Source organism: Kribbella sp. NPDC058245, assembly GCF_042882005.1.
Classification (GTDB): domain Bacteria; phylum Actinomycetota; class Actinomycetes; order Propionibacteriales; family Kribbellaceae; genus Kribbella.
The window spans coordinates 188,351-300,926 of record NZ_JBHVWY010000004.1; the positions used below are offsets into that span (position 1 = coordinate 188,351).

Annotated in this window: 105 protein-coding genes and 3 tRNA genes (2 of these 108 cut by a window edge); 50 read left to right on the plus strand and 58 right to left on the minus strand. The window is 66.4% G+C overall.

Features of this window, described 5'->3' with window-relative positions:
- Positions 1-312 carry the beginning of an alpha/beta fold hydrolase gene (locus ACFVWG_RS10200; RefSeq protein WP_391542869.1) on the minus strand. The gene continues 390 nt to the left of window position 1, outside the view, so 312 of the gene's 702 nt are visible here — the first part of the coding sequence; its start codon is at positions 310-312; the stop codon falls past the left edge of the window.
- Between the two features lie 234 nt (positions 313-546).
- On the opposite strand from ACFVWG_RS10200, the gene ACFVWG_RS10205 reads away from it, so the two are divergent.
- Positions 547-1,014, plus strand: coding sequence for a MarR family winged helix-turn-helix transcriptional regulator (locus ACFVWG_RS10205; RefSeq protein WP_391542870.1), 468 nt, complete (start codon positions 547-549; stop codon positions 1,012-1,014).
- Here ACFVWG_RS10205 and ACFVWG_RS10210 read toward each other — a convergent pair.
- The 3 genes from ACFVWG_RS10210 to ACFVWG_RS10220 are packed head-to-tail and all read right to left on the minus strand — an operon-like array spanning position 1,011 to position 4,148.
- On the minus strand, positions 1,011-1,766 hold the full coding sequence (locus ACFVWG_RS10210; RefSeq protein ID WP_391542871.1) for an SDR family oxidoreductase: 756 nt from the start codon (positions 1,764-1,766) through the stop codon (positions 1,011-1,013). The two genes, ACFVWG_RS10205 and ACFVWG_RS10210, sit on opposite strands and share 4 nt — an antisense overlap.
- Entirely contained in the window at positions 1,766-2,986 is a 1,221-nt protein-coding gene (locus ACFVWG_RS10215; protein WP_391542872.1) for an acetyl-CoA C-acetyltransferase, read from the minus strand. The genes ACFVWG_RS10210 and ACFVWG_RS10215 overlap by 1 nt, the downstream gene beginning before the upstream one ends.
- 16 nt (positions 2,987-3,002) lie before the next feature.
- Positions 3,003-4,148: an acyl-CoA dehydrogenase family protein gene (locus ACFVWG_RS10220; protein ID WP_391542873.1), complete on the minus strand. Its 1,146-nt coding sequence runs from the start codon at positions 4,146-4,148 to the stop codon at positions 3,003-3,005.
- Between the two features lie 96 nt (positions 4,149-4,244).
- Here ACFVWG_RS10220 and ACFVWG_RS10225 point away from each other — a divergent pair, with 96 nt between their 5' ends.
- A complete protein-coding gene (locus ACFVWG_RS10225; protein ID WP_391542874.1) occupies positions 4,245-4,844 on the plus strand; it encodes a TetR/AcrR family transcriptional regulator in 600 nt (199 codons plus the stop codon).
- A gap of 552 nt (positions 4,845-5,396) precedes the next feature.
- On the opposite strand, the gene ACFVWG_RS10230 is transcribed toward ACFVWG_RS10225, so the two are convergent.
- A complete protein-coding gene (locus ACFVWG_RS10230) occupies positions 5,397-5,963 on the minus strand; it encodes a YceI family protein (protein WP_391542875.1) in 567 nt (188 codons plus the stop codon).
- Positions 5,964-6,098: 135 nt separating this feature from the next.
- Here ACFVWG_RS10230 and ACFVWG_RS10235 point away from each other — a divergent pair, with 135 nt between their 5' ends.
- Positions 6,099-6,563: a MarR family winged helix-turn-helix transcriptional regulator gene (locus ACFVWG_RS10235; RefSeq protein ID WP_391542876.1), complete on the plus strand. Its 465-nt coding sequence runs from the start codon at positions 6,099-6,101 to the stop codon at positions 6,561-6,563.
- Positions 6,564-6,577: 14 nt separating this feature from the next.
- Here ACFVWG_RS10235 and ACFVWG_RS10240 read toward each other — a convergent pair whose 3' ends face one another.
- On the minus strand, positions 6,578-7,930 hold the full coding sequence (locus ACFVWG_RS10240) for an FAD-dependent oxidoreductase (protein WP_391542877.1): 1,353 nt from the start codon (positions 7,928-7,930) through the stop codon (positions 6,578-6,580).
- Positions 7,931-8,028: 98 nt separating this feature from the next.
- Between ACFVWG_RS10240 and ACFVWG_RS10245 the strand changes: the two genes are divergently transcribed.
- Together ACFVWG_RS10245 and ACFVWG_RS10250 are read left to right on the plus strand one after the other, a co-directional pair.
- On the plus strand, positions 8,029-8,463 hold the full coding sequence (locus ACFVWG_RS10245) for a MarR family winged helix-turn-helix transcriptional regulator (RefSeq protein WP_391542878.1): 435 nt from the start codon (positions 8,029-8,031) through the stop codon (positions 8,461-8,463).
- A gap of 41 nt (positions 8,464-8,504) precedes the next feature.
- Positions 8,505-9,371 carry an aminoglycoside phosphotransferase family protein gene (locus ACFVWG_RS10250; RefSeq protein WP_391542879.1) on the plus strand — a complete coding sequence of 289 codons (867 nt, stop codon included), beginning with the start codon at positions 8,505-8,507 and terminating at the stop codon, positions 9,369-9,371.
- Here ACFVWG_RS10250 and ACFVWG_RS10255 read toward each other — a convergent pair.
- The 4 genes from ACFVWG_RS10255 to ettA all read right to left on the minus strand — a co-directional run bounded on the left by ACFVWG_RS10255 (position 9,355) and on the right by ettA (position 12,683).
- Positions 9,355-9,975, minus strand: a complete 621-nt coding sequence (locus tag ACFVWG_RS10255; RefSeq protein ID WP_391542880.1) for a dihydrofolate reductase family protein — start codon at positions 9,973-9,975, stop codon at positions 9,355-9,357. The genes ACFVWG_RS10250 and ACFVWG_RS10255 overlap by 17 nt on opposite strands.
- The gene (locus tag ACFVWG_RS10260; protein WP_391542881.1) at positions 9,972-10,442 is read right to left on the minus strand and encodes an SRPBCC domain-containing protein; all 471 of its coding nucleotides are present in this window, start codon (positions 10,440-10,442) and stop codon (positions 9,972-9,974) included. The genes ACFVWG_RS10255 and ACFVWG_RS10260 overlap by 4 nt, the downstream gene beginning before the upstream one ends.
- On the minus strand, positions 10,439-10,777 hold the full coding sequence (locus ACFVWG_RS10265; protein ID WP_391542882.1) for an ArsR/SmtB family transcription factor: 339 nt from the start codon (positions 10,775-10,777) through the stop codon (positions 10,439-10,441). Before ACFVWG_RS10265 ends, ACFVWG_RS10260 begins: the two co-directional genes overlap by 4 nt.
- A 223-nt stretch (positions 10,778-11,000) precedes the next feature.
- Positions 11,001-12,683 (minus strand): energy-dependent translational throttle protein EttA, encoded by a 1,683-nt coding sequence (ettA, locus tag ACFVWG_RS10270; protein WP_391542883.1) that lies wholly within the window; start codon positions 12,681-12,683, stop codon positions 11,001-11,003.
- A gap of 132 nt (positions 12,684-12,815) precedes the next feature.
- Between ettA and ACFVWG_RS10275 the strand changes: the two genes are divergently transcribed.
- Together ACFVWG_RS10275 and ACFVWG_RS10280 are read left to right on the plus strand one after the other, a co-directional pair.
- Positions 12,816-13,352: a single-stranded DNA-binding protein gene (locus tag ACFVWG_RS10275; protein WP_391542884.1), complete on the plus strand. Its 537-nt coding sequence runs from the start codon at positions 12,816-12,818 to the stop codon at positions 13,350-13,352.
- 48 nt (positions 13,353-13,400) lie between these two features.
- The gene (locus tag ACFVWG_RS10280) at positions 13,401-14,018 is read left to right on the plus strand and encodes an SRPBCC family protein (protein ID WP_391542885.1); all 618 of its coding nucleotides are present in this window, start codon (positions 13,401-13,403) and stop codon (positions 14,016-14,018) included.
- Positions 14,019-14,088: 70 nt separating this feature from the next.
- Here ACFVWG_RS10280 and ACFVWG_RS10285 read toward each other — a convergent pair whose 3' ends face one another.
- Positions 14,089-14,565 carry a MarR family winged helix-turn-helix transcriptional regulator gene (locus ACFVWG_RS10285; RefSeq protein WP_391542886.1) on the minus strand — a complete coding sequence of 159 codons (477 nt, stop codon included), beginning with the start codon at positions 14,563-14,565 and terminating at the stop codon, positions 14,089-14,091.
- A 111-nt stretch (positions 14,566-14,676) separates the two neighbouring features.
- On the opposite strand from ACFVWG_RS10285, the gene ACFVWG_RS10290 reads away from it, so the two are divergent.
- Positions 14,677-15,798, plus strand: a complete 1,122-nt coding sequence (locus ACFVWG_RS10290; RefSeq protein WP_391542887.1) for an epoxide hydrolase family protein — start codon at positions 14,677-14,679, stop codon at positions 15,796-15,798.
- On the opposite strand, the gene ACFVWG_RS10295 is transcribed toward ACFVWG_RS10290, so the two are convergent.
- The 3 genes from ACFVWG_RS10295 to ACFVWG_RS10305 form a co-directional block, all read right to left on the minus strand.
- Positions 15,795-17,474 (minus strand): ABC transporter, encoded by a 1,680-nt coding sequence (locus ACFVWG_RS10295; RefSeq protein WP_391542888.1) that lies wholly within the window; start codon positions 17,472-17,474, stop codon positions 15,795-15,797. The genes ACFVWG_RS10290 and ACFVWG_RS10295 overlap by 4 nt on opposite strands.
- The gene (locus ACFVWG_RS10300; protein WP_391542889.1) at positions 17,471-20,719 is read right to left on the minus strand and encodes an AAA family ATPase; all 3,249 of its coding nucleotides are present in this window, start codon (positions 20,717-20,719) and stop codon (positions 17,471-17,473) included. Before ACFVWG_RS10300 ends, ACFVWG_RS10295 begins: the two co-directional genes overlap by 4 nt.
- 90 nt (positions 20,720-20,809) lie before the next feature.
- Entirely contained in the window at positions 20,810-22,396 is a 1,587-nt protein-coding gene (locus tag ACFVWG_RS10305) for a PrsW family glutamic-type intramembrane protease (RefSeq protein ID WP_391542890.1), read from the minus strand.
- A gap of 146 nt (positions 22,397-22,542) precedes the next feature.
- Here ACFVWG_RS10305 and ACFVWG_RS10310 point away from each other — a divergent pair.
- Positions 22,543-22,616: transfer RNA gene (locus tag ACFVWG_RS10310), tRNA-Arg, on the plus strand.
- 112 nt (positions 22,617-22,728) lie between these two features.
- On the opposite strand, the gene ACFVWG_RS10315 is transcribed toward ACFVWG_RS10310, so the two are convergent.
- The gene (locus ACFVWG_RS10315) at positions 22,729-22,863 is read right to left on the minus strand and encodes a hypothetical protein (RefSeq protein WP_391542891.1); all 135 of its coding nucleotides are present in this window, start codon (positions 22,861-22,863) and stop codon (positions 22,729-22,731) included.
- 437 nt (positions 22,864-23,300) lie between these two features.
- On the opposite strand from ACFVWG_RS10315, the gene ACFVWG_RS10320 reads away from it, so the two are divergent.
- Positions 23,301-23,621, plus strand: a complete 321-nt coding sequence (locus tag ACFVWG_RS10320; RefSeq protein ID WP_391542893.1) for a hypothetical protein — start codon at positions 23,301-23,303, stop codon at positions 23,619-23,621.
- A gap of 75 nt (positions 23,622-23,696) precedes the next feature.
- Here ACFVWG_RS10320 and ACFVWG_RS10325 read toward each other — a convergent pair whose 3' ends face one another.
- Positions 23,697-24,623, minus strand: coding sequence for an inositol monophosphatase family protein (locus ACFVWG_RS10325; protein WP_391542895.1), 927 nt, complete (start codon positions 24,621-24,623; stop codon positions 23,697-23,699).
- A 21-nt stretch (positions 24,624-24,644) separates the two neighbouring features.
- Entirely contained in the window at positions 24,645-25,787 is a 1,143-nt protein-coding gene (locus ACFVWG_RS10330) for a hypothetical protein (protein WP_391542896.1), read from the minus strand.
- A gap of 790 nt (positions 25,788-26,577) precedes the next feature.
- Between ACFVWG_RS10330 and tgmA the strand changes: the two genes are divergently transcribed.
- The 4 genes from tgmA (at position 26,578) to ACFVWG_RS10350 (ending at position 30,756) form a co-directional block, all read left to right on the plus strand.
- Positions 26,578-26,889, plus strand: a complete 312-nt coding sequence (gene tgmA, locus ACFVWG_RS10335; RefSeq protein ID WP_391543266.1) for a putative ATP-grasp-modified RiPP — start codon at positions 26,578-26,580, stop codon at positions 26,887-26,889.
- Positions 26,890-26,918: 29 nt separating this feature from the next.
- The gene (gene tgmB / locus ACFVWG_RS10340) at positions 26,919-27,854 is read left to right on the plus strand and encodes an ATP-grasp ribosomal peptide maturase (protein WP_391542897.1); all 936 of its coding nucleotides are present in this window, start codon (positions 26,919-26,921) and stop codon (positions 27,852-27,854) included.
- Positions 27,851-29,062: an ATP-grasp peptide maturase system methyltransferase gene (gene tgmC, locus ACFVWG_RS10345; protein WP_391542898.1), complete on the plus strand. Its 1,212-nt coding sequence runs from the start codon at positions 27,851-27,853 to the stop codon at positions 29,060-29,062. The genes tgmB and tgmC overlap by 4 nt, the downstream gene beginning before the upstream one ends.
- Before the next feature lie 1,061 nt (positions 29,063-30,123).
- The gene (locus ACFVWG_RS10350; protein WP_391542899.1) at positions 30,124-30,756 is read left to right on the plus strand and encodes a hypothetical protein; all 633 of its coding nucleotides are present in this window, start codon (positions 30,124-30,126) and stop codon (positions 30,754-30,756) included.
- 172 nt (positions 30,757-30,928) lie between these two features.
- Here ACFVWG_RS10350 and ACFVWG_RS10355 read toward each other — a convergent pair whose 3' ends face one another.
- A complete protein-coding gene (locus tag ACFVWG_RS10355; RefSeq protein WP_391542900.1) occupies positions 30,929-31,522 on the minus strand; it encodes a helix-turn-helix domain-containing protein in 594 nt (197 codons plus the stop codon).
- Between the two features lie 112 nt (positions 31,523-31,634).
- On the opposite strand from ACFVWG_RS10355, the gene ACFVWG_RS10360 reads away from it, so the two are divergent.
- A complete protein-coding gene (locus ACFVWG_RS10360; protein WP_391542901.1) occupies positions 31,635-32,087 on the plus strand; it encodes a hypothetical protein in 453 nt (150 codons plus the stop codon).
- Between the two features lie 16 nt (positions 32,088-32,103).
- Here ACFVWG_RS10360 and ACFVWG_RS10365 read toward each other — a convergent pair whose 3' ends face one another.
- Both ACFVWG_RS10365 and ACFVWG_RS10370 read right to left on the minus strand, forming a co-directional pair.
- Entirely contained in the window at positions 32,104-35,001 is a 2,898-nt protein-coding gene (locus ACFVWG_RS10365) for a BTAD domain-containing putative transcriptional regulator (RefSeq protein WP_391542902.1), read from the minus strand.
- A 263-nt stretch (positions 35,002-35,264) separates the two neighbouring features.
- Positions 35,265-35,783, minus strand: coding sequence for a TetR/AcrR family transcriptional regulator (locus ACFVWG_RS10370; RefSeq protein WP_391542903.1), 519 nt, complete (start codon positions 35,781-35,783; stop codon positions 35,265-35,267).
- 113 nt (positions 35,784-35,896) lie between these two features.
- Here ACFVWG_RS10370 and ACFVWG_RS10375 point away from each other — a divergent pair, with 113 nt between their 5' ends.
- Positions 35,897-36,487 (plus strand): hypothetical protein, encoded by a 591-nt coding sequence (locus ACFVWG_RS10375; protein WP_391542904.1) that lies wholly within the window; start codon positions 35,897-35,899, stop codon positions 36,485-36,487.
- Here ACFVWG_RS10375 and ACFVWG_RS10380 read toward each other — a convergent pair.
- From ACFVWG_RS10380 to ACFVWG_RS10390, 3 genes are read right to left on the minus strand one after another with little or no spacing between them, the layout of a single operon-like run.
- Positions 36,474-37,136, minus strand: coding sequence for a TetR/AcrR family transcriptional regulator (locus tag ACFVWG_RS10380; protein WP_391542905.1), 663 nt, complete (start codon positions 37,134-37,136; stop codon positions 36,474-36,476). The genes ACFVWG_RS10375 and ACFVWG_RS10380 overlap by 14 nt on opposite strands.
- Positions 37,137-37,161: 25 nt before the next feature.
- On the minus strand, positions 37,162-38,316 hold the full coding sequence (locus tag ACFVWG_RS10385; protein ID WP_391542906.1) for an FAD-dependent oxidoreductase: 1,155 nt from the start codon (positions 38,314-38,316) through the stop codon (positions 37,162-37,164).
- Positions 38,317-38,357: 41 nt separating this feature from the next.
- Positions 38,358-38,987 carry a class I SAM-dependent methyltransferase family protein gene (locus tag ACFVWG_RS10390; protein WP_391542907.1) on the minus strand — a complete coding sequence of 210 codons (630 nt, stop codon included), beginning with the start codon at positions 38,985-38,987 and terminating at the stop codon, positions 38,358-38,360.
- Between the two features lie 119 nt (positions 38,988-39,106).
- On the opposite strand from ACFVWG_RS10390, the gene ACFVWG_RS10395 reads away from it, so the two are divergent.
- Positions 39,107-39,682, plus strand: coding sequence for an AAA family ATPase (locus ACFVWG_RS10395; protein WP_391542908.1), 576 nt, complete (start codon positions 39,107-39,109; stop codon positions 39,680-39,682).
- On the opposite strand, the gene ACFVWG_RS10400 is transcribed toward ACFVWG_RS10395, so the two are convergent.
- Positions 39,669-40,310 carry a TetR/AcrR family transcriptional regulator C-terminal domain-containing protein gene (locus ACFVWG_RS10400; RefSeq protein WP_391542909.1) on the minus strand — a complete coding sequence of 214 codons (642 nt, stop codon included), beginning with the start codon at positions 40,308-40,310 and terminating at the stop codon, positions 39,669-39,671. The two genes, ACFVWG_RS10395 and ACFVWG_RS10400, sit on opposite strands and share 14 nt — an antisense overlap.
- 64 nt (positions 40,311-40,374) lie before the next feature.
- On the opposite strand from ACFVWG_RS10400, the gene ACFVWG_RS10405 reads away from it, so the two are divergent.
- The 3 genes from ACFVWG_RS10405 to ACFVWG_RS10415 all read left to right on the plus strand — a co-directional run bounded on the left by ACFVWG_RS10405 (position 40,375) and on the right by ACFVWG_RS10415 (position 43,282).
- Entirely contained in the window at positions 40,375-41,346 is a 972-nt protein-coding gene (locus ACFVWG_RS10405; RefSeq protein WP_391542910.1) for an NAD(P)-dependent alcohol dehydrogenase, read from the plus strand.
- Positions 41,347-41,434: 88 nt separating this feature from the next.
- Positions 41,435-42,568, plus strand: coding sequence for a DNA polymerase III subunit beta (gene dnaN / locus ACFVWG_RS10410; protein WP_391542911.1), 1,134 nt, complete (start codon positions 41,435-41,437; stop codon positions 42,566-42,568).
- 3 nt (positions 42,569-42,571) lie between these two features.
- The gene (locus ACFVWG_RS10415; protein WP_391542912.1) at positions 42,572-43,282 is read left to right on the plus strand and encodes a YdcF family protein; all 711 of its coding nucleotides are present in this window, start codon (positions 42,572-42,574) and stop codon (positions 43,280-43,282) included.
- A gap of 373 nt (positions 43,283-43,655) precedes the next feature.
- On the opposite strand, the gene ACFVWG_RS10420 is transcribed toward ACFVWG_RS10415, so the two are convergent.
- Positions 43,656-44,417, minus strand: a complete 762-nt coding sequence (locus tag ACFVWG_RS10420; protein WP_391542913.1) for an alpha/beta fold hydrolase — start codon at positions 44,415-44,417, stop codon at positions 43,656-43,658.
- A gap of 177 nt (positions 44,418-44,594) precedes the next feature.
- Here ACFVWG_RS10420 and ACFVWG_RS10425 point away from each other — a divergent pair, with 177 nt between their 5' ends.
- The 4 genes from ACFVWG_RS10425 to ACFVWG_RS10440 all read left to right on the plus strand — a co-directional run bounded on the left by ACFVWG_RS10425 (position 44,595) and on the right by ACFVWG_RS10440 (position 47,883).
- The gene (locus tag ACFVWG_RS10425; RefSeq protein WP_391542914.1) at positions 44,595-45,566 is read left to right on the plus strand and encodes a LysR family transcriptional regulator; all 972 of its coding nucleotides are present in this window, start codon (positions 44,595-44,597) and stop codon (positions 45,564-45,566) included.
- Positions 45,567-45,610: 44 nt separating this feature from the next.
- Entirely contained in the window at positions 45,611-46,771 is a 1,161-nt protein-coding gene (locus ACFVWG_RS10430) for an NAD-dependent formate dehydrogenase (RefSeq protein WP_391542915.1), read from the plus strand.
- A 106-nt stretch (positions 46,772-46,877) separates the two neighbouring features.
- The gene (locus tag ACFVWG_RS10435; protein WP_391542916.1) at positions 46,878-47,039 is read left to right on the plus strand and encodes a hypothetical protein; all 162 of its coding nucleotides are present in this window, start codon (positions 46,878-46,880) and stop codon (positions 47,037-47,039) included.
- Positions 47,040-47,142: 103 nt separating this feature from the next.
- Positions 47,143-47,883: a GntR family transcriptional regulator gene (locus tag ACFVWG_RS10440; protein WP_391542917.1), complete on the plus strand. Its 741-nt coding sequence runs from the start codon at positions 47,143-47,145 to the stop codon at positions 47,881-47,883.
- 383 nt (positions 47,884-48,266) lie between these two features.
- Here the strand turns inward: ACFVWG_RS10440 and ACFVWG_RS10445 are convergent, their stop codons facing one another.
- Positions 48,267-48,851, minus strand: a complete 585-nt coding sequence (locus tag ACFVWG_RS10445) for an acyltransferase (protein ID WP_391542918.1) — start codon at positions 48,849-48,851, stop codon at positions 48,267-48,269.
- 109 nt (positions 48,852-48,960) lie between these two features.
- Between ACFVWG_RS10445 and ACFVWG_RS10450 the strand changes: the two genes are divergently transcribed.
- Positions 48,961-51,552: a discoidin domain-containing protein gene (locus ACFVWG_RS10450; protein WP_391542919.1), complete on the plus strand. Its 2,592-nt coding sequence runs from the start codon at positions 48,961-48,963 to the stop codon at positions 51,550-51,552.
- A 51-nt stretch (positions 51,553-51,603) separates the two neighbouring features.
- On the opposite strand, the gene ACFVWG_RS10455 is transcribed toward ACFVWG_RS10450, so the two are convergent.
- The 5 genes from ACFVWG_RS10455 to ACFVWG_RS10475 form a co-directional block, all read right to left on the minus strand.
- A complete protein-coding gene (locus ACFVWG_RS10455; RefSeq protein WP_391542920.1) occupies positions 51,604-52,125 on the minus strand; it encodes a hypothetical protein in 522 nt (173 codons plus the stop codon).
- 1 nt (position 52,126) lies between these two features.
- On the minus strand, positions 52,127-53,626 hold the full coding sequence (locus ACFVWG_RS10460) for an Nramp family divalent metal transporter (RefSeq protein ID WP_391542921.1): 1,500 nt from the start codon (positions 53,624-53,626) through the stop codon (positions 52,127-52,129).
- A gap of 69 nt (positions 53,627-53,695) precedes the next feature.
- Complete coding sequence (locus ACFVWG_RS10465; protein ID WP_391542922.1) at positions 53,696-55,840, minus strand: acetate--CoA ligase family protein; 2,145 nt, start codon at positions 55,838-55,840, stop codon at positions 53,696-53,698.
- A 75-nt stretch (positions 55,841-55,915) separates the two neighbouring features.
- On the minus strand, positions 55,916-57,142 hold the full coding sequence (gene frc / locus ACFVWG_RS10470) for a formyl-CoA transferase (RefSeq protein WP_391542923.1): 1,227 nt from the start codon (positions 57,140-57,142) through the stop codon (positions 55,916-55,918).
- A 12-nt stretch (positions 57,143-57,154) separates the two neighbouring features.
- Positions 57,155-58,864, minus strand: coding sequence for a thiamine pyrophosphate-binding protein (locus tag ACFVWG_RS10475; RefSeq protein ID WP_391542924.1), 1,710 nt, complete (start codon positions 58,862-58,864; stop codon positions 57,155-57,157).
- Positions 58,865-58,975: 111 nt separating this feature from the next.
- On the opposite strand from ACFVWG_RS10475, the gene ACFVWG_RS10480 reads away from it, so the two are divergent.
- A complete protein-coding gene (locus ACFVWG_RS10480) occupies positions 58,976-59,260 on the plus strand; it encodes a hypothetical protein (protein ID WP_391542925.1) in 285 nt (94 codons plus the stop codon).
- Here the strand turns inward: ACFVWG_RS10480 and ACFVWG_RS10485 are convergent.
- Both ACFVWG_RS10485 and ACFVWG_RS10490 read right to left on the minus strand, forming a co-directional pair.
- Positions 59,221-59,760, minus strand: a complete 540-nt coding sequence (locus tag ACFVWG_RS10485; RefSeq protein WP_391542926.1) for a hypothetical protein — start codon at positions 59,758-59,760, stop codon at positions 59,221-59,223. The two genes, ACFVWG_RS10480 and ACFVWG_RS10485, sit on opposite strands and share 40 nt — an antisense overlap.
- Positions 59,757-61,118, minus strand: a complete 1,362-nt coding sequence (locus ACFVWG_RS10490; protein ID WP_391542927.1) for an OFA family MFS transporter — start codon at positions 61,116-61,118, stop codon at positions 59,757-59,759. The genes ACFVWG_RS10485 and ACFVWG_RS10490 overlap by 4 nt, the downstream gene beginning before the upstream one ends.
- A gap of 154 nt (positions 61,119-61,272) precedes the next feature.
- Here ACFVWG_RS10490 and sucC point away from each other — a divergent pair, with 154 nt between their 5' ends.
- Together sucC and sucD are read left to right on the plus strand one after the other, a co-directional pair.
- Positions 61,273-62,427 carry an ADP-forming succinate--CoA ligase subunit beta gene (sucC, locus tag ACFVWG_RS10495; protein WP_391542928.1) on the plus strand — a complete coding sequence of 385 codons (1,155 nt, stop codon included), beginning with the start codon at positions 61,273-61,275 and terminating at the stop codon, positions 62,425-62,427.
- A gap of 2 nt (positions 62,428-62,429) precedes the next feature.
- Positions 62,430-63,317, plus strand: coding sequence for a succinate--CoA ligase subunit alpha (gene sucD, locus ACFVWG_RS10500; RefSeq protein ID WP_391542929.1), 888 nt, complete (start codon positions 62,430-62,432; stop codon positions 63,315-63,317).
- 72 nt (positions 63,318-63,389) lie between these two features.
- On the opposite strand, the gene ACFVWG_RS10505 is transcribed toward sucD, so the two are convergent.
- Entirely contained in the window at positions 63,390-64,397 is a 1,008-nt protein-coding gene (locus ACFVWG_RS10505) for a LacI family DNA-binding transcriptional regulator (RefSeq protein WP_391542930.1), read from the minus strand.
- Positions 64,398-64,644: 247 nt separating this feature from the next.
- Positions 64,645-65,667 (minus strand): 2-dehydropantoate 2-reductase, encoded by a 1,023-nt coding sequence (locus ACFVWG_RS10510; RefSeq protein ID WP_391542931.1) that lies wholly within the window; start codon positions 65,665-65,667, stop codon positions 64,645-64,647.
- 179 nt (positions 65,668-65,846) lie between these two features.
- On the opposite strand from ACFVWG_RS10510, the gene ACFVWG_RS10515 reads away from it, so the two are divergent.
- Positions 65,847-66,416, plus strand: coding sequence for a dihydrofolate reductase family protein (locus tag ACFVWG_RS10515; protein ID WP_391542932.1), 570 nt, complete (start codon positions 65,847-65,849; stop codon positions 66,414-66,416).
- Here ACFVWG_RS10515 and ACFVWG_RS10520 read toward each other — a convergent pair.
- Positions 66,399-67,325, minus strand: coding sequence for a sigma-70 family RNA polymerase sigma factor (locus tag ACFVWG_RS10520; RefSeq protein WP_391542933.1), 927 nt, complete (start codon positions 67,323-67,325; stop codon positions 66,399-66,401). The genes ACFVWG_RS10515 and ACFVWG_RS10520 overlap by 18 nt on opposite strands.
- 200 nt (positions 67,326-67,525) lie before the next feature.
- Here ACFVWG_RS10520 and ACFVWG_RS10525 point away from each other — a divergent pair, with 200 nt between their 5' ends.
- A complete protein-coding gene (locus ACFVWG_RS10525) occupies positions 67,526-67,729 on the plus strand; it encodes a cold-shock protein (protein ID WP_132164162.1) in 204 nt (67 codons plus the stop codon).
- A 45-nt stretch (positions 67,730-67,774) separates the two neighbouring features.
- Here the strand turns inward: ACFVWG_RS10525 and ACFVWG_RS10530 are convergent, their stop codons facing one another.
- From ACFVWG_RS10530 to ACFVWG_RS10540, 3 genes are read right to left on the minus strand one after another with little or no spacing between them, the layout of a single operon-like run.
- The gene (locus tag ACFVWG_RS10530) at positions 67,775-68,248 is read right to left on the minus strand and encodes a GNAT family N-acetyltransferase (RefSeq protein WP_391542934.1); all 474 of its coding nucleotides are present in this window, start codon (positions 68,246-68,248) and stop codon (positions 67,775-67,777) included.
- Complete coding sequence (locus tag ACFVWG_RS10535) at positions 68,245-68,658, minus strand: peptidoglycan DD-metalloendopeptidase family protein (protein WP_391542935.1); 414 nt, start codon at positions 68,656-68,658, stop codon at positions 68,245-68,247. The genes ACFVWG_RS10530 and ACFVWG_RS10535 overlap by 4 nt, the downstream gene beginning before the upstream one ends.
- Positions 68,659-68,691: 33 nt before the next feature.
- Positions 68,692-71,895, minus strand: coding sequence for a tetratricopeptide repeat protein (locus ACFVWG_RS10540; protein ID WP_391542936.1), 3,204 nt, complete (start codon positions 71,893-71,895; stop codon positions 68,692-68,694).
- Positions 71,896-72,115: 220 nt separating this feature from the next.
- On the opposite strand from ACFVWG_RS10540, the gene orn reads away from it, so the two are divergent.
- Positions 72,116-72,712 carry an oligoribonuclease gene (orn, locus tag ACFVWG_RS10545; RefSeq protein ID WP_391542937.1) on the plus strand — a complete coding sequence of 199 codons (597 nt, stop codon included), beginning with the start codon at positions 72,116-72,118 and terminating at the stop codon, positions 72,710-72,712.
- Positions 72,713-72,781: 69 nt separating this feature from the next.
- Positions 72,782-72,854 (plus strand) — tRNA-His (locus ACFVWG_RS10550).
- 513 nt (positions 72,855-73,367) lie between these two features.
- Here the strand turns inward: ACFVWG_RS10550 and ACFVWG_RS10555 are convergent.
- On the minus strand, positions 73,368-73,811 hold the full coding sequence (locus tag ACFVWG_RS10555; RefSeq protein ID WP_391542938.1) for a winged helix-turn-helix transcriptional regulator: 444 nt from the start codon (positions 73,809-73,811) through the stop codon (positions 73,368-73,370).
- Positions 73,812-73,878: 67 nt separating this feature from the next.
- Here ACFVWG_RS10555 and ACFVWG_RS10560 point away from each other — a divergent pair, with 67 nt between their 5' ends.
- A complete protein-coding gene (locus ACFVWG_RS10560; RefSeq protein WP_391542939.1) occupies positions 73,879-74,676 on the plus strand; it encodes an NAD(P)H-binding protein in 798 nt (265 codons plus the stop codon).
- Here ACFVWG_RS10560 and ACFVWG_RS10565 read toward each other — a convergent pair.
- On the minus strand, positions 74,648-74,908 hold the full coding sequence (locus ACFVWG_RS10565) for a TetR-like C-terminal domain-containing protein (RefSeq protein WP_391542940.1): 261 nt from the start codon (positions 74,906-74,908) through the stop codon (positions 74,648-74,650). The genes ACFVWG_RS10560 and ACFVWG_RS10565 overlap by 29 nt on opposite strands.
- Before the next feature lie 205 nt (positions 74,909-75,113).
- On the opposite strand from ACFVWG_RS10565, the gene ACFVWG_RS10570 reads away from it, so the two are divergent.
- A complete protein-coding gene (locus ACFVWG_RS10570; RefSeq protein WP_391542941.1) occupies positions 75,114-75,602 on the plus strand; it encodes a SigE family RNA polymerase sigma factor in 489 nt (162 codons plus the stop codon).
- 8 nt (positions 75,603-75,610) lie between these two features.
- A complete protein-coding gene (locus ACFVWG_RS10575; RefSeq protein WP_391542942.1) occupies positions 75,611-76,399 on the plus strand; it encodes a hypothetical protein in 789 nt (262 codons plus the stop codon).
- 3 nt (positions 76,400-76,402) lie between these two features.
- On the opposite strand, the gene ACFVWG_RS10580 is transcribed toward ACFVWG_RS10575, so the two are convergent.
- Positions 76,403-78,118: an aminotransferase class V-fold PLP-dependent enzyme gene (locus ACFVWG_RS10580; RefSeq protein WP_391542943.1), complete on the minus strand. Its 1,716-nt coding sequence runs from the start codon at positions 78,116-78,118 to the stop codon at positions 76,403-76,405.
- Positions 78,119-78,209: 91 nt separating this feature from the next.
- Here ACFVWG_RS10580 and ACFVWG_RS10585 point away from each other — a divergent pair, with 91 nt between their 5' ends.
- The 9 genes from ACFVWG_RS10585 (at position 78,210) to ACFVWG_RS10625 (ending at position 85,868) form a co-directional block, all read left to right on the plus strand.
- Positions 78,210-78,536, plus strand: coding sequence for a PadR family transcriptional regulator (locus ACFVWG_RS10585; protein WP_391542944.1), 327 nt, complete (start codon positions 78,210-78,212; stop codon positions 78,534-78,536).
- Positions 78,533-78,889 (plus strand): DUF1048 domain-containing protein, encoded by a 357-nt coding sequence (locus ACFVWG_RS10590; protein ID WP_391542945.1) that lies wholly within the window; start codon positions 78,533-78,535, stop codon positions 78,887-78,889. Before ACFVWG_RS10585 ends, ACFVWG_RS10590 begins: the two co-directional genes overlap by 4 nt.
- 1 nt (position 78,890) lies before the next feature.
- Positions 78,891-79,211, plus strand: a complete 321-nt coding sequence (locus ACFVWG_RS10595; RefSeq protein WP_391542946.1) for a DUF1048 domain-containing protein — start codon at positions 78,891-78,893, stop codon at positions 79,209-79,211.
- A 10-nt stretch (positions 79,212-79,221) separates the two neighbouring features.
- Positions 79,222-79,881, plus strand: a complete 660-nt coding sequence (gene tenA, locus ACFVWG_RS10600) for a thiaminase II (protein ID WP_391542947.1) — start codon at positions 79,222-79,224, stop codon at positions 79,879-79,881.
- Between the two features lie 3 nt (positions 79,882-79,884).
- Positions 79,885-81,429 (plus strand): phytoene desaturase family protein, encoded by a 1,545-nt coding sequence (locus ACFVWG_RS10605; protein ID WP_391542948.1) that lies wholly within the window; start codon positions 79,885-79,887, stop codon positions 81,427-81,429.
- A gap of 70 nt (positions 81,430-81,499) precedes the next feature.
- Positions 81,500-81,572: transfer RNA gene (locus ACFVWG_RS10610), tRNA-Lys, on the plus strand.
- A 223-nt stretch (positions 81,573-81,795) separates the two neighbouring features.
- Complete coding sequence (locus tag ACFVWG_RS10615; protein ID WP_391542949.1) at positions 81,796-83,226, plus strand: helix-turn-helix domain-containing protein; 1,431 nt, start codon at positions 81,796-81,798, stop codon at positions 83,224-83,226.
- 75 nt (positions 83,227-83,301) lie between these two features.
- Positions 83,302-84,444 carry a hypothetical protein gene (locus ACFVWG_RS10620; RefSeq protein WP_391542950.1) on the plus strand — a complete coding sequence of 381 codons (1,143 nt, stop codon included), beginning with the start codon at positions 83,302-83,304 and terminating at the stop codon, positions 84,442-84,444.
- A 524-nt stretch (positions 84,445-84,968) separates the two neighbouring features.
- The gene (locus tag ACFVWG_RS10625; protein WP_391542951.1) at positions 84,969-85,868 is read left to right on the plus strand and encodes a phosphotransferase family protein; all 900 of its coding nucleotides are present in this window, start codon (positions 84,969-84,971) and stop codon (positions 85,866-85,868) included.
- 744 nt (positions 85,869-86,612) lie between these two features.
- Here the strand turns inward: ACFVWG_RS10625 and ACFVWG_RS10630 are convergent.
- The gene (locus ACFVWG_RS10630) at positions 86,613-88,217 is read right to left on the minus strand and encodes a DUF6119 family protein (RefSeq protein WP_391542952.1); all 1,605 of its coding nucleotides are present in this window, start codon (positions 88,215-88,217) and stop codon (positions 86,613-86,615) included.
- A gap of 343 nt (positions 88,218-88,560) precedes the next feature.
- On the opposite strand from ACFVWG_RS10630, the gene ACFVWG_RS10635 reads away from it, so the two are divergent.
- A complete protein-coding gene (locus ACFVWG_RS10635; protein WP_391542953.1) occupies positions 88,561-89,274 on the plus strand; it encodes a hypothetical protein in 714 nt (237 codons plus the stop codon).
- Between the two features lie 126 nt (positions 89,275-89,400).
- On the opposite strand, the gene ACFVWG_RS10640 is transcribed toward ACFVWG_RS10635, so the two are convergent.
- Positions 89,401-89,742 (minus strand): hypothetical protein, encoded by a 342-nt coding sequence (locus ACFVWG_RS10640; protein ID WP_391542954.1) that lies wholly within the window; start codon positions 89,740-89,742, stop codon positions 89,401-89,403.
- 3 nt (positions 89,743-89,745) lie between these two features.
- A complete protein-coding gene (locus ACFVWG_RS10645; RefSeq protein WP_391542955.1) occupies positions 89,746-90,201 on the minus strand; it encodes a prevent-host-death protein in 456 nt (151 codons plus the stop codon).
- A gap of 925 nt (positions 90,202-91,126) precedes the next feature.
- On the opposite strand from ACFVWG_RS10645, the gene ACFVWG_RS10650 reads away from it, so the two are divergent.
- Both ACFVWG_RS10650 and ACFVWG_RS10655 read left to right on the plus strand, forming a co-directional pair.
- On the plus strand, positions 91,127-92,095 hold the full coding sequence (locus ACFVWG_RS10650) for a LuxR C-terminal-related transcriptional regulator (RefSeq protein ID WP_391542956.1): 969 nt from the start codon (positions 91,127-91,129) through the stop codon (positions 92,093-92,095).
- Between the two features lie 1,335 nt (positions 92,096-93,430).
- On the plus strand, positions 93,431-94,900 hold the full coding sequence (locus ACFVWG_RS10655) for a hypothetical protein (RefSeq protein ID WP_391542957.1): 1,470 nt from the start codon (positions 93,431-93,433) through the stop codon (positions 94,898-94,900).
- A 55-nt stretch (positions 94,901-94,955) separates the two neighbouring features.
- Here ACFVWG_RS10655 and ACFVWG_RS10660 read toward each other — a convergent pair whose 3' ends face one another.
- The gene (locus ACFVWG_RS10660) at positions 94,956-95,810 is read right to left on the minus strand and encodes a DUF6615 family protein (protein WP_391542958.1); all 855 of its coding nucleotides are present in this window, start codon (positions 95,808-95,810) and stop codon (positions 94,956-94,958) included.
- A gap of 306 nt (positions 95,811-96,116) precedes the next feature.
- Between ACFVWG_RS10660 and ACFVWG_RS10665 the strand changes: the two genes are divergently transcribed.
- Positions 96,117-96,368, plus strand: coding sequence for a hypothetical protein (locus ACFVWG_RS10665; protein ID WP_391542959.1), 252 nt, complete (start codon positions 96,117-96,119; stop codon positions 96,366-96,368).
- A 1,100-nt stretch (positions 96,369-97,468) separates the two neighbouring features.
- Here ACFVWG_RS10665 and ACFVWG_RS10670 read toward each other — a convergent pair.
- The 7 genes from ACFVWG_RS10670 to ACFVWG_RS10700 all read right to left on the minus strand — a co-directional run bounded on the left by ACFVWG_RS10670 (position 97,469) and on the right by ACFVWG_RS10700 (position 104,443).
- The gene (locus ACFVWG_RS10670; protein WP_391542960.1) at positions 97,469-98,152 is read right to left on the minus strand and encodes a response regulator; all 684 of its coding nucleotides are present in this window, start codon (positions 98,150-98,152) and stop codon (positions 97,469-97,471) included.
- Complete coding sequence (locus tag ACFVWG_RS10675; protein ID WP_391542961.1) at positions 98,152-99,435, minus strand: sensor histidine kinase; 1,284 nt, start codon at positions 99,433-99,435, stop codon at positions 98,152-98,154. Before ACFVWG_RS10675 ends, ACFVWG_RS10670 begins: the two co-directional genes overlap by 1 nt.
- A gap of 31 nt (positions 99,436-99,466) precedes the next feature.
- Positions 99,467-100,315: a hypothetical protein gene (locus ACFVWG_RS10680; protein ID WP_391542962.1), complete on the minus strand. Its 849-nt coding sequence runs from the start codon at positions 100,313-100,315 to the stop codon at positions 99,467-99,469.
- Positions 100,312-101,232 (minus strand): ABC transporter ATP-binding protein, encoded by a 921-nt coding sequence (locus ACFVWG_RS10685; RefSeq protein ID WP_391542963.1) that lies wholly within the window; start codon positions 101,230-101,232, stop codon positions 100,312-100,314. Before ACFVWG_RS10685 ends, ACFVWG_RS10680 begins: the two co-directional genes overlap by 4 nt.
- 1,471 nt (positions 101,233-102,703) lie before the next feature.
- Positions 102,704-103,126: a VOC family protein gene (locus tag ACFVWG_RS10690; protein ID WP_391542964.1), complete on the minus strand. Its 423-nt coding sequence runs from the start codon at positions 103,124-103,126 to the stop codon at positions 102,704-102,706.
- A complete protein-coding gene (locus ACFVWG_RS10695; protein ID WP_391542965.1) occupies positions 103,119-103,457 on the minus strand; it encodes a metalloregulator ArsR/SmtB family transcription factor in 339 nt (112 codons plus the stop codon). Before ACFVWG_RS10695 ends, ACFVWG_RS10690 begins: the two co-directional genes overlap by 8 nt.
- Before the next feature lie 365 nt (positions 103,458-103,822).
- Positions 103,823-104,443 (minus strand): TetR/AcrR family transcriptional regulator, encoded by a 621-nt coding sequence (locus tag ACFVWG_RS10700; RefSeq protein WP_391542967.1) that lies wholly within the window; start codon positions 104,441-104,443, stop codon positions 103,823-103,825.
- Positions 104,444-104,479: 36 nt separating this feature from the next.
- On the opposite strand from ACFVWG_RS10700, the gene ACFVWG_RS10705 reads away from it, so the two are divergent.
- Positions 104,480-105,280: an alpha/beta fold hydrolase gene (locus ACFVWG_RS10705; protein WP_391542968.1), complete on the plus strand. Its 801-nt coding sequence runs from the start codon at positions 104,480-104,482 to the stop codon at positions 105,278-105,280.
- Between the two features lie 59 nt (positions 105,281-105,339).
- Positions 105,340-106,401 (plus strand): hypothetical protein, encoded by a 1,062-nt coding sequence (locus tag ACFVWG_RS10710; RefSeq protein WP_391542969.1) that lies wholly within the window; start codon positions 105,340-105,342, stop codon positions 106,399-106,401.
- A gap of 86 nt (positions 106,402-106,487) precedes the next feature.
- On the opposite strand, the gene ACFVWG_RS10715 is transcribed toward ACFVWG_RS10710, so the two are convergent.
- From ACFVWG_RS10715 to ACFVWG_RS10735, 5 genes are all read right to left on the minus strand, one after another.
- Positions 106,488-107,573: a Gfo/Idh/MocA family protein gene (locus ACFVWG_RS10715; protein WP_391542970.1), complete on the minus strand. Its 1,086-nt coding sequence runs from the start codon at positions 107,571-107,573 to the stop codon at positions 106,488-106,490.
- The gene (locus tag ACFVWG_RS10720) at positions 107,573-108,865 is read right to left on the minus strand and encodes an ABC transporter substrate-binding protein (RefSeq protein ID WP_391542971.1); all 1,293 of its coding nucleotides are present in this window, start codon (positions 108,863-108,865) and stop codon (positions 107,573-107,575) included. The genes ACFVWG_RS10715 and ACFVWG_RS10720 overlap by 1 nt, the downstream gene beginning before the upstream one ends.
- 34 nt (positions 108,866-108,899) lie before the next feature.
- Complete coding sequence (locus tag ACFVWG_RS10725) at positions 108,900-109,736, minus strand: carbohydrate ABC transporter permease (RefSeq protein WP_391542972.1); 837 nt, start codon at positions 109,734-109,736, stop codon at positions 108,900-108,902.
- Positions 109,726-110,601: a carbohydrate ABC transporter permease gene (locus ACFVWG_RS10730; protein WP_391542973.1), complete on the minus strand. Its 876-nt coding sequence runs from the start codon at positions 110,599-110,601 to the stop codon at positions 109,726-109,728. Before ACFVWG_RS10730 ends, ACFVWG_RS10725 begins: the two co-directional genes overlap by 11 nt.
- A 112-nt stretch (positions 110,602-110,713) precedes the next feature.
- Positions 110,714-112,576, minus strand: partial view of a glycoside hydrolase family 43 protein gene (locus tag ACFVWG_RS10735; RefSeq protein WP_391542974.1) — the 3' portion only. The gene runs 69 nt beyond the window's last position; only the last 1,863 of its 1,932 coding nucleotides appear in the window; the start codon falls outside the window, past its right edge — the gene reads right to left on this strand; it ends in the stop codon at positions 110,714-110,716.

Consider the following 112,576-nt stretch of genomic DNA (forward strand, 5'->3'; position numbering starts at 1 on the left):
GAGAGCCGCGATCCGCCCGAACAGGGCCGGCTGCTCGCTCGCCGCCAGCAACAGCGCCCACGCACCCGCGGAGAACCCGATCGCGTCGACCGAACCGTGCTTGGCCGCCTCGTCGAGGATGAGATCGGCGGCGTCGCGCCCGACGGCGTCCTTGGACATGCCGTGACCGGGAAGGTCCACACCGATCACCGTCCGGCCGGCCGCCTCCAGCTGGTCGACCCAGCCGTTGCGTCGCCACTGCGAGTCGAAGTTCGACCCCATGCCGTTGATGAGAACGACTGGCCGCGCGAGCGTCGCACTTGCCTCACTCATGCTTTGTCTCCTTCAGGGAAAGGGAAGATCACGCCGTCAGCAGACGCTGACGCGCGGTCGGCGATCCGGCTCTCGCCCGAACGGCGAGGGGGATGACCGGAAGAGTTTCTTCAACCAGGCTTCACGATTGAGCCTGGCAAGATAGTATTGCGCAAGATGTTCTGAGTCAATACTAGTTTGCCGGATCGCCCGCGGACCGGGCGGCGAGGCGCCGGCCAGAGGTAGGATGCCGGCATGGAAGGCTCCGAACATCCCCTCGACGGCGACGTCAACTGGCTACTGAACCGCGTGTGGCTCGGATTCGGCCAGCGCAAGAACGCTGCCCTCGAGGCGACCGGCGTCACCCTGAAAGAGCATTTCGTGCTGGTCGCGTTGATGTCCGCGCCGATGACCCAGCTGGAGCTGTCCGCCCTCGTCAAGATCGACAAGTCGGTCATCTCCGCGACCCTCGACAGCCTCGAGGTCAAAGAGCTCGTGGTCCGCACCCCGGATCCGCGGGACCGGCGGGCTCGCCGCCCGACCCTCACCCCGCGCGGGCGCAAACTCTGCCAGCGGGCGACGCTCGCCACCCAGAAGGCCGAGCAGGATCTGCTCGCTCTGCTCGATCCCGCCCAGCGGCAGGCCTTCCTCGACGTACTGCGCTACTACGCCTTCTCCGAGTTCGCCGACGCACCGGGGTTCACCCGGGACATGCGGAGCTAGCCGACCATGCCGCCTTTGAGGGTGAGGCCGCCGTCGATGGTGATGGTCTGGCCGGTGATCCAGGACGCCTCGTCGGACAGCAGGAACCACACCAGCGAGGCAACATCCTCCGGGCGGCCGAGGCGGGCCATCGGGTACGTCCCGGCGACCTCTTCCTCACGCCCTTCGTAGAGTGCTCCGGCGAACTTGGTCTTGACCACCGCCGGAGCCACGGCGTTGACCCGGATCTCCGGTGAGAGCTCCAGCGCGAGCTCGGCCGTGACCCGGGACAGCATCGCCTTGGTCGCGCCGTACCAGCCGATTCCCGGCGACGGCGAGAGCGCCGCCAGCGAGGACACGTTGACCACCGCACCGCCGTGGTTGCCCATCCACGCGTCCCGGCAGGCCTTCACCCAGGAGATCGTGGCGAGCACGTTCGTGTCGACCATCTTGGCGGCGACGCCGGCCTCGATGTCGAGCAGGTCGCCGTAGATCGGGTTGATGCCGGTGTTGTTCACCAGCAGATCCAGCGATCCGTACGTCGCCACCGCGGCGGCCACCACCGCGCCGCGATGAGCGCCGTCCGCGGCGTTCCCGGCCAGGCCGAGCGCGTGCTTGCGCCCACCGAGCAGCTTGACCGCCTCGTCGAGAGCTTCCTGCTTGCGGCCGGTGATGACAACGCGCGCGCCGTCCGCGACAAGTCGCTGGGCGATCGCCAGCCCGATCCCGCGGGATGCTCCGGTGACGATCGCCGTACGGTTCTCCAGGGTCATCAGCTGAGGCGCTCCAGGACGATGGCCATGCCCTGACCGCCGCCGACGCACATGGTCTCCAGCCCGAACTGCTTGTCCTCGAACTGCAGGCCGTTCACCAGCGTGGTCATGATCCGCGCACCGGTCGAACCGAACGGGTGGCCGAGCGCGATCGCGCCGCCGTGCACGTTCAGGCGGTCCTCGGCGATGCCCAGCTCACGCGCCGAGCCGATCACCTGGACCGCGAAGGCCTCGTTGATCTCGACCAGGTCGATGTCGTTGATGCTCATGCCGGCCCGGGCCAGCGCCTGCTTCGACGCCTCGACCGGACCGAGGCCCATGATCTCCGGCGACAGACCGCTCACGCCGGTGGAGACGATCCGGGCCAGCGGGGTCAGACCGAGCTCGCGTGCCTTGGTGTCGCTCATGATCACGACCGCGGCCGCGCCGTCGTTCAGCGGGCAGCAGTTGCCTGCGGTGACAGTGCCGTCGGGACGGAACACCGGCTTGAGGCCGCTCACACCCTCGAGCGTCGTACCGGCGCGCGGGCCGTCGTCCTTGCTGACGACCGTGCCGTCCGGCAGCGTCACCGGGACGATCTCGCGCTCGAAGAAGCCGTTGTTGATCGCCTTCTCGGCCAAGTTCTGCGAGCGGACGCCGAACGCGTCCTGGTCGGCGCGGGTGATGCCCTTGAGGGTCGCCACGTTCTCCGCGGTCTGACCCATCGAGATGTAGATGTCCGGGAGGTAGCCGTCCTCGCGCGGGTCGTGCCAGGTCTCGTTGGTCTCCGCGTACTTCGCCGTCCGGGCGACCGCATCGGTGAACTGCTCGTTGAACGAACTCGGGTCACCCACCCCGGCGGAACCGAAGTTCTTGTACCGCGAAACGCACTCGACCCCGGCGCTGACGAAGATGTCGCCCTCGCCGGACTTGATCGCGTGGAACGCCATCCGCGCGGTCTGGGTCGACGACGCACAGAACCGGTTGACCGTGGTGGCCGGCGCGTTGTCCCAGCCCAGCTGGACGGCGACCCGGCGGGCCATGTTGCCGCCGTGCTCGTCGTGCGGCTCCGCACAGCCGAGCATCAGGTCCTCGATCTGGTCGCCGGTCAGGCCGATCTTGTCGGTCGCCGCCTTGATCATCTGGACGGCGAGGTCGTCCGGCCGGATCGTGGTCAGCGACCCCTTGTTCGCCCGCCCGATCGGCGAACGCGCCGTGGACACGATGACTGCTTCAGGCATTTTCCCGGTTCTCCTTCTACAGGCCGAGGTCGCGGCCGATGAGTTCCTTCATGATCTCGTTCGATCCCGCCCAGATCTTGGTGACGCGCGCATCGCGCCAGGCCCGGGCCACCCGGTACTCGTTCATGTAGCCGTAGCCGCCGTGCAGCTGCACGCAGGCGTCCAGCACCTCGTTCTGCACGTGGGCGCTCCACCACTTGGTCTTGGCGGCGTCGACGGCGGTCAGCCGGTTCTCGTCGTGCGCGACCACGCCGTTGTCGACGTACGCCTGGGTGACCTCGACCTTGGTGACCAGCTCGGCGATCAGGAACTTGTTGTACTGGAACGAGCCGACCGGCTGGCCGAAGGCCTTGCGCTGCTTCACGTACTCGATGGTCTCGTCGAGGATCTGCGCGGCGTGCGCGATGTTCGACACCGCGGCGCCGATCCGCTCCTGCGCGAGCCGCTCCATCATGTGGATGAAGCCGCGGTCGAGCTCGCCGAGAACGTTGTCATCGGCAACGAAGAGGTCCTCGAAGAAGAGCTCCGAGGTACCGGACTCGGTCTGGCCGACCTTGTCCAGCTTGCGCCCGCGGGCGAAACCCTCCATGCCCTCCTCGACGACGAACAGCGTGATGCCCTTCGCGCCCTTCTCCGGGGTGGTCCGGGCGGCCACGATGACGAGATCGGCCATGTCGCCGTTGGTGATGAAGGTCTTGGACCCGTTCAGCACCCAGCCGCCGTCGGCCTTCTTCGCGGTCGTCTTCAGCGCGGCCAGGTCGGAGCCACCCGACGGCTCGGTCATCCCGATCGCGGCGACGTACTCGCCGGAGCAGAACTTGGGCAGCCAGCGCTGCTTCTGCTCCTCGGTACCGAGGTCGACGAAGTACGGCGCGGCACAGTCGTAATGGATGCCGAAGCAGCTCGACAGCGACGCGGAGACCTTCGAGACCTCCTCGGCGAACACCTGGTTGAACCGGTAGTCGCCGACGCTGGAGCCGCCGTACTCCTCGGGGACGTCGAGACCGAGGAAGCCCTGCTTGCCGGCCTCGAGCCAGGCGGCGCGCTCGATCGTCTTCTCCTCGAGGAACTGCTCCATCCGCGGGACCAGCGACCGGTCGCAGTACTCCTTCGCACTCCGGCGGAAGGCGTGGTGATCCTCGTTGAAGATGACGCGGTCCATCGTGAACTCCCCGGCGTGAGATGTATGGCGCAGTGTTGCATTTTTCGCTTCGCTAAGCGCTTGCTTAGCTTCACGCTTTTGGTGCAGGGTGTCAACGTGTCCACAGTCACCGGTTCCCTCGAATGGGAGCATGTCGAGCCCGCAGCCGCCCGTCGGCTGCTTCGGGGCGCCATCGACGCGTTCGCCGAGCGCGGCTTCCAGGCCACGACCACCCGGGACATCGCTTCGCGCGCCGGGATGAGTCCGGCCGCGCTGTACGTGCACTACCCGTCCAAGGAGCGGCTGCTCTTCGAGATCAGCCTCTACGGCCACAACGCAGCTCTCGACGTACTGCGTTCCGCAGACCACGCCGGTACGCCGGCCGACCGGCTCCGCGCACTTGTCGCGGCCTTCACCGCATGGCATGCGCGCCACCACACCATCGCGCACGTGGTGCAGTACGAACTGAGTGCGCTCTCCCCCGAGCACCTGGCCGAGGTGGCGACGATTCGCCGGGCCATCTCCACTCAAATCGAGCAGGTGCTGGCGGACGGCGTACAGGATGGATCGTTCGCCGTACCGGACCTGCCTGGTACGACGCTCGCCGTACTGTCACTGGCTATCGATGTGGCGCGGTGGTACACGCCGCATCGCGGCGATCCGGACGCCCTCGGCAAGCTGTACGCCGACCTGGCACACCGGATGGTCCAGGCATAAGAAGCCCTGCCCCAGCCGTATCCCTTTAACCGGTTTGGGGAGCGCCGCCAACCAGAATCGGCAGGCAGGACTCCCCCAAGCCCTCGCCCCGACCACCCACTTCGGGGAGCCGAACGCACCGCGCTAACGTCCGAAGGATCGGAGAGCCCCCCTCCGGTTCTTCGGACGTTAACCTCGGACCAGCAGTAACGTCCGAACGATCGGAGAGCCCGCCTCCGGTTCTTCGGACGTTGATTGTGGTGAGCCCTGTTGGTGCGGGGTTTGCGGGCTGAGTGGCTCGCGCGGGGACGGTGTACGCGGTCGACCGAACGGGGATTCCGGTGGGATCGGCGACTGGGGGCGTGTGTCCTCGACTGGAAGTACCGTGCTGTCGGATATCGATTTCTGGCTGCAAACTTCTTCCACTCGGCGACGCAGGGACCGGCCGAGCGCCGAGCCCCCGTCGAGTGGCACCGGCGGCAACTCGCCAACGCACGGATCAGTCAGGAGAGCCAGAAAACCCCGCATCCCACCTGGATGCGGGGCTTCTTTCAAGAGCTCAGTTGCCGTGACTCAGGCCTGCAGTGCGGCCTGGACGTCGAGGTGGATGTCCACCTTGTCGCCGATCAGGAGCTTGCCGCCCTCGAGCGGGATGTTGAAGTCGATGCCCCACTCCTTGCGGCTGATCGACGCGGAGGCCTCGAAGCCGAGGATGGTCTGGCCGTAGGCGTTCTGGTCGACACCGAGGAACTCGAACGCGAGCTCGATCGGCTTGGTGACGTCCTTGATGGTGAGGTCGCCGGCCAGGATGTAGTCCTCGCCCTCGGCCTTCAGCGCCGTGCTCACGAACGTCATCTTCGGGGTGTTCTCGGCGTCGAAGAAGTCACCGGAGCGCAGGTGGCCGTCGCGCTGGTCGTTGCGGGTGTGCACCGAGGCGAGCTCGACGGTGACGTTCGCGGTCGAGTCCTCGAGGGTGTCCTTGACGACGATCTCGCCGCTGAACTCCTGGAAGGTGCCACGCACCTTGGTCATCAGGTGCCGCACGGTGAAACCGATCTCGGTGTGCGCGGCGTCCAGGGCGTAGGTCCCGGAAACCAGGCCGGGGATCGTGGTGGTGGGGGTGGTGGCAGTCTCGGTCATGAGGTCCTCTCAGCGGAGTACAGGGGGTGTGTCCGGGGGGTCTGGTCCAGCTCAGGTTGTTGCGTCAACCTGATGACCACGACGCTACGGATTAACGGTTTAAAAGTCAATTACATTCCCGGTACACTGGTGCACGTGGAGACGACGACTGAGACTCGCTGGCTGAACGCAGAGCAGCAGGTGGCGTGGCGCGCGTACCTGCTGGGCACCGCGCGCTTGATGGCGAAGCTGGATGACGAGCTCCGCCGCTTCGGCATCGGAATCAACGACTACGAGATCCTGGTCCGGCTGTCGGAGTCGCCCGACCGGCGGCTGCGGATGGCCGACCTGGCCGACCGCCTGCACCAGAGCCGCTCCCGGCTGACGCACACCATCGGCCGGCTGGAAGCAGCCGAGCTGGTACGGCGTACGTCGTGCACGAGCGACAAGCGTGGCGTCTGGGCCGAGCTGACCGAGGCCGGCCACAGCCTGCTGGTGGAGGCGGCACCGACCCACGTGGAGAGCGTCCGGGAGAACCTGGTCGATCTGGCGAGCCCTGAGGACTTCGCCGCGATCGGACGGGTCTTCGACGCCGTCGCCGAGCACGTTGGCCAGCACTAATCATTCGGCACTAGTTAGAGCTTCAGCTCCAGCTCGTCCCGGTCGGCACCGCGGTAGGCGAGCATCGATTCACGCATCCGGCGCTTGAGCGGCGGCACGTTGTTGATCGTCCGCATCACCGTGCGCATGCCGGCCAGCGCGACCCGGCCGATGACCGGCTTGTGCGCCGGGTCGTCGGAGGTCATCTGCGCACGGGACTTCAGTACGGCGTCGAAGCCGTACTCGATCATCTTGGCCTCATAGTCGTGGATCGCGGGGATCAGCTCACGCCGTCCGTCACGGACCTCGACCAGCTGGCGGCAGAGGTTCACGGCATCCCGCAGGGCGGTGTTCGCGCCGACTCCGCGACCCGGCGTCATGGTGTGGATCGCATCCCCGAGCAGGGTGACGTTGGTGGTCTCCCACGGCTCGACCGGCACTGAGGTCCAGATGTTGATCGGGAAGCACGTGCCCACATCGGTCAGCTCGAACAGCTTGCGCAGGTCAGGGTGCCAGCCGGGCGTGAGCTGCAGCGCGACCTCGACCAGCTCACGGCCGCGCAGCTCCATGATGTTCGCCGGGAACTTGTCTTTGGTCGCCCACAGACCCCAGTTCATGTAGTCGCGAGTGTTGTCGAACTGCAGGCCCGGCCACTGCCGGATCAGCTCCTCGGTGTTCCCGCCGATACCGCTCTTGACCTTGCCGTCGCGGTCCCACTGGAACTCCATCACGTGCAGGATGCAGCCGAATCCGTGCGGCGCGCTCACCATGCTGATCCCCTCGAACACCTTCGGCGGCACCAGCTTGGCGCTCTCCGCGGTGATCGGCAGCTTGCCGGCGATCGAGATGATCCCGGTCTCCTCCGTCTTCGCGTGCGGGAGGTACTGCCGCCGTACCCGGGAACCAGAGCCGTCGGCCGCGACCAGGAGATCGCCGGTGGCCGTCGTACCGTCGGCGAAGTAGGCCGTCACCTCGTCGCCGTGCTGCTCGAAGCGGGTGAACTCCTTGCCGTACTGAACGACGTCGTCCAGGCCGGTCAGCAGCACCTGCCGCATCGTCATCCGGCTGATCGACTTCTCACTCGCGATCGGGTCGGTGACGGGCGGGAGGTCCATCGACAGGACCTCCTTGAGGTCCTCGGTGAGCATGTTGAAGTACTTCGGGTCGCGCGCCCTGGTGGCCACGAACGTGTCGTACAGCTCCGGCGGCAGCAGCGCGTGCAGCGCCCGGCTGCCGTCCGGGTCGATGCCGACCCGGTAGCCGTGCAGACCGTCGGTGCGCAGCGCGTCGCGCTCGAACACCGCCACCTCGATCCCGGCCCGCAGCAGTCCGTGGGCCAACGCGAGCCCGCCGGTCCCGCCACCGATCACCAACACCTTCACCTTCATAGTCCCGCTCCCTGTTATCTCGGATCTTCAAATATCTTGTTAATCCGAGTATCTTGGAGATCCGAGAGAAAAGCAAGCCCACTATGCTGAGGCGGACCATGACCGATGCCAGAGAAGAGCTCGCCGCGGGGATCCAGCAGCAGATGATCCGGTTCATCGCGGACGTGATCCTGTTCAACCACTCCGTCTCCGCCAAGCTCGGACTCGGCGCCAGCGACTCGCAGTTCATGACGCTGCTGCAGACGCACGGCCCGCTCAGCCCGCGACAGCTCGCGGAGTTCAGCGGCCTCACCTCCGGCACGGTCACCGGCGTGATCGACCGCCTCGAGGCACACGGCTTCGTCACCCGCGCGGCCGATCCGTCCGACCGCCGCAAGGTGGTGGTGACGCCGTCGCTGGAGGCGATCCAGGAGACCTTCATGCCCCTGTACGCCGAACAGGGCGCGCGCATGCAGTCCGTCCTGGCGAGCCGCACTGACGACGAACTGCGGACGATCCTCGCGTTCCTGTCCGACTCTTTAGCCGCCGACTAAACCGTTGGTCCGGCCTCGCCACCTTCCGCGAGACTCGAGCCATGACGAACCATGACGGTCGCGCCGGGATCACGGCCGATCTTGTCCGGCGATTGCTCGCCGACCAGTTCCCGCACTGGGCCGAACTGCCGATTACCCCGGTGAAGGTCGAGGGCTGGGACAACCGCACGTACCGGCTCGGCTCCGAACTGACGGTTCGCCTACCCACTGCCGCGTCGTACGTGGCCGCGATCGACAAAGAGCATCACTGGCTACCGATTCTGGCGCCATCTCTTCCGGTCGCCATCCCCGAGGCAGTCGCCAAGGGTGAGCCCGGCCACGGTTATCCACACCCCTGGGCCGTCCGGCGATGGCTCGACGGCTCCACGGCATCGGTGCAGACGGTGAGCGATCTCGATGGATTCGCTCGCGCGATCGCGGACTTCATCCTGGCACTACAGCAGTGCGATGCGACCGGCGGGCCGTTGGCCGGCGCGCACAGCTTCTACCGCGGCGCGCCGCCCGCGCACTACCACTCCGAGACCCTCGAAGCCCTTGCTGCATTGAAGGATCGAATCAACGCCGACCTGGCCCGCGAGGTCTGGGACGCCGCGCTCGCCAGCTCATGGGACCGGCCGCCGGTCTGGTTCCACGGAGATATTGCCCACGGCAACCTGTTGGTCCAGGACGGCCGGCTGTCGGCCGTCATCGACTTCGGCACCTCAGGCGTCGGCGATCCGGCCTGCGACCTCGTGATCGCCTACACCTTCTTCACCGGCTCATCCCGCGAAGCGTTCCGCGCGGCCGTTCAGCAGGATGCGGACACCTGGGCGCGCGCCCGCGGCTGGGCGCTTTGGAAGGCGCTCATCACCTCTGATTTCACGGTGATCGACCGCGTCCTCGACGACTACCTCACACGAACGCAGTAACGCCTTCATACTCCGCCACCGGTGCGGCGCCGACGGTCTCGTACTCGAGCAACAACAGACCGCTCGGCGTCGCCGCATGCTTCGTCAGCCTCAGCCCGGCGGTGTCAGCCGGGTGCTCGAACAGCCGCCGCCCAGCTCCGATCACCGTCGGCGCCACCACCAACCGCACGAGATCCACCAGACCGGCACCCAGCAACGCATTGGCGAGCTTGGCACTGCCGTGGATCTGTAGTTCGTTGCCCGGCTGCTTCTTCAGCTCTGCAACGCCTTCGAGGTGTTTCAGGATGGTCGTCGGCTGCCAACCGCCTTCGGTCAGCGTGCTGCTCACGACGTACTTCGGGAGCGCGTTCATCCGCTCGGTGAACGGGTCGTCGGGATCCGTGATCTGCGGCCAGTCGCGCGCGAACGCGTCATACGTGCGCCGCCCGAGCAGCAGCCCGTCGGCCAACGCCAGCCACGCGACAGTCCGCCGTACAAACGCCTCGTCAATGAACGGGACCAGCCATCCACCCCGGGAGAAGCCGTCGCTCGTGTCCTCGGTCGGCGAGCCAGGGCCTTGGCTGACGCCATCCAGCGTCACGAACTCTGTCAGCACGAGCTTCATCGCAGCTCCTCCACCAAGTCAGCGAGCTGCTTGGTCACGGTCCCCCAACCGTCCGCAAACCCCAACGCAGCATGGAGTTTCCGCGAGGCCGGATCAGCATGCCGTACGACGGCGCGGTACGCCGTACCGTCCGCATGATCGGCCAACGTGATCTCGGCCGCCATCGTCACCGGCTCCGGATTCGCCGGCCGCCAGGCGCTGTCGATCGCATTGGTGAAGACGATCCGCTCGAGCTCCTCGACGACCAGGAAGGTCGCGTCGAGCTGCGGCACGAACTCCACGCCGTCCTCGCTCATCCGCGTCACCAGCGCACCACCGGACCGCGCCTCGAAGCGCTCGACCCGGCACAGCATCGGCGCCGGAACCCACCACTGCACAAACTTCGCCGGGTCGGTCCACGCACTCCACACCACCGCGCGCGGCGCCCGAATGATCCGTTCCAGGGTGAGATCGAGATCGGGGTTCATTGCTGGTCCTCCTGCAGATCGGTGACGAAACGTTCGAGCCGGTCGGTGCGGTCTTCCCAGATCCGCCGCTGCTCATCCAGCCAGTTGTCGACCAGCTGCAGCCGCTCCCGGTTCAGCACACAGGTCCGCACCCGACCGGTCTTGACCGTCCGGATCAGCCCGTTCGCCTCCAGCGTCCGGACATGCTTCATGAACGACGGCAGCGTCATCGGAAACCCCGCCGCCAGCTCCCCCACGCTCGTCGGCCCGCGCCCGAGCCGCCGGATCACATCCCGCCGCGTCGGATCCGCCAGCGCGACGAACACCCCGTCGACCTCGACCGAATACTGTGCCATGAAGCTAAGTATTAACCGCTCCACACACTTAGCGCAAGGGCTAACTATCGGCCCGGCCAACTAGGGAGTCGAGTCCATCACACGGCCGCCAAGCTAACGTCCGAACAATCGCAGCACGTGGTCGGCGCGTTTTCGGACGTTAGCCGCCCGGCCAGGCCACCAGCGACCGCGACGCGAAAGGACCCGCCTCCGAATCGGAGACGGGTCCTCGCATGTACTGCGATCAGTCGCGCGTGAGCTTGCGGTGCGTCACCCGGTGCGGGCGGGCGGCCTCGGGGCCGAGGCGCTCGATCTTGTTGGCCTCGTACGACGCGAAGTTGCCTTCGAACCAGAACCAGTTGGCCGGGTTGTCGTCGGTTCCTTCCCAGGCCAGGATGTGGGTGGCGACGCGGTCGAGGAACCACCGGTCGTGGGAGACGACCACGGCGCAGCCGGGGAACTCGAGGAGGGCGTCTTCGAGGGACTGCAGGGTCTCGACGTCCAGGTCGTTGGTCGGCTCGTCGAGGAGCAGCAGGTTGCCGCCCATCTTCAGGGTCAGGGCCAGGTTCAGCCGGTTGCGCTCACCGCCGGACAGGACGCCGGTCGGCTTCTGCTGGTCCGGGCCCTTGAAGCCGAACGAGGCGACATAGGCGCGGCTCGGCATCTCGAAGTTCGCGACCTTGATGTAGTCGAGCTCGTCGGAGACCTGCTGCCAGACCGTCTTCTTCGGGTCCAGGCCGCCGCGCGACTGGTCGACGTACGAGATCTTGACCGTCTCACCGAGCTTGAGGCTGCCCGCGTCGGGGGTCTCCTCGCCGACGATCATCCGGAACAGGGTCGACTTGCCGACGCCGTTCGGGCCGACGATACCGACGATGCCGGCGCGCGGCAGGCTGAAGCCCAGGCCGTCGATCAGCTTGCGGTCGCCGAACCCCTTCTCCAGCTTGGAGACCTCGAGGACGGTGCTGCCCAGTCGCGGACCGGCGGGGATGTTGATCTCGTCGATGTCCAGCTTCTTGGACCGCTCGGCCTCGGCCGCGAGCTCCTCGTAGCGGGCCAGCCGGGACTTGCTCTTGGTCTGCCGGGCCTTCGCGTTCGACCGGACCCACTCGAGCTCGCGCTCCAGGATCTTCTGCCGCTTCGCGTCCTTCTGGCCCTCGACCACGAGGCGCTGCTGCTTGGTCTCCAGGTACTTCGAGTAGTTGCCCTCGTACCCGTAGGTCTTGCCGCGGTCCATTTCCAGGATCCACTCGGCGACGTTGTCCAGGAAGTACCGGTCGTGGGTGATCGCCAGGACGGCGCCCGGGTACTTCTGCAGGTGCTGCTCCAGCCACAGCACGGACTCCGCGTCCAGGTGGTTGGTGGGCTCGTCGAGGAGCAGCAGGTCGGGCTGCTGCAGCAGCAGCTTGCAGAGCGCGACCCGGCGGCGCTCACCACCGGACAGGTTGTCGACCAGTACGTCGGCCGGCGGGCACCGCAGGGCGTCCATCGCCTGCTCGAGCTGCGCGTCGACGTCCCACGCGTTGCGGTGGTCGAGCTCGGTCTGCAGGTCGCCCATCTCGGCGAGCAGCGTGTCGTAGTCCGCGTCCGGGTCGGCCAGCTCGGCGGAGATCTCGTTGAAGCGGTCGAGCTTCTGCTTGGTGTCGCCGACCCCTTCCTCGACGTTCTGCAGCACGGTCTTGCCCTCGGTCAGCGGCGGCTCCTGCAGCAGGATCCCCACCGTCGCGTCCTCGGCCAGCCGGGCCTCACCGTTGGACGCCTGATCGAGCCCGGCCATGATCTTGAACAGCGAGGACTTGCCGGTGCCGTTCGGCCCGACCACGCCGATCTTCGCCCCGGTCAGGAAGTTCAGCGTGACGTCGTCGAGCACGACCTTGTCGCCGAACGCCTTCCGGACGTTGCGAAGGGTGTAGATGAATTCCGCCATACCCCAGAGCCTATGCGCTCGGTACCGCCTGAGCCCAACCGGTTGTCCACAGGGCCGAGGTCGTCGCCGATTCCGGGCCCGGTCGCGTGCATCTTCTCCGGTGACACCACGAGCGAAAGGACGGTGGCCAGGATGAATGAGACCTACGTGACAGTGCAGGGCTGGGTCGGCAGCAAACCGCAGTTCAAGGAGATCGGCGGGCGGACCCCGCAGGTGACCTTCCGGATCGGCTCGACACCCCGGCAGTTCCTCGGCGACCGCGGCTGGTCGGACCGGCCGACGACCTGGTTCAACGTCGAGTGCTGGCGTGCCCTCGCGCAGAACACCTTCGAATCCGTCCACGTCGGCCAGCCGGTCATCGTCACCGGCAAGCTGCTCACCAAGGAGTGGACCACCGAAGCCGGCGAGCGCCGCTCCCGCGTGATCCTGGACGCCCACTCCATCGGCCACGATCTGTCCAAAGGCACGACCAGCTTCACCAAGTCCGCCCCTCGGGCCGAGGCTGCCTGGTCCGACTCCCTCCGCCGCGCCACCGCGGAAACCGTCCCGTCGGACGCCGCCGCGCACTCACTTCCCGATCCCGACCTCGTCACGCCGTACCCGCCCGACGAGTTCCCGGCGCGGCCCCTCCCCCTGACCGCGAGCACCCAGGAGGCCGAGGCCGCATGACTATCTCAGCCTTGACTTATATAAGCGAGGCCCGGCATTCTGAGCTCCATGATCGATATTCTCGAGCACATCAACGCCGTTCAGCGGGAGGTCAGCCGGACCGGGGAGGACGCGACGGTGCTGATGCGCCGCGCCTACCGGGCCGTGCCGGAGGAGGTCTGGGACGCCCTCACCGACCCGGAGCGGCTGAGTCGCTGGATGTGGCCGATGACCGGCGACTTCCGGGTCGGCGGCAGCTTCGCCTTGCAGGACATGGCCGGCGGCGACATCCTCGAGTGCGAGCCACCGAAGCGATTCAAAGTCACGTACGGCGGCGCGAACAGCCTGCTGGAGATTCGCCTGCACGCCGGGGCGCCGGGGATCACCGAGCTCGAGCTGGAGCACGTGGTGACCGACGTTCCCGGCCCCGGCCTCGGCGGCGCGCTGTACGTCGGCCCTGGCTGGGACAGCGGATTGCTCGCCCTCGCCTTGTACGTCGAGGGTCGGCTGCCAGTCGACTGGAGCCCGGTCGAGTTCCACGACTCCCCCGAGATGCTGCAGTTCAACGAACAGTCGGTGCGGGTGTGGCTGGAGGTCGTTCGCCGCTCCGGCACGACGACGGAGGAAGACCTGCTCAAGGCCGCCAAGGTCTCGATGGCGCAGTTCGCTCCTGGCGTCGAGCTCTAGGCCTCCACCTCGAGTCAGACTCTGGTCCCGGAGCACCACTCGTCATGGCCGCCACCTTCCGGGCTCCCGGTCAGCGCCAGCGCTCCTCCGGGATTCCAGCGCGCTGGTTGTGGTGGTCGAGCAGCGTCGCCAGGAGATCGGTCAAAATCGCTCGCTCCTCGACTGACAGCGGCGCGAGCAGTTCGTCCTGGCTGGCCGCCAGCCGATTCTCCAGGCGCCGCAACTGCCGCTTGCCTGCAGTGGTCAACGAGATGACGTTGCGTCGGCGATCGGAAGGGTCCGCGGTCCGCTCGACGAACGCGAGTTCGGCCAGCTCGTTCACGGTCGCGACCATGTCACTCAGGTGAATGCCGCTCCGACGCCCGAGCGTCGCCTGGCTGGCCGGGCCGAAGTCATCCAACGTCGCCAGCACCCGGTAGTGGTAGCCGCGCGCTCCGGCGGACGAGAAGCCGTCAACCACCAGGCGACTGGCGTGCTGCGCAGTCTGGCCGAGCAGCCAGGTGGGCATTCCGGCCCATCTGGGCGCCGCGTTCTCGGAGTCCTCCATCCGAAGAGTCTAACGAATCGTTCGGGCGACGAACGATTGTGCTATCGTTCGGAGTACTAACGTTAGTCGGACTAACGGTTTGCCGAACCCCGAAGTACAGGAGTCACGATCGTGATCGAACAGTTCCGCATCGACATCCCCCAGGCCGACCTCGACGATCTGGCCGACCGGCTGGCGCGCACCCGCTGGCCGAACGAAGTGACCGCCGCCGGGTCCGACTACGGCTTCCCGTTGGCGCGTCTCAAGGCGCTGGCCGACCACTGGCGTACCGGCTACGACTGGCGCAAGCACGAGGCAGCCTTGAACGAACTGCCGCACTTCCGGACCGAGATCGACGGTCAGAACATCCACTTCGTGCATGTCAGATCCTCGCGACCGGATGCGCTCGCGCTGATCCTGACGCACGGCTGGCCGGGTTCGTTCCTGGAGTTCCTCGACGTGATCGAGCTTCTGTCCCGCGACTTCCACCTGGTGATTCCGTCGATCCCCGGCTACGGATTCTCCGGGCCGACCCAGGAGCGCGGCTGGGACATCAACCGGATCGCGCGGGCCTGGGCCGAGCTGATGCAGCGTCTGGGGTACGAGCGCTACGGCGCACAGGGCGGCGATTTCGGTTCCGGGATCTCGATGGCGCTCGGAGCGGTGGACGCCGACCACGTGGTCGGCGTCCACGTGAACTACCTCCCGACGCGGCCTGATCCGGATGCCGGGCTCGACCTGTCCGATGTCGACGAGGCCCGTCTGGACAAGATCCGGCAGCTGATGGCGAACCGGCCGCCGTACCAGGCTCTGCAGGCGCTCACGCCGCAGACCATCGGGTACGCGCTGACGGATTCGCCGGTCGGCCAGCTGGTCTGGATCGCCGAGCGCTTCGCACAGTGGACGGACCCGCGCTCGACCATCACCGACGAGCAATTGCTCACGGGTGTCGCGCTGTACTGGTTGACGGCGACCGCGGCATCGTCGGCACGGCTGCACCACGAGACGCCCCGAGGAGCTCAACCGTGCCCGGTCCCGGTAGGAGTCGCGGTGCTCCCGCACGACATCACCCAGTCGGTGCGACCGCTGGCCGAGCGGCTGTACGACATCCGGCACTGGTCAGAGTTCGAGCGGGGCGGTCACTTCGCTGCGATGGAGGTGCCGGAGCTGCTCGCCGCGGACATCCGCAGCTTCTTCGTCGGCCTTGGTGCCGTTGAGCCAGGAGACCATCGGTTTGAGCCGCTGGCCTCCTAGCCGCGGGCGATCGCGAGGGCGTCGCGGCAGGTGGTGTAGGCCTCGAGCTCGGTCCGGGCCGGCGCCACAACGTGGCTCTCGGCAACCTTCTCGAGCTCACTGCGCAGGGCCTGCTCGGCCGCGCGAGCGCGCCGAGCCGCACCACTGACAGCAGCCAGCCGGAACAGCACCGCCAGTCCGAGACCGAGGGCTGCACCACCGACCAGCATGATCCAGGCGTAGGCGATGCCGCCGGCTGCCGGCAGCGGCACGTCGCCGGCATCGGCGATCCGTGCCACCAGGGCGGCGAGCAGCCAGGCCGCGCCACCGAGCGCCACCAGGAACAGCAACCACTGGACGAACTTCGCCACACCCCACCAACCCGGGCTGGTGGTGTTGCCCAGGTCGGTGCGACCGACGGCCTGATCGAGTTCGTCGCCCAGCGACTCCTCACGACGGCGGATCGCGGTCCGCACCGAGTCGGCCCACGGCCGCGACAAGCCGGCCGCGGCGCGGTCGGTGATGGTGCGCACGGCGCTGTCCATCCGGGCCCGCTGCACCGGCGTTGCCGCAGGCAACGAAATGCGGGCGCTGGCGACCTCGCTCGTCGCGGACTTGCGCAATGCCTTGCCCTGCTGGCGGGAGACCTCGTCGAGCTGCAGACCACGGAGCGGATCGGGCCGGAACCGGCCGATCCACTTCGTCAACGGCCAACCGGTCGCGGCCTGAGCGCGCTGCTGGTAGGAACGACGGACGGCATCGACCACCACCGGCAGACCGCTGGCGTCCGAGAGCGCGTCGACCAGCTCGGTCACGTCGGCCTCGGCGATCTCCGGGGTCTTGGCGGTGCCGCACTGGCTCGCCATCCGGTCCGCGACGCGATCCACGTCGGCGGCGATCCGCTCCTTGGCCGAGCGCTTGTTGCTGACCCGCTTCACCAGCAGGCCGCGGACCTCGTCCAGTCCGTCGCCGCTGACCGCCGAGGTCGCGACGACCGTCGGCGTCTTCAGACCATCGGTCTTCAGCAGCCGCTCAAGGTCGTTCAGACAGCTCTTCCGCTGCTCCGGCGTCAGCTTGTCGACGTGGTTCAGCGCGAAGACCATCACCCCGGAGTGCGAGGCGTAGGGCTTGATGTAGCGATCGTGCAGCGCCGCATCGGCGTACTTCTGCGGGTCGACCACCCACACGAGCATGTCGACCAACTCGACCAGGCGGTCGACGATCAGCCGGTGCTCGACCTCGATCGAGTCGTGGTCCGGCAGGTCGAGCAGGATCAGACCGTCGAGGTCCTCCGACTGCGCGTCCTCCAGCGAGCTGCGGTGCTGCACCTGGTGCCGGCGCGGGATGCCCAGCCAGTTCAGCACCTCACTGGCCGGCTCCTCGCCCCAGACACAGGCCAGCGGCATCGAGCTGGTCGGACGGCGGGTCCCGATCGCGGCCAGGTCCAGGCCGGTCATCGCGTTGAACAGCGACGACTTCCCGGAACCCGTGGCCCCGGCCAGTGCGACCACGGTCAGCTCGCCCGACATCCGCAGCCGTTGCCCGGCGCGGTCGACGATCTGGGTGGCCTCGGACAGCACCACCGGATCGAGCCGGCGCTGACCAGCGGTCGCGGCCTTCTCGAGAGCGTCGATCTTGGTCAGGACGTCGGTCGCAGCCCGAACCGGGCCCTTGACCGTCTCCGTCGTTTCCGTCACGTGCAGTCCTCCACCGCGCGCGCGGCCTCGGTCAGTTGCCTGGCAGCCTCGGGATCGACCGGATGCTGGTCGAGGACAGCCAGATACCGGGCGAATTCGGCATCCATCAAGGCATGAACCTTACCGTCAAGATCCGCGCGCGACTTCGACATCAGGGTCTGTACGGCCGCGTCGCCGAAGACCGCGGTCAGCAGCTTCTGCCCGACGACCGCGCTGCCGACCCCGATACTCGCCTCGGCGCCGGTCGGAATGCCCGCGTTCTCGGCGAACAGGACCACCATCACCGACAACGACAGCCCGTTCACGCCGGCATCCAGGATGCGTGCCGCGAGCCGCTTCTCGGTCCCGACCTTCCGGACCAGTTCGAGGACCCCGGTCTGCCACTCCCGGACCGCGCGTTCCGCGTTCGCCGCGAACTCCGGCGACATCGCACCCAGCACGATGTCGGTGTCGGTCGCGGCCGGCGCCTCCGACTCGTCATCCGCGCCAGGTGCGGACTTGGCCGCGGCGAGGAGCTGGCGTCCGGCCGGCGTCGCCTGCCAGATCTTCTCCGCGCGCTCGGCAGCGGCCGCGGCCTGCTCGATCAGCAACGACGACAGCCCGGACTCGATCGCGTCGTTCAGGTCGCGGGTCGGCGCCGGACCGGCAGCGGCGACCGACTTCTTGACCTTGTCGCGAACCTTGTTCGAGTTTCCCTGCAGACCCTTGAGCAGCTCGCCGGTCCCGACGAACTCCTGCCACCGGGCGAGCACCTCACCGCGCAGCAGCGAAGCGTCCTGCGTCGAGTTCGCGATGTCCTTGACCGCTTGGTCATAAGCCGCTTCGACACTCGACCGCAGTTCGATCGCGGTGTCACCCTGCGCCCGAACCGCCGCAGCGAACGGCGGCGTGGTCTTCACCATCGAGGTCACCGCACCGTGCAGCGTACGGCGCACGACCGCGACCCGGGCTTCGGCGTCGGCCGCCAGGTCGACCAGCCAGTCCTTGATCGAGGCAACGGACTCGTCGGGCAGCATTCCGTTGCCGTCGACAACCGTCTCCTTGATCGAGAACAGCGGCGAATCGCCGAGCCCGCGCTCCAGCAACATCTGTGCGAGGTGGCCGGTGATGTCGTCGATCGTCTCTGCCGGCGCTCGGTCGAGCACCACGGCGACCGCCGTACTGCGATCCGAGGCGCTCTGCAGGAACTCCCACGGCACCGCGTCCGAGTACCGCGCAGCGGTCGTGACGAACAGCCAGAGATCGGCGGCCGCGAGCAGCTGCGTGGCAAGGTCACGGTTGGCCTCGACGACCGAGTCGATGTCCGGTGCGTCCAGGACCGCGAGTCCGCGCGGAACCGTGTCGGATGCGACCAGCCGCAGCTGTCCCGGATCCTCCATGCCGCCCGGGCTCTCCGCGGTCGTCCGCGCCATGCCCGGGAGGACCCGGTCTCCGATGAACCAGTCCGCGTCGGCCGGGTGATGGATCAGCACCGGCGACCGCGTCGTCGGCCGCAGCACACCCGGCTCACTGACGACCTTGCCGATCACCGAGTTCACCAACGTCGACTTGCCCGCGCCGGTCGATCCACCGACGACCGCCAGAATCGGCGCCTCGAGCTGCACCAACCGCGGCAGGATGTAGTCGTCCAGCTGGTCCAGCATCGCCTTCTGCTGCTGCCGAGCCTCATCGGCCCCCACAACGTCCAAAGGCAACCGGCTCCCGGCCAGCGCACCCCGCAACTTCATCAGAGCCGTGATCAAAGCCATCGCGGCCTGCTCAGCCGCCAACCGCTCAGCCAGCTCCTCCGCAGTCAGCTCAACCTCAGCCGGCTCCTCGACAACCTCATCGCCAGAACCCTCAGCCTCCGCCGACTCACCCTCAGCCGAATCCTCCGAAGCCTGCTCAGCAGTCGCCTCCGCAGACTCGTCGGAGGAGTCCTCGCCGGCAACCTCAGCGACCTCTTCGCCAGACTCCTCGGCAGCGTCGTCGCCGGGCTCGTCGGCGACGGCCTCGGCAGGCTCGTCACCGACAACCTTGTCCGCCGGCTCCTCACCTTCGGTCTGCTCGTCGGCTTCAGTCTGCTCCTCGGCGACCGCAGCCTCCGGTTCCGCCTCCGGCTCGGCGTCATCCGCCGTCTGCTCGGCCTCCGGCGCCGTCTCCTCGGCAGCTGCGTGCTCCGCAGTCTCCTCGGCGACAACCTCCGTGGTCTCAGCGTCGTCAGCGACGGCAGCTTCGGCCTCTTCGTCCGTCGCCGGCGCAGCCTCGTCCGTCGCCGCCTCAGCTTCAGCCTCGGCCTCGGCCTCGTCGGTGCCTACCGTCTCGGTCGGCTCGTCGGCGACGTCATCGCCGGCTGCCTCCGCCGCGGCTTCGTCGGTCTCCTCGGCGGCCGGAGTCTCAGACTCGTCCTCGACCTCATCGTCCGCGGGCTCGACCTGTATCGACTCAACACCGGCCGACTGGACGGCGCGGAGCTCTTCGGCGTAGGCACGCGCTTCATCGATGTCGTCCGAGGACCCTTCACCCTGCTTGGGCAGGCCGACAATGATGTTGCCGTACTCCAACGGGAACCCGTCCGGCGACTCGTCCGGCTCGTACACCACCCCGACAGTCAGCCGCGGCGGCTCCTCAGCCTCTTCCGGCTCCTCAGCCGCAGCGGTGTCATCAGCCTGGGCCTCGTCAGTAGCCTTCGCTTCGTCGTCCGCCTCGGACTTCGTTGCCCCGGCCACATCACCCTCAGCAGCCTCGGCGCCGGCAACGGAGCTCGACTCGTCGTCCTCGTCAGCAGAATCAGTCGCGGCGTCGCTCTCGGGCGCGTCAGCGTCGGCAGCAGCATCCGCGGGAGCATCCGTTGCCGCACCGACCGACTTCTCGGTCTCCTCAGCAGCCACGTCGGCAGACTCAGCAGCCTTCGCCGCGCCATCGTCGGCGGACTCGGCGCCCTCCGTCGACGTCGACTCATCACTCACCGACTCATCACTTGCCGTCTCGGCAGCGCTCGCCGACGCATCGACCGCAGACTCGGCGGCTTCCGGCGACTTGTCCTCAGCGGGCTCGGCAGGCTTCGCGTCCGCCTCAGCCTCCACCGGCGGAGCCGCGACGGGCTCGGGGGTGGCGTTCTTGCGCCTGCGACGGCGCCAGAAGCCTTTGCCCTTGGCACCGGCCTCGGACTGCGCGATCAAGTTGGCCAGCTCCTGGGCAGGCTGGTCCCGGCCCGGAACCTGTGGCTCCGGACCTTCACCAGTTGCTGACTTGATGTCAGCCACGGCGTCCGTCCACGAGCACAGAGTGCCCGGTCGGACAGCACAGAAGCAAAGTCATCGTCATCCCCGTTTGGCGGCGTGGACGGGCGGCAGTCACTGCGATGGTGGATACGGACCGTATCCTCCCGGCGATCCTTGCGAACCAGGGGGTCCCGATGGGTAACCGGGCTGGCCCGCTGGGTAACCGGGTTGCCCCGAGGGATACCCCGGCTGAGGCGCTCCGTAACCACCGGCTCCAGGCGCACCCGGTACGCCGGCTCCCGGCCACTCGCCCTGCCCACCAGCCCCCGGCTGAGGCGGACCGTAGCCTCCAGGACCGGGCTGCGGCGGTCCGTAACCACCGGGGCCCGGCTGAGGCCCGCCGTGCCCACCCGGACCGTCCTGGACCCCAGGACCGCCCGGTCCCGGCATCCCCGGTCCGCCCGGAGGCATCGCCTGCGGGAAGGCCGGCATCGGCGGGAACGGGACGCTGGCCCGTCGGGCGCGCAGCTCGTCGAGCAGTCGCTTCTCGTCCTGCAGAGCCTCCGGCCCGATCACCTGGCGGACGATCTTGTCCCGCAGGTAGGCCAGGTCGGTCGCGTTCTGCTGGAACGCCTTCGCGGCCGCCTCGGCCTGACCGCCGTACCGGCGTGCGTTCTGGCGGAGCGCCTTGCGCCCGCGCATGGTCGCGATCAGGGGCACTTCTGGAGCGACCAGCCAGCCGAACCGCACGTAGTCGTAGAGCCGCGAGGCGATCATCTTGCCTTCGCGTGACCGCAGCACCAACGCGAACACGACCATGCCGACGAAGATCGGCACCATCAGCAGGAAGTAGGCCACCAGGAAGCCGGTGCCCTCGGCCCAGCTCGCGGAGGCGTTCCAGGCCGCGTGCGCGAGCACCGCCGCCAGATAGCCGACCACCGGAGCCAGGTAGCGCACCGCCGTACTGCGATGCCGGACTGCGATGCCGATTCCGATCGCAGTAAAGGAGGTGAAGAGTGGATGCGCGAACGGCGACATCACGCCGCGCAGGATGAAGAGGACAAGCACACCGCGCAGACCCGCGTCGCTCCCGGCCTCGTGCGACAGCTCACTGAAGATGCGGCCGTAGTAGAGGATGTTCTCGGTGAAGGCGAAGCCGACACCGACCATCCCGGCGTACACGAGGCCGTCGATGATCCCGTCGAACTCCTTGCGGCGCACCAGCGCCAGCAGCAGGATGACGGACCCCTTGGCGAACTCCTCCACCGGCGGCGCGACGAAGATGGCCGACCGGTCGCCACCGGCGCCGGTCTCGGCCAACTGCTTGGCGACCTCGGTGTTGATGAAGATCGCGACCAGCGTCGCGATGAACGCGCCCCAGCAGAGCGCGAACAGAATGTACTTGGTCGGCTCCGGTTCGTAACGGTCCAGCCAGAGGTACAGCGCGATCACCGGGATGACCGGCACCATCGCGAACGCCATCCCCCAGGTGAAGCCGCCGGCCCCGGTCGAATCCGCCACGATCGCGAAGATCGCCAGCCCGGCGATCGCCATCAGCACCACGACCACGATGCCGATCAGCAGACCGCGGTTGCGCCGCTGCCCGGGCACCGGATGGTTCCCGAGCACATTCGGCTGCGGGTACTGTCCGCCGGGCGGGTACGCCGTCGCCGCCGCGGGCTGCGGCGACCCGGCCGGGCCAGGTGAGGGGTAACTCATGCCCGCAGCCTAGTTGGATCACCGACCCGACGGCAGAACCGCCCACGCGGCGTTACCGTGATGGAACGACAACCCTGTACTTCCACGCCACACCGAGTAACCCGGCAGCGCGATCACCCGCCCATCTGACAGACTCTTCCTGGCATGCGCCAGTAGCTCAGCTGGATAGAGCGTCGGACTTCTAATCCGTTGGTCGCAGGTTCGAGTCCTGCCTGGCGCGCAAAACCCCTCACTGACCTGCACGTTTGTCAGCCAGAGGTTCCGTCAGGCGGCCGAGTTACCGGTGATGACCTGCTAACAGCCCCGCCTGCAGTCCGGCGATGGATGGTTATTCAGTCAGCCACGAGGCGGCGACCTACCAGAGCAGTTCGGCGGCGCCTGGGTCGGAGTCCGCGGACTGTGGACTTCTCGCCATTCACGTGGTTGTTGAACGCGCGCTCGTAGTCGTCGATGCTGCTGCCTGCCATGCCCGGGACGCTTGATCTGCTCCAGCCAGAGCTCACCAGCCTCTACGAACGGCATGGACGGCCTGAGGCCCTCCATGCTGAATTCAGGCTCGGCTCGTCCTTGAGCGCTCCCTCAACCCGCTCGACGGCGATCGCCTTGGTCTTGCCGAACTTCGAAATCTCGCCGGGCACGTCGCGTTGTGGGAGTCCTACATCTCCGGCAGGGCCGCCGACTACGGCGAACAGCTCAGCATCAAGACCGAGGGCCGCGACGCGATCTCGTTCGACGCGCTCCTCCCTGAAGCGAGTGACCCCTCGCGCACGAGCGTCTGTTGCGCACGAGCTGGGACGCGAAGCTGCGCTACGACGGCGACCTGCTGATGCGCCGGCACCTTCTCAACGCCCGGCGCCGCGTCAACAAACTTCGGTGTCTCTTCATGTAAGGACGGTGATGCCGCGTGGCTGATCTCAAGGCCAGAGCAGTTGAACTGCTCGCCATCCTCCACAACGACCGGCCCCTGCTGCGCCGCTTCGACGGCTACGTCGAGGGCATCCAGGACAACCCCTACATGCCCAAGAACGCCGACGACGAGTACAAGCTGCTCGCCGAACGCGCCAAGACCAGCGTGATACCCCTCCTCGTCGGGGCACCGGTACGGGATGGACTGGACCGAGACCGAGATCGCCAAGAATCTGCGTACGTCTCTACACGGGTGTCGGCAAGATCGTTGCCCACCTCAACGGTGGCAATTTCGTCGAGTCGCTCGTTGCATAGATGAGATGCCCCCAGCCATGTCAGGCTGGGGGCATCTTTTGCGTTGCGGACTCTACGGCTGCTCGACTGCGAGGGCAGCCTAGAAATCGAAGGTCTTGCGGATCTCTTCGGCGAGTGCGGCATCGCTGGCAGCAACGAACATTTGCTTGCCGTCCATGGCTCGGCCGATCTCGCTAAGGCTGTTGAACCCATAGTCCAGATCGATCGGGTTGCCTTCGAGATCGATGGCGGTCCCACCTGCGGCGTGCAGGACGTAGTGTCCTGGCAAGAAGTCCCATGCCGCGAAACCCTTCTGGATCTCGATAGTGGCGTCGGTGAAACCCGCGGCGACATGACATAAGCAGACCGAACCATGACCTACGCCGATGCGGCCCTTGCGCTTACCACCTGGGCCCTCTTCGCCGAGCGCCTTGAGGAAGCCTTCTTGCCGAGCGAGGGGCAGGAACCTCTCCTCCGGACGCATCAGGTAATTAGTCACCAACGCCTCTGACATAGGCACACGCGGGCGGCGCGTCAGCGGGTGCCACTCATCAGACCGCGTGACAGCGAAGGCGCGGTCGACCCCATCTTCCCCGAGTGCAGCGACGTAGAGCTGGACGTGATGGAAGATATCGCCGATGACCGAGATCACGGGCCGCTTCAACGATGTCGAGTAGACCATGATGTGGGTGTATCCCTGCAGTGCGCGCACCGCAAGCTCACTCGTGTCCAGGGGATCCACAAGGACGCAGAGGTCCGGCTTCTCGTCGGAGCCAACGACCTGTGGGTCCGACTCCTCGGAGGCGTAGATGAATGAGGGCACAAATTCGGCGAATCGCTGCTTATAGAGGTCATGCATCAGAAGGTCATAATCGGACAGGAAATTGTCCTCGTGACGATGGTTCTCATTCTCGGCGCGCCGACCCGTTAGCGCCGCATCTAAAAGCTTTGGCCGTAGATCATCGAGCATAGAGCGGACCATACTGACGACGTTCTGCGCCAGCTCGGGAATCTCACTCGTCGACACGTTCACTCACCTTTGTCTCGATCATCGAAGCTCTAGTGGAGGCTCAATTCCTGGCGGACTCATTGTCGCCGCGATGAACACGGCGTCGAAGTCCGCGGCCCGCATGATCTGGGCACCAGTCAGGTCGTCAAAGCTCTCTACCTCTAACGTCGAGCCCTTCGTCATCGCTCCAAACACAGCGAAGTAGAGCTCTGCCTTCGGGTAGCGGGTGCGCAACTCGCGTGCGATGTAGCCAATCACATCCGCATGCTTGACCTCAAAGTCGCAGATGACGATCGTCGGCGCTTCCTTAGCATCAGGGAAGTGTGACGCCACATCCAGCTCAATCCCGTCGCGGACTTTGTTGCACCTCAGGTACCCGATGGGGCAACGCGAAAACCTTGACGAGGAGAGGAAGGTGGCCATGACCAGCCCGGCCTCGTTAATGCCGAAGCATGCGTCGACATCCAACCGCTTACCAAGGTTCTTTATCTGCCTGGATAGCCGCTCTACGCCGTAGCCGAAAGTCGTCCAGGTGAGATCGAGCAAGCGCCCAGGATTGGGGTTTGGCAGAGTAAGGACGTCGAGCTCCGAGTTGCCGTATTCAATTGTTGGAGCCGAGAGAATGAATTCGGTACCGACCTGGCCATCCTTCGAGTCCTGGCGAGGGATACCACCGCCTCGCGGCTTCTCGGGCGTCAGTCCGTTCACCGCGCGAGCGGGTTCGGCAGGCTTCTTGTAAGACTTAAGCGCAAGCTGATCTTCTATCGGAAGCCGCTCGTACGACTCTGCAATCAGGTCTGCCGGCGTGATCTCCTCGTCGGTCACACCCATCGGGCCACGGCCATAGGCCGAGCACAGGATCAGCAGACTAGAGATAGACGGCGGCGACCCGGTGCCGCGCCGCCGCGCCCAGGACTCCCATGCATTGATGGATGTCCCGCCAAGACTGGTCTGATTCCCGGCCACTTCGTTGTAGCGAGCCGCCGCCTGGTCCTGCGACAATCCGGCGGCGTAACGATATGCCTGAAGACTAGGAACCTCGGGATGTTGGGCCATCAACTCCAGCGCCGCACCCTTGACTGAGCCCTTCTCTGCCCACAGCTTCTTGCCTTGAGACGCAAGCTCGCGACCGCGCTTCTGCGGGCTCTGGGCGGACGCTTGTGACGACCTCGACGGACTCATAGAACTCGCTGACCTTTCAACCTTTGAGCGGCCCTGTTCGACAACTCTACCCATCTCAATGGGCAACTAGGTCGAACATGCCCAGGAATCCGCCTGTGATCGCTCCGTTTACGAGGTGTCACCGGGCTACTGCGGGTGTCACGGTGGTTGCATCGAGTGAGCAGTCGTATCGCAGGGGAGGAAGCGCATGACACTGGATGTGGTGCCCCAGAGACGTCGAGTACAGGTCTGGTTCGGTGAACACCCGATCGCCGAGTTCATCAACGAACCAACGGTCGCTGATCGCTACGCGGACGCCATGCGGCGTCGTTTTCAGTGCCTACGAGTCACCAATGAACCGCTTCCAGCTCGGATCGATGAGTGAGGAAGCCGCCAAATGGAGGCGTTCAGTTGTGGCTCGGTGAGCACTTGATCGAAGAGCACATCGGTCCGCCGGACTTGGCTGAGCAGTATTACCACGTCTTGGAGCTGAGAATCGCCGGTCTTGCTGGGCGCGAAATTCGCACCACGCGAGTCAATCCTCTAGACCCACAGATTCGCCCGCGGCTGTAAGGCCGCCTGGACCGATCGCTGTCGATCGTCCAGCTCGGTCGAGCCTTCTCTGTCCCCTTTGGAGCGCTCGACCGAGCACCAAGAGACCGGCTGGCGCGGACTGAGAGACGAGTCCGGTCTGCGCCAGCCGTTCACCCGAGGTTGGACGCGAGCCTCGGTGCGACCCCGGCTGCCCTGCGCTGGATGCCTTCGGCGCAGGGCAGCCCGCGGGTCTTCCAACTACCTAGGAGGCATGAAGATGTACAGGTATGCAGATCGATTCCCCGTCAGCCCGTCCGCTCGGGTCGGAACGAGTTCGCCGAGTCCTTGGGGGTTGCGACGGCTGGAGCCTTATGGATCGATCGGGATTGTTGAGGAAAACCCGGCTGGCATCGACCCGGCCACCCAGCGGGGCCTGTACGAGCTGCCTAACGGCACGGTCGTCATGGCGCCAGGCAAGCACAGCAAATCTCGCGTGGGTACCGAAAGAAGCACGAAGACCAGTAACAAGTCGGACGGATCTGGCCCACGGCCGGATACAGATCATAAGCAAGACACCCGGATCGACTGATGGCGACCGATGCTCGGCCAGTCTTGGTCATGACCGAGGTTGACGATCCAACCGCTGACCTGGTGATCGAGGAACTGAACGAACGCGACGTGCCGGTGGTCCGCTTCGACTCCTCCGACTTCCCGACCAGTCTGGGCATCTCGGCTGACATCAACGGCTTGCGGGGATGGCGTGGCTGGCTGCGGACACCTTCTCGCCTTGCCGATCTGACGGCTGTGCGGTCCCTCTACTTTCGCCGCCCGAATGACTTCGACTTCTCTCGCCTGGATCCTCAGGCTGCCCGCTTCGCTGCTGCGCAGGCGCGTTTCGGGCTAGGCGGACTTCTCGCGGACCTGCCTGGTTGCCTGTATGTCAATCATCCGAACGCAATCGCCGACGCCGAGTACAAGCCCGTCCAACTTTCGGCAGCTGCCGCGGCCGGCCTCAGGGTGCCGCCAACGATCATCACCAACGATCCAGCAGAAGCGCTGGCCTTCGCACGAGGCGTCGGAAGGATCATCTACAAGCCGCTCTACATCGGCATGCACGATCTCGACGGCGAGCCCGCGAGCATCTGGGTCAAGGAGGTCTCACCGACAGAACTGGACGAGTCGATCGCTGGAACCATGCACCTGTTCCAAGCCCGCTGCGACAAGGTCGCGGACCTCCGTGTCACTGTGATGGGCGACCAGGTGTTCTGCGTCAAAATCCTTACTGAGAACCCCGACCTCCTGGACTGGCGATATGACTACGACCAGCTGTCCTATTCGGTGGTCGAGCCACCGGCAGGACTCATCGACGGCATGCGCGCCTACATGAAGCGATTCGATCTTGTCTTCGGCTGCTTCGACTTCGCCGTGCCTCGCGAAGGGGCGCCAGTCTTCTTGGAATGCAACCCGAACGGCCAGTGGGGCTGGCTGGAAGACGAGACCGGCCTACCGATGACCTCCGCCCTCGCTGACCTACTGGACCGAGGTACACGATGACCGTCGAAGCGGGCGAAAGCCCGACAACACCCCTACGCCTGCGACTAGCCGATGCACTCGCGAAATCGGGCGATCTGCGCACGACTCCCTGGCGGACCGCGATCGAGGCTGTACCCAGGGAAGTCTTCATCCCTGGGTTCTTCGAGCGCATCGATGGCGCCCGCGAGACGATGTGGCGGCCGATCACCCCAGAGCTAGTCGGCGTGACAGAACGGTTGGAGCTGACCTACACCGACGAGACTTGGGTTACCCAGCTCAACCACGGCATCACCGCATTCGACACGGACATGCCAGTCACGGGTGCTCCGACTTCGTCCTCGACTCTGCCGGGCCTGGTGGTGCGGATGCTGGAAGAGCTCCAGGTCGAAGACAGCAGCCGGGTCCTCGAAATCGGGACCGGCACCGGCTACTCCACGGGCCTGCTGTCCGCGCGGCTCGGGCCACAGCTCGTAACGTCAGTCGAGGTAGATCCGGCAGTCGCCGCCCGTGCCAGGAAGGCACTGGCTGAGGCTGGATACTCGCCTGACCTCATCACCGGCGACGGACTGCTCGGGAACCCAGCCGGGGCTTTGTACGACCGGGTGATCGCCACATGCTCGGTTCGTCACATTCCAGCCGCGTGGGTCGCCCAGACTCGCCCGGGCGGACTGATCCTCACAACGATGCTGGGCTGGCTCCACGCCTCATCCGGACTGGTCCGCCTCGAAGTCACCGGGGAAGGTACCGCGGAGGGTGCTTTCCTTGGGACCACCGACTCCTTCATGCCAGCCCGGCCACACGCTGCCCCGCCGCTCGGAGATGACTTTCACGCATGGATCGACAACCTCCCAACAACCGAGCGCCCGACCGCTGCGGGCTCCGAGATCCTGGACCCATGGGAGGGATGGACCTCCCTGTTCATCGCGCAACTCGCTGTCCCTGACGCCCAGTTGGTCACCTACGGACTAGACGACGGCCCAGTGTTCGATCACCTGGTCGACCTGGACCAACGGTCAGTCGCCATCCTCGAGCAGGAATCAGAGGAACCACCTACGGTCCGGCAGGGAGGACCGGCCAACCTGTGGGACTCAGTCGAATCGGCCATCAGCCAATGGCGCGCAGCCGGTTCACCCTCACTCGACCAGTTCCGCATCACCGTGACGCCAGAGGAACAAACGATCTGGTTCGGCGACCCTCAGGGCCCACTGTCCTGGAACCTGTCGCAATAGTCGCTCCAGGCAGACCGGTCGAGCCACCATCCGCCAATCGCGCGACTCGGCCCGACCGGTCAGTCGTTAAGAGAGCAGCCGGTGGGCTAGCCGGGTTCAGGCTGAAATTCACACACCACAGCCAACAGGTCCAGAGCCTGATCGCTGGCACGGCGACCGGCGGTGATCATCAGCTGGGCGCATGGCGGAGGAGACAATCGCATGCCTCCGTTCGTACTCATGCGGCGCGCTTGCCGCTACGGGGGCGACATCAGCGACGGCGCCCCCCTGCCGATCGGTACTGCGAGCCGGACCTCGACGTACGAATCGCGCGTGCAAGATGCGCGCTCGAACTGGGGCGGGCGTCTCCGTCCGTCGAGGGCTCCAAAGGTGCAATCGACCATCTGCCAGCGGATTCCCATCGGGACCGAGGCCAGTACCTCGGGTCTCTCGCCCGCGCCCACATCCTCGCCGACCAGCCGCAGTGATGGTGATCCTTCGGACCGCGCCTTAAAGCAGGAGGCTGGCTCCCTCGTTTCGAGACGCTGAAGCCTGCTAGCCTCGGCGTCTCGTCACGGCCTCAGCCGGAGTGCCGCCTAGAGGGAACCTGCCGCGTCTAGCTCGGCTCTGCGCGCTGGCAGGCGACTGCTGGAACATGTTTTGGAACGAACTGGCGAGTAACAGTGTTGTTGGAGCTCGAAGGAGGCCGAACTCCTGTTGGCTCCCAAGGCGTAAGTGGCCGTCGTCTACCGGGTGCGGCGGCCTTCTAATCCGTTGGTCGCAGGTGCGAGTCCTGCCTGGCGCGCCCCTCTGGCCAGGGCGCACGTCTCACCAGGCGTGCGCCCTGGTTCTCGTCTGGAACGCCTCCGGCCAGCGCCCACACCCGGTTCCGGTACTCGGCGACCGTGTCCTTGGCACCTGGCCACATAGTGCCTGCCGCTCTACGGGGCAACCCCGACGAAATAGCGGCGCGCGCCACGGGAATCACTCCGTGACGACAATCCGGATTGCTTTTTTCACGTGTACCACTTGACCCCCGTGCCGACATGGCAGAAGCTCTAGCCTTCGCAAGGGGGGAATAAATGACGAACAACAACAACGATCCAGATCAAGGAGAAAGGGAAGACCCGAAAGCTGGCGTAAAGGGAGCGTGGATCGCCTTCGCCGGCGCGGTGGCCGTTGCGGTCATCGGCGTCGTGGGCACGATCCTCAGCGGGGCGGTTCACGTATCAACTGGTGATCAGTCGCAGGCTGGTGGCGGCATGGCAACGACGACTGTGAGCGTGCCTGTGACGCCCACTCCGACGCCGACCCCGCCGGTCGAGAGAGCGATCGTCTCGCCTGAGGAGAATCAGAGCGCGCAACTGTGCACAGAAGTCAGGGGCACAGTACGGAAGTTGCCGGCCGACAAGGCACTCGTCGTTGCTACCCGAGAAGACGACGACACGCGCATTTACTTCGAGCAGTCGGTAAAGCTCGGCTCCAACGGAGAATGGCGCGCGACTGTGAATCTTGGAGATTCGGATAACGCAAACGCTTCAGTGAATCACCATTTCGACATCTATGCTGTCGTCATGGACAAAGCGTGGGCGGCCTATCTGGCGGGCACCCACGACGACGTCGACTACACATTCTGGTCGACCACAGGCTGGCCGCCGGGAGCCGATCCAGGAGATCCACGCCGTCTCATCCGATCGGCCGCAGTCGGATGTTGAGCCACTCTTAACGATCACCGCCGCGGCGCGAGCGCGATCTGGGTCGGCCACGGCTGAGGAGGTGCCGTGGTCGGCGCCTTGGCCGCGCACGAGCCCATCGCTGCCGCGGCGCCGTACTGACCAGGCCGTCAACGATCTCGACGCGAGATCGTGCCGCGACGCTCGCCTCGATCTACCGAGTTGTGGTGCGCGTCGTCATTCGTTCGCCGGGGCGGTTGAAGATGCTGAGGATCTCGGCGGGCTCGCTGCCGGTGCTGCCGAACCAGTGGGGTGTCCGCGTGCTGAATTCGGCGATCTCGCCTGACACCAGCACCCAGTCCTGGTCGCCGAGAACGAGACGCATGCGGCCGGAGAGGACGTAGATCCATTCATGGCCGTCGTGCGCCCGTGGCTCCGGGGTGGCGTTGCCGGCGGGGATGACGATCTTCCAGGCTTGGGCGCCATCGGGCTGCCGGGTCAGCGGGATGGCTGTTCTGCCCTTGACGCGATCGGGCTTCAGCCAGATCCGCGGATCACCTTCCGCCGGCGCCGCGACAAGGTCGTCCAGCGGCAGCCGGTAGGCATGCGACAACGCGAGCAGCAGCTCCAGCGTCGGACGCCGCCGCCCGGTCTCGAGCCGCGACATCGTGCTCTTCGAGATGCCGGTCGCCGCCGCTACATCGACCAGAGTCATCCGGCGCAGTGTGCGGAGTCGCTTGAGCCGGGCACCGACCCGGCCGAGCACTGCGGCGATCTCCACCGCTGAGGCGTCCTCCACGTGGCTCATCTGACGCCCATTTCCCACAAACGGCAACCTTCGTAGGCAAACAGCCCACGCGCCTCCAGCCTTGGGTCATGAGTCACACCACAAGAGCGATGAGGAAATCAGGGTGCTCACCATGACCACACCGGACGGCACCACCATTCGCACCGCGCCCCGGGCCGTCGAGGTAGACGACCTGTCCACCCGCCGGCTGAACGTCATGCGCTTCGGATACGCCTTCATGGGAGTGGGACTGGCCATCGTCAAGTGGCCGATCCTCATCCGCGACGTCGATTCCCTGCCGGTGATGGAAGGCGTCGTCACGTGCCTGCTGACGGCGATGTCGCTCTTGGCCTTCCTCGGGCTCCGCTACCCCGTCCGGATGCTGCCGATCCTGCTGTTCGAGGTGATCTGGAAGGTCATCTGGGTCGCCGCGGTCACCGTTCCGCACCTGGTCGCCAACGACATGAACGCCGCTACCAGCGAGATCCTGTTCAAATGCTCCTTCGATGTCGTCATCATCGCGGTCGTCCCCTGGCGATACGTCTGGAACCACTACGTCCGAACAACAGGAAACGCCTGGCACTGACAGCCGGACGGCGGGGTCACCAGCCGGCGGGGCGTAGATGAGGTAGCGACTCGGGGTGTCGCAGGTCGAGCAGGGTTGAGATTTCGGCGGCCGCCCGCTGGTGTTTCCGGGCAGTGTCGGGATCGTCTTCACCGAGCATCTGGGCGAGTTCATGGTGGGCCTGGGCTTGTTCATGGAGGTGATCCCCCTGAACTGCGCTGCCGAGGGCGAGCTCGTACTGCTCGATCGCCTCGGCTCTGCTTCCCAGCGCGGCAAGGGTCCGGCCGAGTTCGATCCGGGCGTGGGCTTGGAGCCGGGCGTCGTCGTCGAGCATGGGCACAGCGGCGCGTAGTGGTCCCAGGGCGTCCTGGGAATGTCCTGACGAGCGGTGTGCTGTTCCGATGAGAATCAGTGTTTCGGCTTCGCCTTCTTTGTCACCGATCCGGTGCCGCAGGTCGCGAGCCTGGTGGAGGTGGCCAAGGGCTTCGTCGGTCGCGCCGAGCGCGATGAGGCAACGGGCCAGCGCGGTCAGAACGTGGTCGTTGGGGCTGACCTGGCCGAGGGTTTCGCAGTCGGTGTAGGCCGTTCGCAGATAGCTGAGCGCGGCCTCGTGCTCTCCGTTCAGCCCGCGTACGACGCCGCGCGTCCAGAAGGTGATGACCTGGGCGTCGATGCCGAGCGGGGACAGCCGCTCGAGTTCGGTCAGCTCGTCGAACGCCGTCTGCGCATGGTGTGCCGCCTGCGCGTGCGCACCACGTTGCAGGTTCATCAGGCCGAGCAAGGCGAGTGTGTGCGCGTGGGACTCGGTGTTCTTCTGCTCCTTCGCCGAGGCGGTCAGCAGATCGTAGGCACGCGAGGTGTGGCCGGCTGACCAGTGGGCCAGCGCCAGCAGAGTGCTCACCAGCCCCGCATCCCCCGCGCCCGTTTCCTTCGCCGCGGCCAGACCCTGCTCGAGCATCTCGATCGGGTCATCGGCGACGTTGCGCCCCAGGAGATGCCAGAAAGAGATGGCCAGCCGCCACGCGTTGTTGCTGTAGCCCTCAGCCGCGGCACAGCGCGTCGCGGCCAGTAGGTTGCCGCGCTCCGCAATCAGCCAAGCGCGCGCCGCCTCGGCCTCCGGTCCGCTGCCCTCCTGGCGGGCGGTCGCCTCCGTGATGGCTGTCAGGTAATGATCGAGCATCTTTTCGGTCATCTGGGGGTCGTCAGACAGACCGCGGGCGTACTGCCTCAGCAGGTCATGCTGGCGGTATCGGCCGGGCACGGGTTCCTCGGCCAGATGGACATCGACCAGCCGCTGCAGGGCGTCGTCAGCCCGTCCCAACGGCAGGTCGGTCATGGCGGCGATGACTGCGGCGTCCGCATCGGCACCGGGGTGCCGGGCCAGCGCGTAGAAGACCTGCTGGTCGGCGGCCGGCAGGTGCTCATGGGACATCCGGAACGCCAGGGCGACCTCGCGGTCGGCGAACAGCTGCGGCAACCGCCCGCGCGCACTAGCCAGCTGCGCGGAAAGATGCGCGACCGGCCAGGCAGTGCGATGCGCAAGCCGCGCTCCGGACAGCCGCAGCGCGAGCGGCAGACCCGCGCAGATGCGGACGATGTGTGCCACCGCCTCGGGCTCAGCGGCCACCCTGTCGGCGCCCACCTGACGAGCGAAGAACGCCGTCGCCTCCTCTTCCGGCAGAACGACCAGGGACAGCGGCCGTGCGCCGGCGAGGTTCGGCAACCTGGCTCGACTCGTCACGATCACGAGGCTGGGACCGGCGGGCAGCAGCGGGGCCACCTGCGACTCGTCCACGGCGTTGTCGAAGATGACCAGGAGCCGCAGTGCCGCAGTCTTTGCCCGCCACTGCGCCTTGGCGTCACCGGTCACCGTGATGGCGAGCTGCCCCAGCAGAACGTCGAGAGCCTCGTCTGCGGTCAGCGGCAGCTTTCCCTCGCTGTGGCCTTGCAGGTCGACAAAGAGCGCACCGTCCGGAAACCGATCGGCCAGCAGATGGCCGGCGTGGACGGCGAAGGCGGTCTTGCCGACCCCTCCCATCCCGTCGACCGTATAGACGGTGGCCCGGTCATCGGCGGATGCCGCCAGCCGCGCGAGTTCGCTGTCCCGCCCGGTGAAGTCCGGAAGATCACGAGGAAGACAATTGCGCGGCGCCACGACAGCTGGGCTCTCCCCCGGGTCGGTGGCAGGCGCAGCGGCGCGAGGGAGGTTGGCGGCGAGGATCTGCTGATGCAGCTCCTGGAGCTCGGCGCCAGGATCGGCGCCCAGCTCTTCGATCAGCCACGTACGGACCTGCTGGTAGTGCCGCAGCGCCTCTGCGGCTCGTCCTGCTTGGTACAGCGCCAGCATGTACTGGCCCGCCACCCGCTCGTCCGACGGGTGCTCGCCGGCGCGCGGAGACAACTCGGCGAGCAGCTCTTCGCCGTGGCCTGACCGGAGCCGGGCGTCGACCAGATCATGCTGTGCCGCCAGCCGCTCCTGCCCCAGCTGGTCGCGTTCCGTCTCGGCCCATCTGCCGTTCAAACCGGTCAGCGCATCTCCACGCCACCAGCCCAAAGCCTCAGTCAGCCATCGCACGGCCTGTACGTCGTCTTCACGGGCGCGCGCAATCAGGGCACGGAATCGGTGCAGATCGACCACCGGCTGGGCTGCGGCCGTGACCAGTACGTAGCCGCCTGAGCGTCGCACGATGGACACGCCGGCCGCGCCCGACAAGGCGCCCCGTAGCCGCGAGATGTAGCTGTGCAGCGTCGCCCGCGCGCTTGGCGGCGCTTCCGCACCCCAGACCCGCGCGACCAACCGATCCACGGGCACCACTCGGTCGGCCTCGACGGCCAGTGCCGCCAGCATGCACCGCTGCATCGGCGGTCCCAGGTCGACCGACCGCCCGTCGACCAGCGCGTCCACTTCACCCAGCAGACGTATTTCAGCCGTCACACCCAGCCCCCTGACGCAACGGTCGCTAACGACACGGTGAGAGGTCCTGAGCAGCGTAGTGCAGAAACCTGCAAGCAATTCACACGACCGCCCCGCCATCGTCAGCAGCACCACCCCAATGCCCGAAATCGTGGTGACAGGAGTTGGATTTTCATGTCGAACCGACGGCAAGCAGTCGTGGCACTTCGTCGGCCAACCGGCCGAGTGACCGAGGCCTGGGATTGACCCCAAAGCCGTTGGCTGGCGGCCGGGCGCCGCGTCCGTCAGGTGAGAGCGTGCAGGTAGAAGTCCTTCCAGGCGCCGGTGGGCGGGCTGGGCAGGGAGCGCTCGAGGGTTAGCAGGCCGTGCATGATGGCCCAGAGCCGGAGAGGCTTGGCTTCGCCGGCTGAAGTGAAGTAGGTCGCGATCCGGGTGATGGCGTCGGCGCGAAGGGTTTCGTCGACGTCCAGCGCCGCCAGCGGCTGGTCGAACAGCAGGGCGTAGGCGCCGGGGTTGGCGAGGGCAAAGCGCCGGTACGCCGATGCCAGGCCGAGGGTCGTGCTCCCGTCGACCGGGCGTGCGCGGTCGAGGACGGCGTACAGGCTGGTGGCGGCTTGCTCGTAGACGGCGCTCATCAGGCCGCCGCGGCTGCCGAACTTGGTGTAGACGCACATCGTCGATCGGCCGGCCGCCTCCACCACGCGGCGGACGGTCAAACCCTCGACGCCGTCCGCGGCCAGGACGTCGGCGGCGCCGGAGAGCAGGCGTTCCCGGATATCGGGTTGATCGGTACGGCGGGCCATCTGATTCCACTCCGCAGGACACAGCTGGGTCACGGCCCTTGTGGCCGACGACCGCTGCGGTCACTATAACAACCGTTATCCAATAACGGCTGTTATCAACCAGGAGGCGTGTGATGACGTTGCCAACGGTGTACCGATCAGCGGCGGTGGCGGGGCTTGCCAGCGGCGTGGTTCTGCTTGTCAATACGGCCAAGCGGGCGGAGGTGATCCCGATCAGCGCGGCGACCCAGCTGGTGGCGCCGCTCGCTCAGGTGCTGGCGCTCGGGCTGGTGGTCGCGTTGTTCGCCCGGGCCGGACGACGCAGCAGCATGTTCGGGGTCGTGGCCTTCGGGCTCAACTTCACCGCCATCGCGCTGCTCGTCGGCGTGGAGTTCGTACTGAACCTCGTCTTTCCCCGCGTCGACGATGCAACCGTCACGTCCCTTCGCGCGGGTCCGCTGGGCGTGGCACTGACGGTGAGCTCGATCCTGTTCCTGATCAGTACGGCGCTGTTCGCAGCCTCCTTGTGGCATCGGGAGGGACCGCCGCGGCCGGCCCTGCTCCTGTACGCCGTCGGCGCCGTACCGGTCTCGCTTCGCGCCGCCGTACCGGAGATTGCCCTGCAAGCCGGCCTCTTGCTGCTCGCTGTAGCGATCGGCTGGCTGTCGCTGTGGCTCTGGTCGAGTTCGCGGGAACCGCTGGTCGAGCTGGCTAGTGGGGCGTAGGGGTGGCGATGATCCCGTTGATGAGCATGTCGACGGCCCAGCGGCTGCGCTCCGACGGCGTACCGGAGATCAGGTCGGCCGCTTGTTGGTGAAGGTGCGGGTAGTCGTCGGCTGACGCGCTCGCGAGGGTGTCACTGAGTTGTTGCCACTCGGCTTCGGAGTCGCGCTTGGTGTCGACGGCGTGTTCGGCAGCTGTGGCCGTAGCTGTCTGGAGCAGGTAGTCCACGCCCCAGGCCGCTTGCACAGCTGGTACTCGACCAGCCGCCAGCAGCCGGAGCAAGGTGTCGACCAGTGCCAGGTAGTTGGGCCCGTTGGGGCGCAGGCTGAGTGCGGAGCGCGCCAAGCTGGGATGCGCGAACAGCAGGTCGGTGTAGCTGCGGAGAACCCGGTGCAAGCCCTCGCGCCAATCGGACTCCGGTGCCAGATCGACCTGTGCCAGCAGCCGGTCCAGGATCGCCGCGTGCAGTTCGTAGGCGTTGGAGACGTACACGTAGAGCGAGGCGGCGCCGGTGTCGAGCTCCTGCGCGAGCCGCCGCATGGTGACGCGCTGCAGACCTTCGCTGTCCATCAACCGCACCGCCGCGTCGACGATGCCCTCACGGGTCAGTGCAGGTTTGGCGGGACGCTCCCGCCGGCTCAAGCCAGGCATCGGACCACGCTACTGCAGCCCGGCATCATCCCTCGTGCCTGTCCGGGATGGAGGCGAAGAACTCGACCATCCGCTCCAGAGCGTCCACGGCGAACATGTTCTCCAGCCCCTCGGCGGAGTCAGCAGCGCTGGCCTCGCCGCGCGGGAGGAGAGCCTCCTCGTACGCCGTCAGTCCGGCCTCGGTGTCGTCGCGGTGCGCAGCGATTGCCAGGCCCAGTTCGGCTCCGTCGATCATCGCCAGGTTGGCGCCCTCGCCGGCGAACGGCGACATCAGGTGAGCCGCGTCGCCCAGCAGCGTCACACCGGGGGTGTGTTCCCAGCGATGCCCTACCGGCAGCGCGTGGATGAGGCGTGGGACCAGCGGACTGTCGGCGTCGGCGACCAGTGCCTGCAGGTCCTTGTCCCAGCCGTCGAAATAGCTCAGGACAGCAGCCTTCGCGGCCGCCTGGTCGGTGAAGTCGATGGTGTCCAGCAGGCCCTCGTCCACCTTGAGCGCGGTGTAGATGTGCAGGCTGCCGTCGGTCTCCCGATGCCCCAGGAAGCCACGCTCGTCGCCCAGGCAGATGAACATCCCGTTGCCGATGATCGCGGCCTGGTTCGGGTGCCGGACGTCGGGATCCAGCAGATCGGACTCGACGAACGAGATCCCCGTGTACGTCGGTACGGCGTCCGACAGCAGCGGGCGGATGCGTGACCAGGCACCGTCGGCTCCGATCAGGAGATCGGTCGTGATGGTGGACCCGTCCGCGAAGGTGACCTCGTGCCGGCCGCCGTCCAGCGAGCGCGCACCGGTGACCTTCTTGCCCCAGTTGATCGAACCTTCGGCCAGCGAGTTCAGCAGCAGCTTGCGCAGGTCGCCGCGATCCACCTCTGGCCGGCCGCCGCCGCCGTCGTCCTCCTGGTCGACGTGGACGACGCCGTCCGGGCCGACCAGGCGCATCGCCTCGCCACCCTCATGGATGATCGCGCGGAACTCGTCGTACAGACCGGCCGCGTGCAGTGCCTGCTGCCCGTTCTCCTCGTGGATGTCGAGCATGCCGCCCTGCACCCGGGTGTCCGCGGACGGCTCGAGCTCGAACAGCGCCACCTCGATTCCGTTGACCTGCAGAACGCGCGCAGCCGTCAGGCCGCCGAGCCCGGCGCCGATGATCGCGATGGGGTAATGCGTCGATGTCGTCATGTCCCCAACCGTAACGAACATGTTCGTTACGAACAAGTTCGTTACCGAGCTGAGCCGAAACTGAAGAGCTGCTCGCCCGGCCGCAGCGGCTCCCCCGCCCCCACATAACGGTGGACGCCCACGCCGTAGCCCGCATCGGGAGCCGACAGGTACAGCCGCTCGAAGCCGACGGACTCGAACCACTCGCAGATTGCCGGCGCAAGGTCGGGCGCCTCGCGATGCCGCGTCCACAGCAGGACAGCGCCCGGCTTGCAGAGCTGCGGGCAGAAGGAGATCGCCCGCTCGACATCCGCGTCAGAGATGTTCCCGAAGATCCCACACGCCAGTACGACGTCCGCCGGGACCAGACCGACGTACTGATCGGTGAGCGACGCATCGCCCGTGACCACCTCGACCTGATCGAGCCCAAGGCTCTCCACTGCAGCCGAGGCGACTGCGGTGTTGCGCGGGTCCAGCTCCACCAGCCGAGCCCGTACGTCGGTACGGCGTGGGTGATCCGCAAGCACCTCCAACAAGTCACGCCCTTGCCCGGCACACAGACTGATGACGTCCAGCGGACCAGGTGGCGCATCGGCCAGTGCAGTGCGGAGATGCCCCTGTACGTCGGCCAGTCGCCGGGCGAGCGGCGTACCGGGACGGTCGTAGTCGTTGTGCCAGGCGGACCAGTCCACTTGCGTGTCCTCTCTCAGGGAACTCCTAAGGAGTTCTTAGTGCACCCATGGGGCAGAGCGCGGAACCCGCTCGTCTAACGAGTATTGGCGGGCTAGGGAAGGGCACTGACGTGGTAGCGATGAACTTGGCGGTCGTCGGGGCCGAGGAGGAGATCCGGTACTCGGGCGACGCAATCGTCGTACTGGCTGGGATTCCGGGAGCTGGCAAGAGCACACTGCTGCGTCGGCTCTACCCGGAGGGCGCAGACCACGGTGATGTGCAGGTCTTCGACTCTGAGCGACTACGGGCGCGGTGGATGCGAGTGCTCGGCGTTGTGCCCTACTCCTACTGGCGTCCGCTGCTGCACCTGACCTACTACGCACAGGTGCTCACTGCGATGAAGAGCGGCCCGCTGGTGATCCATGACTGCGCTACACGGCCATGGGTACGGCGTCTGCTCGGCTGGCGGGCTCAGCGCGCCGGACTGCCGTTGCACCTGATCCTGATCGACGTACCGGGCGAGGTGGCGCGCGACGGGCAGTGGGCGCGCGGACGCGTCGTACGGACCGGCAGCATGGAGACGCACTGCCGTCGCTGGCCGCAACTGCTGGCCAAGGCGAGCGAGGACCCGGGCCAGGTGGTCCCGGGCGCGCGGTCCGCGATCGTCCTGAGCCGGCGGCAGGCGGGCCGGCTGCGAGCGATCAACTTCCGTTGAGTTTGGCCTCCAGGCCGTCCAGCACGAGGTCGAGGCCGAACTCGAAGTCCTCGACCCGGCCGGACTGCATCACGTGCGCCATGATCCGCACGACGTGCGGGAACTGCTCGGGGTCCAGCCCACCGACCACCTGAGCCGACACGTCCGGCGCGGCATCGATCGAGAACGGCAGATTCACCTCCTGCAAGGTGAATCCGTACAGGTGACTGTCCAGCGTGTGCCACGCATCCAGCGCACCCTCGACCGTGAAGCCGCCCTCGAGCAGCCGCCCGAGCGTCGAGTCCAGGTACTTCGTCATGCCCGGACCGATCGTGAACCGGGACATGATCTGCAGAGCCGCCCACGGATGCGCCACCAGCACCGCGTGAGCGGAGATCGACCGGCGCCGCATCGCGTCCTTCCACGGCGTCCCACTCGGCGGCACGTCGATGTCGGTCAGCACCAGATCGACGATCGCGTCGAGCAGATCGTTCTTGTTCTTCACGTGGTTGTAGAGCGACATCGCCTCGATACCGAGCTCGTTCCCGAGCTTGCGCATGCTCAGCGCGTCCAGCCCGTCCCGGTCGGCCAGTGCGATCGCCGCGCGGAGCACTCGCTCCCGGTTCAGTGGATCGCCCCGCGGTGTCATGGACATACTCTAACTTACGTCGTAAGCTTACGCCGTAAGTATGATCTTTTGGGGGGACACGAGAATGCTCGCAATCACACAGGACCGGTACGGCGACAGCGGTGTGCTCGCGCTCCGCGACATCGACGTACCGGTCCCGGCCGGGGACGAAGTCCTCGTCGAGGTCCGCGCGGCCGGGGTCGACCGGGGGGTCTGGCACCTCATGACCGGACTGCCCTATCCCGTCCGGTTCGCCGGGTACGGCGTTCGGGCGCCGAAGAACCCAGTGCTCGGGATGGACCTGGCCGGTGTGGTCAGCTCGGTCGGAGCCGGGGTCAGCCGGTTCCGGCCGGGCGACGAGGTGTACGGCATCGGGATCGGCGCCTTCGCCGAATATGCACGGGTGCTGGAGAAGAAGCTGGCACCGAAGCCGAAGAACCTGACCTTCGAACAGGCCGCCGCCGTACCGATCTCGTCTTTGACCGCGCTGCAGGCGGTTCGCGACCAGGCCGAGGTGAAGGTGGGCGACCGGGTGTTGATCCTCGGTGCGTCCGGAGGCGTGGGCAGTTATGCAGTGCAGGTCGCGGAGACGTACGGCGCCGAGGTGACCGGGGTCTGTAGCGCCGACAAGGCTGAGCTCGTCCAATGGCTCGGTGCCCATCACGTGCTCGACTACCGCACCGACGACTTCACGCAGTACGGGCCTTTCGATGTGATCATCGACATCAACGGGAACGCGTCGCTGAGCCGGCTGCGCAAGGCGCTGACCCCGAAGGGGACGCTCGTCATCGTCGGCGGTGAGACCGGCGGTCGCTGGCTGGGGGGCAACGACCGCCAGTTGCGGGCGATGCTGCTGTCGAGATTCGTCGGCCAGCGATTGCGTTCCTTCATCAACTCCGAGAACCACGTCGACCTGCAGGCGATGACGGAACTGATCGAGACCGGCCAGGTGGTACCGGCCCTCGACCAGGTGTTCCCGCTCGCCGAAACGGTGGCGGCGATCCAGTACCTGATGGACGGTCATGCCCGCGGGAAAGTGGTGATCGGCGTGTCCTGACAGGGGTTTGCGTGCCGCCGGGGGCGAGCGCACGGAAACTGTCGGTGGCGCCTGATTGGGTTGAACCTCGCGATCGGGAGGGGTGACCGTGAAGGTTCGAGTCGGGCGTGAGGTGCTGGCTGAAGCGGTCGGCTGGGTGGCCAGAGGGCTACCGAGCCGGCCGAGTGTGCCGATTCTTGCCGGGATGGCCGTCGAGGCGGCCGACGGAATGCTGACGGTGTCGGGGTTCGACTACGAGAGCTCGACCCAGGTCAGCATCCCGGCCGATGTGGGGGAAGACGGCCGGGTCCTGGTGTCGGGGCGACTACTCGCCGGCATCTGCCGGAGCATGCCGCGGGACACGGTCGATCTGAGTTCGGAGGGGGCTCGGGTCATCGTGTCCAGCGGTCATGCCCGGTTCGCGCTCCAGACGCTGCCGCTGGAGGAATACCCGCCGTTGCCGGAGCTCCCGGCGGCCGGCGGGGTGGTGAGCGGTGAGGTGTTCGCGCGGTCGGTCGCTCAGGTGGTGAGCGCCACGGGGCGGGACGACACCTTGCCGGTCTTCACGGGGGTGCGGGTGGAGATCCGTGGGCCGGTGATCACGTTGCTGGCCACGGATCGCTACCGGCTGGCGGTCCGCAGCTTCGCCTGGGAGCCGGAGGATCCGGAGATCGCGGCGGACGCACTCGTCCCGGCCAAGGTGCTGGCCGACCTGGCCAAGACGCTGGCCGGCCACGAGGTCACCCTCGCACTCGGTTCAACTCGTACAGGGGACGGGTTGATCGGGTTCGAGGGGGCCGGCCGGCGGGCCACCAGCCGGTTGATCGACGCCGAGTTCCCCAAGGTGCGCAAGCTGATCCCGACGCCGGAGGCGGTCACCCGGACCGTCACGCTGCAGACGGCGAGCCTGATCGAAGCGGTCAAACGGGTCTCATTGGTGTCGGAGCGGACGTCACCGGTGCGGATCACGTTCGCCGACGGGACGGCGGCGCTCAGTGCGGGCAGCGGCGAAGAGGCCGAGGCCTCGGAGCCGGTCGAGTGCACCCTCACGGGCGAGCCCCTCGTGATCGGGTTCAACACGGCCTACCTGCTGGACGCGCTCGGCTCACTGGGCACGCCAGTGGCGCATTTCTCCTTCACCCAACCGACCAAGCCGGTCAACGTGGTCGGCCTGCAATCCGCCGACGACACCCCGAGCGGCGACTCGGCGTACATCGTGGTCCCCATGCGCGTGGCAGGGTGAGGCGTGCCTGAAACGACCATCGCCCACTACCTCGCCCGCCGCGACGACTTGCCCGATCAGGTGGACGTGATCGTGCTGATGGGATCGGCCGTGCTCGAATCGGTCGAGGTCGCCGCTCAGCTCCATCACGCCACGAGAGCACGGATCCTGATCAGCGGCGGCATCGGCCACTCGACCCGCCACCTCGATGCGGCGGTCCACCGCCGTGGTCTGCCCGTTGCAACTGGCCGCGCCGAGTCGCACGTCTTCCGCGACCTCCTCACCACCCAGTACGACGTACCGGCCGCGGCGCTGCAGGTGGAGGACCAATCCACCAACTGTGGTGAGAATGCAGCGTTCACGAGACAGCTGATCGACGAACCAGCAGCGCTCGTGCTGATCCAGGACCCAACCATGCAACGCCGTACCCATGCCAGCTTCGAACGCTCCTTCGCCGACCTGCCCGGCACTCGACTCTTCAGCCACGCACCCGTGCTCCCCTGGATCGGTCCCGACGTCGTGAGCGCCGGACCGGAGCACCCAGAGATCTGGAGCCGCGACAGATTCCGCTCACTCATCCTGGGCGAGATTCGCCGCCTCCGAGACGACCCCGACGGGTACGGCCCCCGCGGCCACAACTACATCGACCACGTAGACATCCCCGCACCGGTCGAGGCGGCGTACCAGCAACTGGCGACCGCCCATCCCCACCTCGTCCGCCCACCCGGCGCCTAGCGGAATTCCGCCGCCGGCGCAGTCGGGGAAGCACCGTCGCCGGCAGGTGACCGGTCGCGCGCCGACAGGTGGTCGATCTCGCGCCGACAGGTGGTCGATCTCGCGCCGCCAGCGGTGGCGCGAGACACCTCGTGATTGCCGGAGACCTGTTACCCAAGGGCTCCGGCCACCACTTTCTGTCTCCGGCCACAACTGGTGGCGTGGGACAGAGTGTTGGGAAGCATTCCTCGGCGATACCGGCTCGTTCGGCCGACCAACCAGGAGCGTTGGCTAGCCACATACCGGGGCGTGCACACCCCGCAGTGGCCTTGAACAAGATATGACCTGTTCACGCCCACCACTTCCTGTGCACGGCCCCGGCAACCGCCTTCGGCTAGAGGAGGTAGCTGGCCAGCACTGATGCGAGCGTCTCTGGGGAGAGGGTGTGGAAGGTGCCGTCGTGGCCTTCGACCGTTCCGTGCGGCAGCGCAGCGGCGGTCTGACGGGCAGACTCCTGCAACCAGTCCGGACTGGCGTTGCTGAACAGCGCGAGCGTTGGCGTCTCGATCGACTTGAGCAGATCCGTCGGTACGGCGCTGTCGCCCAACTGCAGCGCGTCATAGACGAGCGTCGGCGCCATGGCCTCGAGACTCGCCCACATCGGCGTACCCCGGATCTCGTCAACCGCTTCCTTCGGCTGGCCAACGGCCTCGACGATGAACAGCTCAACCGCTCCCCCGGGGTTCCCGCTGCCGATGAACTCCTGCAGCCGCTCGACGTATCGTTCCGGCACCGGCGGTGCACCCTCGGTCCGGAACGGCGGTTCCATCAGCGCAATCCGCTCGAACGGCAGCCCGGCCTGCAACAACACCATTGCCCCGGACGAGAACCCACAGGCGAACCGCGCACCGGTCGCTGCCCGCACCGCTGCCAGGTCTTCCCACTCCCGTTCGACCGTGTACGGCGCCGTGTCGCCCGAGTCGCCTCGCCCGCGCCGGTCGTAGTTCACCACGGTGAAGGCGGTCGACAGCGCCTCGACGTACGGGGTGATGGACGCCCGCTCGGTGAAGGCACCGGCGACCAGGATCAGGCCCGGCCCTTCACCCACCACGTCGTACGCGATCTCCGTGCTGTCCTGCGACGCGACCTTCTGCATCTCACTGCTCCTTCTCGACGAACTCGACGAAGTCCTGCCCTTGCCTCACCGTCGATCGGCAGGCCCCGAACCAGACATCCACCATCCTGTGACCTGGGTCACAGATAGGCGAGACCTATCGGGAAGGTGCTCCGAGAACTACAGTTGGATTATGTATACAGACAGCTGGTATGCGCGATGCTGCTGAGGCAGTTGGAGTACCTCGTCGCCCTCGCGCGGGAGAAGCACTTCGCCCGGGCCGCCAACGCTTGCTTCGTGTCGCAGCCCTCCCTGTCGGCCGCGATCCGCAAGCTCGAGCAGGAGCTCGACGTGCCGATCGTGCGACGTGGGCGGCGCTTCGAAGGGCTGACGCCAGAGGGCGAGCGCGTACTCCTGTGGGCGCAGCGAATCCTGGCCGAGCAGGACGCTCTCAAACATGAGCTGTCTGTACTGCGCGGCGGCCTGACCGGCACCCTCCGGCTCGGCGCGATCCCGACCGCGATGCCGGTGGTTTCGTTGCTCACGACACCGTTCTGCGAGCGGCACGGGAACGCACGGGTGACGATCGAGTCGCTGTCGTCGCGTGACATCACGCAGAAGCTGGCCGAGTTCGACCTGGACGTCGCGATGACCTACCTCGACGACGACACCCTCGGCCAGGTCCGCAAGACGCCGCTCTACGAAGAGCGCTACCTGCTCCTCACTCCGCAGCATTCACCACTGGCCGAGTTGCCGATGGCAACCTGGGCGGAGGTCGCCGAACTGCCGCTCTGCCTTCTCTCACCAGACATGCGCAACCGCCGCATCATGAACGGCTACTTCACCGATGACGGCGCCGTCGCCACCCCGGCCATCGAGAGCGACACGGTCTCCGGTCTCTACAGTCATCTCCACGGCAACCACTGGTCGACGGTGATTTCACATGCCTGGCTGCACATGTTCGGCGTACCGGACGGGATGCGCGTCGTACCGCTGAAGGGTCCCGCGCACGGACCGCGAGTCGGATTGGTGATCGCGGCCCGCAGTCCCGAGCCGGTGCTCGCGCGCGCCTTGCTCGACGTCGCGCGTCAGGCCGGCGTGCACAAAGCCCTCGACGATCTACTCGACGTGCACTTGATGGGCACTGCCTATCACGACATAACGAGCAAGTCTTTGACCGTCGGCACCTGACCGCGGGACGGTGGAATCCCTTCAGAACAAGGAGATTCCACATCATGGCGAAGATCCTCTGTGTCCTGTACGACGACCCTGCGGCCGGGTACCCGAAGTCCTACGCGCGCGACGACATCCCCGCGATCACGAGCTACCCCGGCGGCCAGACCGCACCGACTCCGAAGGCGATCGACTTCACGCCGGGCGAGCTGCTCGGCAGCGTGTCGGGCGAGCTCGGCCTGCGCGGCTTCCTGGAGAGCCAGGGGCACACGCTGGTCGTGACGTCGGACAAGGAGGGTGACGGCTCGATCCTCGACCGGGAACTGCCGGACACCGATGTGGTGATCTCGCAACCGTTCTGGCCGGCCTATCTGACCGCCGAGCGGATCGCGAAGGCGCCGAACCTCAAGCTCGCGATCACCGCCGGCATCGGTTCCGACCATGTCGATCTGGACGCGGCGATCGAGCACGGCGTGACCGTTGCCGAGGTCACCTATTGCAACAGCATCAGCGTCGCCGAGCACGTGGTGATGATGATCCTCGGGCTGGTGCGGAACTACATCCCGTCGTACCAGGTCGTGGTCGATGGTGGCTGGAACATCGCGGACTGCGTCCAGCGCTCCTACGACCTCGAGGGAATGAACGTCGGTACGGTCGCGGCCGGACGAATCGGTACGGCGGTGCTGCGGCGGCTCGCGCCGTTCGACGTGAACCTGCACTACACCGATCGGCATCGTCTGCCCGAGTCGGTCGAGCGCGAACTCAATCTGACCTTCCACGCGAGTGCCGCCGACATGGTTCCGCACTGCGACGTGGTGACGATCAACGCGCCGCTGCACCCGGAGACGGAGGGGCTCTTCGGGGAGAAGCTGCTCTCGACGATGAAGCGCGGCACCTACCTGATCAACACCGCGCGGGCGAAGATCGCCGACCGGGACGCGATCGTCGCAGCGCTGGAGAGTGGCCAGCTCGCCGGGTACGCCGGTGATGTCTGGTACCCGCAGCCGGCCCCGGCCGACCATCCCTGGCGGACGATGCCGAACCACGGCATGACCCCGCACATCTCCGGTTCCTCGCTGTCCGCGCAGGCCCGGTACGCCGCGGGTACCCGCGAGATCCTGGAGTCGTGGCTGGCGGGAACGCCGATTCGCGACGAGTACCTGATTGTCGACGGTGGGCGACTGGCCGGTGCCGGAGCGCATTCGTATTCGACCCGTATGTAAGGCGGATCACGTGAGATGCGGGCATGACCGGTGAGTACACCTGGTTGAATGTATACAGAAGCCAGAATTCACAACAGCTCCTCCCGGGAGCAGAGGAAGGAAAGCGATGATCTTCACCCGTAGGTTCGGTGCTCTGGCGGCGCGCCCGCAGTTTCCGGATGCCCCGGAGCTGCAGCAGGAACTCGTCAACCCCGTAGACCTGGAGACCGAGCTCGCCCAGCTGACCAGCGCGGACGAGAAGCAGCGCGCCGAGGAATCGGCCGCCTGATCGATTGACCCAAGGCTGCGAAATCACTATGTACGGTCATGGCACTTGGTAGACTGTCTACCAAGTGCCATGCTGTTGGTTCAGGCAAACGGGAGGACCCTCGATGACGACGATCAGCACCGGAGCGGAACCGGCCGGCGTTCGGCACGTGAAGCGGCCGCAGCCGTTGCGTGAGTCCGTCTACGAGGCCCTGACCGAGATGATCATCGACGGCACCCTGGAGCGCGGCCGGCACCTGGTCGAGGTCGAGCTCGCCGGTCTGCTCGGCGTCTCTCGACAGCCTGTCCGCGAGGCACTGCAGCGGCTCAACAACGAAGGCTGGGTGGACCTGCGGCCCGGCTTCGGAGCCATGGTGCATGTGCCGGCCGAGGACGAGGTCGACCAGCTCCTGGCCGCCCGCGCTGCGCTGGAGTCCGAGTCCGCCCGATTGGCTGCCCGGCACGCCACCAAGGAAGACCTGGCCAAGCTCAAAGAGCTCTGCAAGGTCGGTACGGCGTACCACGAGTCCGGTGACACCGACGGCGCCGTCCGCACGAACGGCGAACTGCACGCCTTCATCACGCAGATGTCCGGCAACCGGTTCCTGATCGACTTCGCCGCGCAGGTCGACCGTCGCGTCCGCTGGTACTACACCCCGATCGCCCCGGTCCGCGGTGCTGCCTCCTGGCGCGAACACAGCCGACTCGTCAAAGCCATCAGCGACGGTGACGAGGACAAGGCCGCGCAGACGATGCGCGAGCACACCGAGCACACCCGCAAGGCCTACCACGACCTCCGCGCCGCCGAAGGCCCCACCGAGCCCACCCCCGAGCCCGAACCTCGCCGACGGCGCCGCACGATCTGAGCTGCGTGCCTCGCCCCGTGCGCTGCTTCCTTTTGACTTAAGTGTACAAACGCGGACCGGCGTGGCCTGAGAGTTATCCACAAGCCGCAGTCTGGCGAACGCGGTGACTTGGCCCCCGCGGCATGGTCGAGGTGTACCGACAAACGGGTAGTGGTCGCCACGGCGGTGCATGGTAAGGCGTGGCGGGCATGTCCGGGATGCTCCGGCAGGGACTACTACCCGTTGGCCGGTACGCAAGCAACCGCCCGAACCTGTCTGCAGGTGCGATGCCTCGCCTTTGTGGAGAGATTAGGCCGCGGAGCGCCCCTTTGTTTCCACAAAGGCGGGCTCCCCACTGGCGGAGCGGCCGCCGGCCAGTGGGGCGGCCGCCGGCGCCGCACCCTCTAGTACGTCACCGCGCGCAGCACCTTCGCCGGGGCTCCGGCGGCGATCGAGTACGGCGGGATGTCGCGCGTGACGACGCTGTTGGCGCCGATCACGCATCGCTCGCCGATCGTGACACCGCTGGTGACGACCACGTTGGCGCCGAGCCAGACGTTGTCGCCGATCCGCGTCGGCCCCTTGGAGTCGAACCCCTGCCACGGCACCGGCTTGTCCGGATCGTCGAACCGGTGGTTGGAGTCCGTCACGAAACATCCGTTGGCGAGCATGCAGTGGTCCCCGATCTCGACCAGCTCCAGCGCGGCCACCATCACGCCCAGGTTCAGGAACGTCCCAGAACCAATACGCACGTGCGCGTCATCGCCCACCGTGATCCACACGTTGGGCTCGAAGAGCGCGTGCTCCCCCACTTCGAGCCGCCCGTCGCGCAGCGCCTCCAGGACGTTGCCCTGCAACGGCCAGCGAGCGAAAGCCTTGCGCCGCATCAGCTCCCAGTGGATCCGTGCCCGATTCCAGGGCAACGAATTGCGCTCGTACCAACGCCACTTCTGCACCCAAAGCTTGGCCTGAGCAGCGAGGTCGTCCACCTGCCTGAGAATAGACCTCTTCGACCTCCCTCGAATGCATGTCGCGCTGTCTTCGGCCATGCCACAGTGCTGATGCCCATCCGCCCCTGGGGATCGTCGAAGGAGCATCATGAGGTTCCAGTCCGTTCTGACCGCGCTTGCCCTGCTGGTGCCACTCACCGGTGGGACTCCCGCCCCCAGTACGCCGCCCGCGCCGCGGCCCGCCGTACAGCAGAAAGTCGCCGCCGCGACGGCCTCCGTCACCGCGAACTTCGCCCAGAACCTCGGCACCGGGCACGGTGCGGTCTTCGGCGCGAACATCAACCATCTCGACCAGCCGGCCAAGCTCGACGCCTTCCAGCAGAACGGCGCGAACCTCGTCCGCCGGACGGCGTACCTCTTCGAGATCGTGCCCGACTCGACGCCCGCGAACTACCGGGCGAACGTCGGTGGGGTCGCGGACCCGGCCAACTGGCACTGGGAGAAGTATGCCTGGGCCGACGAGTACGCCAAGCGCGACATCGGGCTGATGCTGATCATGGGATACGGCGTCCCGTGGATCGGGCACGGCTGTGACACCTGCGAATACTTCTCGCCGCCACGGCCGGAGAACTGGGACATCTACGAGGACATCGTCACGAAGGTCTACCAGCACTTCGCCGGCAACACCAAGATGGTCGAGCTGTGGAACGAGCCGAACAACGACTTCCTGCGAATCGGCGGGAGCTCCTACCCGGACAACCTGACGGCGTACCGGGACATCTACTTCCATGCGGCCAAGGCGATCCGGACGGTCGACAAGGTGATCCCGCTCGGCGGTCCGGCCCTGTCGGCCCCCGCGACGGACTGGATCAAGCCGCTGCTGAGCGACGCCCGAATCGCACCGGACATCAACTTCCTCAGCTACCACGACTACTCGACCACCCCCACCGAGGTCGTCGACCAGTGGAAGGCGATCGCGCAGCAGAACGGCAAGGGCGCCGACTTCCCGGTCTACGTGACCGAATGGAACTGGACGGCCGCCTGGGGCTATGACCCGATGAACAGCGATCACCCGAACATGATCAGCTACGTCGGTCAGCGGCTGAGCACCTTCTACAAGCAGCACGCCAACGGCACTTTCTACTACGCCGACAACGACGAAGGCGAAGAGAAGTGGGGCGTGCACTTCGGCGTGTACAACAACGGCACGCTGACACCGAAGTCGCGCACCTTCCGACTGCTGGGCCAGGATCTCGGCCTCGCCACCGGTGACAGCACCATCCGCGGGATCAGCTACGGCAGCCCGATCACCAACGCAGCAGCCGCGACCACCTCGACCGGCGACAACGTGGCCTGGGTGGTGAACGACGGCACGGCTCCGATCGACGTCGACCTGGCGCTCACCGGACTGGGCGCCGCGACCTCCACGGTCGCGAGCATCTTCGAGGCGAGCAGCGACCAGGCGATCCCCTCCCCCAAGGCCTCGGTCCCGCTGACTGTTGCCGGTGGCAACAGCCGGGTCCGGTTCCAGGCGCCCGCGAAGTCGGTGCTGGGCGTTCGCCTGACGCCGTACCCGATCGCCGACACCGAGAACCTCGCCCCCGGAGCGACGGTGACCGGCTCCTCCACCAGCGACGGCCTCGTACCGGCCAACGTGACCGACGGGATCGAGTCGGTGCACGCGGCCGGCGAGTGGGCCTCCAACACCGAGATGACGCCGTGGGTCCAGCTCGCCTGGCCGACCGCGCAGACGGTCAGCCGCATCGTGCTCGCCGATCGGGCCAACCCGACCGACCAGATCAAGGCCGGCTGGCTGATCTTCAGCGACGGTACGTCGGTGCCGGTGCCGCCGCTGCCCAACGACGGCAGCCCGAAGGTCATCTCCTTCCCTTCCCGTACGACGAACTGGGTGCGACTGCAGGTCACCAAGGGCGTCGGGCTCAATGTGGGACTGTCCGAACTGCAGGTCCATCGCGGGGGGAACGTCGCACCGGCGGGAGTACTGACCAGCTCGTCGCCCAGCGGCGTCGTACGGGCCGTCGATGGTGTGATCGGGTCCGACTGGGTGTCCAAGACGGCGTCGCCGTGGCTTCAGGTGGACTGGGTCAGCAACCGGACGATCGACGAGATCACCCTCTACGACCGGGCCGATCCCACCAGCAACGTGAACGGCGGGACCCTCACCTTCAGCGACGGCAGCACGATCCCGGTGACCGGGATCCCGGCCGACGGCAAGGGGAAGGTGGTGACGTTCGCGCCGCGAACCGTGGGCTGGGTGCGGTTCCAGGCGAGTGGGTCCGCCGGGACCGGCATCGGCCTGTCTGAGCTGCAGATCCGGCCGATCGGCGACGTGGCGTCCAGCGCGACGGCAACGGCGTCGTCCGAGGTCCCGGATTCGCCTCAGACGAGCGCGGGTGCTGCCATCGACGGCGTGATCAATCAGTGGCACACCGGCGAGTGGGGCTCGAACCGCCAGCTCGACCCGTGGCTCCGGCTCGACTGGGCCTACCCGCAGACCGTCACCCAGGTCGTGCTCTACGACCGGAACAACCTGATCGACAAGGCCAACGGCGGCACCCTGGAGTTCAGCGACGGCAGCACGATCAAGGTCACCGGGCTCGACGACAGCGGGCGCGGCAAGACCGTGACGTTCGCACCGAAGTCGATCAGCTGGGTGAAGTTCCAGATCGAAAGCACCGAGGGCTGGGCCAACGGCCTGTCGGAGATCGAAGTCAGCTAGCCGACGACCGCCCGCAGCTCCTGGTGGGAGTTGCGGGCGGTCGGCAGGCGACTAGCGGCGGCCGCGGCCGGTGGCTAGTTTGCGGGCCTCCAGGGAGGAGGCCAGGTGGGAGTACTGCTCGACGGTACGGCGGGCGTACCGGTTGTGCGGGAGGATCCGTGGCCACCAGTGGCGGCCGAGCTGTTCGTGCATCCACAGGAAGCCGATCGCGAACCCCATGCTGAGCAGGGCCCGGAAGGCGAGGAACTTCCAGGGTTCGGGCGGGAGACCGGGGGTACCGGTCACCGCCCAGGACGTGGCGATCGCGTGCACGAGAAGGGCGAGCGGGAATCCGATCACCCAGTAGACCGCGGCCGGGGCGAACACCCCGGCCGGGACTTTGCCCAGGGCAACGAGTACGGCGTACCCGGCTCCGAACACCATCAGTGGCAGTGCCAGGCCGAGGCCGGTCACGACGGCCCAGCCCAGCGGCTGGCCGGCCATGACACCGAGGATGCCGGCGACCAGTCCGGCCGCGGCACCGACAATCGCCGCCGGGACCGTGAACTCCAGGAGTTCTTTCGACGAGGTCATGTCAGCCCACTGCCACGCCGAAGCGGAAGAGGCAGTAGAAGAGCATGCCCAGGTAGAACACCGCACCGAAGCCGATGATCAGGTTCCGCACCGGGCCGGGCCTGATCTTCTTCGGGAGCAGCTTGTTGTTCACCAGGAGCAACACGATGCAGTAGGCGCCCATCGCGAAGGTGGACAGGAACGCGAGCGTGTCCAGGATCCCGGCCGGACCGTCGGCCGGACCGAACAGCAGGATCAGGATGCCGAAGACGATCACGCCCCACAGGAACCCGGCGTACAGGCGGGACATCGAGAACCGCTTGGCACCTGGCACGAAGTAGTACGTCATGTCCGCCTGGCCGCGGGAGAACGAGTCGAACAGACCCAGGGTCGCGTTCAGCCCGATCAGTGCGATGAAGGCGAAGAACAACGTGCCCAGGATCGGCGAGCCGGCCGAGGCGAACGCGTCCGACATCGCCCGCAGTGCCGCGTCCCGGTCGCCACCCTCGATCAGCGACTTCACGTTCGGGTTGGTCCGGGCCGCCGACATCGCCAGCACGGTGAACGAGATCGTCACCAGCATCGTGATCCCCCAGAAGAGCAGGATCGCGTCGAAGGTGACCCACTTGCGCCAGCCCTTCCACTTCGCCATCTCCGCGGGGTCCTCGGTGTCGAACATGAACCCGCGCGACGGCATCGCCTCGGCCTCGCCGGCCGACCTCAGCCCGCGGACCTTCGGGATGTGTGCACCCATCCCGGCACCGCTGTCACGCAGTTGCAGCGTGTACCACATCTGCTGCATCCCGGACGGTCCGGCGAACGCGATCGACCCGACCACGACCGGGAACCAGGCCGACGTCATCGCCTCGTGCGGGAAGTACCCGAACGCGAACATGCCCTGCAGTGTCTGCACCAGGTCGTCCCAGTTGCCGACCATCGCCGCGATCACCGACGTACCGACGACGAGGAAGCCGATCAGCAGCCCGAGCAGTTTCTCGAGGAAGTTGTAGATCACCGAGAGCATGCTGAACAGGACGCCGACGAACACCAGAGCCACGCACGCCGTCACCTGCCAAGGTATGCCGGACACTTCCTCGAAGGCGGCGGCACCGGCCGACAGGTGACCGGGCCACATGTAGATCAGGATCGCCGCGACGTAGAAGAACCACATCAACGGTTTGAAGATCCGGGCGGCCCCGAAGAAGATGCTCTCCCCGGTCGCCATCGCGTAGCGCGCCATCTCCAGCAGCACGAACGCCTGCAGGGTGACACCGACCATGAACAGCCACCGGATGTCCGGCCCGAAGACCAGGACGAGCCGGGGCCACATGTACGACTCCCCCATGCCCACACCCAGTGCGACCAGGAAGACGGTCGGGCCGAGGATGTGCATGGACGGTGGCGCGTCCGGAAGTTTCCGGATCGGCATCGGTTCGAGCCGGCCCGCTTTCCAGACCCGCTCGGTGACGGCCGCCGCGGCGGGCTCGTCGGGCACTTCTGAGGTCTTGCTGGTGACGTCCAAGGCGGACTCCTTACATCGACGCCAGGCAAACTGTTGACCGAACCCCCGCTGCTGACCCCACCCCTCCTTCTACGAACCGAGTGGCCCCGCGTTGCGGGCCCAGCGGTACTTGGCGCCGAGCACCTCGACCGGTGTCTCGGTGGTGTACGGATATGCGACGACGCCGTGCTCGAACAGGTACTGGGCGGCCTCTTCGACCTCGACGTCACCCGACAGCGAGGCCACGACGGGCTTGTCGATGCCCTTGGCCCGGTACTCCTCGACCACCTCGGCGACCAGCTTGGCGAACACCATCGGCGGTGTGACGATGGTGTGCCAGTAGCCGAGGATCAGCGCGTGGATCCGCTCGTCTTCGAGCCCGAGCGCGACCGTGTTCCGGTACGTCGACGGTGGCTCACCGCCGGTGATGTCGACCGGGTTGCCGGCGGCCCCGAACGGCGGGATGAACTTCCGGAACGCCGCGTCCAGATCGGCCGGGATGTCCATCAGCTTCAGGCCTGCGTCGACACAGGCGTCCGACAGCAGTACGCCGGATCCACCCGCCCCGGTGATGATGACGACGTTCTCGCCCTTGGGCGTCGGCAGCAGCGGGATGCCGCGGGCGTACTGGAGCATCTGGTTCAGCCCCGGGGCCCGGACGACGCCGCTCTGGCGCAGGATGTCGTCGTACACCTTGTCATTACCTGCGAGAGCGCCCGTGTGCGAGCTCGCCGCCCGCGCGCCCAGGTCGGTCCGGCCGGCCTTCAGCACGATGACCGGCTTCTTCTTCGACACCCGTGAAGCCGTCTCGGCGAAGGCCCGGCCGTCTTTCAGATCCTCTAGATGCATGGCGATCAGGTTGGTGTTGTCGTCGTTCTCGAAGAACGTCAGGAGGTCATCCTCGTCGATGTCGGCCTTGTTGCCTACCCCAACGATCGCGGAGACGCCCATCCGGCTGGACCGGCTGAACCCGAGGATCGCCATCCCGATCCCGCCCGACTGCGAGGAGAGCGCGACACTGCCGCGGACGTCGTACGGCGTACAGAACGTCGCGCAGAGGCTCGCCGGCAGGTAGTAGTAGCCGTAGATGTTCGGCCCGAGAATCCGGACGTTGTGCTTCCGCGCGATCGCCACCACCTCGTCCTGGAGCTCCTGCTCCCCGGTCTCGGCGAACCCGGACGGGATCAGGATCGCCCCGGCGACGCCCTTCTGACCGCACTGCTCGAGCGCTCCACCGACGAACTTGGCCGGTACGGCGAACACCGCGACATCGACATCGCCGGGGACATCGAGGATCGACGGGAAGGCCTTCAGCCCGAGGACCTCGCCGCCCTTGGGGTTGATCGGGTAGATGTCCCCGGCGTACCCGCCGTTGACCAGGTTCTTCATCACCGAGTTGCCGATCTTGCCGTCCTCGTTGGACGCCCCGATCACGGCGACCGCGCGCGGCTTCATGATCCGCGTCATCGCCGTCAGGATCTCCTCCTGGCTGTACCGCTCGACCGGCCTGCCGGCCTCGGCGTCGACGATGATCCGGAAGTCGACCGCGGTGGCGCCGTCCGGCCCGGCGAGCACCGGGTTCAGGTCCACCTCGGCGAACTGCGGGAAGTCGGTGACCAGGTCGGACAGCCGCTTCACCAGCCCGGCCAGCGCCTCCTTGTCGACCGGCTTGGCGCCGCGAACGCCGTTCAGCATCTCGTGGGCGCCGATCCCGTCGATCATCGCGCGGGCCTCGGGCAGTTCGAGCGGAGCGAGCCGGAAGGTGACGTCCTTCAGCACCTCGACCAGGACGCCGCCGAGACCGAACGCGACAATCTTCCCGAAGGTCGGGTCCGTCACCGCACCGACGATGACCTCCTGCACGTCACCGCCGGTGACCAGCATCTTCTGCACCTGGACGCCGCTGATCTGCGCGTCCGCCTTGTAGACCTTGGCGTTGGCGACGATCTGTTCGTACGCCGCTTTGGCCGCCTCCGGACTGTCGACCCCGACGACCACGCCACCGGCGTCGGTCTTGTGCAGGATGTCCGGTGAACTGATCTTCAGCACCACCGGGAACCCGATCTCGTCGGCGAGACCGGCGGCGCCCTCGGCAGTCGTGGCCAGCCCCTCGCCCGGCGTCGGGATCCCGTACGCATCCGCGACCAGCTTGGCCTCGGGCGCGCTCAGCGAGGTGCGGCCGTCCGCCAGAGCCTGGTCGAGGATCGTCTGAACTGCTGCCTTGTCATAGCTCATCTGCGTGAAACTCCTCTGATCCATTGCTTGCGTCCGAAGATCTGCAGTACGGCGGTCGCGTGTCGTTCGGACGCTCTAGACCACGCCGGCGGCTTTGAGGGACTCGAGCTCGGCGGTGTCGATGCCCAGGGAGCCGTAGACGACCGTGTTGTGCTCACCGAGACCGGGCGAGGTCTCGACCACGACCGGGGAGTCGGACAGCTTGATCGGGCAGCCGACGGTCTTGAAGCTGCCGCGCTGCGGATGCTCGACCTCGACGACGGCGCCGAGGTCGGCCAGCGTCTGGTCCTCGATCAGCTCGCGGGTGGACATGATCGGCCCACACGGCACGTTGAGTGCGTTGAGCTTGTCCATCACCTCGAACTTGGTGTGCTGCTCGGTCCATTGCTCGATCAGCGCGAACATCTTGTCGAGCTTGTCGAGGCGGGACGCGGGCGTGGCCCAGTCCGGGTCCTCGGCCAGCTCCGGCTTGCCGATCAGGTTCGCGATCGGGGCCCAGCCGGGCGGTTGCACGATCACGTAGATGTAGTCGTTCGGCCCACCAGGCGCCGTACGGACTGCCCACCCAGGCTGGCCGCCGCCCGACGCGTTGCCCGACCGCGGTACCTCGGAGCTGAAGTTGTCGTTCGGGTATTCCTTCAGCGGGCCGTGCGCCAGCCGCTGCTGGTCGCGCAGCTTGACCCTGGTCAGGTTCAGCACGGCTTCCTGCATGGCGACCGAGACGCGCTGGCCCTTGCCGGTGTTCGTGCGCTGGTAGAGCGCGGCGAGGATGCCGGCGACCAGGTGGATCCCGGTACCGGAGTCGCCGATCTGAGCGCCGGTGGCGGTCGGCGGACCTTCCTCGAAGCCCGTCGTACTCATCGCGCCGCCCATCGCCTGGGCGACCACCTCGTAGGCCTTGAAGTTCTCGTACCGGCCCGGGCCGAAACCCTTGATCGAGGCGAAGATCAGCTTCGGGTTGATCTCCTGCAGGCGCTCCCAGGTGAAGCCCATCCGGTCGATCGCGCCGGGGGCGAAGTTCTCCACCAGGACGTCGGAGTTCTTCACCAGGTCGATGAAGATCTCCTTGCCCCGCTCGGATTTCATGTTCAGCGTGATGCTGCGCTTGTTGCAGTTGAGCATCGTGAAGTAGAGGCTGTCGACATCCGGTACGTCGCGCAGCTGCTGACGGGTGATGTCACCGGTCGGCGCTTCGAGCTTGACGACGTCAGCGCCGAGCCAGGCAAGGATCTGCGTGCAGGACGGTCCGGACTGCACGTGCGTCATATCGAGAACGCGGACACCATCGAGGGCCTGAGACATAGGAGGGTCCTCTCACTTGTACATGGTCTGGTTCATGGTTCCGGGGGCGTACGCGTCCGGGTCGACCCAGACGTTGATCAGCGACGGCAGGCCGGATTCGCGGGCGCGCTGCATGGCCGGCCCGATGTCCTTGGGGTCGCGGACCTCCTCGCCGTACCCGCCGAGGTTGCGCGCGAACTCGTCGTACTTGACGTCGCCGAGGGTGTTGCCGACCCGGCCGCGGTCGTGGCCGTACTTGGCCTCCTGGCCGTAGCGGATCTGGTTCATCGACGAGTTGTTGCCGATGACACCGACGAACGGGAGGTTGAAGCGGACCAGGGTCTCGAAGTCCCAGCCGGTCATCGAGAAGGCGCCGTCGCCGAACAGCGCGACAACCTCCTTGTCGGGTCGCGCGTACTTCGCCGCGAGCACGAACGGGATGCCGACACCGAGGGTGCCGAGCGGGCCCGGGTCCATCCAGTGGCCGGGTGACTTCGGCTGGACGACGCCGCCGGAGAACGTGACGATGTCGCCGCCGTCGCCGATGTAGATCGAGTCCTCGGTGAGGAACTCGTTGATCTCGTGGGCGAGCCGCAGCGGGTGGATCGGGTTCGCGTCGGACAGCTGGCGGGGCAGCCGCTTCTGGTACGCCGCCTCCTCCTCCGCGCGCAGTTCCTTGAACCAGGCCTGGCGATCCGTCTTCCGCACCCGACCCGTCGAGGCCTGCGTGACCGCGGCCAGGATCGCGCCCGGGTCGCCGACCAGACCGAGATCCACATCGCGGTTCTTGCCGACGGTGCGGTAGTCCATGTCGATCTGGACGACGGTCGCCGACTTCGGCAGCCGCCGGCCGTAGCCCATCCGGAAGTCGAACGGCGTACCGACGATGATGATCAGATCGGCGTTGTTGAACCCGTACCGCCGGGACAGGTGGAAGTGGTGCGGGTCGCCCGGAGCGAGCGTGCCGCGCGCGGCACCGTTCATGAATGCCGGTACGTCGAGCGCGCGGACGAAGTCGGTCGCCGCATCACTCCCGCGCGAGGTCCACACCTGTCCACCGAGCAGTACAACGGGCTTCTCCGCGTGCGCGATGAGATCCGCCAGCGCCTCGATGGCGGCCGGGTCGCCGATGCTCTTGGTGGACGCCCGGTAGTGACCGGACTCGGGGATCGTCGCGGAGTCGACCGGGACCGAGTTGTCCAGGATGTCGCGCGGGATCTCCAGGAACGACGGGCCGAGCGCGCCGTTGTAGCACTCGCGGAACGCCATCGACACCATGTCGGCGGCGCGTGCGGTGTGCGGCACGGTCGCGGCGAACTTGGTGATCGGCGTCATCATGTCGACGTGCGGCAGGTCCTGCAGGGACCCCATCTTGTGCTGGTTCAGCGCGCCCTGACCGCCGATCAGCAGCATCGGGCTCTCGGCGCGGAACGCGTTCGCGACCCCGGTGACGGCGTTCGTCGTACCGGGGCCGGCGGTGACCACCGCGCAGCCGGGCCTACCGGTGATGCGCGCATATCCATCGGCCGCGTGCGCGGCGACCTGCTCGTGCCGGACGTCGACGACCGCGATGCCCTCGTCGACACACCCGTCGTAGATGTCGATGATGTGACCGCCGCAGAGGGTGAAGATCACCTCGACCCCCTCGGCCTTCAAGGCCTTCGCCACCAGGTGACCGCCTGAGATCGTCTCCGGCTCCTTCACCTGCGCGACGGGCTGGGTCTCCGACACTGTCTGCGCCATCTGCAGTCATCTCCTCGGAAAGGCCGGAATTCGGCTTCTGTAGATTGCATACCGTATGTGGTAGTCGTAGTCTTATCCCAGGCTGCAGTGCTTGTCCAGAGGGAGAGTCGGATGACAATTCACGAGGAGCTTCAACGGACCCGAACAGCCCTGCTCGCGCTCGAGAAGTCCCTTATGTCACTGAGGAATCACCTAGGTGCGCACATCGACGTACTGCGCCTGCTCGACGACCTGGAGCGCTGTACGACGGACCTCCGCCGACTGGAGGACCAGGTCCAGGTGCCGGCGCGTGGCGAGCTGATCGTGATCCCCGACGACGACCGCGACCACGGGTTGTGGGGCGCCGGGGACGTCGATCACGAAGGAGTGGGCGCTCCGGGTCGCAGAGCGCCGTGAGCCGCTAGGCACTGCTTGAGGAGCTGCCTGAGCTTGAGATCGCGGTCACCGTTCGCATGGCGGGCGGTGACCGCGATTGATTCCGCGACTTGTTCGGTCGCAAGAAAGGTGCGGTAGAACGGTTCACTCCAGCTGAACCGCATCCACCAGCGTGCGGCTCCCTCCCCCGTCAACAGGTGCAGCGCCGTCTCATGCGCCTTGCGCAGTCTGGCGTTCTCATCACCAGTGAGCTCGCCAGTGGTCAGCGCAGTCGACACACAGAGCGCGACCACGCGGGCCGACAGATCCAGACCCGGCCGCGCGGTGTCGATGAACCTGGGCGCCAGCGGCAGCAGCGCCCGCCGCCCAGCTGAGCTGGAGTGGTCGTGCACTGCCCGGGCCGCCGCACTCAGGGTCGGATGCACGCAAGTCGGCCGATCCGTCCACGGCTCCCGGGCCAGCTTGGACACCAGTTCCATCACACAGGGCTCAGGTCGCGCGACGCGGCCGTACTCACTCACTCGTTCGACCCGGCGACCGGCGTACCCAATTGGGGCCGGACCGGTAGCGCAGGTCGCCCAGGCTGTTTCAGCAACCGAACACTCAGAGCGGCCAGTACGCCGAGCAGTCCGGCGCCGAGGAACAGCGGCCGGTAGCCGATCGCGGCGATCACCGAAGCGGCCACTCCGACACCGACGAGCCCACCGACGGCTTTGGCGGAGTACAGGATCGCTTGGTTCTGCACGAGGCTGTTCTCGCCGAAGAACTCCAGCACGAGGTTGGCCATGATCGCGTAGAACGCACCACCGCCGAGGCCGGCGAACATGGCGCAGACCACGAACGCCCAGCCCACACCCGTCTCTCCGGCAACCACCAGGCCGACATGGGTGAAGCTCTCGATCATCAGTACGGCGGCCAGGACACGGCGCCGTCCGAATCGATCGGACAGCGTGCCGGCCAGTGAGCGGCCAAGACCGTTGACTGCGGCAAGCAATCCGGCCGCGAAGCCTGCAACCGCTACACCCAGCCCAGTGGACACCGCGAAGCTCACCACGAAGGCGATCCCGAACAACGACAGGGATGCACTGACCGCAAGCATCAACCACATCAACGGCAGGGCACCGGTTCGCATCGCCTCGGCCGGACGGTAGTGCCGAACGGCGGGCGCGTTGTGCGGGATGCTCCGATTGAGCTTGCGGTCGATCGCCCAGGCCTGCGCGTCGATCGCCGCCGGCCACCAGTGCCGAGGCGGATCCTTCAACAACCCACCGCCGATGGCAGTCGCCAGTACGGCGACGATCGCGGTCAGATCGAAGACGAGCCGTCGACTACCCGAACTGTCGGCCAGCGTCAGCAACGCAATGCTCGGTACGGCGCCGATCGCGAACCCGCCGGTGACGAAGCCGATCGTGGCCGTCCGCCGATCCGGGAACCAACGGGCCGCGGTCGTGATGCACGCGGCGTAGACGATGCCGGCACCGATACCGCCGACCAGCGCGTAGCCGATCACCACGATCGGATAGCTGTCCGCGTGCGCGAGCGTCGCGAGTCCGACCGCGGACAGCACCCCGCCGAGGACCACGAGCTGGGTCGGAGTTGCTCGCCGTACCCGCTGAAGCCAGCCGGCCGGGATCGCCACCAGCGCCTGGCAGGCGACGAAGATCGCCAGCAGCCACAGGGTTTGCACCGCACCCCAGCCGCGGTCGCCTTCGAGGCCGAGCGCCGCCGTACCGAACGAGTACTGCAACGGGCTGATGGCAACCATGCAGGCCCAGGCCGCCCACAACTGCCAGCGGCGCGAGTGCCCGGTGAGGTCCCGGGCGTCCTCACCCACCCGGTAGTGCCGGCCGTACACGTCCCGGGTAGTCACGTGATCCATGTCGCGCCTCCTGACTACTGCATACCGTATGAGATCTGTGGTACCCCTCCACGCGGCTGGTTGTCCAGAGCTGGCGTGTTGCAGCCGCCTCTTGTGACCAGATTGCATACCGCATACAGTCGGCACACGTTCGCTCGGATCGGAGGACTGCCCCGTGGACCTGATGGAGTACCAAGCCAAAGAGCTGTTCGCACGGCACGGCGTCCCGGTGACGCTCGGCCGCGTGATCGAGGATCCGGCCGACGCGGCGGCAGCTGCCGCCGAACTCGGCGGCCGGGTGGTGGTGAAGGCGCAGGTGAAGACCGGCGGCCGCGGCAAGGCCGGCGGCGTCAAGCTCGCCGCCTCCCCCGACGAGGCGGTGGCGCGGGCCGGCGACATCCTCGGGATGGACATCAAGGGCCACACCGTGCATCGGGTCCTGCTTGCGCCGGCGGCCGCCATTGATGCGGAGTACTACTTCTCGTTTCTGGTCGATCGGGCCAACCGCTCATATCTCTGCATCGCCAGTACTGAAGGCGGTGTGGAGATCGAAGAGGTCGCCCACACCAACCCCTCCGCGATCGCCCAGGTGTCGATCGATCCGGCAGTTGGGGTCGATGAGGCGAAGGCCGCGGAGATCGTGGCCGCGGCCGGATTCCCCGCCGGCGCGGAGGACGTCGTACGGCGGCTATGGGATGTGTTCATCGCCGAGGACGCGACGCTGGTCGAGGTGAATCCGTTGGTGAAGCTGGCCGATGGATCGCTCGAAGCGCTCGACGGGAAGGTGACGCTCGACGACAGCGCGTCGTACCGGCATCCCGATCATGCCGCCTTCGAGGACCGCGCCTCGGCCGATCCGCTCGAGGCGGCGGCGCATGACAAGGGGCTCAACTACGTCAAGCTTGACGGCTCGGTCGGCATCATCGGCAACGGGGCCGGGCTGGTCATGTCGACGCTCGACGTGGTCGCATACGCAGGATCGTCGTACGGCGTGAAGCCGGCGAACTTCCTGGACATCGGCGGCGGCGCGTCGGCCGAGGTGATGGCGAACGGACTCGGGATCATCCTGAGCGACCCACAGGTACGCAGCGTCTTCGTGAACGTCTTCGGCGGGATCACCGCCTGCGACGCGGTCTCGAACGGGATCGTCCAGGCCCTTCATGTCCTTGGAGCGAAGGCCGACAAACCGCTGGTCGTGCGGCTGGACGGGAACAACGTGGCGGAGGGCCGCAAGATCCTTGCCCAGGCCAACCATCCGCTGGTGACCGTGGTGGACACGATGGACGGCGCCGCCTTGCGCGCGGCCGAACTCGCTGCTGAAGGGATCTGATGATGGCAATCTTTCTGACCGAGAAGAGCCGCGTCGTCGTCCAGGGGATGACCGGGGCCGAGGGACAGAAGCACACCAGCCGGATGCTTGCCGCCGGCACCGAAATCGTCGGCGGCGTGACGCCGGGCAAGGGCGGGCAGTCGGTCGACTTCGCTCGCCGCTCGATACCTGTCTACGGGTCGTGCGCGGATGCGGTCGCAGCAACGGGCGCGGATGTGTCGGTGGTGTTCGTGCCGCCGCGTTTCACCAAGGGCGCGGTGATCGAGGCCGTGGACGCCGGGATTCCGTTGGTGGTGGTGATTACCGAGGGCGTGCCGGTGCACGACACGGCCGCGTTCTTCGCGCACGCCCAGGCCGCCGGGGTGCGGGTGATCGGGCCCAACTGCCCCGGGATCATCAGCCCTGGCCAAGCGAACGCGGGGATCATTCCCGCCGATATCGCCGGGCCCGGGCGGATCGGGCTGGTCTCGAAGTCGGGGACCCTGACCTACCAGATGATGCACGAACTGCGGGACTTCGGCTTCTCGACCGCGATCGGCATCGGCGGCGACCCGATCATCGGGACCACCCACATCGACGCCCTGCAAGCGTTCCAGGACGACCCGGACACCGACGCGATCGTGATGATCGGCGAGATCGGCGGCGACGCCGAGGAGCGTGCGGCGGCCTACATCGCCGCCCACGTGACCAAGCCGGTGGTCGGATACGTCGCCGGGTTCACCGCGCCGGAGGGCAAGACGATGGGCCACGCGGGCGCGATCGTCTCCGGCTCATCCGGTACGGCGGCCGCGAAGGCGGAGGCGTTGGAGGCAGCCGGCGTTCGGGTCGGCAAGACCCCCACCGAGACCGCCGAACTCCTCCGCTCAGTTCTGGCCGTCTCCGCCCGATAGACCTTCCGAACGACAGGACGTATACGTCCACTCGCGGCCATCCCGGCCGGCAGCTGAGCGTGGAACAACCGCCTAGTAGGGCTCTACGTCCTGTTCTTCGGCAGATCGGACTGCCGCCGTACTGGCTCGAATGACCAACTCGGTTGGTACGGCGATCGGTGGTGGGTCGCCGTCCTTCAGTGCGATCAGGAGTGATTCGACGGAGTGACGGCCCAGGTCGGCGAAGGATTGGCGGACGGTGGTGAGGGGCGGCCAGAAGTGGGCCGACTCCTCCATGTCGTCGAAGCCGACCACGCTCACCTGGGCGGGTACCGCGCGGCGGTGTTCGTGCAGGGCGCGGAGAACGCCGAGCGCCATCTGGTCATTCGCCGCGAAGATGGCGGTGACGGCCCGGTCCTTGGCCAGCGTGCAGCCGGCCTCGTAGCCGGCTCGGGCGGTCCAGTCGCCGTACAGGACAGGTGGGATCGGTCGCCCGTGGTTGGCCAGGGTTTGCTCCCAGCCTCGGCGACGGTGGGCAGCCGGGTACGACGTACGGGGGCCGCCGACGTGATGGACGGTGTGGTGGCCGAGGTCTAAGAGGTGCTGCACCGCTTGGCGCGCGCCGTCGAACTGGTCGGTGTCGACGACCGGGTAGTCGTAGTGGGCGCTGGAGTCGACGATCACAACCGGCAGGCTGTGCGGTAGCTGGACGCCGGCTTCGTCGAGCAGGTAGGCCTCGATCAGGATGATGACGCCGTCGACAGCTTGGGCACTGAGCCGGTTGAACGCGTCGTTGACCGCGCGCTGGTTGATGTCGAGCACCGGCATCAGGTTGACCGAGTACCCACGCTCGGTCGCCGCCGTCGCGATCGCATCGAGGGCGCGCGTCGTACCGAATGTCGACAGCTCGAAGACGATCACCCCGATACCGCGGAACTCACCGCTCCGCAGCGCCCGCGCCGCACCGTTCGGCCGGTAGCCGAGCTCGCGCATCGCGGCTCGCACCTTCGCCCTCGTGGTCGCGTCCACATTGGTCCGGTTGTTCGCCACCCGGGACACGGTCTGCCCCGACACGCCGGCCAGCGCAGCGACATCAGCCATCGAGGGCCCGCGCCTCGGTCGTCCCGTCACAGTGCCCCCTCACGCCGTGTTGACGTGAACACTACGACCGCACAAGCCCCCTGAGAAGCCGCCGATCCCGCCCACCCCATCCCCATCTGATGGGTTAACCCATCCGCTTGTGGGTTCTCCACCCGCATGCGAGTCCAGAACCCACAACCTCATGGGTCCACCCATCAGATGGAGACAGGTGAGCCCGGTCGGGGCTGTGGGCCGGAGCGGACCCGGCTCAGGAGGGTGCGGGTGTTGGTGCGGAGGTTGGGGCGTGGGCGAGGACTGGGCCGGTGCCGATTTTGGTGGAGAGGAGATCGGCGACCGCGTGTACGGCGCGCAGGGTGGGTGCCGGCGTGCCGGTCAGGTCGGCGAGCTCGACCACGGCGGCGAGGATGACGTCGAGTTCGAGGGGCTTGTCCTTCTCGAGGTCCTGGAGCATCGACGTCTTGTGCTCGCCGACCCGCTCGGCACCGTCGATCCGCTTGTCCACCGAGATCTCCGGCCGGCAACCGACCGCGGCCGCGATCTCCAGCGACTCCTCCATCATCAGCCGGATCATCGCCCGCGTCCCCTGGTGCGTCGCGATCTCGACCATGGTCGCCCGCGCCAGCGCGCTGATCGGGTTGAAGGCCGCATTACCGAGCAGCTTGATCCAGATGTCCTTGCGGATGTCGTCCTCGACCGGACACTTCAGCCCGCCCGCGATCATCGCGTCGCTGAACGCCGTACACCGGTCTGAGACTCCCCCGCCCGGCTCACCGATCGAGAACCGCGTGCCCTCCAGATGCCGTACGACGCCTGGGCCTTCCAGCTCGGTCGAGCAGTACACGACGCACCCGACCGCCCGATCCAGATCCAGCACGCGGGTCACCGATCCATCCGGATCGACCGACTCGACCCGGCGGCCTTCGTACGGACCCTTCAGCCCATGGAAGTACCACCACGGGATCCCGTTCTGTGCCGCGATCACCACGGTGTTGTCGTGGAGGAGGGGCTCGATCAACGGCCCGGCCGACGCATACGAGTTGGCCTTCAGCCCCAGGAAGACGTAGTCCACCGGTCCGACCTGCGCCGGGTCGTCGGTTGCCGGAGTCCGCGCGTCGAAGTCACCGCGCGGGCTGAGAACCCGGACGCCATCACGCCGGATCGCCTCCAGATGGGCGCCGCGTGCGACCAGGTGTACCTCGGTTCCACCACGGTGCAACGCGGCACCGACGTACGCGCCGATCGCCCCGGCGCCGAGAACCGCAACCCTCATCGTCATCACTCCCTCGGCCCCGGACCCGGTCAGGCTTTGTATACCGCATACAGTAGGCCGCGCCCTGAGTGCGGTCAAGATCACATCCGGCCTAGAAAGTTCGGTGCGGACCGATGAATCGGCGCCACCCCGGCGGTATGTACCGGCGAGACCTTCTCCACCACCACAGGGAGCACACCATGGGACGCGTCATCGTCAATCAGTTCGTCAGCCTCGACGGCATCGTCACCGACCCGGACGGATCAGCCGGTACGGCGGCCGGCGGCTGGGCGTTCCAGCACGGTCCCGGCCCCGTCTCGGGCGACAAGTTCCGGCTCGGTTCGATCCTCGAGACCGGAGTGATGCTCTACGGCCGGACCACCTGGGAGCTGCTCGGCGGGCTCCTCTCCGTCCGCGACGACGACTTCTCGGTCGCGATGACCAAGATCGCCAAGATCGTCGTGTCGAGCACCCTCGCTGACGTCTCCGGCTGGAACAACTCCCAGCTGGCCAGGCAGCCGATCACCGAGCTCGTCCCGTCCGAGACAGCCGACCGTGATGTCGTGGTGGTCGGCAGCTTGAGCATCGTCCGGGCGCTGCAAGCAGCCGACCTGGTTGACGAGTACCGGCTGATGACATTCCCGACCATCGTGGGTTCCGGAGAGCACCTGTTCGACACTGCTCAGCAGGGCGACCTGGAACTCGTCTCGGTCGACCAGGTCGGGCCGGCGGTGCTCACGACGTACCGGCGGTCAGAGCACCGGAGCTAGCCCGAACGCCGCGAAGACGCGGTCGTCCTGGAACACCCGGTTGTGGCTGATGCCGGCCGCGGTGATGGTGAACACGTGCAGCGTGTGGAGCCGATGCACGGCACCCTCACCGCGGTAGACCGCTATGCCTGCTTGGCCGTTCGCCATGATCGGCAGCACCCGCCAGTCCGTACCACGCCGCGCGAAGACCCCCTCCACGAACTGCAGGTGGTTGTTGCGCCCTTGGAACCAGTTGTAGAACGGCGGCATCTCCAGGACGACCTCAGCGGTCAGTAGCTCAGCGAACGCGGCGACGTCCGCCCTCTCGAAAGCAGCGATGTACTTCGCGACCAGCTCGGTACTGCGCGGGTCGTCCGGCTCAAGGACGTCGTCCTCCACCAAGCCCGTCTCGGACAGCTTGGCGCGCGCCCGCTGCAGCGCACTGTTCACTGCGGCCGGTGTGAGGTCCAGCGCGGCTGCGATCTCGGCCGCAGACCAGTCCAGCACCTCACGCAGGATCAGTACGGCGCGCTGCTTGGCCGGCAGGAACTGCAGTGCTGCGATCAGCGCCAGCCGCAGACTGCCCCTGGCACCCACCACTGCGGCAGGGTCCGCCGGAAACGGCTGTAGCCAGAGCACCTCGTCGCCACGGACCAGCGGGCCTGCCGGGTCCTCCCCCTCCGCCACCAGCCCGGACGGCAGCGGGCGGCGGCTCCGCCCCTCCAGCTCGGTCAAACAGGTGTTGGTGGCGATCCGGTAGAGCCAGGTCCGGAGCGAGGCGCGGCTCTCGTCGTACCGGTCGAAGGCGCGCCAGGCGCGGATGAGCGTCTCCTGGAGCAGGTCCTCGGCGTCATGGATCGACCCGGCCATCCGGTAGCAGTGCTGCAGCAGCTCACGCCGGTACGGCGCAGTCCGGGCCTCGAACGTCATGTCCCAATCATGTGACAGCAGCCCGGTCCCTGCCCGGCGTAGTCACCCGTCCTGTGCTAGGGTTTCTCTTGGTTGCAGTTTTTGCAGTTCCTCGATCGTTCATTGACGCCCGCGGATTTGTGATCCGCTCGGGCGTTTTCTTGTTTATCGGCCGGGTCTACCGCAACCACCTCATTAATTTCTTTAGAAAGCGGTACATCATGGCCAGCGGTACAGTGAAGTGGTTCAACGGCGAAAAGGGCTTCGGCTTCATCTCCCCGGACGGCGGCGGCGCGGACGTGTTCGTGCACTACTCGGCGATCGCGACCGACGGCTTCCGTAGCCTCGACGAGAACCAGAAGGTCGAGTTCGACCTGACCCAGGGCCAGAAGGGCCCGCAGGCGGAGAACGTTCGCCCGGTCTGAATGACTTAGGAAGGGCCCGGTTGCTTCGGCAACCGGGCCTCTTTCTTATGTCCAGAGGTACTCGCCGTCATCCATCTCGTCGGTGCGGCTGAGTCCGGCGGCCCGTGCGACCGCAGCCGAGGCCACGTGATCCGGGTGGATGTGGGCGATGACCCGCAGGTCCTGAGCCTTGAGCCAGTCGGCCAGCCCGATCGCCGCCTCCTTGGCGTAGCCGTGGCCCTGCCAGGCGGAGCCGAGCACCCAGGCGATCTCCGCCGTACTGCCGGTCACAGTGCTCTGGACGAAGCCGATGAGCTCGTCGCCGGCCTGGATCACCCAGTTGAGCCAGTACTCGTCCGCCCTGCCCGGTCCGGCGACCTGACGCTCGTACCGGGCCCCTAGCGCAGCCACGGTCGGCGGTTCACCACCCGTGAACGCATAGAGGGCCGGATCGGCCAGTACGGCGGTCATCTCCGCGGCGTACCGGGGTTCCAGCGGGAGCAGGCTCAGGCGTGCGGTGCTGAAGGGCTCTGCGATCACGTGGTCACGGTAGCGCCGGGCGGCTCGGCAGCTCCCTCCACGGCCGACTCACCCGGCGCCACCACCCGCATACGGGCGTTGGTGTGCAGGTCGAACTGGGGCTTGCGATGATCGCCGGCCTGATACGGCGCGACCCGCTCCTCGTAGTGCAGAGCGGAGCCGGCCGCCGACCCGAGCAGTTCGCCTGTTTCCACGGTCTCCCCCTGGCTGACCGTCGGTCCGGACAGCGGCCGGTAGAGGTGCCAGATCGCGTTCGACTCGACCACGACCTGGTCACCGTCCACGTGCACCACCACACCGGCCAAAGTCGCCCGGACCGTTCCTCCGGGCTCGGTGTGGTAGTCACGACCCGAATGCCCCGCGGACCCGAACTCGCGGACCACCACTGGTTTGTGCACCGGTGCTGCCATGAGCAGATAGTGCGGACAGACCTTCAGACAGTCTTAAAGCCGCGCTGGTACGGCGGGGTAGGCGGCGGGTTCGACCTCCAGCTCGCCCATCCGCTGCACGTAGGTCCGGTAGGCGCGGCGGGCCTCCCCGTGCGCACCGCTCGCCTGGAACGCCGAGACCAGGCCCAGGTGGGCGCGTTCGTCGTACTGGTCGCGCTGGAGGATGCGGAGCAGGTATCCGGCCGTCGCATCCGGGTCACGCCGGCCTCGCTCGGCCAGCACCCGCGCCACCCGGACGTAGAGCGCCCGGGCCTCCTCACGCATGCCGGCAGCCCAGTCGGCGTACACGTCCTCTTCCAGGAAGTCCCCGCTGTACGACGCCTCTGCCGTCCGGAGCAGCCGCAGATCGCTGGCGTTGAGCCCCTCACGGGCATCACGTAGGAACAGCTCGACGTCGACAGCAGTCTGATCGCCGTCGAGCCAGATGGTCGCCCGGTCTGCGCCGACGAACTGGTCCGGCGGGTACCTCTTCTCTGGGTCCAGCACAGACCGCACGGTCGACAGGGCGACCGAGAGACGCGGGGAGGCGACGGACTCGTCCTGGTCCGGCCAGAGCAGGTCCAGGAGCTGCACCCGCGCGACCGGACGGCAGCGGCGCGCCACCAGGATCTTCAGCAGGTCGCGGGCCTTCTTGGACGGCCACTCCCCCAGCTGGATCGCCTTGCCCGCGCGGAGGACGCGGAAGCCGCCCAGGCACTCCACCTTCACCGCCGCTGGACCGGTCTGGTCGCTGGTGGCCAGTGCTGCGGCCGCGTAGCGGGTCGCTCCGGCCGCCAGGAAGCGCTGGTGCGCCCGCATGGCCAGCTCGCGTCCCTCTGGGCCTTTGGTCCGCTCGGCGAGCATCAGCTCAGCGCGGGCCTCGCCCAACTGGTCGCCCAGCTCGCTGCGGATGTTCAGCACCTCATGGAGGACCGTTCCGCCACCGGCCTCGGCGTAAAGCTCCAGAGCGTCGGCCAGACCAGCGCGGTCGCGTCGCTTGCGACAGAGCGCCGCTGCTTCCTCAGCATTGGCCGCAGCCTCGGCAGCGTTGCCTGCATGCAGCGTGACCCAACCGAGCGCGACCAGAGCGCCAGACTGACCCAAGACGGGGCCGTAGGCAACGGCTTGCTTAGCAAGCTCAGCCAACTCGGCTGCACGCCGTGGCTCCTCGACGGCCAGGACCCGCGCCAGCCCTGCCAGCGACGGAACCAGGGACTGCATGTCCTTGGTGCCTTCTCCGATCGCGATGGCTTCCTCGAAACACGCCCGCGCCATCGCACGGTCACCACGCTGGCGGTAGACCTCACCGAGCACGGACAGCGGTTGTGCGACTCGCTTGGAGTCCAGCTTCTGGTAGAGCGCGCGGGACGCCTCCAGCTCGCCGATCGCCTCATCCAACCGGCCCAGACGCAGCAGCGCCTCGCCACGGTTGTTCAGCGCGAGCGCGCGGAACACTGCGAAGCCTGCGCGGTCCGCAAGCTCCAATGCGATGTCCAGCTGCTTCAGACCAAGCTCGTAGTCGCCTTCTGCGATGTGGTGCGACGAGCGGTTCACCCGGATCCGGATCGACTGCAGCAGGTCGCCAGCACGCTCCGCGTGCTCTAGAGCATGCAGGTAGTGCGAGGAGTTGCCACTCGGATCGCTGTCGACCGCAGCCAGCATCGCGAGCACAGTGTGCGAGATGGCCAGTGCCCTGTCGTCGCCAGACAGCTTGGCGGTCGCATACGCCGAGCTGATGAGCGCCCGGCATTCTTCGAACTCACCACGCAGCCAGTGCGCCCCTGCCCACCAGGCCTGCAGCAGCGCCTCGTCCGTCGGCTGCTGGCCGTCGATGCGACCACGCTGGTACGTCGCTATCGCCACATCGGTCTGTCCACGCAAATGGTGAATCAGCCCGAGCCGCCAGGCCACACCCACTGGGATCTCGCCGTCAGGTTCGATGATGCGGTCGAAACACTCGACCGCACCTTGCCAGTCCCCAAGCACCTGACGGGCTTCGCCTTCTAGCTGGTCCATGGCCGCGTCGCGCAGTTCAGCAGGCAGTGCGGCGACCGCTGCGACCACTACCTCAGCCAGTCCGCCTGCGACCATCGAGTGACCGGTCTCGGTGAGCATCCGGGCCACCTTGGCCGGGTCGACCGACTGATAGCAGGCCAACGCGTCACGGTGTTCGCCGACCGACTCGAACCACTTGCCGGCCCGCAGAGTCAGCTCGGCAAGCTCCTGCTCGTCGACCACCAGCCTGTCGTTGGCGAAGTTCTTGACGAGCGGGTTGAGCTCGTAGCCGTCCGCCTCCCCCGCCGAGACCAACAGTCCTCTGGTCCGCAGCTGGTGCAGGGTGTCGGGGTTGTCGGTGAGGCCGATCGCCTGACAGAGCTCGGATCCGAACCGCGGGAGCACAGCCACGCCAGCCAGCAAACGCCGTACCGATGGGGGCTCGGCAGCGAAGACCTCCTCAGCCAGGTAGTCATAGAGCGGGCCGTCAGAACGCAGCGCCCGCCGCAGCCGAGCAGCTCGGTCAGCGGCCGGTACGGTCCGCAGTGCCTCGACCGCAAGCCGCACCGCGGCCGGCCAGCCCTGCACCGCCGCCTGCAACGGCTCTGCGAGGTCGGCGACACCTTCACCAAGCACCTTCTCCAGTACGGCGAGGGTCTCGGGAACTGTGAAGGCCAGAGCGGTCGCGTCGATCTCCAGCACCTGTCCACGCCCGCGGAGCCGGTCGATCCCGAACGGCATCGAGGTGCGCGACGCCACCACCAGGTGGACGTTCGCCGGAGCGATCCGGACCAGGCCCTCGATCAGCCTGGTGGCTGGTGCTTCTGGGCCCAGCTCATGCAGATCGTCGAGCACGAGGACCAGGTCCTCGTCGAGGTTGTCGTTGAGGGCGTCTGCCAGCAGAGCGGCATACGCGAGGGCTCTGGTCTCCTGCTCGGCGTCAGCGTCCGGTCCGCGCGGACTCTGCAGCTCAGCCGGGATCGAGGCGAGTGCCGGGACCTGACTGCGCAGTGCGGCCACCAGGCGCGCGACCATGCCGGCCAGCGACGCGTCCTCGGCTCGCACGGTGTGCCAGGCGCAGGTGCGTCCGGCAGCCCAGGCGTTCAGCAAGGTCGACTTGCCGAAGCCCGCGTCGGCCACGACGGTCAGCAGCCGCCGCTGCACGCCTTCGTCCAGCAATGCCGTCAGCCGCGGACGCCCCACCATCCCCGCCCCAGGTTCCACCAGCCCCACACCTCCTCCCCGGATCCCTCAATAGGACAGCACCCGCCCCCGCCGTCCGCAACAGGGTTCCAGCGGGTAACCACCCACGCACCCCGGGTGAATGCTTGCGGATTGTGGCCCGACCGGCAACAAAACGAGGCAGGTGCGCACCGAACTGAAACAGTCGCCCGCGGCCAGCCGGTCACGGCACTGTCCACGGTGCGCCGTAAGGTGAGTGCCCATGAATGACCGGCTGGTGTGGATCGACTGCGAGATGACCGGCCTCGACCTGGCGGCAGACGCCACGATCGAGGTTGCGGTGCTCGTCACCGACTACGAACTGAACGTGCTCGACGACGGCATCGACCTGGTGATCAAGCCGCCGGCCGCCGCGCTCGAGCAGATGGGCGACTTCGTCCGCAACATGCACACCGAGTCCGGTCTGCTCGCGGAGCTCGACGAAGGCATCGACCTCGCCGACGCCGAGCAGCAGGTCCTCGACTACATCTCCGGCTTCGTCAAGGAGCCCCGCAAGGCGGCCCTGGCCGGAAACTCCGTCGGTACCGACCGCACCTTCCTGGTTCGCGACATGCCGCGCGTCGAGGCCCACCTGCACTACCGCAACGTCGACGTCAGCTCCATCAAGGAACTCGTCCGCCGCTGGTACCCACGCGTCTACTACGCCACCCCCGCCAAGACCGGCAACCACCGCGCCCTGGCCGACATCCGCGAAAGCATCTCCGAACTGCGCTACTACCGGCAGACCGTTTTCGTCCCCCAGCCCGGCCCCGATTCCGAGACCGCAAGAGCCGCCGCAACCGCCGTCTCGGGGTCCTGAACCCCCCGATTTTTAGTCCTCGCACATCGTCGCTATGATTACCCAGCCGTCGCAGTAAGGGCGGCAATGGTGGGTGTAGCTCAGCTGGTAGAGCACCTGGTTGTGGTCCAGGTGGCCGCGGGTTCGAGTCCCGTCACTCACCCGAAGTCGAAGGCGATCTGTGTCCGCGGAAAGCGCGGACCGGGTCGCCTTCGGCATTTTGTGCGCCTGCGCTTCGCTTGGCGCGGGCGGGGGCTTCGCCACCCGCACCCCCTGGCGCCTGCGCTTCGCTCGGCTTCTTGTGGCTGGGGCGCGCTTGTACGGCGGGGGGCGGTGGCTGGGGCGCTTGTACGGCGGGGGGCGGTGGCTGGGGTCGCTTGTACGGCGGGGGGCGGTGGCTGGGGTCGCTTGTACGGCGGGGGGCGGTGGCTGGGGCGCGCTTGTACGGCGGGGGGCGGTGGCTGGGGGCGCTTGTACGGCGGGGGCGGTGGTTGGGGCGGCGCCCGGCTTCATGCCGACATCACGCAGCGCCTCATGGGACGCGGTCTAGCTCTGGTGACCTGGGACGGGTTGGGGTGGGCAGAGGCCTGTTGTTTCAGGTCTTAGGCCACGAGTTCCTGTCTCGGTCCACGGGTTCTTGTTGCAGGTCACTTGCTGCCGCGGCTGCCTACGGAGGTCAGGGGCGGCGGTGGGCGGGTTGGGTGGTGTCGAAGTGGTGGCGGGCCTTTTCGACCGCGGCGAGGTTGGGGGACCACTGGGCGAGGGAGTGGAAGAGTGGCGCGAGGCTCCGACCGAGGGGGCTGATTTCGTACTCGACGCGTGGTGGGACCTCGGCGTGGTACTCGCGGACCACCAGGCCGTCGCGTTCCAGTTGGCGGAGGCGTTGGGTCAGGACCTTCGGGGTGATGACGCCGATCCGTCGCTCGAGCTCGACGAACCGCTGCCGACCGTACTCGTTCAGCGTCCACAGGATCGGCGTCGTCCAGCGGCTGAAGACCAGGTCGACCACCGGAGCAATCGGACACGCCTGCACCGAGTCAACGGCCGCACCAACAGCAGCACCAACCGCCGCATCCATCCCGGCGCCGACTCCTGCATCCACCGGAGTGGTCTCGCTCACAAATCCGCCTTCCGCCCAGTACTTTCCTCTAGGTACCTACTATCCCACGACAACTAGCGTCGTCGGCATGATCGTGATCACCGGAGCAACCGGCAACGTAGGCAGTCCACTCGTCCAGACCCTCAAGGCGGCCGGCGAAGACGTCGTACCCGTCTCGCGGAACGGCGAAGGGCCTCGAGCCGACCTGACCAAACCCGAAACCCTCAAGCCCGCGCTCGACGGCGCGAAGGCGATCTTCCTGCTCACCTCCGCCGAGTTCCTTGCCGGCGGCAACCTCCACGACGTCATCGACGTGATCAAGACGGCCGGCGTACCGCGCGTCGTCCTGCTCTCGTCGCAAGGCGTCGGTACGAAGCGGCACCCGTCGGTCCACGAGGACGCGGTGACGCAGTCCGGGCTCGAGTGGACGATCCTGCGTCCCGGCAACTTCGCGAGCAACGCGTTCCAATGGGCCGACTCCATCCGGACCGACCGCACGATGGCAGCGCCCTTCGCGGACGTCACCCTGCCGACCGTCGACCCGAACGACATCGCCGAGGTCGCGGCGGCCGCACTCCGCGACCCGAGCCACACCGGCGCCATCTATACGCTGACCGGACCGGCCGCCATCTCACCGCGGCAGCAAGCCGACGTGATCGGGACGGCCATCGGTGCGTCGGTGCGGTTCACCGAGCTCAGTCGGGATCAGGCGCGGGCCAGGATGGTGAAGTTCATGCCCGAGCCGGTCGTCGAGGCCACGCTGGACGTCCTCAGTACGCCGTCCGCCGGCGAGCAGCAGGTCAATCCCGACGTACCGAACGTTCTCGGTCGGCCGGCGTCGACGTTCGCCGACTGGGTCACTCGGAATCTTCACGCCTTCCGTTGACCAACGGCAGGAAGACGTCGTCCACGATCTCGGTCAGCGTGGACGGAGCGATCGGCTCCCGGGTGAACAGCATCTCGTGACGCATCAGGTTGGTGGGCACGGTGAGGCCCCGATCCGGCACGTCCGCGGTCGCGATCTCACCGCGCTCGCCCGCCTGCTTCACGATGGTCGCCATCGCGCCGGTCATCCGCGCGTGCACCTCCGGCCAGCCGCAGGCACAGTCACCTTCCATCCCTGACCGCGACGGCAACCGGCCACTAGAACACCAGCGTCAGGATCCAGGTTGTGAAGGCGATGAGACCGACCACGAACGTGATGCCGACGACCATCGCGTAGGCGAACCAGGAGCTTCCATTCACGGGTTCATCTTGCCAGGGGTGTGACCCAACTCGGCGGTGGGTGCGTCTATGGGGGTGTAGGCGACGGCTGGAGGGTGGATGAAGGGGATTGCTGAGTTCGAGGAGTTCGCTCGGGCTCGAGTGGGGCCGCTGTACCGGACCGCCTGGTTGTTGTGCGGGGATCGGCATCATGCCGAGGATCTGGTGCAGGACACGCTCGCGAACATGCTGAAGACGTGGAGCCGGATCGACGCGCCGGAGGCTTATGCGCGGACGGCTCTGGTGCGGACGTTCGTGTCGCAGCGCAGGCGGCGGAGCTGGACCGAGCGGCCGACCGGGGAGGTTCCAGAGCGGGCTCAGGCGGTGGGAGACGTGGAGTTGCGGCTGGCTTTGCAGGGGGCGTTGGCGGAGCTGGTTCCGTTGGATCGGGCAGTGCTGGTGCTGCGGTACTTCGAAGATCGCAGCGTTGAGCAGGTGGCGCTGGATCTTGGGAAGAAGCCGAGTGCGATCACTACACGGACGGCACGGGCGCTGGAGCGGCTGCGTGCGGTGCTGGGTGATGACGCCATCCACCTGATCGCCCTTTAAGGAGAATTGTGAGCAATCTGGACAGTAAGCTGCCGGAGCTGATGCGCCAGGCGACCGAGGACCTCGAGCCGGAGTCGGTGGACCTGGTCGAGCGCAGTGTCGCGCAGGGAACGCGACTACGGCAGCGGCGGAGCGTGCTCGCCGGTACCGCGGCCGGGGTCGCCGTACTGGCAACCCTGGGTGTCGTGGTCGGTGCGGTTCAGCACTTCGATCGGGATGGGCAAGCGGCGCCGGCCGGATCGCTGGCGGTAGGGCCCTCGGCTACGCCGAAGCCTTCGCTGCCGAGCAAGGCACCATCCGGGCCGGTGGCCACGTCACCGTCGGCCAACCTCAAGGATCCGACGTTGACGACCTTGAAGTCGCTACTGCAGGGACCCAGCCGAACCTTCTCGATGCCGGAGAACTGGGGTGGCAAGGACGACGGCTTCTTCGGTGCCAGTTGGGTGGTCGACGACGGCAAGGGCGGGTCGCGGGTCGAGGTGTTGCTGGAGAGGTTCAAGGGACCAGCCAGGTGCGCCGGGGAGCCGGGGTGCAGGACGCGGCCGGACGGGTCGACGATCCGGTCCGAGAGCCTGTCACCCGAGTACTCCGACGCCCGGCAGAAGGAGTTCGGGATCGTGTCCAGTCATGTCGAGATCACCCGCAAGGACGGTCGGCGGATCTCGGTGGCGTCGTACAACGGGGTGTCCGAGAAGGGCACGAAGCACACCCGGGTCGCGCCGATCCTGACCGTCGCCCAGCTGACGAAGCTCGCCGACAGCCAGGCCTGGCAGTTCCCGGCCAAGGTCTCCAAGTAGCGCTCAGGTCAGGCAGCGCGACGGCAGGTCGAACCAGCGCAGATGGTCGAAGTCAGTGTTCACAGTGCCTTCGGCCTCTGCGTTCCGCTCCTGACTGCTCGAGAGAAGTTCGCGAGCCTCGGCCAGGTAGTCCTGGAGCGCTGACTCCGGAGCCGTGTGGTCATGCCGCGGGTAGCGGAGTTTGCCGTCGGCGTCGTACCCGACCGCGGACAGGCGCATCGGCGGCTCCACCGGACCGCGGTGGTGCCGCCACAGACCGGTCGCCGGGGCGAAGCGGTAGTCGCCGAGCAGTCGCCAGCCACCCTCCGCGACCAGCTTGACGGCATCGACGACGTACTCGAAGACGGCCTCGGAGATGAAGTAGTTGAAGTTGACCCGCACCCAGCCGGGCTTGATCCCCTCGCAGCCGTGCATGATCTCCTCGGCGAACTCGGCCGAGCGCGCCAGGTCGATGTTCAGCAGCGAATGCCCGTAGGGCCCCGCACACGAACAACCACCGCGGGACTGGATACCGAACAGGTCGTTCAGCAGCGCGACCACGTAGTTGTGGTGCAGGTAGCGCCCGGACGGCGCCTTGATCACGAACGACACGATCGACAACCGCTCGGCGTCCAGGTTCCCGAGGATCTCGATGGTCGGCTCGGTGCGCCACGCGTCGACCGCGCGCCGCAGGTAGGCGTCCTCGTGCGCGCGGATCACGTCGATCCCGACCGCCTGCTTGAGCTGGAACGCCAGGCCGGCCCGGATCGAGCCGATGATGTCCGGCGTCCCACCCTCCTCACGATGAACCGGGTCCTCCAGATACCGGTGCCCGGTCGGGTTCACGAACGCGACCGTCCCACCACCCGGTACGTCGGGCACCCGGTTCCGCAGCAGCTCCCGACGAGCGACCAGTACGCCGGGAGTTCCCGGGCCGCCGATCAACTTGTGCGGGCTGAGGAAGATCGCGTCCTTGTAGGACAACGGGTCCGCGTCCCGGCCGCCGTACATGTCGATCTCGACGTACGGCGCGGCCGCGGCGAAGTCCCAGAACGACAAGGCGCCGTGCTTGTGCAGCAGCGCGGAGACCCGGTGCGTGTTGCTGACGATGCCGGTGACGTTGCTGGCGGCTGAGAACGAGCCGATCTTCAACGGGCGATCGGCGTACTCGATCAGGCGGGCCTCGAGCTGCGGGATGTCGATGTGCCCGTCGGCGTCCTGACTGATCATCACCACGTCGGCGATCGACTCGCGCCAGGGCAACTCGTTCGAATGGTGCTCGTACGGACCGATGAAGACGACCGGCCGCTGCTCGGCGGGGATCTTGTCGGTCAGGTGGTGCTCGTCGTCCAGCTGAGCCGGGATCCGCAGCCCGAGAACTCCGACCAGCTTGTCGATCGCGCCGGTCGCGCCGGATCCGCAGAAGATCAGCGCGGTCTCGTCGTCCCCACCGACGCTCTCGTGAATGATCCGGCGCGCGTCCTCGCGCAGCCGGGTCGTCTGCAGGCCGGTCCCACTCGACTCGGTGTGCGTGTTCGCGTACCGCGGCAGGACCTCCTCGCGAATGAAGTCCTCGAGGAAGCCGAGCGCGCGCCCGGACGCCGTGTAGTCCGCGTACGTCACGCGGCGCGGCCCGTACGGCCCCGGCATCACCTGGTCGTCACCGATCACCGAAGCGCGAATGCGGCGCAGCAACGGCGACTCCGGCGGTGCCTGCACACGTTCCCCCTGGATCGTCATGGGGTCAGGGTAAGGGGCCCTTGGCCACCCCGGTACCTAGTGGTACGTTGTACTGGTACTGAGTAACACCGAGTACCGGATGGGAGTGCGGATGGACGGTCTGACCGAGATGCTGAAAGGCACGCTCGAGGGCTGTGTGCTGGAGATCATCGGCGCCGAGGAGACCTACGGGTACGCCGTCACCCGGCGGCTGAACGAGCTCGGCTTCGCCGACGTCGTCGAGGGGACCGTCTACACGATCCTGCTGCGGCTGGAGAAGAACGCGCTCGTCCAGGTGACCAAGCGGCCCTCGGAGCAGGGCCCGCCGCGCAAGTTCTACACCCTCAACGACGCCGGACGCGCGGAGCTCGCGACGTTCTGGGCGAAATGGGACTACATGACAACACGCATCGACAAGCTGAAGGAGGGCGCGAAATGAGCTTCTGGGAGACCATCACCGGCAGCGATCTCACCCGCGAATGGAAGGCGCTCGACGCCCGGGCCGCGGCCCTGCCGAACGACTTCCGGGGCGCGTGGGACGAGATCAAGGGACACCTCACGCCGTACGGCGACTTCACCGGCCGCAACCTGATGCCACTGCTGGACAGCGCGCTCGGGCTGCTCGAGGAGTCGGCGGCCGACGGACTGACCATCTATCAGGTCATCGGCGACGACATCGTCGGCTTCAGCGCGGCGCTGGCCGGCGGCGAAGGCGCCCGGAACTACCGCGACAAGTGGCGCGAGCAGCTGAACGCCAACGTCGCCAAGAAACTGAACCGGCTGGGAGGCTGACATGGGCATCCAGGACATCATCCAGGGCAAGAAGAAGTGGCGGGCGCACGTAGCGCGGGTGAAGACACTCCCGCCGGACTACCAGGTCGCCTACCAGGAGATCCAGCGGTACGTCTTCAAGGTCGGCCCGGTCGACCTGATCGACGGCGACCTGCTCACCGGGCTCGTCGACTTCTTCGAGGAAGGCGTCGCGGCCGGCAAGGGAGTGCTGGAGGTCACCGGTCCCGATGTCGCCGCCTTCGTCGACGGCCTCCTGCAGGACACCCCGACGTACGCGGATGCCTACCAGGAGTCCATCACCCAGAAGAAGCACGGCCTATAGGGTCGTCGGCATGACGTTCTCCGGTGAGTTGTGGGCTCGTGGCGGCGCTGGCGTGTACGACGAGATCGTGCAGCATCCCTTCATCACCGGACTCACCGACGGGACGCTGGACCACGACGCGTTCCGCTACTTCATCGTCCAGGACAGTCACTACCTGCGTGCGTACTCGCGGGCGCTCAGTCTGGTCGCCGCCCGCGCGACCGACGAGGACGCGGTCAGCATGTTCGCGTTGCACGCTGCCAACGCCATTGCGGTCGAGCGGGAACTCCACAGCACCCTGCTGACTTCGCTGGGCCTCACGACGGCTGATGTCGAGGCAGCCGGGTCCAAGCCGACCACAACGGCGTACATGTCCTATCTGACCGCGGTCTGCGCCACCGGGACGTACGCCGAGGCCGTGGCCGCCGTACTGCCGTGTTACTGGATCTACCGGGACGTCGGACGTGAACTGCTGAAGCGGTCCTCGCCCGACCCGGTCTACCGGCAGTGGATCGAGACGTACGGCTCCGAGGAGTTCGATGCAGTGGTCGAGTCCGTGCTGGCAGTGACCGACGTACTGGACGTGGGAGCGGCGGAGCGGGAACGTTGTCACCAGCACTTCGCGACCACCTGTCGCTATGAGTGGATGTTCTGGGACGCCGCATACACCAAGCTCGATTGGCCGGTCTGAACAATGGACTTCTACGACGTCGTGATCGTCGGTGGCGGGCACAACGGCCTCGTCGCCGCCACCTACCTGGCCCAGGCCGGCATGTCCACGCTCGTGCTTGAGCAGCAGCCCCACACCGGCGGCGCAGCGGTCAGCCAGCAGGTGTTCCCCGGTGTGGACGCGCGCTTGTCGCGCTACTCCTACCTGGTCAGTCTGCTGCCCGACAAGATCGTGGCGGACCTTGGCCTGTCGCTACAGCTCCGCTCACGCTCAGTGGCGTCCTACACACCGGTACGACGTTCTGGCCGCGACCTGGGCCTCATGGTCGAGCGCCCGGAGGGTGTAGCGACGCGGGAGTCGTTTGCCCGGCTGACCGGGAGTGACGCCGAGTACGACGCGTGGACCGCCTTCTACAGCGCAGTGGGCTCGTTGGCCGAGGTGATTGCCCCCACGCTGCTCGAACCACTGCAGTCCGCCGCCACCCTGCGTTCCCGCGTCGACCCTGCGCTGTGGGACGAGCTGGTCGAGCGCCCCTTCGGTGAGTCCGTCGAACGCCGCTTCGCCGACGACACCGTGCGCGGCGTGGTCGCCACCGACTCAGTGATCGGCACCTTCGCCGGCCTGCACGACCCCTCACTGATCCAGAACCGCTGCTTCCTCTACCACCTGATCGGCAACGGCACCGGCGAGTGGCGAGTACCCGTAGGCGGCATGGGCGCCGTCACGGACGCCCTGGCCTACGCAGCCCGCCGAGCCGGCGCCTCACTCATCACTGACGCCTCTGTGACCTCCATCGAGGTCGACGGCGTTCGTGGGTCCGTCACCTGGCTCGGTGGCGACGGCGAGCGCTCGGTCGACTGCTCCTACGTGCTCGCCAACGTCGCCCCGACCACTCTGGACACGCTGCGTGGTCGTGATGTCGCGGTGAAGCCCGAAGGCTCGCAGCTGAAGATCAACCTGCTCCTCTCCCGCCTCCCCGCCCTGCGCTCCGGCGACGACCCCACCCGTGCCTTCGCCGGCACCTTCCACATCGACGAGGACTACACCCAGCTCGAGACCGCCTACCGCTCCGCGGCCGGCGGCACCCTCCCCGCCGTACCGCCGTCAGAGGTCTACTGCCACTCCCTCACCGACCAGTCGATCCTCTCCCCCGAGCTGATTGCCTCCGGCCACCACACCCTGACCGTCTTCGGCGTCCACTTCCCCGCCCGCTTATTTGCCTCCGACAACGATTCCGCCCGGGCCGAGGCCACCCGCCGTACCCTGGCCGGCCTCGAGTCCTACCTGGCCGAACCGCTCGCGGACTGCATCGCCCGCGACGCCGACGGCAACCTCTGCATCGAAGCCAAAACCCCGCTCGACATCGAAGAATCCGTCGGCATGCCCGGCGGCCACATCTTCCACGGCGACCTCCAGTGGCCCTGGTCCCCCGACGACACCACCGTCGGCCGCTGGGGGACCGAAACCGACGCCGCCAACCTCCTCATCTGCGGCTCCGGCGCCCGCCGCGGCGGCGCCGTCTCCGGCCTCGGCGGCCACAACGCCGCCATGACAATCCTCGCCCCCTAACCGATTTCACATCTCCCCAAAACCCCTGCTAAGCTCCTCTTCGTTCGAAGGCAAGACCACAAGAAAATATGCGCCGCTAGCTCAATTGGCAGAGCAGCTGACTCTTAATCAGCGGGTTCGGGGTTCGAGTCCCTGGCGGCGCACAAACACCAAGGCCCGGGCACACATCGCAATGTGCACCGGGCCTTCGTGTTGCCCGAGGTGCCCCCTTACTGCCCTCTTTGCCACTGCAGAGCCGTCTGGGCACCCTTGATCTGATCGTGACTGTGCGTCATGTCACAGCAGTGACCAGCGCTGCCGATCTCTGCGATTCCAGCTCGTGGCCTCCGTTGAGCAACCAGTTCGCACCCAAACTGGAGGCTTGAGATGCCGAGACCACCGCTGCCGATCGGATCCTGGGGCAAGATCTCCACGAAGGTCACCAAGACCGACGCCAAAGGCAAGGCCATCGGGCACATGGCGAAGGCCAACTTCCGAGATCACGACGGTCAGGTCCGCGACGTCAGGGCAGCCGGCCGGACCGCATCGGCCGCCGAGCAGGCCCTCCTCGCCAAACTGAGAGACCGCGCCAAGGTTGGCCAGGCGGGCGCGCTGACCGCGATGCACAAGGTCTCCCACCTCATCGATCTGTGGGAGAAGAAGTTCGAGGAGCGAATCGTCGACGGAACCCGATCCCCGACCTCCCTGGACACCTACCGGCGGGCCATCAGGAACCACATCCGACCGGCATTTGCCGAGCTCCGCATCGGAGAGGCCACCACCCAACGCATCGACACCGCGATCACCAAGATCAAAGACCGCTCCGGCGCCCCCACCGCCAAGACGTGCCGCGCGGTTCTGTCCGGCATGATGAAAATCGCCGTCCGCTACGGAGCGATCTCCGTCAACCCGGTCCGGGAGATCGAGGCCATCGAGGCCAAACCCAAGAACCCGCCCCGTGCGCTCACCACCGAAGAAGTCACTCTCCTCCGCGCAAGCCTCGCCGCCGATCCGGGCGCGGTCCGAGCTGATCTTCCTGACCTGACCACGTTCATGCTGGGTACCGGTGTGCGCATCGGCGAGGCCCTCGCCGTCCTGTGGCATCAGGTCGACCTCGAAACCGGCACCGTCGAGATCACCCACACCATCGCCCGGCTCCCCGGCGAAGGCCTGATCCGGAAGGTCACCAAATCGCGGGCCGGCGAACGCGTCCTGAGCCTGCCCAATTGGGCCCTCGCGCCCCTGCGCTCCCGCTTCGCCGTGGGTGTCCGACTCGACGAACCAATCTTCGCCGACACTCTCGGCGGCCACCGCGACCCGTCGAACACACGCCGCTCCCTTCGTGTCGCGCTCTCGCCGGTCGGCAGCACAGCCCGCAGAGACCTCGGCTTGGCCCTCCGAGCCCACCGCCGCACGACACGCATGTCCCGCAAGGAAGTGGCCGTGACGCTCGGCTGGCCACAAACCCGCATCGAACTCATCGAAACCGGCCGCATTAAGGTCGACGCCGAACTGGTGTCAACCCTGCTCGAGACTTACGGCACCACACTCGACGACACACCCGAGCTTCGCGCCCACCTAGAAGCAGCCCTCCGACCTGCCGAGTCCGACAAGCTCGCCTGGATCCGCTCCCACGCCCTCCGCAAAACCACCGCCACCGCCCTCGACGACGCCGGCCACACCGCCCGCCAGATCGCCGACCAACTCGGCCAAGCCAAGGTTTCCATCACCCAAGACGTCTACTTGGGCCGACGAGCAGCCAACCCAGCCGCCGCCGAAGCCCTTGAACAGGCCTTCGACGACCCAGGTCTTCTCTGAACAGAATCGAACCAAACCGAAGACCTGTCCAACGCGCCCGGACGCACACATGCAGCCATGTGGCAAGCTGATCGGGTGGCCGACGATGAGACGCTGATTGAACTCCTCGACGAACTCGCAGAGCGAGCACGCAACCCGTACATCTCCTACCTTGGCACGTCCGACGACCGCGATGACTGGGGCGACGAACCACCGACCGAGGACGACTTGCGTGCCGAGCGACGTCTCCTGGGCGCCGTTACTCTCGCGGGAATTTACGTCATCGACGAGTGCATCGCAGACATCCAAACCATCGGCGCCGCCGAACTCGACACCGACGACGGCCAACCCGACCCCGAGGTCTATGCCGGCACGTTCGTCTGGGACAACTTCCCAGCCCGATTCCGTCCCGCGTACGACCCGCACTTCTTCGCGAAGGTCCTCGTCACCGCGATCAAGGTCACCCAAGACCTGGCCAACCCCGAGGCCGATCGACCGGCTTGTATCGCAGAAGAGATCATCCTCAACGCGATCTGCAAGAGCGCCTACGCTCTGATGGACGAAGCCGATCTCGACTACGACGCAGTTCTGGAAGACCTCCTCCTGGAGGACGCCGACTTCGAGCTGCTGTTCAGCAAAGACATGGACGGCTTCGAAAACGATCCCGCGATGCAACGCTCCCTAGGCATGTGGGTACCCCCGGTCGAAGGCTGGTTCACGCCATTCAACGACACCCGCATCGTCCATCCCTACGCCGAGACCACCACAACAACCGCGGAAGTACACGATCTCTTCCACCTACTCGACACCGTCGGTCTGGAGGCGGCATCTCGAGACCTCTCGGTGGTCGACGCCCCCGAGCCGATCGTCGGACTGTCGCCAATCAGCGATGTAGTCAGGTTGGCACGTCAGACATCAACCGCAGATCCCGAGACCTGGGTCGCCGACGATTCCGACGCCGAAAGCAGCTACGCCGCACTCGTCCGCGTAGCCCGCATCGCGAAGTCAGGGTGGCTCACCTGGGAGCCTCACGAAGACGCCGACATCGTTCGCTCAGACGCCGTCATCCGGTTCACCCCGCACCGCCACTACCCGGTCGCCCCGGATCAGCCCTGGGCCGAGATCGCGATGACCAGCGGCACCATCATGCACGTCCCACTCTCATCAATAGTTTCCTACCGCCCAGACCCAGCAATCTACGAACAGTGGAACTCGAGATTCGCACCACCCGAGCAGTGACCATCACGACCTGACCCACCACGCGACACCGTCACCCGAACACGGCGAAGGTCTGTCAGAACGGGCGGCTCAGACGCCTTAGGTTGTACATCAACCGTTGCAACGCAGACTGCGGGCTTTGAGCTTGTCACCCAGCACCGTCAGCTGTCACCAAGTCGTCTAGGTAGGCCGCAAAGTAGCCAGCTCGACGACGCCTTCGGCGACCTGGACATGTCGTGATGGCGCCTAGCGAATCCCTGCAGTATCAACTCGTGGCCTGAGCTGCGACAAGCTGGGTGCTGGGACCGGCGTCGACGAGATCCGCTGATGCCCAGGGCTGCGGCTCCGCCTCGCCTTGAGTAGCCGCAACAAGCGCAAGTCGGCTCAACGCGCATCTCCGAGACGAACACCAAGGTGCAAGCGAAGCCGGCTGGCCTCGCTCAACGCCGTCGCCTCGCCGTCTACGGCGACCTGACCGCAGTGCAACAGGTCGGGCGGCACTTCCGGAAGTTGCCGGAGCCAATGCGTAGCTAGAGTGGTGCGCCGTGCCCACTCCCCTAGCCGACGCCCTGACGACCGCCTGCACACACAACGGCCTCGATGCCGACGGCGCCAAGCTAATCCACGACTACAGCAACGCCGTATATCTGCTCCCCGCCGTACCGGCGATCGCCCGGATCGCGACCGGCGACGACGCGGTCCGCCTACGCATCACCCAGACCGTGACCGACTGGCTCGGTGACGAAGGCTTCGGCGCCACGATCCCCCTGCCCGGCACCGAACTCGTCGAGATCGACGACACGACGTGCGTCACGTTCTGGACTCACTACCCCCAGCCAGAAGCCCACCACGCGAAGCCCCTCAACTCCCGGCACCTCGGCTCGCTCATCAAGGCGCTACACGGCATCGGGCAACCGCCGGCCGAACTCGCCGACTGGACCCCACTGGAGTCCCTCGGCCGAGCACTGAAATCACCCGCAGCCGCGAAAGCATTGAGCCCAGAGAACCTGGACTGGCTCACTCGCTACGTCGCCGACATACGCGGCGAGCTGGCCGAACTCACCTGGCCGCTCGGCCACGGCCTCATCCATGGTGATGCCTGGGCCGGCAACCTACTGTGGGACACCACAACCGACCCGGCCAAGCCGATCTTGTGTGATTGGGATTCGGTCAGCCGCGGACCCCGCGAGGTCGACCTGATCCCGACGTGGCACGCAGCCACCCGCTACGGCCGCAACGAGGCCTGGATCCAGGCATTCGTCGACCGATACGGCTACGACCTGCGCGACTGGGACGGCTACAACACCCTCATCGCCATGCGCGACCTCGCCCAACTCCCCGGCCCGATCCGCCAGCACTCCAAACCGACATACGCCGACGCACTGCGTCAACGCCTCGCCGCCATCCGTACCGGCGACCACACCAACAACTGGGTCGCACTCTAAGCGCCAGCTTCACCGGGCCTGGCCACGAGTATCCCGACCTGAGTCCGGGGCTGATCTTCGACAGCAGACCCAAACCCCTTATCTGCAAGGCAATTCAGCTCAGCAGGCGTCTCCCCCATGATTCTGCGGGCGACGATGAGTTTCCGGACTTGCTGAGGTGCCTTCGAAGATGTCGAGGATCTTGCAGGTGCCGGCTACCCCAAACCGGACCGAACTCCCATTTCATCCTCTGACCTGCATGCTTGTACTCATCCGTTCGCGACGGTGATCGCCGCTTGTCAACGTCCCACGGAGCAGTGACGGAGCAGCAGCACCGGTTCGAGACCGGCGAACGGGTTAAGTCCATCGCCACCACAAGTGGACCTACGGCTGGTCACCGGCTAGGGTCGGTGACATGAGGTTTCGTGCTGGTGCTCACGTCACCAGATGGCCTTGCCGTGCCCAGGACAGGCCCCAGTCCGTCGTCGACGGGGCCAGGTCGCGCGTGCCCGGCGTGCCTCATCCGGTCTGATCAAGCCAGGCCGCGAACTTCAGTGACTTGAGCGGTGGATCCGGCAGTTAGGACAACCTCGCCCAACGCTTCAGGTCGGCACCACATGCATCAGCGATCATCGCCGCGATCAGCTCGGGTTGCTCGGAGCTCCCTTGCAACTGCGCGGCAGACAGTTCCGCGCGACCGATCAATGCATCGATAACCGAGGTATGTACGACAGCAGACTCTCACGCACCCTATCCCCGGCGTGATTAAGGCCCAGCGATGCGGTCGACCTTGGCCAGTCCAACCTTGAAGCCCCGGCCGATGATCGCTTCGGCGTGCATCTTCAAGGCCGCCCGCGAGAAGAAATACATGATGTCCTTGAGCGCACCCGGCTTGCTGGTGGCGAGGGCGTACACGACCGTCCAGTCTTGAGCGACGCCGAACTCGGCGCTTGGCTCCAGTTCCCGCAACTTGCGCATCAGCGTTGCCTGATAGTCGTCGTTCACAAGAGTCAGCTGCGCAGACACTGATCCCTGCTGAAAGAGGTGACTCAGCTTGTCGCTACCGTCCATCCGCTTCACACAGATCAGGTGTTTTGCCCTGGTGAGGAGATCGCAGATCTCGACCTTCTCCCCCGCTTTGCCGCGGTAGAGCTTCCGGTCCAGAACGGCATGGCCGAGCTCATCGCCGACCCAAGTGTTGTAGCGCTGCTCACCATACTTGCCCTCGACGTGCTCCTCGAGGAATTTCTCGTCCCAAACCGGGAGGCCAAGCTCGGTCGTCAGATCAGGGACCTTGGCGCTCAAGAAGCGGTCGACCTGCTCAACGTACTCTTGATCGACCCGAAACCAGATGCCGGCAGTCAACGTGTACTGCTGCTTGGCTTTCCCGGCAAGGCGTTCGACCGTCGCCACTACGTAAGAACGCAGAGATCGTGAGCCGCTGACGACGTCGCCGTTCATGTCGTATGCCTCGACCTTCACCGAAGTCATTGGGGCTTCCCAACCGCCGACGGTATCGATCGCGGTGTAGATCTCATCGGTCAGCAACTCGTAGACGTCGTACGCGTTGCGTCGCCGCGCAACGCGGTACCAGTCAGCGGTCAAGTGAAGCTCGTCCGGTACTGCGAAGCCGACGTCCGGATCGCGGGTGCGCAGGAGCGATTCGACTGTTTCGTCCAACTCTGCGATGAGCTCCCGGTCAGCGACCCGGCGGAAGTAGGTGAGGAAGGGGAAACGGGCCTTATAGTCGTCTGCCTGCCAGAGCTCAAGCGCTTTACCCAAGGTCGCTGGTAGGTCCGCGAGGCGGTATCCGTCGATCGAGAGGCTCAGCGAGTCCGCTCCGGCAATCGTGCGTGCAAAACCGGGAAGTTCGACCACGCCGCCGAAGCGTCGTACCCATTCCTCGTCCGTCAGGAGGCCTAGTGCGAACATCTCGTTCGGCGTCGGCAACGTACTCAGCGCATTACGCCTTCCCTTCCCCATCCCCCGTGCCTCCGCCAGCATGACCTGCTCGGGATCTACCGAGTTGGCAGCGACCAGCAGACCGAAGTCAGGCTCTTTCAACCCATCGTCGATGGCGTGGAAGCCTGTTCCAAACGTGACCGCGAACAACCGCCCATGCGCCTTCACCAACAGCACGGCTCCCGGAGACATGCCGACGCTGGAAACCGGGGGCTGACCAACGAATAGCGGCCGAATGTGTTCAAGCCATCCGGCCTCCAGCGGAGCTCCCGGACGCATGAACAGGCGCCACTCGACATTCTCGGCGGCTGGCACCACGACGGGACACTCGTGAAAGCGGCTGTGATCTCGGAGAGTCTCCTTGACGAACTCGGCACCCGAGCGCAACAAGTACACGGTGATCCGCATCGCGCCTCCTCGGACCCAAGCCTGCCCTGACCGGAGGTTACCCAGAGTCATCAACGTCGAATCCTCATCCGTCCGCCTCTCCCAGCGCCAACGAGGTCACGTCAACCGTCACACCCCTGTCCCGGTGACGGTGCGCATAAGCGGGATGTGTGCTCGTCGACCGCTTGTCCAGGACGACGCTTCTCTGGCCTCGACCGTCCTCGACCCGACCAAGCGCGATGGCAACCGATCACGTGTTCTATTGTTATCAGGTGGGCACGAACAGGCGCTATCCCGGGCAGCCGGCCCCTGAGGCTGAAAGACGCCGCGCTTCAGCGACGAGATTGAACGGGCGGAGGCAGCTGTGGTTCGTCAACTGGCGCAGTACGCCGATCCGTCGTCGGACGATCACCTGTATGTGTTGGAGTTTCAGGGAATTCGTCAGCAGTACGTGATGTTCGGGCGCACTCGAAGTATCTGGCGGCGTCTGGCGGCTCACAGGCAGGCGGCGAACCCACACGGCTTTGTCTTGCTCAATGGTTGGATCTCGCCAGGCGTCAATGACGCCTACTCGTTAGAGCAAATTACGCTCGGGGTCGGCGGCCTACTGCACGATCAGCAGCATTGCCGGGAGCGCTTCTACGACATGCCATTCGAGCTCGGCCTCAGTATCGCGCGGTCAGTCTTCGAGATCGAACGAAGCCACCGGCCGAGACGACCACGCCGACCAGGCAAGGCTGTCGCGCTAGCGGCGGCCTCGTATCACTGGCGTCACGAAATCCTCGCCGCTTGGGAGAGAACGAGTACCCCTCGTCAAGCGATCCTGGTGAACCTCAGCGCATCAATCAGCGCATTCGGCAGGCAGGTTGACGTCGCCGAGAAGTTTTGGCAAGCCGCCGAACGCGGACAGAGCACAGCCACGCAACTCCACCGCATCGCATCGGTTCTGTCCATCGCTGAATCCCCGAGGACGCGAACCCAACTGATATCCGCGCTCGATCTGCCCCGCACCCGACTGCACATGAATGGGATCGCAGATGTACTCGACCGCTACCCGGCGTTCGTCGAACCGGCCTAACACCGCTGGCAGCTAGGCAGAGACAGCATGGACTTCAGACGAAAGCAGATCTGCTAACCATCACCCGTGAAGAGAGCACGGGACGAGGTGACTTCGTGGCCCTATACGCCGACGCGTGCAATCTCCTTACTTTGTCTCGTTGGGGTGGCTTGTGTGTACCTGTTCGAGGTAGACGACGTGGTCTTCGACGTAGAACCAGATCCGAGCCGTACCTTTGGCTGTTGGCTTGTGCTGCCAGCGTTCATGGCTGGCTCCTGCCCGGGAGACGGTCCCCAGTACGTCCTTCAACGGGTAGTTGGTCGGCGTCACGTCCAGCGGGGTTCTTGTGAGGAAGTCCCAGGTATCGGCGAGCGGACCTCGCAGCGTTGCTGCGAGGTCACGCCATCCCTTCTGGGCGTTGGCAGAGGCGAAGCGAAGCTCGTACTCGCTCTTCTTGGTCGGGCGCTCGACTTTCGTCTGCTTCGCCATGCGTCAGGGACGCTCCACCGGCTCGTCCTCGTCAAGCCATTCCACCGATGCATGGCCGAGACCGGCCGCGATTGCCGTCGCTGTTTCGCGCCATGAGGTGAGCTCGGCGAGCGCGAGGTAGGCCTGGCCGGTGGCGAAGGACGCCCTGGCTGAGGCCAGGATGTCGGTTGCGCAGGTCTCGCGCCCCTCCGTGCTGAGGGCGAGCATCCAGGGGAAGTGGTTGCTCATTCGCTCGCCGAGCGTCCCCTCGAGACTGGTGGACACGGCAATGAGCTGGGCTGCCAGTTCGAGCAGCGAGGTACGGGCTCGGTTTTCACTCTCGGACATGAGAACCAATGACTCGCCGTCGCGTCGTGTCACCTCGACAGGGTGATCCGCGGCCGCGGCGAAAACCTCGGCCGAGGAGCGGCTCAAGTCAGACGACTGGAAGGAGGTTCGAGATGCGGTGTCGGTCGTCATGCAGCCCATAGTAGTTCAGAACGTGTTCTGAATGCAATCTCTGGCGGCTCCCGCCAAGTCTGACCAGGCCACCCTGCAAGCATCTCCCGCGTAGGGCCCGGTCGCTGACGCGAGGGTCAACTCGTCCCTCGCGAGGCGCTCAGCTAGATGAGCAATCCGGCCGGGTTGGTTGCTCCGATGCGTGCGCGGTTGGTCCGGCACAATGGTGCTCCGACAGCTCTTCGATGGCCGGAGAACGGAAGAGCAGCATGGCGGTCAGAACATCGACATGGCGCGGGTAGGATCGACTCCGTCGCTCATCGACCCGATCATCGCGCCATACCCTGCGCTGACTCCATCCGACTAGACATTCGACACCGCCCTGGCAGTGCGGGTCAGCGGCGGGGAGTTGACGGTCGAGCAACTGGGCGAGATGGCGCGCTCCGTGACGCCACCAAGCCTGGCCGCCGCTTATGCCGCAGACCTGGAACAGCGCTGGGCGACAACGAGGCCGAACGCCCTCTTCTGCAAAACGATTCCGGCGGCCTCACGTTGTTCCCAGAGGACAACCTCCGAGGCGTCCTCACCAGCACTGCCCACACACTCCCTCTCGGCGAGCTCCGCAGCGCCTGGCGAGCCATCGAGGGCTCCGACTCTTTCGCGCTTCTCCCGATCCAGCACAGTCAGCAGGACGTGGCGTCCGTAGAGTCCATCATCCCGCGATCAGAGAACGTTAGGCCTCTCAAGGCTCTGGCCACGACCATCGGGCAGATCCAGCCGACGGGTCGCATACCGGCCGGCCAAGTCCTCGCGCCGGTCCACTGCCACAGGCTCGATCGTTAGGAGGGGACTGCACGGTGGCCTGTCGCTGGGGGTGCCAGTAGCGGATGATCCGACATACGCAGGCGTCGAGGCTGGCTATGAGGAGGCGACGAGAAGATGCCGAATGTCTGACCTCAAACAGTTCTCGCCGCGATTGGCCGAGATCCTCCGTGATGCGTACCGGACGGTGAGCTACCTACCGACGGGCCAGCGCCGCAAGCTCTACAACCAATGGCGGGTGACAATGGGAACCATCGCGCCGGTCGACAGCTTCTATGTGGCGTTCTTCCGTGACGATGAGTATCTCGTCCTCCCCTACATCTTCGACACGCCGAGCGAGCAGCCTCCAGGGCATCAGACCTATGGCCCGGATCGACTTGCGGCCTGGATCAAGAAGAACGCAAAGCCCTATCTGTACAGCATGGACGACGGACGCCTGCTCCATCGGGGTCACTCGTTCGGCGACGAAGAGCGATTGTCCCGCGACGCCATCGCGGTCCCCCTGCTCGAGGCTTCCTTTGACGGACCAGCTGTCATCGGCCTTGCCTCCATGCAGAGCTATCAGCCTCGCGTGTACAGCGAGGAGATCGCCGGGGCCTTCCAATGGCTGGCCGAGAGCGTGGTCAGAGCACTGGCGCGAGAACGGGAAGATGTCGCCCATGAGACCAGGTTGCTGGGCGGCGGCGACGCAACCGCTGGACCCATGTCGGTTGTGGATGTGGTCGAAGCGTTCGGCCACCGGTTGGAGGAACTGCGCCGCGACATCATCCGCATGACAGGGAACAACCTATCTGATCCGGAGGCTGTACTAGGTGGGCTTAGCGGTCTGCGGGACTTGTGCGAGCGGACGCAGAGCGAGATGAACGAGCTACTGATGAGGCCGTCAGTTGAAGCTCGTCTACTGCTGGACAAGCTCACCGCACGCGAGCAGGAGGTCGCGTTTCTGATGGCCGACGGCCTCACCAATGAGGAGGTCGCGGACGACCTGGGAATCAGCGTGGCGACGGTGAAGACCCACGTGACCCGCGTCCTGGACAAGTTCGGAGTACGGCAGCGAGCAGCGGTCGTGGCAAGACTTCGTCCCTATGGGTAGGTCCGAGTCAATCCGCGGTCGCAGATCACAGGGTGTACGTGGGTTGCTGCCCCGATCCGTAGATCCAGCGATCACCCTCGGCCGGCGTCGGTGTGCTGCTCCAGCAGGTGTAGCTCAGCACAACATGGGCCGGGCCGCCACCGGCCGGTACCCCTGTGATGTGAACATAGGCCGTTCCTGTCGTACTGCCAACCCATTCCCCGCCAATGTTGGGGGCTTGGCTAGATGTTGCGAAGACGTGCACACCGTTCAGGCTTCTGAGCCCGAATGCTTTCGGGCAGTGCCACGACCCCACTCGGAATCCGACAACCTGCGTCGAGGCCATCGCAGGCTGCGCGACCGCAAGCGGAGCAAGGAGCACCGATCCGGCCAGAACAGAACGGACAAGCATGTTTTTCATCATGACGCGAACCTCTCTGGGTATTGATGACTGCCGACTAGGACCCGGGTCTCATCCATCGTGAGGCGCAGGTCCTCTCGTCCACCAGAAGACAAAGGCTGATCTTGCCTCGTGCGCACGTACGACAAAGGTGTAGTGCCGAACTGGCGATCGAGGCCCTTGTCAGCGACGCGCTGGAGTTACATCGCCGGCGGACCTCGTGGAGGCACGGTCAGGTTTTCAATGCAGTCGGAGAAGGGATGGCCGCGCGGGACTTCGCCTCGGCGGGACATGACGCCACGTCGTGTAGTCCTGACATCACGGCGGCACGTGGCGCATACGAAGAGCTGGGATTCCGCCCGCAAGAGATGCAACGTTCAAGGGTGCGATTGCATAGCTTTGCCTTCGCGACCGACCTGCTCGACTTCAAGTTCTTCGGCCGCCTCGAAACAGAGCTTTCCATCGGCGAGATTCAGGGACGATGGGAGGTAGCCCCTGACAGATCTGAGAACCTCGAGCTGCTCTATCGCCCGATCGGCCGCGAGCATCGGATTCTGGCTCGGAACGTCCTCGAATCTGTCCGAACTGATCGACACTGCCGGGCTGAACCAGGTCGCTGGCACTCGACCCTCGCCTTGGTTCGACGCATACGCCGTTGCAGAACCGGACGGTGAGCTACCCGAGCAGATCGTCGACCGCTGGATCACCCAACTGTGCGACAGCGCCCTCCACCTCGACGCCTACGAAGATTCCGTCTGACTCATTCGTTGGCTTGAGGGAATGGCAACGCTGCGACATGCTGGACCTCGGCGAGGTTCCCGGCGGTCACTTAGGGTTGGTTGGTTTGTCGGCCGAGGACGTAGGGAATCCTCCGACCGCGGCCGATTTGGCCGTGGTCACGCGGCCAAGGAACATGAAGCCGTCCTGACCTTCCTGCGGGGATTAGGATGGCCGTCGTGCCTGTCCTCGACGCCGAATGCGGGATCTGCAAGACCCTCACGATGCCTGACGGCGAGAAGGTGATCATCAAGCACCACTTCCCGAAGGCGCTCACGCACCACTACCCGCTCCCGCCGCTCGATGCGACCGACATCCCCGTGTACCGCGGCAACTTCGATCACGACGGGCATCGCTTTCGCGGTGTGGTCGTCATTGATCTCAAGCCGACTCCCCGGCTGCATGCACACGGCGTCCGAGACCTCGATTTCAGCGCTATCCCAGAGTTTCTGAAAGGAGGCGGCACCAAGCAGCCTGCAAAGTGGGTCGACCTCGACAGCCTGTCGATACCAACGAAGTCGATCCCTTCCGCTGCCAAGACCGCCCGGCCGCCGAAGTTCACCAGGCAGGGCGGCGCGACCAGTTCTGCCTTCAAACATCTCGATGGCATCGATATCGGCCATCCGAGCGTTCTCGACCATCTGACGTTTTTCGTTCTGAACGGCTGGTACGGCCTCGATGGGTTCAACACCTGCTACGGCGGCCAAGAACGCCATGGCAGGGTCGAGGTCACTCTCGGCGGCTGGCAGCTCCGTCTCGAGCCGCGCGGCGACGCAAGCCCCAAAACGGTACGTGACCACCAACGCTCAACCGGCGCATCCACGGTTACCCACGTCGGCCGGATCCGGCGGGACAATGGCGACCTGTTCGAAGCCGCCGATGCCCTCGAGATCCTGGACATCACAGTCGACCTCATCGGCTTCGCTCTCGGTCGAGTCACCGCCGCCGTACTTCCCGTTGGCTACCGCGACAGCAAGCCGACCTGGAGCCGGTGGCAGTGCAATCGCGCTGTTGACCGGCCACTCGGCGCCACACCATTTCTCGACGTCGACCGCACGGCAGCCCAGATCACCGAACTGCTCCGCGCCGGCTACGCCACCAGCCAGAACAGCCTCCGCTGGCAGGTCTTCATGAACATGCTCGGATACCACTTCTCAGCCGAGCATGACGCTACCGTCAAGATGAAGGTCCTGCTCCCGGTGTCCGCGCTCCAACTCATCTCCTATGCGTACCTGGTCGAGGAACTTCCTGTTGCCGATCCCAATCACCTGACCAACAACCAGTGGCGCGCCTTGGACACCGTCGACCAGCTCCGGAAGATCCTCGACATCATCGGCGTCGACCTAGCGGTTCCGCCGCACATGGCGAACCTGACCAAGGTCCAAACAGATCTCGCGAAGGCCGAACCCTCGAAGACGTTCGATGCGCTCGCCTGCGCCGTCAAACTTCGCAACGAAGTCGCCCACCCGAAACAGAAACTGGCTCACCGCTGGACCACGACCGAATGGGCCGAAACCGGGTTCGCCGCAACCGGCATGCTCCACCTCGCGATGCTGTGGTGGCTCGGCTACGACGAGAAGTACATGCCGAAGACCGCTGAGTACCGCGGTGCAGGGGATTCGGTCGACGTGCCGTGGCACGTTCCCTGATCGGGAGACGGCCTCTGAGCGCTTGAGGGAGATCCGAGCCGCCGCACCGGATGGATCAGCCTTCCCCGCCGGTCAGGTCAGTGACCAGGTAGTACGACGCATCGGGTACATCCTCTCGGTCTTCACGCGGGCCAATGCCCTCGATGATGTCGCCAACCCAGCTAGGCTGCTCAGGTTGGATCCAGCTAGGTCGAGAGTCGGCAACCAGCCAGGGAGACTCGACCTGCGTTGCCGTCGAGAGATGGGCGATCTGCGCGGCCACCTCCAAGATTCGCGGGGCGTCGGCAGTGACGTGCCTCAGGCCCAGCCCCGGGCACAGGAGGCATTCCAGCGGCATCGCGTAATTGTTGACCGTCTCGGCTCGCTGGTTGGCTGCCGGTGGCGGCACGATGTAGGTCATCACATCTTCCGCATGGGCGACAGTGATGCCCAGTGCGCTCGCGGTGCGAGTCCAGGGCAGACCAGGTCCACGGGTGATTTCCTTTCGTGGGCAGGCTCCGAACCAAGTTGTTTCACCGGCTGCACCGAAGGGATGCACCTCGCCTTGATAGAAGACGTAAACCGGAAGCGCGCCCACCATCGCCGCTGTGTAAAGCAGGTCATCGACCTGATCTGTGGCATCCCTTTTCCGGAGCTCCGGGTACTTAGCGAATCGCAGGCCATCGGCCTGCTTGGCCTGGACGACCATGATCACCCAGCCCGCGGTTGTCTTGAGCGCCCACGCCCAATCCAGCCCAGTTCTGGACTCCACCCCGGTCGTTGCCTTGTGCACCCAGACCTGCCCGCGGCCGCGTCTGCCCAAGTCGACGAGGAGCGACTCGGTGATGGTCTCCTCCCTCGGTCGGAACGGTGCGTCGCTGAGAAACTTCCATGTCCAAAGGGACATGTCCGCGAGGAGATTGACAATCATTCACGCATCTTGCTGGGATCGGGCGCGGAACGCCATAGCCCACCCGTGCCCATAACCCGGCCCAATGTAGAAGGGTGAGTGAAAGCCAGAAGGCGATCACCTCGATGCTGCTGACCCGGTACGAACCTCCAGCCGCAACACGATGATCATCGACCCCACGGTTGGACTCGACGCCGTGGAACGGTGGAACGCAGTAAGAGCGATCCTGGGAATCACCCGATAGATCACACCGACTTAACGAACGATCCAGACCAGAGCGGTGACAAAGGCAGCGACAGAGACCAGGCCGCGAGCCGATGCTGTGCGATGCAGATCCAGACGCTGGAGGAACTGCGGCGCGCCGACGACCGATCGCTCATCTTCGCGCCGATGGGCCTCGGACACCTGCCAGCCACAGACGCCGCCGTCCACCAGCAGCAGCAAGTCGTCGCCTCAATCGAACTCTCCGAAGATGTGGCCGCGGCTACCCGGGGCGCCTTCGACCGCCTCCGCAGGGTCTTCTCGCATGGCGTCCTTTGCCACGAGGCATACAGCTTGTCCACGACCACGCGCCGCTAACCGTCGAACAGGCTCTGCGAGACGGTTCATGCTGCACCACAGCAGCGGAGCGACCTTCGTCGACAACAAGGCGCGACGAGCACGGTCACGCCGGACAGCTACGAGACGGTCTTTCAAGCCCTGAAGGGGCAAGAAGCTCGTCGTCGGCGACAACGTACCGCACCGCACATGCGCTTCAACGGGATGCTCCCGGATCTGACCACCTGGGCCAAGCGTCTCGGCTACCTCCGTGGCCAGCGCAATCGCCACCAGGAAGGGCACCACGCAATGCTACGGAACTACGTCGCCCACGCCAGTCCACCTGACAAGCCCGGTCATGGCGGATCGCCCTGCGCCCCGTTCATGCTTGCTCTGGGGCGTGGCGGAGTCGTTCGTGGATCGCCCACCCTGAAGCCATCCGATCTTTCGAAGGCTGACCGGGCCCTCGACGTGGCTGCTGCAGCACTACGTTCAGTTGTGAAACTCCGCCCTGACCTGCTCCAGGAGCCTGACGGCGCACACCGAAGCAATCGCGTCCTACTCGGCGACTAAAACGCCTCGATGCGAAGCGCCGCCACTGCGCCAGGCTCGCGTCGGGCGTAGAAGCATGTTGCCAGAACTCGGCGGTTGGCGTCGTTCGCCGAGTCGCAACGCACCTCTACGCACCTCAATCAGCGCGAGAGGGTGATGAGTGATGAGAATGTACGGATCACCAGGCTTCCCACCAATCCCTTACTAGCAAGCGATTCTGCGCATCAGCGGCGATTGATGGTCAACCTCGGCTGTAAATCAGCGGGTTCGGGTTCGAGTCCCTGGCGGCGCACAAACACCGAGGCCCGGGCACACATCGCAATGTGCACCGGGCCTTCGTGTTGCCCCCACGCACCACAAACGCACCAGATCGCCGATCGGCACTCTTCATCTGATCATGACTGTGCGTCATGTCACAGCAGTTGCCGTCGGTGCCGACCTGCCGCGATGTGGTGCTCCCCCGGCCCGGGCACTCAGCGGATTCTCAGGCGACATGCTGCAGGCTCCAGGGCAGGGACCGAGGTGGCGCCTGTCCGCGGTCCTCAGGCGGGCCGCCGCGGCGATACCCCCTCCGTCGCGGCGGCCACCGCTCAGCGGTCGGGAGTCGTGGCCGTGCTGGGGTAGGTGAGTTCGAGGTCGTAGGCAAGGATGACGGCCTGGATCCGGTCGCGCGCGCCGATCTTGGCTAAGACGCGACCGACGTGGGTCTTCACGGTGGACTCCGACAGCGTCAGCCGCTCGGCGATCTCCGCGTTGGTCCAGCCGCGGCCGACCGCGACCAGGATCTCGCGTTCGCGATCGGTCAGGCTGCTCAGCCGGGCGTGGTGGCGCGGGTCTGGCGGCCCGCCGGGGAGGTGCTGGACGTAGGCGTCCAGGAGACGTCGGGTCAGGGCCGGAGCGATGATCGCGTTACCGCCGGCGACCGCACGGATGCCGGCCAGCAGTTCCTCCGGGCGCGCGTCCTTGAGCAGGAAACCGCTGGCTCCGCCGCGGAGTGCTGCGTGGGCGTACTCGTCCAGATCGAAGGTCGTCAGGACGAGGACTCGCGAGCGGCCGCCGTTGTCGACGATGCGGCGGGTTGCCTCGATGCCGTCCATGCCCGGCATCCGCACGTCCATCAGCACCACGTCGGGGCGCAGGTCGGCGGCCTGGCGGACCGCCTCGGAGCCGGTGGAAGCCTCGCCGGCGATATCCATGTCAGGCACGGATTCCAGGAGCATGCGGAACCCCAGGCGTTGCAACGGCTGATCGTCGACGACCAGGACCGTGATCATCAGGCACCTCCGGACAGGTTGATCGGTGAGTCGAGTTCGAGGTCGGCCTGGAGATTCCAGCCGCCGCCCGGCTGCGGTCCGGCGAGGATCGTGCCGCCGTACAAGGCAGCGCGTTCCTGCATGCCGATGAGGCCCTGCCCCTCGCCACGAACCGGTTCCACTGGTCGCCGGTCGGCCGGTGGTCCGGAGTCCTGCACCCGGATCTTCAACTGGTGCTCAGCCAGGTTCAGCCACACCTCGGCGTGTGTCTCCGGTCCGGCGTGCTTGAGCGTATTCGTCAGCGCCTCTTGGACGATGCGGTAGGCAGTGAGCTGAAGGCCCCGGTCCATCGCGTCGACGTCTCCGGTGGATCGGTAGACGATCGACGGCCCGGCAGCTCTGGTACGGCGGCACAGTCCGTCGATATCGGCGATCCCTGGCTGCGGGCTGAGTTCCGGGGCGTCCTTGTGTTCGCGCAGCGCACCGAGCATGCGCCGCAACTCCCCCATCGCCTGCCGACCGGTCTCGGCGATCAGCCCGAGCGCCTCGGCCGCGCGCTCGGGTCTGACGCCAGCGGCATAACCGCCGCCGTCGGCCAGTGTGATCATCACCGACAGGTTGTGCCCGACAATGTCGTGCATCTCGCGAGCTACCCGGGTCCGTTCCTCGGCGGCCGCCAGTTGCGCGCGCTGGTCACGCTCGATCTCGAGCCGGGCCGCGTGCTCGCGCAACCCCGCGAGCTGAGCACGTCTGCCTCGCACCACCAAGCCCAAAGCAGTAGCCGCAGTCATCGCGCTGACGAGGAAGAACACGCCTTCTCCAGCAGACACCACGGTGGCCAGCCGGACTGCGATCACCACGGCAACAGCGACCATGACCGCGGCCCCGGCGAGCAGGGCGCGGACTTGCCCGTGCAGCGTCAGGCTGTACAACGCGATGAGCAGCGCAATGTCCGCACGCAACCACGCGCCCAACGACCACTGCACCAACACCACCGCCGCGATCGCCAGGAAGGCCGCGAACGGCGCTCGCCGCCGCCACCACAGGGGCACGACCAGGCCCGCCTGAAGGACCAGCATCGCGCCCACCGGCAGCACCACGAAGGTCCCGGCCAGCTCGTGCGGACCGTCGTACCCGCCGACGAGATCCGGCAGACAGAACAGGGCGAAGGTCAGTACGACGATGACCGTGTCCATGATCCACGGCCTGCGAGCATCCTCGTGGCGTAAGCGCTGCCCGGCTCCGGAGATCCGCCGTACCAGCGGATGTCTCCAGAGCGGGTCCTCAACGATCACGGCTGCCATCTCCCCATTGTGTGTCGCCGACTGAAACGCCTCAGGCGTCCTTGCGGGCCAGCCGCCAGGCCGCACCGCCCAGAAGCAAGGCGGTCCAGGCAAGGAAAACGAGCAGACCGACCGCCGGGGTCAAGGTGTGGGGCAGGTGATGCAGGTCGAACATCGACTGACCGGCGAAGTTCGGCAGATACGGCTGGACTGCCTGAGACCAGGCCTTCGGCAGCAACGAGATCAGGCCGGGGATCAGCATCAAGCCTGCGACCAGGATCGAGATGCCGCCGGCCACTGACCTGAGCAGAGCACCCAAAGCCGCGCCGATGACCCCGACCAGCCCCAGATAGAGAGCCGCACCCAGCAGGCTGCGGATGACGCCGGTATCCGAGAAGCTCAACGCCGCGGGGGTCCCAGCGGTGATCTGGCTGTCGACGAAGAACGTCGCCAACACGCCCACCATGCTGAGAATCAAAGCGACCACACCGAATACCACCGCTTTCGCCCACAAGACCGGCAGCCGCCGCGGAACCGCTGCCAAGGTCGACCGGATCATTCCGGTCGAGTACTCACCAGCCGTGACCAGCACACCCAACACCCCGAGCGCCAACTGCGCGATAGGTACGCCGAACAGCGACAAGCTCAGCGCGGTCGCGTCAGCGAAGTCCGGATCCAACTGGCGGCCGGACGTCACGCTGCTCTTGTAGCGCGCCGCCGCGATGATCCCGAACGCCACCAGGAAAAGCAGCGCCAAAGCCAAGGTGATCCAGGTCGAGCGCAGCGACCACAACTTCGACCACTCACTACGCAGCACCCGCCGCGCAGTGACCCGGTACGGCGGCCTGGTCCGCGGCCCCGCGTCACCGGACGACGGGCGAACAGACGTAGTGGCGCTCATGCTGCACTCCTCGTGGTCCCGTGGTACTCGACTGCATCCTTGGTGAGCTCCATGAAGGCCTCCTCCAGCGAGACACTCTTGGCGCTGAGCTCGAACAGCGCGATCCCGGCGTCGGCGGCCTGCAACCCGATCGACCGCGCGGTCAGCCCGGTCACCTGCAACGTCTCACTCCCGGCCTGCCCGGCGATCCCTACCCCCGGACCGGCCAGCACCTCACGCAAACGCGCCGGATCCGCGCTCGCCACCGTCACTGCACTGCCCTCCGCCTGGCGAACCAGTTCTTCAACCGTCGTATCGGCCAGCAGCCGCCCGCGGCCGACGACGATCAGGTGGTCGGCCACCAGCGCCATCTCGGTCATCAGGTGCGACGAGACGAACACAGTCCGTCCCTCAGCCGCCAGCCCGGTCAACAGGTTCCGGATCCACAGCACGCCCTCGGGATCGAGACCGTTCACAGGCTCGTCCAGCATCACCGTCGCCGGATCCCCCAGCAACGCTGCCGCGATGCCGAGCCGCTGCCCCATCCCGAGCGAGAACGCACCAGCGCGCTTCTTGGCCACAGACTGCAGACCGGTCAGCTCGATCACCTCATCCACCCGGCGCCGCGGAATGCCATGCGTGTACGCCTGCGCCATCAGATGGTCGAACGCAGAACGCCCAGGGTGAATCGACTTCGCCTCCAGCAACGCACCGACCTCCTGCAACGGCGCGGAGTGCTCGCGATAACGACGACCATTGACGGTCACCGTGCCCGACGTCGGGCTGTCCAAGCCGACGATCATCCGCATCGTCGTGGACTTCCCGGCCCCGTTCGGCCCCAGGAAGCCGGTCACCGTTCCGGGCTTGACACTGAAATCGAGCCGGTCCACCGCCGTCTTCTCGCCGTACCGCTTGGTCAGTTGCTGTGCCTCGATCATTACCTGGTCCTTCGGCTCGTCGCCGCGCGCCTCCCGCGGCCTCGCCGTCCACGCTAGGAGGCCGCAGACGGCCATTCGTGGTACCAGCGCATGATTTACCGCCCGGCCGTCGTACCGTGGTACTACCTCTTGCCCAAGGCAAGCAGCCTCAGCTCCGTCGCGCGCGAAGCTTCACCGCGACGAACCAGGCGACCCCGTCCATCTGCGGTCCACCCCGCCCCGCTGATAGCTGCGTGTGAAGCACTCCCCCGCCCAACCGCGACCGAAGCCCTCGACGAAGCCCGACGGCGTCGTTCTGCGTGACTCCAGCCAGGTAGTCACTCATCAATCGTGTGCCCCACGGAGATGAGGACGACAACGCCGGCCATACGAACTCCGTAAGCAGGCTTGGTACCCACAAGAAATCAGAGTTCGTGGAGGCTAGGTCTTCTGCTGACGGATGCTCGACACAAGCGTCCACAACCCGGTGATGACGGGGAGAGCAGCAATCCAGCAGGCACACTGCTGACCGCGATCGGAACGGCAATGCCCACATACGGCGAGGCCCCGGTGTCCTGCGCAACCACCACCCCGTTCATCGCCGCGAAGAATCCCCGAGAAGAACTGGCTCTTCTGACTCATTCGTGGGTGGTGCGGCGTACTGGTCTCTTCCCCGTGTGGTGGGTTAGCTGACCGGTGTGCTGGTGGGCTGGCTGGGCGCTGTTCCATCGTTGGCGGTAGGTGGCCTGCGTGCAGTTGCTGGGGGTGTGGACAGGAAACGGGGGGCTGTGCACAGGGCATAGCTTGTTCACGGCCCCTGCGGGGAGTGCGCACCCCCGGGTTGTATCCGGCGACCTCCAAACGCAGTGGCAACAGACTGGCGGCCGCACCGATCCGGCGTCCCCCCGGGTGCCGGACCTGTGCCACCGTCTAACCTCTCGCGCGGCTAGTCGTGCGGGTGATGCTGAGCGTGAAGTGTCCGAGCCGTGCGGAGTTAGTCAGTGCTGGCGGTCGGCCCCGCCACCCGACGCTCTTCCCGCCGCATCCTCTGTCCCCGGGCGAGCACGGTGGGTTCAGTCGGCGTGCAGGACCAGTGGTCCGATGTCGAGTGGTAGGAGATTGCCGCCAGGAATCGATGTCCGGCAGCACGGTGCGTTCAGTCGGCGACATCCTCGCCACATTCGCCGATCACATCGCCCGAGACCCTGCGATCCGACGGCAATCCGCCGGTCCGACAACGCGCGAACCACCCGCACATACGTCACAGAGCCGAAAAACTGCGTGGAGAATGGCGTCCGCGTAAATCCGGCGGCGCGCGAGGTAGAGGACGTCGAGCCACTCGGCGCTGTACTCCTCATGCAGGTACGACAGTTCATCGATGTATCGCGCGAAAACCACGCCATGCCAGAGTTGCCATCAGCAACAACCCGGCGAACCAGCGTCTCCGCGATCGGAAGGTCACAGCCGTCTCCTTGTCAATGGTCTGGTCCGGTCAGCCCTGATAGATCGTGCCGGCCTCGACGAAGCACAGGGAGTTGCCCCAGGAATCGCCGACGTAGAACGAACGCTCTCCCCACGGGCGAACAGCAATCTCGCCGCCGGGCTGACCGTGTACCTGTTCGGCCGCCAGGCAGCCGAGATCCTGGGCACGGGCGTACACCGCGTCGAGGTCGCGGACAGTGAAGTACAGCGACTTCGGAAGCGGCTGGACTGGTCCGCTACTGGAGACGTCGAGGACTTGCAGCGTCACTGGGCCACAGGTGAAGTAGCAGCGCGAGCCGGATTGCCTGCGGCTAACGACACCGAGCAACTTCGAGTAGAACGCGGCCGCCTGATCGAGGTCAGCCACCTCGACATTGAGCCGGAACAGGATCGGCGCGTCCGCGGGATCGGAGGTCAGGTTCGCATCAGTCATGAGTGTCTTCCTGTGGTCGTCGGTCGGGGTGAGCTGGCTGCGAGAACCAACTGAGCCAGCTGACCGCCAGTTCGATGCGCCGAGGCGCGAGTCGGTACGTGCGGTTCCGGCCATGCCGTTCGGTCGTGACCAGGCCGGCCTCTTCCAGCACCAGCAGGTGGCGGGAGATCGTTGGCCAGGCGTGCTCGAACATCCGCGCGATGTCGCCCGCCGCCATCGTCCCGCCCTCGAAGTACAGGGTGACAAGAATCTGCCGTCGGGTCGGGTGGGTCAGCGCAGCGAAGATCGCGTCATACACAGCAGCGGACACGCCGTCCGGAACATCTTGCATATCCTAATTATTAGCGTACCTGCTAATAATTCGTCAACCTCAGCACCGACACTTCGACTCGACAGTACTAGCGCTTACCTTGATTAGCCAAGGTGAAGGAGCGCGTGATCCCCGGAGGCATCGAGCCAGCGGAACCAGCCCGCGTCGCGGGCCGCCCATGGGTTGCACTCGTACATGGATGGAGTGACCTTGGCGGAGGAATTCAGGGAACGGTGACGCCCCCAGCCGAAACCAGTTCGCCACGTTCTGGTTGGTACCGTGCTGTCTCAGTTCTCCTTGCCGGTCGCCGGCATGACTGTTGTTGACGAACGCCTGCTGGGAAAACTCTGATCGGGTGCTGGTTCTGCCGTCGGGCCTAGCTGCGGTCAGGACATTGATGGCGCGAGCTGTCGGCAGATCAGTTGGTGAGCAAGTTGTGCCGTCGCGAGCAGGTCCTCGCGAGTCGTGTCGACGTTCGACCGCGCTGACAATCCGTGCCAGACGGTTTGGATGAGCCCGGTCAGGACCGCTGCGTTAGTGTCCGCGACTAGTTCCCCGTCCTGGATCGCTCGCTGGATGCGCACGAGGAGAGCCTGTTCGTTCGAGGTATGCAGTTCGGCGACGTAGGCGCTCGTATCGAGCGTGCTCGTGCTGTCGGTCATCACGGCACTGCTGATGAGGCACCCCGGGTGCGTGCCGGTGGGCTGGGTGAACTCGTGGACCGATTCGGTCAGGATGCGTTCGATGACGGTCTGGATGTCGTTCTCGGCGACAGCCTGCTGGTAGATCTCGCGGTACCGCTCGGCGTAAGTCCGCACCGCCTCCTCGAACAGCCCGGCCTTGCTGCCGAAGGCGGCGTACAGGCTGGAGGTGGAGAGCCCGAGGGTCGCGGACAGGGTCCGGGTCGAGGTGCCGGAGTAGCCGCGTCGCCAGAACAGGCGAGCGGCTTCGAGGACCGCGTGGTCGCGGTCGAATGCTCGTGGTCTTCCGCGGCTGCGCTCGGTCACGGTTGCATTGTAGAGCGTTCGCTCCATAATAGATTTATGGAGCGAACGATTCAGAAGAGGTTTGCGGTCGCCGGGGACAGCTGGGTCACGGTCGATGTGTACGGGGAGCCGGACGCGCCGGGCCTGGTCGTCGTCCCGGGTGTGATGAGCGATGCGCACACGTGGCGCCACGTCGTCGGCGCCATCGATGCCTGGCCCTCAGTGGTGGTCGTCAACCGCCGGGGACGCACTTCCTCGGGACCCCTGACCAACTCTTACTCGCTGCGGACCGAAGTCGAGGACTTCGGCATCGTTCTTGACGAGTTCGACAGCACAACGGCGCTCTTCGGCTGGAGCTACGGCGGCCTGATCACCTTGCTGGCCGCCAACGAGCGCCCGATTCCCCAGGTGATCGCCTACGAACCCGTGATGCAGCCATTCGGACTCCATGCGCTGCCGGACCTCAAGAGCGCAACGGAGACAGCCGACTGGGATCGCTGCGTCGAGATCGTCAATCGGCAGATCTCCGGCTTCTCCGCTGCCCATGTCGAGGATCTTCGGGCCGACCAGCACAGTTGGGCGCCCTTGCGTCGCTTGAGCAGACCCCTGTACGCCGAACTCTCCGCGCTCAACGCAGCGCCACCTCCGGACGTGATGGCGCGACAGGCAGGTCGCGTCGACCTGATCATCGGCCAGTGCAACCGCGGAACAGCCCCCTACGGAACGTCGTTCGACGCAGTGCGGCAGCACATCACTCACGCCGGAGTCCACGAACTCGCCGACCAGGGCCATCTGGCGCATATCCAGGCGCCGGCCGAGCTTGGCCACCTGCTCAACACCCTCGCCGGCGCGTCGTAAGGACCATTGCCGACCTCCAGCGCCGTTCGACTGTCGGTGCCTACCCCTAGCATCACCGCATGAGCAACAACAGTGCCCTCGGTGAAGGGACCGGCGACTCGCGGCGGGAGCTGGAGCCTGCCTTGTCGACCTTGCTGGCGCAGGCTCTGATCGCGTACCGAATCGAGCTGGACAACGAGTTCGAGAGACAACTGGCGCAGTCGGGGTTTCCTGGGTTCAAGCTGCCTGCCGTGTTCTGGTCGCTGCTCCGTCACGTCGACGACCCGGGAACGACGGTCGTCACGTTGCTCGAGCGGACGGGCTGGACCGAGAAGGATCTGTTCCCGATGATCGGCGGCGTGGAGAGATGGGGGTACGTCGAAGTTCGGCTGGAGACCGATGGCCCGATCCGGCGACCGTCGAAGGACGGGTACGGCAGCAGTCGCCGACTGCGCGGCACCTCGATACTCGCCCCGAAGTCCGTCTGTCGCCGCGCCAAGGAACTCTGGCCGCCGACCATCGCGGCGACCGACGACCGGTGGACGGAACGCTTCGGCCGGACTGTGATGGCTGAGCTGCGAAGCTCACTGGCGGCTATCACCGGCGCAGCCACAGGAGGTTCGATCGCTGATCCGCTCGCGACCGCGCTGGATGCCTTTGCACGGGAGGTTGAGACGACTTCGCCAGTGCCGATGGCGATCGCCGCGAACTTCCTGCCGGCGCTCAGCGCAGACCCGATCCGGGTCCGGGAGTTGCCCGGGCGAACCGGGGTGACCGGTCGACCAGTGGCCCGGGCGCTCGGAGCACTGCAACGGTCAGGAATGATCACCGTGACTCCGGCCGAGACCGGCCGCGGCAAGGTCGTCACCCTGACCCCGGCGGGGCTGCGGGAACGCAACGCCTACACCGAGCGGGTGACCCAGGTCGAACGGAGCTGGCGTTCCAGGCATGGCTCGGCAGTGATCGAATCCCTACGCGGCACGCTTGAGGCGTTGAGGCCCCGACTCGCCGAGGGCCTGCAACCGGCAGAGGGAGGTTGGCGGGCAAGCCGCGAGTACGCGACACAGACCAGGGCGATCCTCGATGACCCGCGCTCAGCCCTGCCCCGGCATCCCGTCGGCCCCTGGCTCACCACCAGCTGACCGTCGGGGCAGCCCCGAGACCCATCCGCCCGATCTAGGGATCGCCCAAGAGGTCCTGCCGACCTCGTCGTGCAGGCCCGCTGCCGTCAGGGTGTTGTCCACGGGGCGGGGAGTTCGCCGAAGAGGGCCAGTTCGTCGGCGGCGCGGTCGATCCAGTGCTCGACGTCATGGACGATCGGATGCCGGTCAGCGCCCTCGCCTTCCCAGCGGACAAAGGCGTCCGCGATGACGGCCGGTTCGTCGGCCAGCCGGATCGCTTCGACGACGCGGGTGAAACCGCCGGTCGCCGCGAACGAACAGTAAAGCGGTACGGCGGGGTCGGCGCGATGCGCGATCAGATTCTGCAACAGGTCTCCCCGCGCAAGGACCTGCCGGCTGTCCGGGAGTTCGAGGGTGTCCGTCGTGTAGTTCAGTACGGCGCGGCCCCGCGAGCCGTGAACGATCACCGCGGGTTCGGCCTGTTCGGCCGCGCACAAGGTCACTGCGATCAGGATCGACGTACCGCGGGTGGTCGTGATGCGCACCGTGGAGGTGTCGTCGGACTCGATGTCGTTGGCCCGGAACAGGTCGGTCTCCACCGAGGCGATGTCGTCCACACCGGTCGAACCATCGAGCAGTAGCGCGGCAGCAGTCGAGTGCGCCAAGGGATTCGTGACCGCGCCGTCGACCACGGCCACGCCGTTCAACGTCCGTCGGCCGGCCCACGGCGCGCGATCGAAGTACCCGGCCTTCCGCAACCACTTGCCGGTGGCACTGATCCCACGGATCTCGCCAAGCCCACCGTCGGTCACCAGCTGCGCGAGCTGCCAGGTCGCCGCTGACGCCTGCGCCTGGAAGCCCACCTGGCAGGCGCGGCCGGTCTCCTCGATCACCTTCGACAGGTGGTCGAACTCGGCAAGCGAAGCAGTCGGCGGCTTCTCCAGCAGTACGTCGGCGCCCGCGCGCAGCGCCAGCTCGGCCAGCGGCACGTGGGTCTGGATCGGCGTACTGATCACGACGACGTCGACTTCGGTTGCCGCCAGCAACTCTTCCAGCGACGCGAACACCGGTACGCCGACATCGTCCGGCGGGCGCGGATCCGCGATCGCCACGAGGTCGCCGTACCGGTGGGCGTTAGTGACGTGGGTCGCGCCATGGCCGTGCACACCGGCCACGGCAATCCTCGTCTGCACTATTTGAGCTCTCCGTTCACCTCGTCGAGGAACTGCTGGGCAGCCTTGTCCGGGGTGAGCCGGCCGAACAGGACCTCGGTGGTGTAGCGCTGGATGATCTTCTCCACCTGCCCACCTCCGACCGGCGGTGCCGGGGAGGGGTCGCCGAGCTCCTTGCCGATCTCCTCGATGAACTTCGCCGAGGCCGCGTCGGCCGGCTGCAGCTTCGGCGTCACGGCCGCGCGGATCTCGGTGTTCGGCGGCACGCCGCGCTCGGCCAGCAGGATATTGCCCGCTGCCGCGTTGTTGGCCAGGAAATCGACGAACTGTGCCGCCTCGGTCCGATGCTTGGACCGCGACGAGACCGACCAGAACATCGAACCCTTGTAGTACATACCGTTCTTCGCCGACTGCCCGGTCGTGCTCGGGATCCGGAGCAGCTTCAGCTCCTGGCCGGACGCCTTGCTGAAGGCGTTCAGCTGGTTGCTCCAGCTGAAGCCCATCGCGAGCTTGCCAGTGGCCATGGCGGTCTGGTCGAGGGACGCGGTCATGTCCTGCGTGACGGCCTCGGCGGGTGGGATCGCCTTGCTGTCCCGGAGTTTCAGCACGTACTCGAAGAACTTGGCGGTCTGCCCGGCCGAGACGCCGAGCTTGCCGTCGGGCGTCCACAGCGACTCACCGTTCTGGCGGGCCCACAGGTTCAGGCCGGCCTCGTTGGCCCCGACCACACCAGTCCCCCAGCCCTTGCCGTTGAGCTTGGTGGTGATCTCGGCGGCGATCCGGTTGTAGTCGTCCCAGGTCCAGGTCTTGTCGTCCGGCAGGGCGACACCGGCGGCCTTGAACACGGCCGGGTTCGCGAGGACGGCGAACGAGTTGATCCCGGCGTTCAGTCCGTACAGCCCGCCGTCGAACTCCCCGGCGCTCAGGGTGTCCGGGGCGAACTTGTCGGTCTTCAGGTCACTGGCCTTCTTCAGATCCAGCAGCGCTCCGCGATCGGCGTACTCGCGCAGGTACTTCTCGTCCATCTGGATGATGTCCGGGGCATCGTTCGCGGCGACTGTGGTGGCGAGCTTGTCCCAGTACCCGGCCCATTCGCCGTACTCGCCCTTGATCTTGATGTTCGGGTGTTCCTTCTGGAACGCGTCGATCGTGGACTGGGTGAGTTTGGTCCGGACGTCACTGCCCCACCAGGTGAAGCGCAGTGTCACCTCGCCCTTGTTCGCGGCCGGGCCGCCCGAGTCGCCACCGCAGGCGCTCGCGACGAGCAGGGTGGAGACGAGGGCGACGGCGGCCAGTGCCTTGAGGCGTGTCATGGCAGGCTCCTTACTTGATTCCGGTGGTAGCGATCTACTTGATTCCGGTGGTGGCGATGCCCTTGACCAGGAAACGCTGGCCGAGCAGGAAGGCGAGGAAGACCGGGACCAGCGAGACGACCGACATCGCAAACATCGAGCCCCAGGACGAGCTCGAGGTCGCGTCGACGAACGACCGCAGGGCGACCGGCACGGTGTACATGTGCGGGTCGGTCAGGTAGATCAACTGGCCGAAGAAGTCGTTCCAGGTCCAGATGAACGTGAAGATCGCGGTGGTGGCCAGCGCCGGGACCATCAGCGGCAGGATCACCCGCAGGAAGATGCCGGCCCGGCCGCAGCCGTCGATGGTGGCCGCCTCGTCGAGCTCGCGCGGGATGCCCCGGATGAACTGCACCATCAAGAAGACGAAGAACGCGTCGGTGGCCAGCAGTTTCGGGACGATCAGCGGCAGGAACGTGTTGATCCAGCCCGCCTGTGAGAACAGGATGTACTGCGGCACGATCACCACGTGGATCGGCAGCATGATGCTCAGCAGCATGATCGCGAACCACATCTTCTTCCCGGCGAACTCCAAGCGGGCGAAGGCGTACGCCGCCATCGAGCAGGAGACCAGGTTGCCGAGGATCGAGCCCAGGACGACGACCGCGGAGTTCAGCAGGTAGCGGGTGAACGGCTCGGTGAGCGCGCTCCAGCCGGCCCGGTAGTTCTCGATCCGCAGGTCCTTCACCAGCAGGCCGGGATCGCGGAAGATCTCGTTGCCCGGACGCAGCGAACTGACGATCATCCAGATCAGCGGGTACAGCATCACGAGCGCGGTGGCGATCAGCGCCAGGTGGATCAGCAGCGTCCGCGGGCGCAGGTCAATTCTCATAGAACACCCAGTACTTCGAGACGAGGAAGTTGACCCCGGTGAAGATCGCGATGACCACCAGCAGGAACCAGGCCATCGCCGACGCGTAGCCCATGTCGAAGTTCCCGAAGCCGCGGTCGTAGAGGTAGAGCGTGAAGAACATGGTCGAGTCCGACGGACCGCCGCTGCCGCCCGAAACGACGAACGCCTGGGTGAACGACTGGAACGCGTGGATGATCTGCAGCACCAGGTTGAAGAAGATGATCGGCGTCAGCAGCGGCAGCGTGATCCCGAAGAACCGTCGGAGTGCACCGGCCCCGTCGACGGCCGCAGCCTCGTAGTACATCGACGGGATCTGCCGCAGGCCGGCCAGGAAGATCACCATCGGCGAACCGAACGTCCAGACGTTGAGCACCACGAGCGTGCCCAGCGCCGTACTGGGGTCGGAGATCCAGCCCTTGCCCTCGACACCGATCAGCGCGAGCACCTGGTTGAGCAGACCCTCGGTCCCGAACACCTGCCGCCACAGGATCGCGATCGCGACACTCGACCCGAGCAGCGACGGCAGGTAGAAGACCGAGCGGTAGAACGCCATCCCGCGAACGCCACGATCCAGTACGACGGCCAGCAGCAAGGCGATCGCGAGTTGCAGCGGCACCGAGACGAACACGTAGGTGAACGTCACCCGCAACGAGTTGTGCAGCCGCTCGTCGGACAGCATCCGGGTGAAGTTCTCCAGCCCGATCCACTGCGGCGCCTCGATCAGGTTGTAGTCGGTGAACGCCAGGTAGAGCGACGCGATCATCGGGCCGATGGTGATCGCGAACAACCCGACCAGCCACGGCGACAAGAACAGGTACGCCGTCACGTTGTCGCGCCGTGCCATCGACCCTCCTCGACCATTTGGAAAGCGCTTGCTGAGGTGCGTCAAAGTAGCGGGCAAGCGGTTCCGGAACAAGAGGTCGAAGCGCTTCGACGTGGCCGGATCCGGACACCGGTCAGGACGCGCTGACCATCAGCCAGCTGACCTGGATGTCCGGCGAGCGGGTCGGCGCGATGGTGACGGTGATCTTGCCGTCGGCGCCGACTACGACACCGCCGTACGCCGCGGCTTCGTTGGTGCCCGTGAACAGCCGCTGCTGGTCGACGACGGCACCGTTGATCGTCACTTGCGCGGCCCGGTTGGCCCACGGCCACGGATCGAAGTACCCCGCGTGAACGGTGTACGTCCCGGGCTCGAGACCGCCGAACGTGTAGACGAGCGGCTCGTGATTCTTGGCGTACCGCAGAGTGCTGTAGAGATCGCCCGTCGCAACGCCGGAGGGTGCGCTGGCGCCGGTGTATCCCCACGTCTTCCGGGTCACCGAGTCGGTTCCCAAGGACTGCTCGGGATTCGAGTTCAGCAGCGGACCGGTCGTCGTGAGCACCTGCCAGTCGGCCGTGGCGATCCCGCCGGCGTTGACGGCGTACCGGAGGTTGCCTGGCGCCACCACGATCGAGCGAGTGAAACTTCGTCCGTCCGCCAGGGTGCCGCGCAGGCTTGCTGTCCCCGGCTTCGCCACGCTCGAGGCGTCCCAGGTGACGGCCAACGTCTGCGTCCGCGATCCCGTGCGCACCTTCACCTCGGCCGGCAGCGAACTCGTGTCACCCAGCAGGACGTGATCCGGGAGCTTCGTCTCGACGGTCCAGCGCCGGTACGGCGTCAGGTCGCCGAGCGTCCATTCCTGATCCGGGCCGACCGATAGGCTGCCGCCCTCGCCGAACGTCATCGGCATCCAGACGTACGGCGCGTTCTTGAGGTCACTCGGTGTCCAGCGGTCGCCCATGAAGATGAACTTGTTGCGCTTGGCATCCACCGTGATCACGTTGGTGCTCTGGGATCGGTAGGTGTTCGCCGCGCCCGGTGCGGTGATCGGGTTGCCCTGGTCGGCGTACTGGCCGAGGACCGTGCTGGACGTCGCGTACCTCGCCGGGTTCGGATCCCAGCCCGTGGCACCGGACGTCAGCAGGTAGTACCGGCCCTCGGTCTTGAACATGGCCGGCGCCTCACGCTGGTTGCAGGCCAGCGTACGCACGAAGTCCTTACCCTGTACGGCGTTCTCGGGCCGCGCGGACAGATACGTGTAGTCCCGGTTGAGCTTGGAGACGTACATCGTCCGGTTCTCCTCGGACGAGTAGATGATGTACGCCTTACCGTCGTCATCGACGAACAGGTTCATGTCCCGCGCCATCCCACCGGCCGGGTCAAAGGCCGACGACGTACCGCACCATGGCACCGAGTCGCTCGGCACGTGGTTCAGCCGGTACGAGTCGATCCAGCGGAACGGACCCTTCGGTGAATCCGCGATCGCCACTCCCGCCTCGGCCCGCGCGTAGGTCGACGTACTGGACGGTGACGACGGTCCGTCGGAATGCACCCACATGATCCACTTGCCGGTGGCCCGGTTGTAGATCACCTTCGGCCGCTCAAGGATCGACGGCCGCGCCCACCCATCGGTGCGGACAGCGTTGGTCGACAGATCCCGCCAGACGACGTCCTTCTGGGCCGGCGTGTACTTCTTGTAGAGCTTGCTGAAGTACTTGTCGTTCTCGAACTGATCGAGTGAACTCATCGCCCGCAGCGCGAGTCCCTCGTCCTTCCAGTTGTAGAGGTCGTACGACGAGTACAGGTGAACGCCCGGACTGTCGTAGTACCCGTTGCTACGGTCCTCGCCGTACCAGTACCAGATCTTGCGGCCGCGCTTGTCGGTCGAAGCCACAACCTGACCACCATGCGCCTGGATCACCTGGCCGCTCGTGTCGCGCCATTCGGCGCCGGGCCGGAACGAGTCGTACGCCGGCGCGGTCGGAGCGGCGACCGC

What these genes read in the sequence shown, in the direction of transcription:
- ACFVWG_RS10250 (WP_391542879.1), top strand. Translation starts at nt 8,505, where the DNA reads ATGACGAACCATGACGGTCGCGCCGGGATCACGGCCGATCTTGTCCGG.
- ACFVWG_RS10375 (WP_391542904.1), top strand. Translation starts at nt 35,897, where the DNA reads ATGACGTTGCCAACGGTGTACCGATCAGCGGCGGTGGCGGGGCTTGCC.
- ACFVWG_RS10580 (WP_391542943.1), bottom strand. Translation starts at nt 78,118, where the DNA reads ATGACGATCCAGGGGGAACGTGTGCAGGCACCGCCGGAGTCGCCGTTG.
- ACFVWG_RS10690 (WP_391542964.1), bottom strand. Translation starts at nt 103,126, where the DNA reads ATGACTGATGCGAACCTGACCTCCGATCCCGCGGACGCGCCGATCCTG.
- ACFVWG_RS10675 (WP_391542961.1), bottom strand. Translation starts at nt 99,435, where the DNA reads ATGGCAGCCGTGATCGTTGAGGACCCGCTCTGGAGACATCCGCTGGTA.
- ACFVWG_RS10440 (WP_391542917.1), top strand. Translation starts at nt 47,143, where the DNA reads ATGACGACGATCAGCACCGGAGCGGAACCGGCCGGCGTTCGGCACGTG.
- ACFVWG_RS10330 (WP_391542896.1), bottom strand. Translation starts at nt 25,787, where the DNA reads ATGAGTCCGTCGAGGTCGTCACAAGCGTCCGCCCAGAGCCCGCAGAAG.
- ACFVWG_RS10565 (WP_391542940.1), bottom strand. Translation starts at nt 74,908, where the DNA reads ATGGAAGGTGACTGTGCCTGCGGCTGGCCGGAGGTGCACGCGCGGATG.
- ACFVWG_RS10350 (WP_391542899.1), top strand. Translation starts at nt 30,124, where the DNA reads ATGACGAACAACAACAACGATCCAGATCAAGGAGAAAGGGAAGACCCG.
- ACFVWG_RS10395 (WP_391542908.1), top strand. Translation starts at nt 39,107, where the DNA reads ATGAACTTGGCGGTCGTCGGGGCCGAGGAGGAGATCCGGTACTCGGGC.
- ACFVWG_RS10240 (WP_391542877.1), bottom strand. Translation starts at nt 7,930, where the DNA reads ATGAAGGTGAAGGTGTTGGTGATCGGTGGCGGGACCGGCGGGCTCGCG.
- ACFVWG_RS10630 (WP_391542952.1), bottom strand. Translation starts at nt 88,217, where the DNA reads ATGCGGATCACCGTGTACTTGTTGCGCTCGGGTGCCGAGTTCGTCAAG.
- ACFVWG_RS10220 (WP_391542873.1), bottom strand. Translation starts at nt 4,148, where the DNA reads ATGGACCGCGTCATCTTCAACGAGGATCACCACGCCTTCCGCCGGAGT.
- ACFVWG_RS10525 (WP_132164162.1), top strand. Translation starts at nt 67,526, where the DNA reads ATGGCCAGCGGTACAGTGAAGTGGTTCAACGGCGAAAAGGGCTTCGGC.
- ACFVWG_RS10360 (WP_391542901.1), top strand. Translation starts at nt 31,635, where the DNA reads ATGACCACACCGGACGGCACCACCATTCGCACCGCGCCCCGGGCCGTC.
- ACFVWG_RS10265 (WP_391542882.1), bottom strand. Translation starts at nt 10,777, where the DNA reads ATGGCACAGTATTCGGTCGAGGTCGACGGGGTGTTCGTCGCGCTGGCG.
- ACFVWG_RS10385 (WP_391542906.1), bottom strand. Translation starts at nt 38,316, where the DNA reads ATGACGACATCGACGCATTACCCCATCGCGATCATCGGCGCCGGGCTC.
- tenA (WP_391542947.1), top strand. Translation starts at nt 79,222, where the DNA reads ATGACGTTCTCCGGTGAGTTGTGGGCTCGTGGCGGCGCTGGCGTGTAC.
- ACFVWG_RS10685 (WP_391542963.1), bottom strand. Translation starts at nt 101,232, where the DNA reads ATGATCGAGGCACAGCAACTGACCAAGCGGTACGGCGAGAAGACGGCG.
- ACFVWG_RS10680 (WP_391542962.1), bottom strand. Translation starts at nt 100,315, where the DNA reads ATGAGCGCCACTACGTCTGTTCGCCCGTCGTCCGGTGACGCGGGGCCG.
- ACFVWG_RS10615 (WP_391542949.1), top strand. Translation starts at nt 81,796, where the DNA reads ATGCCGAGACCACCGCTGCCGATCGGATCCTGGGGCAAGATCTCCACG.
- frc (WP_391542923.1), bottom strand. Translation starts at nt 57,142, where the DNA reads ATGTCTCAGGCCCTCGATGGTGTCCGCGTTCTCGATATGACGCACGTG.
- ACFVWG_RS10730 (WP_391542973.1), bottom strand. Translation starts at nt 110,601, where the DNA reads ATGGCACGGCGCGACAACGTGACGGCGTACCTGTTCTTGTCGCCGTGG.
- ACFVWG_RS10255 (WP_391542880.1), bottom strand. Translation starts at nt 9,975, where the DNA reads ATGAAGCTCGTGCTGACAGAGTTCGTGACGCTGGATGGCGTCAGCCAA.
- ACFVWG_RS10640 (WP_391542954.1), bottom strand. Translation starts at nt 89,742, where the DNA reads ATGGCGAAGCAGACGAAAGTCGAGCGCCCGACCAAGAAGAGCGAGTAC.
- ACFVWG_RS10520 (WP_391542933.1), bottom strand. Translation starts at nt 67,325, where the DNA reads ATGACGTTCGAGGCCCGGACTGCGCCGTACCGGCGTGAGCTGCTGCAG.
- ACFVWG_RS10570 (WP_391542941.1), top strand. Translation starts at nt 75,114, where the DNA reads ATGAAGGGGATTGCTGAGTTCGAGGAGTTCGCTCGGGCTCGAGTGGGG.
- ACFVWG_RS10560 (WP_391542939.1), top strand. Translation starts at nt 73,879, where the DNA reads ATGATCGTGATCACCGGAGCAACCGGCAACGTAGGCAGTCCACTCGTC.
- ACFVWG_RS10405 (WP_391542910.1), top strand. Translation starts at nt 40,375, where the DNA reads ATGCTCGCAATCACACAGGACCGGTACGGCGACAGCGGTGTGCTCGCG.
- tgmB (WP_391542897.1), top strand. Translation starts at nt 26,919, where the DNA reads ATGACCGAGGTTGACGATCCAACCGCTGACCTGGTGATCGAGGAACTG.
- ACFVWG_RS10475 (WP_391542924.1), bottom strand. Translation starts at nt 58,864, where the DNA reads ATGGCGCAGACAGTGTCGGAGACCCAGCCCGTCGCGCAGGTGAAGGAG.
- ettA (WP_391542883.1), bottom strand. Translation starts at nt 12,683, where the DNA reads ATGGCGGAATTCATCTACACCCTTCGCAACGTCCGGAAGGCGTTCGGC.
- ACFVWG_RS10260 (WP_391542881.1), bottom strand. Translation starts at nt 10,442, where the DNA reads ATGAACCCCGATCTCGATCTCACCCTGGAACGGATCATTCGGGCGCCG.
- ACFVWG_RS10595 (WP_391542946.1), top strand. Translation starts at nt 78,891, where the DNA reads ATGGGCATCCAGGACATCATCCAGGGCAAGAAGAAGTGGCGGGCGCAC.
- ACFVWG_RS10695 (WP_391542965.1), bottom strand. Translation starts at nt 103,457, where the DNA reads ATGCAAGATGTTCCGGACGGCGTGTCCGCTGCTGTGTATGACGCGATC.
- ACFVWG_RS10450 (WP_391542919.1), top strand. Translation starts at nt 48,961, where the DNA reads ATGAGGTTCCAGTCCGTTCTGACCGCGCTTGCCCTGCTGGTGCCACTC.
- tgmA (WP_391543266.1), top strand. Translation starts at nt 26,578, where the DNA reads ATGTACAGGTATGCAGATCGATTCCCCGTCAGCCCGTCCGCTCGGGTC.
- ACFVWG_RS10285 (WP_391542886.1), bottom strand. Translation starts at nt 14,565, where the DNA reads ATGGAGGACTCCGAGAACGCGGCGCCCAGATGGGCCGGAATGCCCACC.
- ACFVWG_RS10515 (WP_391542932.1), top strand. Translation starts at nt 65,847, where the DNA reads ATGGGACGCGTCATCGTCAATCAGTTCGTCAGCCTCGACGGCATCGTC.
- ACFVWG_RS10205 (WP_391542870.1), top strand. Translation starts at nt 547, where the DNA reads ATGGAAGGCTCCGAACATCCCCTCGACGGCGACGTCAACTGGCTACTG.
- ACFVWG_RS10590 (WP_391542945.1), top strand. Translation starts at nt 78,533, where the DNA reads ATGAGCTTCTGGGAGACCATCACCGGCAGCGATCTCACCCGCGAATGG.
- ACFVWG_RS10355 (WP_391542900.1), bottom strand. Translation starts at nt 31,522, where the DNA reads ATGAGCCACGTGGAGGACGCCTCAGCGGTGGAGATCGCCGCAGTGCTC.
- orn (WP_391542937.1), top strand. Translation starts at nt 72,116, where the DNA reads ATGAATGACCGGCTGGTGTGGATCGACTGCGAGATGACCGGCCTCGAC.
- sucD (WP_391542929.1), top strand. Translation starts at nt 62,430, where the DNA reads ATGGCAATCTTTCTGACCGAGAAGAGCCGCGTCGTCGTCCAGGGGATG.
- ACFVWG_RS10230 (WP_391542875.1), bottom strand. Translation starts at nt 5,963, where the DNA reads ATGACCGAGACTGCCACCACCCCCACCACCACGATCCCCGGCCTGGTT.
- ACFVWG_RS10535 (WP_391542935.1), bottom strand. Translation starts at nt 68,658, where the DNA reads ATGGCAGCACCGGTGCACAAACCAGTGGTGGTCCGCGAGTTCGGGTCC.
- ACFVWG_RS10480 (WP_391542925.1), top strand. Translation starts at nt 58,976, where the DNA reads ATGACAATTCACGAGGAGCTTCAACGGACCCGAACAGCCCTGCTCGCG.
- tgmC (WP_391542898.1), top strand. Translation starts at nt 27,851, where the DNA reads ATGACCGTCGAAGCGGGCGAAAGCCCGACAACACCCCTACGCCTGCGA.
- ACFVWG_RS10435 (WP_391542916.1), top strand. Translation starts at nt 46,878, where the DNA reads ATGATCTTCACCCGTAGGTTCGGTGCTCTGGCGGCGCGCCCGCAGTTT.
- ACFVWG_RS10705 (WP_391542968.1), top strand. Translation starts at nt 104,480, where the DNA reads ATGGAGCGAACGATTCAGAAGAGGTTTGCGGTCGCCGGGGACAGCTGG.
- ACFVWG_RS10660 (WP_391542958.1), bottom strand. Translation starts at nt 95,810, where the DNA reads ATGATTGTCAATCTCCTCGCGGACATGTCCCTTTGGACATGGAAGTTT.
- ACFVWG_RS10275 (WP_391542884.1), top strand. Translation starts at nt 12,816, where the DNA reads ATGAATGAGACCTACGTGACAGTGCAGGGCTGGGTCGGCAGCAAACCG.
- ACFVWG_RS10710 (WP_391542969.1), top strand. Translation starts at nt 105,340, where the DNA reads ATGAGCAACAACAGTGCCCTCGGTGAAGGGACCGGCGACTCGCGGCGG.
- ACFVWG_RS10245 (WP_391542878.1), top strand. Translation starts at nt 8,029, where the DNA reads ATGACCGATGCCAGAGAAGAGCTCGCCGCGGGGATCCAGCAGCAGATG.
- ACFVWG_RS10605 (WP_391542948.1), top strand. Translation starts at nt 79,885, where the DNA reads ATGGACTTCTACGACGTCGTGATCGTCGGTGGCGGGCACAACGGCCTC.
- ACFVWG_RS10645 (WP_391542955.1), bottom strand. Translation starts at nt 90,201, where the DNA reads ATGACGACCGACACCGCATCTCGAACCTCCTTCCAGTCGTCTGACTTG.
- ACFVWG_RS10315 (WP_391542891.1), bottom strand. Translation starts at nt 22,863, where the DNA reads ATGGCAGGCAGCAGCATCGACGACTACGAGCGCGCGTTCAACAACCAC.
- ACFVWG_RS10430 (WP_391542915.1), top strand. Translation starts at nt 45,611, where the DNA reads ATGGCGAAGATCCTCTGTGTCCTGTACGACGACCCTGCGGCCGGGTAC.
- ACFVWG_RS10400 (WP_391542909.1), bottom strand. Translation starts at nt 40,310, where the DNA reads ATGACACCGCGGGGCGATCCACTGAACCGGGAGCGAGTGCTCCGCGCG.
- ACFVWG_RS10370 (WP_391542903.1), bottom strand. Translation starts at nt 35,783, where the DNA reads ATGGCCCGCCGTACCGATCAACCCGATATCCGGGAACGCCTGCTCTCC.
- ACFVWG_RS10305 (WP_391542890.1), bottom strand. Translation starts at nt 22,396, where the DNA reads ATGAGTTACCCCTCACCTGGCCCGGCCGGGTCGCCGCAGCCCGCGGCG.
- ACFVWG_RS10425 (WP_391542914.1), top strand. Translation starts at nt 44,595, where the DNA reads ATGCTGCTGAGGCAGTTGGAGTACCTCGTCGCCCTCGCGCGGGAGAAG.
- ACFVWG_RS10650 (WP_391542956.1), top strand. Translation starts at nt 91,127, where the DNA reads ATGTCTGACCTCAAACAGTTCTCGCCGCGATTGGCCGAGATCCTCCGT.
- ACFVWG_RS10210 (WP_391542871.1), bottom strand. Translation starts at nt 1,766, where the DNA reads ATGACCCTGGAGAACCGTACGGCGATCGTCACCGGAGCATCCCGCGGG.
- ACFVWG_RS10465 (WP_391542922.1), bottom strand. Translation starts at nt 55,840, where the DNA reads ATGAGCTATGACAAGGCAGCAGTTCAGACGATCCTCGACCAGGCTCTG.
- ACFVWG_RS10670 (WP_391542960.1), bottom strand. Translation starts at nt 98,152, where the DNA reads ATGATCACGGTCCTGGTCGTCGACGATCAGCCGTTGCAACGCCTGGGG.
- ACFVWG_RS10585 (WP_391542944.1), top strand. Translation starts at nt 78,210, where the DNA reads ATGGACGGTCTGACCGAGATGCTGAAAGGCACGCTCGAGGGCTGTGTG.
- ACFVWG_RS10420 (WP_391542913.1), bottom strand. Translation starts at nt 44,417, where the DNA reads ATGCAGAAGGTCGCGTCGCAGGACAGCACGGAGATCGCGTACGACGTG.
- ACFVWG_RS10380 (WP_391542905.1), bottom strand. Translation starts at nt 37,136, where the DNA reads ATGCCTGGCTTGAGCCGGCGGGAGCGTCCCGCCAAACCTGCACTGACC.
- ACFVWG_RS10510 (WP_391542931.1), bottom strand. Translation starts at nt 65,667, where the DNA reads ATGAGGGTTGCGGTTCTCGGCGCCGGGGCGATCGGCGCGTACGTCGGT.
- ACFVWG_RS10505 (WP_391542930.1), bottom strand. Translation starts at nt 64,397, where the DNA reads ATGGCTGATGTCGCTGCGCTGGCCGGCGTGTCGGGGCAGACCGTGTCC.
- ACFVWG_RS10280 (WP_391542885.1), top strand. Translation starts at nt 13,401, where the DNA reads ATGATCGATATTCTCGAGCACATCAACGCCGTTCAGCGGGAGGTCAGC.
- ACFVWG_RS10215 (WP_391542872.1), bottom strand. Translation starts at nt 2,986, where the DNA reads ATGCCTGAAGCAGTCATCGTGTCCACGGCGCGTTCGCCGATCGGGCGG.
- ACFVWG_RS10725 (WP_391542972.1), bottom strand. Translation starts at nt 109,736, where the DNA reads ATGAGAATTGACCTGCGCCCGCGGACGCTGCTGATCCACCTGGCGCTG.
- ACFVWG_RS10490 (WP_391542927.1), bottom strand. Translation starts at nt 61,118, where the DNA reads ATGGATCACGTGACTACCCGGGACGTGTACGGCCGGCACTACCGGGTG.
- ACFVWG_RS10665 (WP_391542959.1), top strand. Translation starts at nt 96,117, where the DNA reads ATGCAGATCCAGACGCTGGAGGAACTGCGGCGCGCCGACGACCGATCG.
- ACFVWG_RS10455 (WP_391542920.1), bottom strand. Translation starts at nt 52,125, where the DNA reads ATGACCTCGTCGAAAGAACTCCTGGAGTTCACGGTCCCGGCGGCGATT.
- ACFVWG_RS10720 (WP_391542971.1), bottom strand. Translation starts at nt 108,865, where the DNA reads ATGACACGCCTCAAGGCACTGGCCGCCGTCGCCCTCGTCTCCACCCTG.